This window comes from uncultured Cohaesibacter sp. (assembly GCF_963556055.3).
In the GTDB taxonomy this organism is placed as follows: domain Bacteria; phylum Pseudomonadota; class Alphaproteobacteria; order Rhizobiales; family Cohaesibacteraceae; genus Cohaesibacter.
The window spans coordinates 575,971-689,571 of sequence record NZ_CAUVYE020000008.1 but is presented as its reverse complement, the minus strand read 5'-3'; the positions used below and the strand labels follow the sequence as shown (position 1 = coordinate 689,571).

Below are 113,601 nucleotides of genomic sequence, written 5' to 3'. Positions count from 1 at the left end.
CCTCCTGCCGATCTAGAATTTCACTCCAATACCAATATTGATCATGTTCTGAGAGGGATCGGTTGTGACAGGGGTGGAGCCAAAATTGACCGTACTGTCCTGATAGTCATTGTACCGGTATTCCACTCGACCGAAGATGCTTTTCGTGAAAGCAACGTCCAGACCTGCTCCGAGCGTCCAGCCATGGAAGGTCATGTCTTCGTTCTGGGCACCGGAAAATTCGGCATTCATGCCTGTGTAGCCACCGGACACAAAGACCAATGCACGATCCATTGTGTATCCAAGCCGCCCACGGGCGCTCCAATTCATGCCATGCTGGAAATCCAGTATTCCTGTCTCGTAGCTTGACCAGTCTTTACCGAGGTCAGCTTCGATACCCGCCAAGAAGGACGGAGCAAATATCCAGTTGTAACCCGCAAAGCCGCCGATACGGCCTTTGTCATAGTCAAACGAGGTCGACACAACTCTCGTCGCGCCGGGGAATATCAACGGGAATGACACCTCGGCATCGTTCCAGCTGTAGCCGCCATAGGCGCCGACATATGACCCCTCCCAGAGATCAGCGCCATAGCGCTTTGTGTTCTCGACGACAGGGTTTGATGCTGGCAGATCTGCGGCAGTTGCCAGAGAAGGAACCATAAGCGCGCAAGCGCCAAGCATGAGGAACATTCGTTGAAACATCTTGGTCTCCATTGGATGTAAGTGATGAGGATTTCGACAAGCGGGGCGCACCGACGTCAGGACGTGGCCGCCATCAAAAGCTTCAATCTGTGCATGGCCTGAAAAACAGCTTCTCGCAGTTCGCTGTGATTGCAGTCAGCCTCAATAACCTTCTGTGCCGCGACAAAAACCCGACGCCATCTGGCCTGTGCTTCGCGTGTATTTCGGTGCAGGTGGATTGCTCCAAAATTCTGGTCGAACCCAATGAGATTGGCTCGCGCACAAAAGAGAGGAGAGAAAGCCTCAACGACTTCAGCCACCAAGATCCAGCCCAAGGCAGTTGGCGCTTTCGCTGTTAGCAACGATGGCTGCATCGACCGCAAATCTGGAGGCGGCTTTCCGGTCAGGTCGGACAGGTCCCAAGTCAGAGACGTCACCAGAGGCCCGTTGTCGATTTCATTGAAGTGAGGCTGCAGAGAAGGTGACAAATATGCGGGGTGAAGATGCAGACAAAACTGGCGATAAATTTGCAGATAGCGAAGATAGTGATCTTGCCCACCGAACAGATTTGTCTCCTCAAGAAGAGAAATCAGGCTCGCTTGGATGGCCAAGACGAGATTGATGAGAAACTCGTCATCTTTGGCGATTTGCCGACCAGTTCCCGCAATCGTCAGTGGTATTTCTGGCGCAAACGAAACATCAAACTCATTTAAACTGGTCATTGCTCAACTCCTTTCGAATACAAATTTTCGTTTGAGGAATTCGGAAACGCGCTATTGAAAGAAGTTGTGCTTGATCAAGAAGAGCATGTTCTCATAGGCCTGCTCAGCACCGACCAAAAGCCTTTCTTCGTCAAAGTCAGAAAAGTCAGCCGCATCGAGCGCCGCAGCAAATTTTCTCCAATGGAGCCCACATAGTTCGGCATTTTGAGACAGATGACCTGCTCCGCACTCTTTTGTCAGCCCGAGAAGAGCGATCTTATGCAGATAGAAGGCGGAGCCGAGTTTTGCGCTTTCAGCGACATACAGCCAGCCAAGGGCGGTTGGAATATCGACCTTGCAATCGCGAACAAGCGGCAATTCAAACCTCTCGCCTCCCAGATCGACAATATCGCGACGAATAAGAGGCAAGCGACGCCTGTGTCTGATATCGGGGATGATCGAGAGAAGGCAACTGCTGGTGTAGTAAATGTCCGTGAGAAAATGAAACCGATATTGCGATTTCAGAAACTTGAGATATTGCTCACGCGAAGAGAACGGATCGATCTCCATGATCAGCTGATCGAGCATTTCCTGGACCGGGTTCACCGTCCGCCACAGATTATGTGTTCTAGATCTCGGTCTTTTGGGGGCAGTTGATGGAGCAGTCCCAATATTCATTGAATCACCTCAGTTTCCAAACTCAAGGCAATTTCCGTTTGTTCGAACTGCTGAAACTCAGCCCTCCCGGCAACGTCTTCACGGAGAAGTGATGCTGGAAGGGCCTCGATGTCTGCCCACCGCATATTATCGCCGCCCCGGCCCCACACCGAGGCGGCCCACTCTGGCTCACCGTGACCCGCGTCCCCTCGCTGGTTTCAGCCTTCGCTAAAAGGCAAAGGCGAACAAAAGTCACGTTCCTCCAGAGTGTTAGAAGAAGACCCTACTTTTCTCACCTAGTGTTTTATTTCGGAGAGAAAGGAAGGATCGGTGCAAACAATTCTATCTGGATAGCCGCGAGTAAAATAAAATCGCGTACACCGCCACCCAAACCAGCAGCAAATGAGGCACAATAGACACATAAATACTGTCTCTAAACGTACCCCCTCCTCATTCAGGTCGAACAAATACATGAAACAAAATTACTAATTCTGAGTTTTACAAATTAATACGTAGAGTTACTACTTGCCATAAGTAGTAAAAGCAGTTATCTGAAATCTACGCCTGTTGCTAAGGTGATATAGAATAAGGCTTTTTCGTCACTGGAACAAAATTAGTAATACTGTTTCACAGAAAAAGTAATCGCCACAGCCACGCGGACCAGGGCGGATTTTCGAGTAACAGTATTACGAGAAACCAGTGCCATCATTTGGCAAGAGAAAGCCCCACAGGTAATAAATGATAGAAAATGGTATGCGGCTGTATGACCAATACAACAACCGCCTTTATATTAACCCCGAAGAGAGGGATCGATTTATCAAGGCTGCGAGCCAAAGCGATTGTGATATCCGATCCTTCTGCCTGACCCTGCTTTATACAGGCATTCGCCTCTCCGAAGCGCGAGAATTGACGGTAGCAGCAGTACAATTGGATTCACGGCTGATTTCCGTCCGGTGCCTGAAAAAACGCAACAGACATGTGATGCGGGAAGTCCCCATTCCTCCAGCTCTTGTCGAGTCACTTGAATGCGTGCATGGCATCAGAACCATTCAGAAGAATATGGTTCATGCTCACACGAAATTCCTGTGGTCCTACAATGGCAGACCTCTGGCCAGAACAACGGCCTATCGCTGGGTCAAAAGGGTGATGGATGACGCTGGCATTGTCGGTATGCAGGCAAGCCCCAAAGGACTACGGCACGGGTACGGCATTCATGCTATCCGTTCCGGTATTCAGCTTCATATGCTGAAAAAATGGATGGGACATGCATCCATGAATACGACAGCGATTTACGCAACCGCAATCGGTAAGGAAGAGCTCGCTCTTGCTGATCGGATGTGGTGATCCAACATGGCTTTCATCATCTGCCAGAGGACCAATTGGCGATGATGAGAGACAAGGCCGGAGGCTCCTGAGCCTCCGGTTGAAGCGGTCAGTATCAAAGCCCCAGCCCCTTTTGCCGACCAAACTTCCATGACACAGTTCCCCCGCTCATCTGGCCAAACATCTCCTGGCCTAATTGCCGATCCATCACGGGGCGCCAGGGAACAAGCGTGAATTCATGGGCCTTCTCAATCAGAGCGAATTTCCCACTTGCGAGCTGTCGGGTAGCCTTGAAGGTTCCTTTGACATTCTCACCATCGCGGGTAGGCCTGAATGGCAATCCACTGCTTGCAGACAGCTCGGCACCGACACGGCCCACTTCTCTGTCTTGCAGGACTGATAGAAGATTGCGCCGATATAGAATTCGCCCATTGCGCTGACGCGAAGCATCCCCCTGCTCGATCAAATGTTCCCGGCGGGCCGCCATGGCGGCACGCACTTCATTGCCAAACCCCGACAGGGATAGGTCTCCAGCGTCTGTCGCCAGCAGGCGTCTATCAAGCCAGGTCGCCCCATCAGATCCGATCTGCGTTTCGAGGTCAAAATTCGAGAGGACACGGATCGTGGTCTGACGGTTTCGGCTTGCGTTGAAGGCCAAGGTTCGTTCCTCAAAGTCGGAAGGGATACGCCAGTGGTCAGCGTCGATGCGCTCGACAAGTCCAGCGCGCCGCAAGACCTCTAGTCTACGGACGTGTGCGGCGACATAGGTTTCGCGATCGCTGCCATTGCCCAATCGCTCCAAGTGAATGCTGGGTCGGAAGATGCCATTGTCAGCGAGCGTCGCGATTGCTCTGTCCGATCTTCGAAGACCTGCTTCTGTTGGCCCTAACTCAATGACGCTGCCAATCCTGGCATCTTCGATCATCTCGGGATTGATCCCTGAGACGTGATGTGTATGACCATCAATGGCATCGATAACAAGGCTGATCCTGTCGCCAAGTTCATCACTGAGATATTTGTCGAGGATGCGCCCGACGATCCGCTTTGAGGTGGAGGCGTCATGGATTTCGAGAGCCAAAGGATCCCTGACCATGCCCTCAGCCTTCAGCGCCTTTTGCATCGTGCGGATGATATCCCCTCTTTCCCCAATCTCCCGCAATGTTGCCTCGAGGTCTGGCTTTAACTCCCAGACGCCGAGGTCCAGCTCTTTGGCTAGGCCCATCTTTGCAAGTTTTGAGAGGCGGCGTAACCGATGGCTCCGATCAATGCTGTTTGGCACCTCATCATCGCCATGCCGCAGATCGACAAAATTGTTGGTCGCCTTACCAACCAATGCTCGATCTATCCGGGTGAAGCGGTCTTGATCGATCTCACGTGCGATCTTGTGGCGATGTTCAAGCTCTGAGACGGGCCCCAATTCCAGCGTCACCTGCTCGCTTGCCCGCTCGCGAATGCCATGGGCGAGATAGTCACCATTGATCACCAGATTCTCGCCCAGCCCATCCGCCCCTCGGATGATAACATGCACATGGGGATGACCGGTATTGTGATGGTTGACCGCCACCCAGTCCAATCTTGTTCCAAGATCTTCCTCGATACGGCTCATGAGGTCACGGGTGTAACCGGTCAAGTCAGAGAGTTCAGTCCCATCCTCTGGAGATACGATCAGCCGGAACTGATGGCGATCCTCGCGGCCACGTTCCAGAAATGTACCGCCGTCACACTGATCCTCTTCTGCGGAATATAGCTGACCACGTTCGCCATCGCGCGCTGTGCCATCACGCTGAATATAGCGCAGATGCGCAGCGCCTCGCCCATTCCGGCCGGCCTCGCGCACATAACGCGCCTTGACGATGACGCGACGTATTCCGGATCGACTGTATCGCCAGCCACCGGATAGCGAGCGTGACCTGGCAAAGGCCGTTCCTCTACCCCGCTTTACGCCGGAGCCAATCTGTCGACCTTCCGGTCTACCTTTGTTTTTCGCCACCCCCGAAAGCAAGGCCGACCTTGATGGGCGGTTACCATGCTGGCGAGCGATCTTCTTCGCTACTGTTAGAAAGCTCTTCGCCTTACCGAGCCGCGGAATATCAGAGCGCACAGAACTGGCTTTTGGCCGAAAGCTCCTTTCATCGTCAATTGCCATGGTCTGCTCCCGATTTTTGCTCAACGGCCCGTTGGTGCCGTCGAAATTCCCAACAATTCAGAGACTTAAAAAAGCCAGCGGCACCAATCCGCATAAAACGGGGTGCCGCAAGGCAGCCGCTAACCGACGTGCAGACAACAAGAATTTTAGAAACCGCCTCTTGGGAGTGCCGGTTTCCTTTATCTTGCCCTCCCCTTCCCTCAGAGATTTTCGCTTTCCTGACCTTCTCAGTCTGCAAGAGCTTCAAAGACAAAGAGCCCGCTTGCATGCGGCTCGAAACCCACTTTTCCGGCCTGCTCATCACGCCCTTGGTGACCCGCGAACAGCTCTGCTTCACGCCAATCGCTGGCGAGTTGCTGTTGGCTGAATGGAATCGTGCCTCGAAGCGTGGGTGCAAGATCCGCAATATAGGACTGCGTCTCGGCTGGGAGACCTCGGCTGTTTTGAAGTGCATCCTCGTAACGGGTTGGTCCCGCATTGTACGCGGCCAGCATGGCTTCGATGGTGCCATAGCGATCCCAAAGGAAACTGAGATAAGCCGTGCCAGCAAAGACATTGTCGCGCGGATCAAAGGGGTCGTCGCCAAGGTCATGGCGGAGCTTCATGTCGGTCCAGGTGTCAGGCATGAGCTGCATCAGTCCCATGGCACCTTTGGGCGACACCGCATCTTCCTTGCCTCCACTTTCTTGCTGAAGGATTGCAATGATCCAGTCTTTCGGAAAGGAAAAGTGTCGCGCAGCCTCAGCAATATGAACAGCATAAGAAGCGGCAATCGCCTCCCCAGCGCAAGCTGATGCCAGAGGTGCGAAACTCGCCGCAAGAAACAGGAAGCCGCTACACAGCAAGGCTGCGCGATGTTTCTCAGAACCGATGAGGTGAGGAACACTCATTGTGTTGGAGCCCGCCATTCGAAACGGCCATCGCCCGCTTCGTCGGTCCAGAGCGGTCGCGCAAGACCGATAATCGAGCTTGCAGGCAAGGGACCGAAATACCGACCATCAAGACTGTCATCAATCTGCCAATTCATCAGGAATAGTTCATCCTGATCGATCGTCTGGCATCCATCCCATGTCGGGAGCAACCGGCCCTGTTGATCCGCTTCACGGGCATGGCCCATTGTCACCTCATCGACAGTTATGGAGCCATTGAGACGGCAGACCATTTGACCGGGCAGGCCCACAATGCGTTTCAACAGAGGCGCACCATTGCCGATATAGCCACGCTCAACGGCAAAAGCCTGCCACTTCTCTGGCAGCCTAACGGCAACGAGATCGGTGACGTCGTGTCCGACAGGTTCCCTGAGGATATAGAGCCCAATGGGTGCACTGGCCGAGACATTCCAGACAAGTTTCAGCTGCGGTGCGAAGAAGAAGGGTGAAGCGACAACAGCGGCTGCGGCAATGGCAACGGCGGCATAAGCAAAGCGTCTCATGGTGCGATCCTTTGCCGTGCGAGCCAGGCCGTATGACGCTCGATTGAGTAGCCATCAGGATCTTCCCCCGCTTTCAGCCGGTTATGGACCTGCCGCCAGTGTTCCGGCGAAGCATCAGCGGGATTGATGCCAATTGCTTCCACCCTGTCGATCGCTATCAAGGCACGCTGGACCTTCGGCCATCCGTTCAGGCGCAGCAGAATGATGCCGCCAGGACGGATACAGGGCACGGTCTGACAGGCGTCTCCCTTGCCGACGGCCTTGATGATGTCGATGCGAGAGACTTGTGTGCCATAGCCGTTCGAGGCCCAGCGGACGAAAGCAAAGACTGCGTCCTGTTTAAAGCCAATGATGCTGCGGTATGGGTCGAGGATCTTTTCATAGCTCTTGTGCCCGAAGCGGATCCAATGTTCGATCCTGTTCTTCTCGAACGTCAGATCAACCAGCGTCAGAAATGGTGCATCCTTTGACATTGCCTCTGTCATGGCAATGTCCTCCGCGGACCTGCTGGCGGCATAGAAGTGGCACTCTCCTTCAGATATCCACTTGCCTCTGAAACAGAAGAAAAGCTGTTAGAGTCACTGTTAGATAAGTTACGGTCGGTGTTTCCATCATTGAAACAAGTGCTTGCAGCCTGTTCGTGCGTTTGATGTGCCGATAGGGTTGCGTCTGATGTACCGATGGTCGCTGCGTGTGATGTGCCGATATTCTCACCCGATGCATCCACAGCCTTATCTACAGTGCCTGTGCGCGGAATGAGGGGAAGGATCCAGAGCCCCTCCCGACCTTTGAGAGTACCGAGCCCGAGCCGATAGCCCGGCAGAGGTTGTTGTCTTGCGATCCTGCGAATCGCCAGAGCAAAATCGGAAACACGGGCAAGGCTTCCTGATTTTCGATGCAGATGGGCAATATCAAAGTGCCAGCCTTCTTGCTGATGCCCCACATGCTTGCGAGCGATGCGATAGAGCCAACGCTCGATCCCTCCCTTCAGCCGGAAATAGGCAGGATCGATCGAGAGCACCAAAGAGTGGTCCATGACCCCGTTGTAGAACCATTCCGGCAGGACAAATTCCATGCCTTCGACACGGCCATTGATGGTGGTCCGCTCTTCCCACTCGTTGATCCACGAGAATTGGCGACAACGCCAACGAGTTCCATTGCGGATGGTGGTGGCAATGACAGTTGACTGCAGGCGCGCCAGTGAGGCCCTCAACAGACAATATTGCCGGTTCCCCGTTTGGCGCCCAATGCCTCTCAGCAACTGATAGGGCGTGAAATGCAGCCGCCGCGAGCTGTGCTCCCCGGCATTTTCAGCGGCGACAATCTGACTGGCGGCCCAGATCAGGATGTCTGCATCCCATATTGTCGCCATGCCGTGGTCCGGCATTCCGAAGACCTGAATCTCGATGTCGGCCTGCTTGTAGCAGATCGGTTTCAGACGTGGGCTCTTTGCCAGAGAAAAGAAGGGCCGCTCCATGAGATCCCGCTGATCGCGCAAGTAGGGGCTGCTGGACGAGATGACAAAGGGGGAAAGCTGGTAGCGTTCTTCACGCCGATCAGAATGATCCGTTCTGTGCGCAGTCATTCAAAGCTTCCCCCGCTCTTCGGCAGTCAGTGGACGAGCGGGAAAGACCTTTCTCGATGTCTGTTCACTGGTGGATCTGCGAGCGCCCTGCTCAGTCCAGGCTTGCAGGTCTTCAACGGAATAGACCACGCGGCCGCCAATCTTTCGGTAGGTCGGCCCGGTACCATAGGTGCGATGCTTTTCGAGAGTTCGGAGAGAGAGCCCTAAAAAGTGAGCGGCTTCCTGCGTTCGCAGCAGGCGTGAGGGCATATCGGGATCGAGCTTGACCATGGCATATCTCCATATGTTCAAAGGTGCCGCTATCGGAGGACAGCGAGCTATGGAGAAGCATGGCGAGAGCAACACGCTCTGTAGCGTGCCGCATTTGAGACGCTCTATTCGCGGCACCCCTTAAACATCGGTTCAAAGTGGAAAACCGGAGAGTTTTCAAACGGACGAAGTATCGGGCAAGCAAATCACAAGACATCTTCGTGCGATTGAGATAGGAAAGAAGATGGAGCAGAGACGCGCTGCTCCGGGGCGTCGAAACCCCTCACGAAAGGTTGGTGCTGGCCGTGACAGCATCACACTCCTTGACCTTCTGGTCGGGGAGCCTGTGGCGTATGTCCAGGGCTTCCTGCCTAAAGGCCACGGGGCCGTTTCGTGACGGTTTCGAACTCCCCGATCACCAGGGTCAGAGAGGCTATTGCGGGGGCGCACCGCAAGCCATGCCTCCTCTGAATGGAAGGGGAAGCTGATGCAAACACCAATCGATCCAGATGTTGCTGACGAAGCTCCAACAGGTGAAATTGTCACTCCCTATGATGAGCAGCATTTCGTGACCTATCTGCGCCTGCTTGATGCCGAAAAAGTGGGAGCCGATTGGCATGAAGTCGCCAGGATCATCCTACACCGCGATGCCGCTGATGAAGCCGAGCGAAGCTATCGCTGCTGGAAAAGCCATTTGGATCGAGCCCAATGGCTCTCAAAGATCGGATATAGGACCATCCTGACACAGGCAGCCGGAAAACGCCGGAACCGGTGAAGACATTCGCTCTAGCTATTCGCCTTTGCTGTTTGGTGCCGGTTTGATCGGATAGTGAAGAAGCTGCCGGTAATCTCCGAGCATCATTCTCTTGCCATGAGCTACCAGTCGGCGCGCCCTGTTCTTGCGAGGATCCACTTCAAAGTCTTCCTTGCGCCCCCGAAATGCCAATAGCTGTTCGGCAAGCTTTCTATAGCTGGCACCTTTCCGTCGTCCATCAAGCGATCGCAAAGAGAGCGTGTGCCATTGCCTCATTTGATCGGGCATGAGCCGATAATCCGGGCCAGAAGCGCAGTTGTTGAGAGAGCGCCAAAAGCACCTCGCTGCATGGATTCGGAGCTCTAGATATCTGTCGAATGGCAGATAGAATGCGTAAAGGCTGGCTTTGGCGGCATCCCTGCAAGGAACTGAGAAGCGATGCTCCGCACCAGTAACGCGCCAAATGCCATGACAGGTATTCCCGACCTGCTTCATCTTCACGTCCGTGAGCTTAGTCAGTTCGAAAGCCGTCTGACCATTACCCCCTTCAACTTGCACAGGCACAAGCGCCACGGATTGCGGCAGCATGTGAGGAGACCAAAACAGAAGTTGCTCGTCTGATGAGATGTCCGGGTCTTGCGGGAAACAATAACCCCCAATGTTGAGGAAAAGCCTTTTGACTGTCTTGCGACATGGGCGGCTCGTTGTGCAACTGCCAGTCGCGCCGATATGCGTCATTGCGGCGAAGATATTCCCATGCGAAACCGGCAGCATCGAGACGAGTGGTGTATTGATAAGCCCCCGGACTCCGCCAATCCAGATCCTGCATGGCGTTTCCTTGATGTGGTTGGTTCAATTCAGTGTCCAACCGATCATTTTCAGGGAATATGTGGTCTTCGGTAGCTGAGATTTAGTTATATCAATATCACTTAATTTAACCCATATGACACCCTGCGCCACTCTGCCAGCAATCAGCGGCCATCCTTTTGCCAACTCCATCTTATAGGATTTCCCAACCACCGAGATTGCAGTGGGGGAACAAAAGATGAGGCAGAAGATCAGGCTGGGCGGGATTGTTTTCCTAGCTCTTTCATTTGCTTACTGGATAGCCGAGCGCGTCTTCTATGGAGCGAGAGTGGATGAAAATGGCATTCTCCAAGAAAGCTGGTTCGTACCACTCAGCGCCCTGTTCTTCCTGCTAGGAATAGTCCTGTTTCTTTCATCCTTTCTTTTCAGAAAGAGATGAGGTCCAGAGTTTGGTGTTTTGAGGGTGTGAACGATGCGACTGCGCTAAGCCACCTGTTTCAGATCGCCTACGTCCGGGAAGATGGCTCGGTTCCTGCCATTTTCTTTGGCGTAGTAAAGGCGTTGGTCAGCAAGAGCCACCATCGCATCGAAGTCTTTGCTCTCTGAACCGAACGCCGAGCCAATGCTGACACTCAGTTCGTGGTGCACGCCTTCTTCAGGCGAGAAGTCGACGGCATTGACCGAAAGGCGAATGCGCTCTGCCAGATCCTTGGCATTCTCATAGGAAGCGTCATTGGCAAAGACAGCGAATTCCTCACCGCCCAAGCGTGCGAACAGATCGCTTTCGCGCACCGCATTCGAGATCGCTTGTGTGATTTGCACCAAAGCCATATCGCCTGCTGCATGACCATAGGTGTCATTGATGCGCTTGAAGTGATCAACGTCGATGGAAATCAAAACCCCATCCGTCTTGTCCGCAACTCCGGCAATGAAGCTGCGACGGTTGAGGATGCCTGTCAGCGTATCGTGATTGGCCTGATGCTCCAGCTCATCCTTGAGTACCTGCAAGCGAGCAAGAGCGTCGTTGGCTTTCTGCCTATAGCTCTCGACGAACCAGGTAACCGGACCAGCGACAACGGTGGGAACAATGGTGGCGATGACTACTGAGGTATGGTTCATATAGCCATGAAGGATATGCGTGACGATATAGGTCACAAGCAGGGACAAGAACAAAGAAAGCAGGGTAACTGCCAGAGCAACAAGAAAAATCTTCCAATTCGCTTTTTTCTCTGCGTTCGACATAAATTCCCTTCGCTCTATACCTATCAATCCTTGGTGCGGCTGTCTTTACAATGCGCCCTGCTAATTTACGGTAAAACTCAGTTGCGATTTTTCGATATATTGCCGGTTTTCTTGAAAGAGCGGTCCTGTTCGACCGCTCTCAAGTAGTTCTGCGGCCTTACAGTGCGCCGGTATATTCCCCACGCGCCGGGTAATTCTTCTTGATGGCTGAATCCGTCGCGGCCAAAAGCTCCGAGAAATGAGGCCGAACGAACGGCATGGTCTGTACCGACATGTAGTAGAGTGTCTGCTGAGGAGTGATCAGGAACAAGCCCGGCTCCGAGAAAAGAGCGGGCTCTTCGATGCCGATGGATGACTTACCTCGCGACGTGGAGATATAGAGCCCCCAATCTTTCGCTTCCTTCAAAGGCAAATCGTAGGCAATACGCAGAGAGGACGCTCCGATGCGTTTGGCCATCTCGGCGGCCCGGTCTTCCGGATCTGAGGAAACCGCGACCGTCGTGATGCCTCGTTCGGCAAAATCCGGTGTCAACCGTTCCAGTTCCTTGAGATAGGTGGCGCAAAGGGGGCAATGCAGTCCGCGATAAAAGCAGATGATGGTTCCGAGATCGGCCTTTTCGTCAGAGAGGGCAAACTGCCCTCCACCAACAGTTGGAAGGGACAGATCTGGTGTTTTCTGGCGTGGCATCAACATGGGTGACTCCTGATGATCAAAACAAAGGGAATTGCGATGACCTGCAGGATAGGATACGATTAGCTGGACAAAGTCCAGAAAGTCCGACAATGAGTATCAAAAATCCCTGTGCCGCACTTGATAGGCTCGCCAGCCTCATTCAAGGAATATCCGTTGAAGCGGTTTATGCCGGACCCGAAGAGACGGCAGATCTTTCGATCTCTGATGACGTAAGCCAAGTCATAGTTGGTCCATCAGATCGTTCTATTGTGTCCATCACCCTGTCGCCATCTGCGACCCAAGGCCCCTTCTCTGCCCTCGTCGGTGAAACCCTGACACTCAAGGGCGAAGCGCAAGCCCTCGCCCGGCTTCTGGTATCGGAAACACAGGATCCACGATGCGGAACGCGTGCGCTACGCGATGCCTATGTCAAAGCGATGATCATTCATCTCCTCAGGGATGAAATCGCTGCGGGACACATAAAGTCAGGACCACTGGCTGGTCTCTCCGATCCGCGCTTGGCCCGCGCCATCGTTGCGATGCATGACAATCCAGGACGCAATTGGCAAGCAGCCGATCTTGCCGATCTCGCAGGCATGTCTCGCGCCGCCTTCATGCGCAGCTTCCGGACCACAGTCGGCGAAACCCCGATCAGCTATCTACGTCATTGGAGGCTCGACCGAGCTAGAGAAGCGCTTCAGCGTGGAGAGCGTGTCGGACAGGTCGCACGGTCCTATGGCTATGGTTCACCCGACGCCTTCTCGCGTGCCTTTCACGAGGCAGAAGGAGTGCTGCCGTCCGACGTTTGCGTGAAAGGCTCGGATCACCTGGCCAGCTTTCCAAGCTAATTATATAGATGCAGGTAACAAAATAAACCCAGAATGGCCAGTCGGGGCGGATTGCAAGACATTTACCGCAGATCTGAGATCTCTTGTGACACTGACTAAAGCAGCCCTTCGAAAGCTCTCGAAACCCGCTCTGGCCATCGTGATCTGTTCGGGTGGATTGCGGACGCTCTCCGTAGGCGAGAGAAATTTACGGCACTTTGGGGAGTGGACATTGTCGTCCTGAATTCAGCAATTTCGATCTAAAGTGACTTTATGATCGAACGAGGCCAATGGGGATGCCCAATGTAAAATTCTTCGGCTAAAGCGAAAATATTCGCTAGGCCAGAAAATGGCCGATCCGCCAGCCAGAAATGTAGTCGCTAGCTTCAGTGTTTCGTAACATAGCTTGAACAGTATTCAAAACCTCCTTACTGTCGGAACCTTGAAAGCGAATTAAGTTTCGAAGAATTATACTCGTCGCCTGATTTTTCACTGCTATCAGACTTTTCGTCGTCCAGAGTCCTCGTAGAGCGCTAACCGTAACCTGAATATGGGAGCTCATACCCGCACCTTTTTGACCCAAAAGCGTGACGAATTTCGTAAACTCACGCTCTGAAAGCTCACCACTTGAAAGCAGTTCAGCAGCTACTAAAACTCTGTATGAATTGGTGCTGAGCGCATCTTCACCCAGTCCTTGAAGGTGAAGAGTGCATTTCACAACATCCCGCGTTTCGAGGTGACCAGAACTTTCCAAGTGAAATAAAAGAGCTTGGATCCAAGCACCTTTGACACCAAAGAATTCGTCAGCCCATCTCCTCAGGTGGAAGTCATCAGAAAGCAGCAAACGATCAGCACCGTTAGCGGCGAATATGTCATCGAAGAAGCGTCCGCCGTCCTGCTGCCGAAAGTCAAGAATGATATCGGCTGGATCTGCCTTGGGGACTGCGGGAAGCAATGCGCACTCATTCTTTAGCCAGTCCAGATCAGAGCGTATCAGCTCCATTTTGGATTTGACTTCGTACTCGGAAAGCTCGGTTAGGACAATGCGCCCATTGCGCACGGAAATATTGCCAGCCTTTGGGGCACCAGTCTCGGTATCATGAAAAATCGAACTCTCACAATTATCCAGTCTCCGAAGAAAAATATCGATGGTTTCTTGTGTAATTCCAATCTTCCCAAATTCGCCTTCGATTGCTTTTTCGATGCCTAACCTTCGGATCAAGTAGCATGCACTGGCATCTGCAATTAGTCCGTTTTTTCTTGCTATGGTCAGAGCTCTCTCTGCGTCATTTTGATCTTTCTGCGAGCAAGACGAAACCTTAGGAGCAATTCCACAATCGCTTTTCAGACCAAGAATTGCATCTATCGGGTCAATACCAAGATGAAAGCCGAGGATGTATATAGGGTAAGAACCTTCGGAATACTCCTGCGCCTTCTGCTGAGAATATTCGGCGCGCTCCCGCAGAACCGACTTCATCTCATCAAGACCATTCTCATTCTCAAAGTTGACGGATACTGATTTGAAACCCGATGCTTCTGGAAACTGCTCCTCAAACCTCTCTATGATTTGATGAAACGCTGCCAAAACCTTGTGTTTGACAAAGACTATGGTTGCTTCGCCATTTCCTTTCAGAGGCCAATGGAATCTTTCGCCAGATGCCTTACCAAGCGCGGCCATGGCAACGGGGTGACTTAGTTTGATGTTGCCGTCTCGAAGATTGTACAAATCTTCGTGCATTTCAATCGTGAAAGTTTGCCGAGTTCCATCAGGCTTCTCGACTTCAAATGTCGCATCTTCTTGGATGGTTGTAATTTTGAAATCGTCGTCGGAGGGAAATGGGCGTCCAAAGGCGAGAACACTAGCACTTAGTGCCATCCAGGCGCGGTGATCATTCTGGTTTTCGCAGAATAGCCTATAGGCGAATGAACGAGCCCTCTCGACCTCACCACAGAAAACCAAGATTTTTACATATTGGGATCTATCACCAATCGTGCCACTTAGCTCGGAGTCGTTCAGGCTATTAATGAGGCGATGAATCCTTTCTCTGGCGTTGGTTCGCAAGAGCGACTGCACATACCAGTCCAAAGCACTGATTGAACCAGAGCTGTGCTCAAAAAGCTTTCTGGCTAGAGGCACGGCCTTTGCAACTTCACCATTCAGAATGGCGACATTAGCAGCAAACCTCCATCCGAAAACGGAGTTCTTTACACTTTGAGAGAGAGCTTCGTTGATCTCCTTGGAAAGGCGGCCCAAATGACCGCGCAAACAAGCATCGCATAGAGTACTCAAAGCTGGACTTTCTGAAGAAAATCTCACTCTTCCTTTTAGCAAATCAGAGCATTCCCGAAAGAATCCTCGGGCCAGCAGCTCATCTGCGGTCATGAGAACAGTAGCAAAATCCCAATCATCGGCATTTTTGAGTGAAGCCAGCAACTTCCGCTCATCTTTTGTTTCGGAAGAGACGGCAATGGGTAATTCTTCAAATTGATCCTTATCAGTATGAATGACGAAGGCGCGTTCGTAGGCCGAGCGCAGCAACAAAAGTTCATTCTTTTCGGAAGAAATTGCGGTCAGCTCTTCTATTGCCTGATCAGCTGGTTCTTGCAGCATATAGTTGATCGCTATTCGCCCCTTGGTCTCAAGGGCCAGCGACAACAGTTCGGCGGGAAGCTCATTGTCAAGAACCGCTTCTATTCTACCCAGTGCTGTTGCATGATCGCCAAGTTTTGCCTCTATCTCTGATGCCATAATTTGCAGCTCGGCGCAGTCTGACAAGGGACGGATCAGTTCTAGCGCCTTGATGTCCTTGTCCTCCTGTAGAAACAATACTGCTCGGATTTGGGCAAGTTGATCAAGGAGATCTCGGTGCTCGGAAAGCGTTCTATCGATGAGCTGCGCTGCTTCAGACACTCTGCCTGACAGACGTAGCGCGACAGCAGCGTTGTTTGCTTGGGATGGGAGAAGCAATTTATTAGCAGGTCGAAGTTCGAGGGCCTCCTCCAATTCCTTTTTGAGTATTTCAGCAGATTCAGCGAGGCGATCTTCAAAGCCCTCAGGCATTACTGCACCCAGCAAGAATGCTTGGTTTTGCCTAGCATCGTTGAGCGATTCTAACGCCCATAAAGACCTTATCGCATCGAACTCATTATGATCTTCGAAAGCTTTTATCAGGGTTTCTCGGTAATCGTCAGGTCGTATATCGCGAAGGTATTCCAGATACGCAGCGATGACTTCGGGAGAAGACAGGTCTTTGTCTATTGTCTCCTCAAGAACCACCTTAGATTCAAGTTTTCGCGCCGAGTGACAGAGGACACTAGCTGCCAAACTCCGATGATCGCCGTCATGTTTCAACAAATCAAAGCTTCGGTCAAATGCAGTGAGACACTCCCCGTCGAGTAGCTCAGCAAGAGCTAGTGCGGTTTGGGCTTTTTTATCTTCTGGACACAAAGAGTGTGCTAGCCTAAGTGATGTGCTAGCCTTCTCATACTCACCAATATTTTGCTGAATAATACCTATGTTGAAATGAAGTCTAAACCCGAAGTAGCCCGATTGATATTTGACATCCTGAGTGAGCTTTTGCAAAAGGACAAGTGCTGTAGAACTATCTCCATCGGAAGCAATTTGCCGGTATTCCAGAATGCGTTTAATCTCTTCGCGGTCATCACTTTCTAGAGTCTGAACAGCAAATGAAGTATGGCTCGCCGACTGTTGGCTCGACTGCGTGGATTCCACCAGTTGCTTGGCGGTGGGACCACTCTCATCGCTGATGATGAAGTTATTGATAGTTTGGTTGACCACGTTGCGTTCGCCGCTGACGGTCGCAGTTTGAGCGCTTCTATTAAGCTTCGAACTAACAAAATACGCAATCTCTGAAAAATTGAACTTGCCCAACTTACTTAGCTGTCTCCGTCTCGGTTCTTGGCGCTCTGATTTACCGTATTATTTTGGCCCGAGATTCGGGCGTTTTGATTTGTGGTTATTGACTTCCCTCTATTGAGCTTGACTAAAAGTCCGATAACCGTAGCTATCGCTACAACGATGCCCGCAATCCAGTATGCATTTTCCAACATTCTGCGCCTCTAATCTTGTGTTTAGCATGAGGATGCCAAGAAACACGTCTATTGCCCCCGTCGCTGTTATACACCCAATATAGAGCAGAATTGGGTGCAAGTTCTATAGTATTCGACAATAGGTTGAGCTTGCGCGATTCATTGTCAATGTTTGATTCTAATCAGCTCCGAACTCTTGCAACTGCTTTGTTGCGATATTGATTCAATCTCAGGCTGTTTCCGGCCGCTGTGAATGGGGATTAAATGAAAAACTATTTCAACGATAGCCCAATCGAAAGCAGTGAAGATGACCGATATGGAATTGCTCCGTTCGCCGCTTCTTTGGCGAAAAGCATCTTGAAAATTGAAGAACCGATCGGCACCACAATTGCCTTAAATGGACCGTGGGGCTCTGGGAAAAGCAGCGCGGTTAATCTTATCCGATCAGCGCTGAATGAAGCCAATGATTCTCGACTTGTCATTACTGAATTCAAGTGTTGGTGGTACAGGGGCGAAGAGGCACTGGCCCTTGCGTTCCTTCAAAACCTTAACGCAGTGCTAGGCTCAACGCTCAAAGACAAGGTCAAAGATCTGGTTCCGAGGTTGGGGCGTGGGGTCTTGCAAGCAGGTCCTATAATAGGACCCGCAATTGCTCTCACTCCGGCAGGACCGTTTGCCGGGCTGATCGGTGGGGCGTTTGATTTCGCAAAGCGCTTCTTCCCTGAGGGAGACACCTTGGAAACGACTTTTCAAAAGCTGGCCGAAGTACTTGCTGAACAAGATCAAAGGTTTCTCGTCGTTATTGATGATTTAGATCGGTTGGCTCCAGACGAAGCTCTCGCCATTTTTCGACTGATCAAGTCAGTGGGGCGGTTGCCAAACGTGATGTACCTTGTAGTGTTTGATAGACAACTCGCTGAAAATGCGGTTAGCGAGAAGTACCCATCAGAAGGCCCTCACTTTCTTGAAAAGATCATACAAGCAGGGTTTGAGCTTCCGGCTCCGCTTCCTACGGACCTTAACAATGCAGTGTTAGCATCGATCTCCGAGATCTGTGGATCGCCCGACGAGGAGCAAATAGTCCGCTTCATGAATGTCTTTTACGACGTTGTTGCGCCGTACATAACTTCTCCTCGTCACGTCAGCCGCTTCCAAAATGCTATTAGCGTGACGTGGCCTGCGATTGCGGGCGATATAAATTCGGCCGATTTTGTGGCTCTAGAAGCTCTCAGGCTTTATGAACCAGTTCTTTTTTCAGCTATCAAATCAAACAAACAGTTGGTATGCGGTACGCAAGGCCAGCACGGCGCAAACGGAAACGACGAAAGCCGATTTGATGTATTTCTTCGGGACATGCCCGAAGATAGGCATGAGCGTGCCAAGTCGGCTCTTCAGCGGATATTCCCTCGGTTAGAAAACATGGGCTATACCGGAGAATGGACTCGCGAGTGGAGTGCTGAACGCCGAATCTGCATCGAAACGCATTTCGACACTTACTTTCGTCTTTCCCTTAGTGATGAGGTTTTGTCGGCCGCACTAATCGATGAACTCATTGATAAGGCTGAAGATCGGGATTTCATACAGTCAGCATTTCGTAAGGCATCTCAGGTCGAACGCCGGACAGGTCAGTCAATGGTTCCAGTGTATCTCGACGAACTCACGACGAATGGAGCACGTGTCGAAAAGGCAAAGGTTCAACCACTAATATGTGCCCTGTTTGAAATCCACGACGAAATCGATCAAATAGGGGATGCTGAAAGGGGCTTTATGGCGATGGCGAACACAAGCCTTCGCTATCACTGGCTCATAAGGCGTCTTACGCGCGATCGTTTTACGATCCAAGAGCGATCGGATCTATATTTGGTTGCCACCCGAAACGCGGCGTTAGGGTGGCTCGTGGATTTTGTGTCATCAGCCAAAGGCGATTACCAGGTCCGTGAAGGTCGGCAGCCAACACGAGAGGAAGATTGCCTCACTACAGAAGCTGTCTTGCCAGAGCTTACTGGTCGAGCGCTAGACGCAATTCGTTCTGCTGCCACAAACGGAACGCTCTTAGGCCATCCAGATTTGCTCCACATTCTTTATCGGTGGATGGATTTTATGGACAATGACCCATCTGAGGTCCGAAATTGGACAGATGCATTGCTCACCGACCCAAAGGGCTTGGTCATCCTTGCGCAAGCGATGACGGGAGAATCATGGTCCATGGGCATGGGGGGCTTTGGTTGGTTGGGAGATCGTGTATCTAGGCGTACTGTTACGGCACAAATCAATGATGACACGGATATCATTGACGTCACGGCCTTTCGAGAGGCGCTCAAAGCCGTCCAAGACAGTGGGGCTATCACTGCTGAAGAGAAAGAAACTGTGCGTGTCTTTCTCGAAGCATGGGATCGTCAAAGGCGTGGAGATGACGATTAGCCTTCACAACAAGCAACTTGCTGCGGCTTGATCGAATGTCCGGAACGTGGAGCCAGCATTATGGAGTATGCTGACTGAGGAACGGCAGCAATGGGCTGCTCATTCGAATATAATTCGACGAGCAGAGAGAGCATGCTTTCTCTTCTCATTGATCAAGCTGAAAGCAGTAAATCGAATAAACTCAATTTCGACGGAAGTTTTGAATATTGCAAAATACTGGAAAACATAATGGATGTTAAATCTTCACAAGCGACAGGCAACGCTGCAATGCACTATGTGGGGTGGCAATTGTCTCGCCGTGGTTGGAATGTGATGCCGACTGCACGAAACGCAAAAGGAAGCGATCTATTTTGCTCGAATGACGATGAGTCAATTATATTTGGTGTTCAAAGCAAGGGGCTATCGAAGCGCGCTCCTGTAGGCCTAGGTAGCAATCTGGACAATCTCCGTTCCGAGTGGTGGATCCTCACGATTAACGCCAAGCAAAACCAGCCTGTCTGCTATATTCTTCGACTCGACGAGGTCAAGGAGCTATGTCACATAAGCGATCCAGCAAAAAGTAAGTCAGGGGTAATATCGCACTGGCTCCAGCCAACGGCTTATGACAAGCCTGAGTTTCGAGAAGCATGGCATCGACTTGAAAAGTCGTGAGCAATTTTTTCTTCTTTAGCTAGCAGTGTGTCGAGGCATAGCTTAACAGAAAACACTGAACGTTTGCCTGAATTGGCGCGAACATCGTAGACCCTTGTCCAATGGGAATGCTGTGCTTCAATCGAAAGTCAGCAATGGGGAAGTTGCTTTGGAACATTTGTCGACTGGCGAGTGACCGCAATGGGTCGCAGTTTTCGCCCCCCTTTCGCGCATGCGAAAGGTCTCACCATGTCCAACGTTGAGTTTGGGCTCATAACAGTCTGATGCAGCGCATAGCCTAGTAACAACGGTCACTGAGTCTCGTAAATAGCAGTCGCTGCCCTTTGCCGACCCTTGTGAGCCAACAGATGTGGAATAGCGACACCCCATTACCTGACGTTCATAGAGGCGCGCCATACAGCAGTTCCACTTCGCCCAAAAAACGGTCGTTTAAATAGGACTTGAAAAACGACCTAGTTGCCCCCATATAAATTTGGAGGGTTTTTTCGGCGGGAACGCCGTATGGAAAACGTCATACAACGAAGTCGATAATTGCTGTTTTGCTTCTGGCGACCGGCATCCTCTACGCATTTGGAAATTTCGGCATTGGGCCGATGTCAATAATAGGGGGAATTGCCATGGGAAAAGAACTTAACTCGATCATTGGAAACTTTAGTCTCGGCTACAGCGCTAGCTACATATGCAACTTGACGTTTTCGCCGAAAGAACCCAGCAGATAGAATCCTGCTTAAACAGAGGCACTGCCCAAGCCTGCCATTGACAGTGGTCCCAATAAATGGCGCCTTCGCGTCTTCATTGCGGTCATTACCCCCTTAGCTCCAATGCACTGAAAGCGAACACTATTCATGACTAGAGCCGTTCGCGGTTGGTGCCTTTTGAATAGAGATGGCTCAGGAAACAAGTTTCGGCGATTTCTCTACTCGAAAACCGTAAATCCTGGAACAACCTCTCCATCGGCGGGATTGTAGACCACTGCCACCGTATATCTAGCGCGGGTGAGGCCAACATAGAGTTTTGCACGGGTCTCGGCCTTCAACGGGGATTGGGCGTTTTTCAGCCACTTTATCATTTCCTTGGTGGGATAAATATTAACTCGATCAAAACTGAGGCCCTTTGACCGTCCAAACGTAAGTGCTGGCAGATCGGCGGATGCGACTTTGACGCTTGAGCTCCATCGAATCTGCACCGGTTGTCTCGTTTCGAGATAGCGTGGCAGATCCTTTCGCCGGACGATGAATAGTCCGGAATCATCAGGGACCAGTTGCCTGCAGTCTGGACATTTGCAAGCCTTCACATCAGACAATTTTGGGTAAAGCATTGACGAGAGTTCGCAGATATCGGCGCTATTGCGATGCGAGGCAACCAAGCTTGTCTCATCAATATCACAGGCTACTTTTCGGGGAATCTCGGTCCGAATGAAGTCAACAATTCCTCCGTCTCTATACTTTCTGAAACGCTCCTCCAGATGGGTTAAATAGGTGACCTGTCGGGGATCGCCCACCATGACGATGTTGGAAGGACTCTTGAAAAGCGTCATCAGAATGTCGAGGTCATGGCCTGCCAGATCCTGCACCTCATCCACGAAAATAAAGGGATAGATACGAGATAGTCGGTCGATGACAGCGCCATCCGATGCTTCGTTGCACCGCGTCACCAGCTTCGACAATTTGTCTGAATAAACGCGATTTCGATCGTCGAAGTAGTAGGGCCTGAAATCATTCTCACCCCAGTAGATTGGACGATCCTGCCGGTTGAGATAGCGAAAGCCCGATTTCTTCGAGGCCAGATTCATGCCCGCGACATCCCAATCAAACAGCCTGCCTTGAAAGGGCTTGACGCCGTGCTCAATCAGCAGACTGAACCAAGTCTGGATATGCACGTTACCCGGAACTGAACCATTGATTTCAAAAAATTTGCGCCGGATCTCTTCTTCGTTCGATTCCGTGTAGGTAGTGATGAGGACGCGACGGTTCTCGACGGCAAGAGCCTGCCTTACGAGGTAGGTAGTCTTGCCGGAACCTGCCGCAGCTATATAAAGCTTGTTCGGCCCCATCATTTGGCTATCGCGTCCAGAATATATTTGGGGTATTCGATTTTTGCCTCGGACGAAAAGATGGCCAGCGCACACTCTGTCTTATTGTTCTTCATGTAGCGATGGAGGTCATCGAGCTCATATTTTTTGCCGAACAGCTTATTAAAAAGCTCGACGCTATTCGCTTTGACCAGTTTCGGCTCGAGGGTGTTGTAGTTGAAGGGTTTGTCACCAAAGACCAGATTGCCCTTATCCACCACTGGGTCATAGCAGATCTTGATATGACGGACGTTCTCGTATTTGTCATATTTCTTTTTGAGTGCAGCAATATCGCCATCATTGTCGGTCGCGACCACGACGGGAATCTTCAAATTCATCGCCAGTTCGAGAAAACGCAGGAATGAAAGCCCGACTGAGATGACGTCAATTTCATCGTCGATCGGCAATTTTCCATCGTTAGCATCCATGTAGGCCCGCTGAACAACCAACTCGTCCGCATCACCCTCGACAAGAATCGACTTTTTTGACAACACCAGACGCAGAGTGTCGTAACCGGGGAGTTTATGAAAGAAGTCGCTCGCGTCCAGATCCTTGATCCGTGTAACCTTCGCGTCTCGCAACAATATCAGATGGTCTAATCCGAGTTTGTTGGCAACGAAGCTGCTATGCGTGGAGATGATGGCCTGCTTCCCACTATTATCGGTACTGATATCGCTGATGAGCTGGTTGAGCTTCGAATGCGACAAGTGGTTCTCAGGTTCCTCGATCAGCAATACGGTCGCTTCTTTATTCTTTTTGCTACTCAGTGCGAGGCGCGTTTTGACAATGCACTGCTCGCCTTTGCCGATATAGTGAAAGGGCACGTCCTCAATATATGTCATGAGGCTTTTTTCCCAGGCATTATGAGACGACATATCGACCGAGATGCTAACCTTTTTTCGGCTGATTTTCGCCGCTTCTGCCAGTCTATCATTAATAGCGCCGACATTGCGGTCCGCCTTGAAGGCGTCTTTTAGCTTACGGTGGGCTTGGGATATGGCAACACGTTCGCTGTCGTCCAAAAACTCTCGGACGATGCGAGCGATGTACATATCCGAACCGCTCTGCACTCGTGTGCTAGTGGAATCTATGAGGGCCGACTTGATTGGAATGGTGCGGGCCGTTGCTGGTTGGCGGGAGAATTCCGACCATTGTACATGATAGAATTCCAAGGGTATCGAGTTGAGCTCTTTGCCCTTCACTAACTTGGTATAGGCGCCATCGTATTTCTTGTCATACTTGATTGAAAAGTGGAGGCCCCGCGCCTTATCATTCGTCTCGGAGTTGTCGTTTCCGCGAAGGTTTTCCAGCTCATCTTCATCGCCGTCAAAATATAGTTCGATCTGGATTTCCGGTGGTTCTTGTGGATTTTCCGTGGCTATGCTCTCCAAATACGCTTGTTCGGTATTCCTGTTAAAGAGATAGGGAGACAATTCGTTGCGAAGATATTTTCCATTCAACATGCCTGTTAGGCATAGATGAATCGCTTCGAGCAGCGTGGATTTTCCTGCCTCATTGTTGCCAACGATGATATTGACACCCTGATCGAAATCAATCTCGAACCAACCTTCAAAGCACTTGAAATTCTTGATTTTGACTTTCTCGATATGCATCGCTCACCCACCTCCCGCGACACAACCATAACTTGTTCCGGAAAAATCGTCGAGCCAAAATGAGCGATTTTTGTGCATTGATGGCGACCGGTCCAATGCTAAAACCAGTAGATATTCTTATATTCCATACGACCAGCATCGCCGACTTTGAGCCAAAATTCGATCGTGATACAAGAATCTACGCCATCTGTTTTACCTATAGATACCCGGACATCTGATTGTCTGCCTGAGGCCCCAGTCTTGTCGTTTCTTCTAAACGCAGCAAACGACCACTTCACTCCCCTTGCACGTCACCTGTCAGATGGTGCTCATTGAATTGATGAGCGACTTCTCCCTAGCGATACCTAGAAGCCACGTATTTCACTCGCAACTCATTGCGGACGGAGTAAATTTGTCTCCAACACTGCCTTCATATGCGAATATCGTGTGCGAAACGGGGGAAGTTGCTTTTTCTCTTGGAAAGGCTGTTCGACACAAAAGCCCAGAGAGTCAACTAATTTGTAGGGGGACAAAAAGGGGGAAAGAAATTAAACAATTCCAGAAAATATAATATTTTCAATAACTTAAAATGGAAAATGGCGGAGAGGAAATCCGATGCCGTACTTCCCATCAAAACAAATAAACCGTGATTCAGGTCGAAGCGGCAGGTAAGCGTTAGGCTCTATGAGCTTAGTCCCAAAACTGAATTGGTCAGCGGAGCAAGCGTAAAACAAAATCAGCTCTGCTCTGCACATCTGTTTTAGGTAAGTGAATAACCTTATAGCTTAATCTATTATAAGCGGCTACCAAGCGATCAAATTCACCTAAAGCTTCTTCAAAGCCATGGACACGGTCTATATCCATCGAATAGATCTCGAACCATGGCGGTGTCATGAAGACCTTCGCATAATAGCGAGGAAAAGGCGCTAGTGTGTTCTCGACCGCTTCACCGGTTGCGCTCTCTAGAGCCACGGCAGCGTCGATGAGACTACGGTCAAAGAATTGCCACTCAGATTCATGCTTGACCTGAAGCTTGTCTCGCGCTGCCATTTCAAGCGCCCGCCTAGCGAATGCTTCCATATTCACCCAAGGGAGCGCAGATCCATCTCCTTCTCGTTCAAGGTCGATAATTCTTCTTCCCGGTTCAGGCACTGTTTCAAAACCCCTGCAAGCGAGCTCATTGAGCAGTGTGGATTTCCCACCTCCCGAGCAGCCTGACAAGATCACATGTTGCATCATGCTAATTCTTTTCCTTTCCTGCTGAGTGTACTGCCGATCCGATTTGCCGCCTTCCTTACGCAACAATGCACCCCCCTATCGGAATACTCTTGTCCAATAGCCCGTACAGGTTCTTTCTGGCTCAGAAGCCGTCAGAGACAACCAACCGGAGTCCAGTTAGATATGAGCCAACCAGATCGCATTATTCGCCTTAAGACCGTTCTCGATAGAACGGGCCTGTCCCGATCGACCATCTACCGGAAGATGGCCGAAGGGACCTTTCCCTCACAGATCAAGATCAGCATCCATGGCGCAGGATGGCGAGAGTCAGAGGTCAATCATTGGATTGCCAATCCTGCAAGATGGCGTGCTGGTACCGAGCCTAAAGCAGCTGACCACGAGCTCGATCAATAGCTACCAATCAGCGGCGGCGGGTTAACAACCTATTTGCTGCTTTCTCACGCAGTTCATCCAGATAGTCACTCCACCACTGATGCATTCGGACGCGCTCTTCCCAGTAGCGTCCACGATTGTAGATACCGCGAATGCTGTTTGCATCTTCATGAGCGAGAGAACGTTCTATAGCATCAGGGCTCCAAAGCCCGCTCTCGTTAAGAAGAGTTGAAGCCGTCGTCCTAAATCCGTGCGCAGTCACCTCACCCCGTGCATAGCCAATACGTCGAAGTGCCTGATTGACCGTATTCTCGCTCATTGGACGCTTAGTCGTATGGTAGGCGGGAAAGACAAAGCCCTTGGGGCCTGTCATCGGCATAAGTTGTTTGAGATATGCGATGACCTGTTTTGACAAAGGCGTCTGGTGAGGACGCCGCATTTTCATGCGCTCCGCAGGGATTTTCCAGATAGCCGCATCAAGATCGAATTCAGACCAATGCGCCTTTCTGAATTCTCCCGGACGCGCCATAATGTGCGGGACTATCTGCAAGGCAATGCGCGAGATGGGGTTGCCGAGATAATTATCGATTGCCAGAAGCAGATCGCCAACGCCGTCTGGCTCTATGATAGCCGCATAGTGCGTCACCTTTGGCCTAATCAAAGCGCCTCGAAGAACGACTGTAGGATCTTCCTCTGCCCTCCCCGTCGCCACGGCGTAGCGAAAAACACAACTGGCGAAGGAACGGCAGCGCATAACCGTTTCATACTTTCCGTGCGCCTCGAGCCGCTTCAGAACAGCGAGAATATCAAGAGGCTTTAGCTCAGTTACAGGTCGTTCATCGATCAGTGCGAACTGCCGAATAAGCCAATTGGATTTCTCAATCGTTTTGGGGGACCTTCCTTCAGCAATCTGCTTTTCAATATATTCTCGACCGATATCGCCGAAAGTGTTTGAGGCTGCGAACGCTGCAACGAGCTTTTCGCGCTTGCGCTCAGCAAGCGGATCCTCGCCGGCATCAAGCCTTTTTCGTGCTTCATTTCTTTTGTCACGCGCCTCAGCAAGGCTCACATCGGGATAGCTTCCAAGGGAAAGGCGTTTTTGCTTCTTCATGAAGCGATATTTATATCGCCAAAGCCTCGCCCCACTCGGGGAGACTTCAAGATAGAGCCCGAGACCATCGGTACATTGATAAGCCTTGTCTCTGGGGCGAAGTTGTCGAATTTGAAGATCTGTCAGTGCCACAGCAATTCTCCCTGGTTCAGGAGCGATCAGGTGGCATGAAACCCTAAAATTGGGGCCATCAATGAATTCATGAAAAATCTTGGCCCCAAATATGGCACCAAATATGGCCCCAGACGGGTCGGATCTGGTGAAATCGCCTGACACACTCCGAGAAATCTGAGACCTAAAAATCCCATAATTCCAAGGACTTGTCGATATGAGTGGGACGGGCTGGGAAAAAATGATGGTGCCCGGAGGCGGATTCGAACCACCGACACGCGGATTTTCAATCCGCTGCTCTACCAACTGAGCTATCCGGGCGCCTTGTCGGTTCAACTGTCAAATCCATGCTTGGCCGGCAGTTGCAACCAGAAAGACAAAGCTTTCTTGCGCGGGTCGCCGGGGCGACCCCCGTAATTTGTTTCGGCGTTATAGAAGGTTCATATTGACCTGTCCAGTGCGCATTTCATTTTTTCTACAGGGGCGTTCCTTTTTATCCCCCGAAGGGCTCGGCGGGGGGCCCTTCTTTTGCAGAAATTGCGCAAAAGAGCTTCCCTGAAGCAGTTCATCTGGGCCTATCTTGTTGTTTTGTCGTCTGAAAAGCCTCTCAATCGGACAATCTCAGTCTTTTTCCAGCAAATTCAGGTCGTCCTCGTCCGGATCATCTTCCTCAGAGGCCGGAATGGCATAAGAGCCTGAAAGCCATCGGCTCAGATCAACCTGTTTGCAGCGCTCGGAACAAAAGGGATAGCTTTCCTTGCTCGACGCTTTGCCACAAATCGGACAGGATCTGGAGCGTCGCAGTCCCTTTACGGTCGCGCCTTTGGGCTCATTGGACTCATTGGGCTCATCAAGCGCGTCTGGCTTGTTCTTGTCACTCACGGGAGCAGTTCCTTTGTGGAGCTTGTTTGCGGCTTTTGCCGGATCTTATTGTGCACCGCCGAGCCATTTCAGGCGCAAGGGATAGCCTTCCCCGATCAGAAGGTTAGCGGTTTCGTTGAGTGGCAGGCCAACAACAGATGTATAGGAGCCGACCAGATTGACAACGAAGGATCCGGCGATGCCCTGAATGGCATAGCCGCCGGCTTTGCCGCGCCACTCGCCCGATGCGATATAGGGATCCATTTCCTCGCTCAGACGCTTGAAGCGCACGCGCGTTTCCACCACCCGGTTGCGGGTTTTGCCTTTCGGAGTGATGAGACAGACGCCGGTATAGACCTTGTGCGTGCGCCCGGACAACAGCGCCAGACACTGGCTCGCTTCCTCGGCCAGCTCGGTTTTTGGCAGAATGCGTCGCCCAACGGCCACAACGGTGTCGGCAGCCAGAATATAGCAGCCGGACAGCGTTTCATCTTCCTTGTAGGCCTTGTAGATCGCCTGAGCCTTGGATTCGGACAATCGCCGCGCCAATTTTCTGGGAGACTCGTTTTTCAGAGGTGTTTCATCAAGGTCCGCCGGTTTGAGAGCATAGGGCTCGATGCCGATTTGCTGCAAAAGCTGCAAGCGTCTTGGCGAGGCGGACGCCAGAATGAGGCGGTAGGGATCTGTCATGACACAAACTCAAGTCATAAAGTGCGATTTTCTCGCGGTTCGGAAGGGTGGAAGGCAGCGAGCCCTCCCCCCCGCAAGATCCGAAACACACGGCCACAAATCATCTAGTCAAAATCAATCCCCGCCCAGCAACCCTGATTGGACGAGGATAGGCAGTCTTTTCGATCTATTGCGCTCTTGGGGCCTGCTTCGATCAGTTTGAGGACCCGCCCGCGCCAAAATGGACCAACAAGGCATGGCTATCCTCAAATCCTCTCAGACGGGACCAGCCACAAAAGCCACCAAGGCCGAAGCCACTTGCGCCCTATTTGAAGCGATAGGTGATGCGGCCTTTGGTCAGATCATAGGGGGTCATTTCTACCTGCACCTTGTCGCCCGCCAAAACGCGAATCCTGTTCTTGCGCATACGCCCTGCGGTGTGAGCGACAATCTCGTGATCATTTTCCAGCTTCACGCGGAATGTGGCATTTGGCAGCAGTTCGGTGACAACACCTGGAAATTCTAATACTTCTTCTTTCGCCATAAGCGTTCTTTCAGTCCCTTCAGGTTGATACTCATGTTGGGAGAGCCTGCGTCTAGCAGCGCGGCATGCCCACTGTCTTTTTGATGTCAGACGGGCACCCCAGACGGACAGGAGCCCGAAAGGTGTCGTCTGGCGCTGACTTCAAGGAAGGACAAGACATAGAGGAGGAGTTGAACAAATTCAACTCGACAATGCGGCTTCCCGTCCGACCGATAGAAATTCTGATATCTCAGTATAGCACGAAGTCCCTTGTCTGCATGAAGGATTTCAAGCCAATTTGCCCAATATTTATTGCTGAGATCGTGGGCAATCTAGTCTAAAGCGACCGACAGCGCAATCATTTCACGCAAATTTCATGCCCATGACGCATCGAGATCGGGATTTGACAGGGAAATGACATGCGAATGCTCGCAAAAAGCAGGGGCGTTATTGCTTCAGGTCCGCGATCCACTCGAAGCGATCCTTGAGCTTGACAATGAGTCCGTCACGAACCGCTCTGTAGGCATCCATGATCTGCTCGCGCGATCCGGTTGCAAGCGCCGGATCCATGGTCGGCCAATATTCGGTTTCCACTGCATGTCCCCTGCTCCATTCAAGAGATCTGTGGTGAGCCTCAGGGGCAAGCGAGACGATCAGGTCGAAATAGCTGTCTTCCAGATCGTCAAAACAGCTTGGTTCATGCTCGGAGATATCGAGCCCGATTTCCTCCATCACCGCAGCTGCAAAGGGGTCGGGCTTGCCACAGCGCACTCCTACCGATTGCACATAGAATGCACCGGGGAACAAATGATTGGCAAGCGCCGCTGCCATGGGCGAGCGGATCGAATTCATGCCGCAGGCGAACAGGATGGAATCGGGGCGAAGATCTGGCCCGATCAGACCGAGAACCATGCTACCCCCGCCAATGCAATGCGCAAATCAGCGTGAAGAGCCTGCGCGCGGTGGAGAAATCCGTGTCGATCTTGCCATCAAGGCGAGCTTGCAGAATTTGGGATCCTTCATTGTGTAACCCGCGCCGACCCATATCGATTGCTTCAATCTTGCTGGGCGTTGCGGTCTTGATGGCTTCGTAATAGCTGTCGCAGATCAGGAAATAATCCTTGATGATGCGACGAAAGGGTGTGAGCGAAAGGATATGGGTAGCGATCTGGTCACCATTTTCCAGCTTGATATCCATCACCAGCTTGCGCTCGACCATCGACAGATCGAGCCGATAGGGACCGCCATCCTCATGGCCGACCGGATGAAATCTGTTCTCTTCAACCAGATCGAAAATCGCAACCGAGCGCTCATGCTCAATATCGGGTGTCGCAGGCTGAATAGATGTCGGGTCAAGAATGATGGAGCTGAGCCGGAACGCATCGTCGTCCGCCTTGAGCGTCGTCACCGTGTCATCCTTTTCGCAATCCTGCCGGTCGGAGGCGGTATCCAATGCAACTCGTCCGTCCCTGTCAGCCATAAAACACCATATCAATTGTCATGGAATAGGGCTGATCTTTGCCCAATTCGACAGTCCGAGTCAAACTTTCAGCTTAGTCGATAGCACAATTACCCTAATTTCCCGCGAATTCAATCCATATTTAGCCGCTTGGCGACAGAACGGGCGTGGGCTTCGAGGCCTTCCTGCCGGGCCAGTGTCACGGCTGAAGGGCCGATTTCGCGCAAATTCATGGCGTTGCATTCCAGCACCGAGGTCCGCTTGACGAAATCAAGGGTCGAAAGGCCGGATGAAAAGCGAGCCGATCGGGCGGTCGGCAACACATGGTTGGAGCCGCCGACATAGTCGCCAACAGCTTCAGGGGTGAAATGGCCGACGAAAACGGCTCCGGCGTTGCGCACCTTTTCAACCATCTTGTCCGCATCATCCATGGCCAGTTCGAGATGTTCGGGCGCGATCCGGTTGGCAAGTGCCATGCCCGTTTCCCAGTCAGGCACGGTGATCACCGCGCCAAAGTCGCGCCAGCTTGCCCCGGCGATGTCGGCCTTGGGCAGAGTCGCAAGCAGGCGTTCGACGGCCTCTTCGGTTGCGCTGGCCAGCACCTTGTCGGTGGTAATGAGAAAAGACTGGGCCGATTTGTCATGCTCGGCCTGAGCCATCAGATCGACCGCCAGCCAATCGGGATCATTGTTGGCGTCGGCCATGATGAGCACTTCTGACGGCCCCGCGATCATGTCGATGCCAACCAGGCCGAAAACCCGCCGTTTGGCAGCGGCAACAAAAGCGTTGCCCGGCCCCACGATCTTGTAGACCGGTGCGATGGTATCTGTGCCATAGGCAAGAGCAGCGACGGCCTGAGCCCCGCCAATGCGATAGATTTCGTCAACGCCTGCCAGCTTTGCCGCCGCCAGAACCAGCGGATTGAGCGTATCGTCCGGGGTCGGGACGACCATCACGAGGCGCTCCACTCCGGCGACCTTGGCGGGCACGGCATTCATCAGCACGGAAGAGGGATAGGCCGCCAGACCTCCAGGCACATAAAGGCCAACCGCCTCGATGGCCGTCCAGCGCGAACCGAGCTTGACACCCAAAGCGTCCTCGTAAAAATCATCCTTGGGCATCTGGCGTGCATGGTGTGACCGGATGCGGTCAGCAGCAAGCTCAAGCGCGGCCATGACCTCTGGCTCGACCTTTGCAACAGCTTCATTGATTTCGGCCTCGGTGATGCGCAAGCCTTTGGGGCGTGCGTCGAACCGATCGAATTTGGCGGTATACTCATAGAGGGCTTCGTCCCCGCGTGCCCTGACATCCTCGATGATGTCGCGGACAATGGCGTCCACATCGTCGGACACTTCCCGTTTCATCGACAACAGATCCCTGAAAGCGGCTTCAAAGTTGCTATCCAGAGCGTCAAGACGTATGGCCATTTGGGACATCCTCTCCTATGGGTCAGCGATTCGCGGCCTGCCCTCTTAGCGTTGCGCTCAAGAGACCAAAGACCTGCCGATGTGCCCCCCGGCCGGGGGCCGGCGCATTTATGGGAGTTTCTTCCATCAGAGGCAAGCAAAAAAACAGGGCTGCAAAAACCCCGCGCAGCACCAGATGCGCATTCCGGCACCCAATGGCTGAACGCAGGGGCGTTCCGATCTGCTTTAGGACATGATGGGACAGCAAGGCAGAGGACGGCTTGCCGGAGCAATGCCATCCTCACACAAAGATGCTTGAAGAAAGGGCGCGGGCGGCCCGATCAGGCTGCGGTTGCGCCAAGCTTCGTGAGCTTGTCCAACTGCTCGTTCACCTGATTTGAAGCATTGACCTGAGCTTCAACGATTTCATTCAGTTCGCCCAGCGTCTTGTCAATTCCGTCCGGCTCGGTGATCATCTGGTCGATTTGCTGAATTGTGCCCTTGTAGCGATCTTCTTCGGTTATGAATTTCTGGCGGGTGCGTTCGATCAGCTGACCCAGATTTTCCAGCGCCAGCTCCATATTGCCAATGGAAATCTCGGTGTTGGCAAGGGTCGACTTGGTATCGCCGGCCAATTGTTTGACCTCGGAAGCGACGACGGCAAAGCCTCGCCCGGCTTGACCGGCACGCGCAGCCTCGATTGTCGCATTGAGGGCCAGCAGGTTTGTCTGGCCGGCGATGGCATCGATAACCTTCAGAATTTCCCGCAAGCCCTGCATCGATTCCGACAAGTCCCCGAATTGCGCGGCCAGATCGGCCGCATTGTCTCTCTGGGCATCATCACGTTTCTCTCCCACACCATCAATCGACCCACGGATGGAATAAAGAGCGTTGCGCATATGTTGCGTATTCTGCAAGACGCCCTGAAGCTCACTGATATTGGAAAGCTGCCCGGCCATGCTCTCGATGATGTTCGAGCGAACCAGATTGATCATGTTGGCGCTGGAAAGGCGGCATTGCGTGAAATAGTTGGCAAAGCGCGCATAATGGACTGTGAAATTCTCGAGATAGGCATCCTTGTAGCTGCCGGTTTCATCCTCGAAGAACACGATCGCGCTCAGCGTTTCATTGACATTGATGCCAAACAGCTCTCCGAATGTCGAGAATCCGGCAACGGGCATGGACCACAGAGTGTCGAGAGCTCCCGTTTTGCCCTGATTGTTGAGCCGCCTCAGGATGCAGTCATTGAGAATTGCTCCCAACGCCTTGGGCTTGCCTCGCATGAAGGCGTCAAAATCCTGCCGGGTCTGTTGGGCGAAGTCGGTTGTTTCCAAAAGGAACAGCCGGTCTCCGGGGTTGATGTCGCAGTAGAAGGCAACCTCCCTGCCTTCGGTATCGATTGCCGCCACAGACCGGACGAAAACCTCGCCCTCGATCTCGATGCCGAAGCTCTTGCCTGCCAGCGAGGAGACCAGACGATCACAGGACACACCGAAATGGCGGCAAAGCTGCTCTGTGAAGGGTTCGATATTGCCGCTGTCGGGATCAACCACCGTGCGCACGACCCGCAAGTCCGGATTGGCGTCGGCAACCAGAAAACTGCGGGATGTCTTCTTGAAATTCTGGCTTTTGAAAACGCCATATTTGCGCCCTCTGGCCATCTTCACAAATGCGATGAGCGCCTGATTACTCAGAATCTGGTTGCCATCGGCGATTTTCGTTTCCTGAAAATCGAGTTTGCCGCCCGACGAGCCGCCAATGAAGAGACAGGGAAATTGGCCCGTCTTGTAAAGGGCTTCCATCAAATAGTTCTCAGAGGAGGACAGACCGTCGATCAGCGTCAGCGCAAACACCTCTTCGGGACGCAAGGCAAAGGGAACATTGATGCGCGAGGCATCCCTTGCGATGGCCTCAATCCGCGCTTCGCGACTTTTGGAGGGCGCACCGGACTTGATGTCCTCATTGTGGAGCGCAACCTTGTGAACGGAAACCTGATCAACCAGATCGGGAGGGAAAATCTGCAAAGTCAACGTTTTCCAGTCGCCGCTTGCCTTCCTGTACAGCTCACCGCCAGCAGCGTTGCACAATTCGCCTGCGGTCATGACGCTGATCACCCGGGTCTTGCCAGACATCGCCTCAAGCTTTCGGACCGTGGTATCAAAATCCAGATTGGGCGAGATATAGGCCACGGCCAGCGGAGCCTGTCCCGTTGCAAATTGGAAATCCGTCTCGGAGATCTCCTGTATTCCACTCAACTCTTTTACGCGGATTTGTTCAACGACGGTCTTTTCTTCAATTTTTGCTTCTGCGGTCATGATCAGCTCTCTCAAAGACTTGCTAAAGCCTATAATTTTTGGATTACTCCATACAAAAATCACATTTCGCAAAGAATAAATCCATATAATATTTCAGCTCTATTGAAACATCGCAAAAACTACCTAATCGAATGTAAATTAAATACTCATACCCAATTTGATTATTGCGAGTCACCGCTTGGCATTTCGTCGAACACGGCATTGGATCTGTTGCGAAACTTTCCAAGACTGACTTAAACTGGACATTCATGTTCGAAATTTCTCAATCTGTCAGGGCCCCTCATGAGCATCAACGATCTTCAGACACCCTATGCCGTCCCGCTGCCGCAAATTCCGACCATTCCGATTGCGGATTCGGATCAGCTTTTTCCAGTTCGCCGGATCTATTGTGTCGGGCGCAATTATTCGGCCCACGCTCTTGAGATGGGCCATGACCCGACCCGCGAAAAGCCCTTTTTCTTCCAGAAAAACCCCGACAATCTTGTGGTCGGCAAGGACTTTCCCTATCCGAGCCTGAGCGAGGATGTGCATTTCGAGGTGGAATTGGTGGTCGCACTCAAAGCCGGGGGACGCGACATTGCACTCAAGGACGCACCGGGCCTCATTTTCGGCTATGGCGTGGGGGTTGATTTCACGCGACGGGACCTTCAGGCAGAGGCAAAAAAGCAAGGGCGGCCATGGACGGCGGCCAAGGCCTTCGAGCATTCGGCTCCAGTTTCGGACATCGTGCCCGCAGAGCGTATTCCGAGCCTTGCGCAAAAGCGGATCTGGCTTGAGAAAAATGGCAAGATCGAACAGGACAGCGATCTTGATCACATGATCTGGAATGTCCCGGAAAGCATTTGCGAGCTGTCCAGACAGTTCGAGCTGAAGGCCGGGGACATCATTTTCACCGGCACGCCTGCCGGGGTGAATTCCGTTTCGGTCGGAGATCTCATTCGCTGTGGGGTGGAGGGAATCGCAAATCTGTCATTTGCTGTTGTGGAAGGAGTTGGCCTGGAAGGAACTGGCGCCTAGGCCTTTCAACATGATCTCTGATGGATATTTTTGTCTTCCCCGCTTTTTGCGCGGGGAAGACTTTTTTGTGTGGGCACCAGCCCGGTCCTGAGGTCAGGCCGAGACCGTCTTGTCTCCGGATATCTTGCGCCCCCAAATCAGCCCGCCCGCGACGACAGCGGCCACGCCGATGATCTTGACCAGAGCGAGCGGCCACAGACACAAGACCGCAAAGGCGGCAAAGATCACCCGTTGCCAGACCGGGATCGTCGTTCGGATAAAGCCCAGCATGGCAAAGGCCATGGCAAACAATGCTCCGATGCCACCGATCAGGGCAAAGCCGTTGCCGATCCAGTCAGCATTGGACAGGAGCCCCAGATCATAGCAGAAGGCGAAGGGCACCATGAAGGCAAGGATCCCGAGCTTGAGAGCCTGAACCGCCGTTTGCGTCGGATCCGATTGCGCCAGCGAACTTGCCGCATAGGCCGCCAGCGCGACCGGTGGCGTGATGTTGGAGACGATGGCGAAATAGAAGACGAACATATGGGCGGCCAGCGGATCAAAGCCGAGTTTGGCCAGGGCAGGAACCCCCAAGGCGGCCCCCAGGATATAGGCGCTGGTGGTGGGCAGGCCCATGCCGAGAATGAGCGAGACAAGGGCAATCAAAACAAGGGCTATGAAAGGGATGCCCTGCGCCAGCGAGAAGACCAGTCCGACAAATTTGAAGCCGAAGCCGGTAAGGGACACCGAGCCAACCACGATACCAGCCGCCGCGCAGGCGATGGCAACCACGGGCACATTCTTGGAGCCTGCCACAATGGCATCCAGAATGCGGATCGGCCCCATGCGGTGTTCAGGATCTGGCAGCGAGACGAGCCAGGCACCCAGAATGCCGATGGCGGCGGCCAGCATGGGCGAGAAGCCCGAAAGCAGCATATAGACCAGAGCAACGATGGGAAGCAGCTTGTAGGATTGCAACAAGACGCGTTTCTTGCTTGGCAGATCCTCTTCACTCAGGCCTCTGAGATTGTTCTTGAGCGCCCCCAGATGCACCATCAGCAGCACCGCGCCGTAATAGAGGATCGCGGGCACAATCGCAGCGATGATGATGTCGCTGAAAGGCACGCCAAGGAAAGACGCCATGATGAAAGCCCCTGCCCCCATGATCGGCGGCATGATCTGGCCACCGGTACTGGCAACCGATTCAACTGCGCCGGCAAAATAGGCCGGATAGCCGATGCGCTTCATCAGCGGAATGGTGAAGGTTCCCGTCCCATAGACGTTGGCAACGGCTGCGCCGGAAATGGAGCCGAACAGGGCGGAACTGACGACCGAAATCTTGGCCGGGCCACCTGGCGAGGTTCCGGTGAAGGCCTGGGCGAAGTCCATGAAATATTGACCGACGCCGCTCTTCTCGAGAAAGCCGCCAAAGATCAGGAAGACCATGACGAAGGTTGCCGAAACGCCAAGCGGGATCGAGAAGACCCCTTCATCAGTGAGGTAGATTTCCTCGATCACCTCGGCAAAAGTGAAGGGTAAGCCCTTCATGACGCCGGGCATGAAATTGCCGAACCACATATAGCCGGCAAAGAATCCAACGATGATGGCAAGGGGTAGGCCGACCACTCTGCGCGTCGCCTCCAGCAGGAAGAAAATCAGAGCAAGCCCAAGCACCTGCTGTGCAATCGTTACGTCATCCACCTGAACGATGCGGAAGGTGATGGCTTCGTAATTGAGCACGATATAGAGGCCCGGAGCCATCGAGGCGATGGCAAGCAGCCAGTCATACCATGGCACATTCGGGCTATCCTTTTCTGCGGCACGCATGGGAAAAAGGATGAAGGCCATGGGAAACACCATGCTCAGGTGCAAGCTGCGCTGCAAATAGGCCTCAAAGCTGCCGAAAACCGATGTATATAAGTGAAATAAACCGACCCCCAGGATGTAGATATAGATAATCTTCCGGACGATCGAACCTGTCGCGCGCATACCGCTGTCCTTTTGCCATGAGCGGGGAGAAAGAAGACCATCGTGGCCCCGGCCTCCTCGCCCGGAGTCACGATGGAACTGGAGCTGGTCCTACTGGACCGATTTCCAGAATTTGACAGCGCCCGGATGAGCCGGTGCAGAAGCGGGAATGGCTTCCTGAGGGTTCAATTCGGAAACAGCTTTCACGCCTTTTTGCAAGGTTTCCTTGTTCTCCCAAAGTGTCTTGGTCAGGTTGAAGACGGTATCTTCATCCAGATCCGAGCGCACGATGATGCTGGTATAGTCACCAATTGTGGGAACAGGTTCGGTCACAGACTTGTAGATTTCCGGATCGATCTCGAAGGAAACCGTGCCGAGCGCTTCGGTCATCGCGTCAAGAATCTTCTTGTCGACCGGCAGAATCACGACATCGAGCTGGCTTTCGATCTTCAGGACAACAGAAGCGGCCTTGCCAACCGAGAAGGCGAAGCAATCAAGATGATTGTCGGCTAGCTGGTTCGAACCGTCCGAATAGGATGCAAAGGAGACCGTGCCGCCCCAGTCCTTGATATCTTTCCAGCCAACACCGAGCCCCTTTTCGAAGGCAGCACGAATGACGAATTCGGACGAGGTGCCCGGTTTCAGGGTTGCCAGACGAATCGGCAGTTTTTTGTCAACGATGTCGGCAACGGATTTGACGCCATTCTTCTCGGCATAGTCCTTGCGCATTACAAAATAGGTATATTGGCGATAGACGTTGGCCAGAACGGATACGTTGCCAAGAGGTTTCTTGAATGGTTCCGCGCCCTTGGATGCTGCACCAACCAGAGCGGTGACAGAAAAGCCGAGATCCGTTTTACCACGGTCGGCATTGACAACGTTGGAAACCCCACCGCCGGTGCTGCTTGATGTTGCAATGCCAGCCTGTGACCAGGTTTCTGCCAATGCGCCGCCCAGGGCAAACCAGTTTCCGCCCGGAGGGCCTGCTGAAAACCGGAGTTGGTCCTGAGCGCTGGCCGGGACTGAAAGGATCGTTGCACAAACCAAAGTGGCTGCAATCGCTATCTTCTTGAACATTTACCATCCTCCACGTTCAAACTATGACGTATAAACACAAAAACCAGCAACCAAGACATCATGTTGATGGTCGATATATTAGAATTCGGAGTCTTTGACAGTTTCACACTAGCGTAACCAATACCGTCTAACCATCCACCCTTAAGAGCGAATACTATATACTTTTGTATGTATTCCAGAAAATCTCGCCAGAAATGCCTAATTTATTGGCATTTTTGTATTCTATTCTTTGACGTCATTGGCGATCTGCTTACCAACCCATTGAAATTTATACCTGAACAGATGCAAAGATTGCGCTGCGGGACTCTTTCAGCCCCCCCTCGCGTCTCCATCAGCCGACGCCCGATGCGAAGTGGCGGACTGGGCAAGCTCATTTCTGCCGACTGCACTAGCGGTGCCAGAAAGGTGCCGGAGAGGCAGCAGAGCGGTCCCCGTCTGTATCGTCAAAGATCTTCCAGCACGGGAAAAGGGAGGCATGCCATGGTCCTTTCAGTGAAGCGGCCAAGACAGTTGTGGATTTGCTGTTTTCATATCCCCCCAGGGGGGATATATTGTCTTCATGGAAAACGAACCGAAACATCAATCACACCCGGCCATCACAAAGCGCCTCAAGCGAGCGAGCGGGCACTTGCGCCATGTCATCGACATGATCGAACAGGAAAAGCCCTGCACCGAGATCGCCATGCAGTTACAGGCCGTTGAAAGCGCCATCACCGCGGCCAAGCGCACGCTGATCCATGATCATATCGACCATTGCCTGAGCGCAAACAGCGAGGACCTGGACCAGCTTCGTGCCTTGGCAAAGCTTCTTTGAGGTTGATCATGCTGAGCATTCTGGCCAATCGCACCTATCGCCATCTGTTTGCCGCCCAGATCATCGCACTGGTGGGAACCGGTCTTGCCACGGTTGCGCTTGGTCTTCTGGCATGGGATCTGGCCGGAGAGGATGCGGGCGTCGTGCTTGGCACTGCGCTGGCGATCAAGATGGTTGCCTATGTGTCTTTGGCACCGATTGCCTCGGTCTTTGCGGACAAGGTTCCCCGCCGCACAATGCTCGTTTCGCTGGATTTGATCCGGGCCGTCGTCGTGTGTGCCCTGCCATTCGTAACAGAGATCTGGCAAATCTATCTGCTGATTTTCCTGCTGCAATCCGCATCCGCGGGCTTCACCCCGACCTTTCAGGCAACAATTCCCGACGTTCTGCCAGACGAGGCGGACTATACCCGCGCCCTGTCCCTGTCGCGGCTGGCTTATGATCTGGAAAGCCTGCTCTCACCGATGCTGGCGGCAGCCCTGCTCACCCTTGTGAGCTTTCCGGTGCTGTTCGGCGGCACCGTTATCGGCTTTGCCGCTTCCGCTCTTCTGGTTGCGACGACGACGCTTCCTTCTCCGGCCCCCTCCAGGGTGCGGGGCATATATGAGAGAACGACGCGGGGCTTGCGGATCTATCTCGCCACGCCCCGACTTCGGGGGCTATTGGCGCTCAACCTCACCATATCGGCCGCCGGTGCCATGGTCATTGTCAATACGGTGGTGATTGTCAAGGGAAGCTTCGGTCTGGGGCAGACAGACGTCGCCTTTGCCCTTGCGGCTTTCGGCGGCGGATCCATGACAGCAGCCCTGTTGCTGCCGCGGCTGCTTGATCATGTTCGCGAGCGCCCTGCAATGGTTTGCGGGGCGGCTTCCCTGTGCCTTGGGACGCTGATCGGGCCCCTTGCGACATCGCTGTCCTTGCTCATCGGTTTGTGGGCCTTTCTGGGCTTTGGTTATAGCCTGACACTGACGCCCACCGGGCGGCTGTTGCGCAGATCGGCCCATCCGGAAGACCGCCCGGCCCTTTTCGCCGCGCAATTTGCATTGAGCCATGCCTGCTGGCTTGTTGCCTACCCGCTGGCAGGCCGGTTCGGGGCGCAGTTCGGCCTCGACCAAACCTTCCTCGTCATGGCCCTATTGGCAATGCTGGGCGTGATCGCGGCCATGCGGCTATGGCCTGCATCCGACCCGGACGAGATCCCCCACGAACACAAGGACCTTCCCGCAAGCCACCCGCACATGCAGCAGCATGAAGGGATGAGCCATCGCCACAGCCATGCCTTCGTCATCGATGATCTGCACAACGCCTGGCCCCGAGGCGGCCTTTAGAGCTTTCGGACCATGACGGTCGACGAGATGCATCAACGGCAAGCGCACGCGATCATCTCGGTGTAATCTGAAATCGGGAAAAGCGGGAGGAGAATGGTGCTTGAAAAGCAATCATAAACCCTCATCTGCGCAAAGACTTGGCTATTCGAGCAATAAGGCCAATCACGACGCCAGTTGTCAACCAAAGCAATCCCTTGTCGATATGCTCTCCTGTATCACCACTCCCCAAATATCGATGCACAAAGGCAATTCGCGCTTCGTTTGTCGCGGTGGAGTAAGCGATCCAGGACGCCATAACCACCTTAAGGCCCCCCCCAACGATAAGAAGCCATGCAATGATGGTTCCGATTTTGATGAAAAACATGGTGAATCCTCCCTATATTTTAGAGCGAACCATGGCACACCACAACCAGCAAGAATAGCCCCAAAGCGCGATACCAAACTGACAAGTCGTCAATCATGCGGTAACCCGCGCTTTTCATCGTCACCCAGCAGCGCCATCCCAAGTCACAGAATTTTCATAGAAATAAGAAAATCTTGAATCGGCATAGCCACGCTGAATGCGTAAATCTGAAATGATAACGTGGGGAGGAGAATGGTGCTGCAAGAGAGAATTGAACTCTCGACCTCTCCCTTACCAAGGGAGTGCTCTACCACTGAGCTACTGCAGCATTTCACAGGTTTCTGTGTCAGATGACAAGCACCCGATGCGGGCGGTTTTTTGCATACAGAATTGGTTTATGCAAGCGCGTTTTTGAAAAAAGGCAACAATTTTGTGAATTTGATGACAGTTGTGAAAATCCTGCCAGCAAAATAAAGCGTCTCCCGGCCATGCGTTTTCAAACCTTCCACATAAACCATGGCTGCAAAAAAGCGTCGCAGGGTCTTCAAATGGCCTCATTGAGGTCTTTCTTGGTGCAGGCTTTTGGTATAGAACCGGCCAAAGCAATTTACGTAGTCTCAACAAGCTTTGTATGGTAGCGAAGACAAATGACGTCCCTTCAGAACGAGCAGGCAGGCAAGGATCCCGGACATAGCGATGATGGCAAAAGAAACGCAGCCAAGGGCGATGATCGCAAGGCGCGTCTGTCTCAGGCCTTGAGGGATAATTTGCGGCGCAGAAAAGTGCAGATGAGGGCACGCAAGATCTCCAGTGAGGAGGATGTCGCCCGCGGGCATGATCCAGACAAGGCTGGCTGACCGACCCATCGATGGACGAGTTCATAACAGTCTTTGCCATTGTTGTTGATTTCTGACTATCATCATTCAAAATCAGAGGCCCTTTCGGGTCGCCCTTTTGCTTCCCCCCGCAGGAAGATACAGACATAAGGCCCAAGCATATTGGCCGAGAACAGAAAGAGTTTGAAATGGATGCAATTCGCATTGTTGGTGGTGCCGAGCTGAATGGCGAAATTCCGATTTCGGGAGCGAAAAATGCCGCTCTGCCCCTGATGATCGCCTCGCTTCTCACTGATGAGCCTTTGATCCTTGAAAATCTGCCACGCTTGCGGGATGTGCAGCAATTGCAGCAGATCCTTTCGAACCACGGGGTCAGCTACATGATCGAGGGCAAGCGTCCGGGTCAGGATTCCATGGCCGGTCAGGTCGTGCATCTTCAGGCCACCGAGATCATCGATACATGCGCTCCTTATGATCTGGTCTCGAAGATGCGTGCCAGCTTCTGGGTCATCGGTCCGCTGCTCGCGCGCATGGGCTATTGCGAAGTTTCCCTGCCCGGTGGCTGCGCTATCGGCACGCGCCCGGTCGACTTTTTCATTGATGGCCTCAGCGCCATGGGGGCAGAAATCGACATCGAAAACGGCTATGTCGTTGCCAAGGCACCCAACGGCCTCAAAGGTGGCGAATACAAATTCCCGAGGGTTTCTGTGGGTGCAACCCATGTGCTGATGATGGCGGCAACGCTGGCCAAGGGCACCATGATATTGCACAATGCGGCGCGCGAACCCGAAGTCGTGGATGTGGCCGAGTGCCTCATTGCGATGGGGGCAAAGATCTCCGGTGCAGGCACCTCCACGATCACCATCGAGGGCGTGGAAAAGTTGCATGGTGCCCGCCATGCGGTTCTGCCGGACAGGATCGAGACCGGCACCTACGCCATGGCAGTTGCCATGACCGGTGGCGATGTCACGCTCAAGGGCGCTCGGGCAGACCTGTTGCAGGCGGCCCTTGATGTGCTGGAAGAAACGGGAACCACGGTCGAGCCGACGGATGACGGCATCCGCATTGCTCGCAATGGCACGACCTTGAAATCCGTTGATGTGGCGACCGATCCGTTTCCGGGTTTCCCGACCGACTTGCAGGCCCAGTTCATGGCGTTGATGACCATGGCGGACGGCACATCGACCATTACCGAGACGATTTTCGAAAACCGCTTCATGCATGTGCAGGAGCTGGCCCGGCTTGGTGCCAAGATCTCGCTGGATGGCCAGAAAGCCCATGTGGCGGGCGTTGACAAGCTCACCGGGGCGCAGGTCATGGCAACCGATTTGCGAGCCTCGGTTTCGCTGGTCATAGCCGGCCTTGTGGCCGAAGGGGAGACAACCGTCAACCGGGTCTATCATCTTGATCGCGGCTTTGAACGGCTGGAAGACAAACTCGGCGCCTGTGGCGCCACCATCGAGCGAATTTCCGCGTAAAAACAGCTGAGTGCGGGCATGAGACAATCATGCCCTCTCTTGCATTTCACCCCGTCTCTGCCTATGTGATGGACAAGGCCAGCAACGGCTTTCGTTTCTCACTTCGACAGTCAAGGAGAGTGTCATGACCATGCTCAAACTCGCAGCTCTGGATAAAGAGGATCTCGATATTCTTTCGAGCCAGACACAGGATGCCGTGGTCAAGGTGGGCAACATCTCCTGGCAGAAGTCACAGGGCAAGTTGGTGATGGCGATGAATCGCTTCGCCTGGGAAGAAGCGGTCTTGCAACAGCGCCGCATGTTTGGCAGCAAAGCCAGTTTCGAACGCCATCAGGCGGTGTTGCATTTCAGCCGCGTGACCTCGGTGCAAAGCCGCAACATCCGCATGGATGCCAAGGACGCGGTGCTCAATCTTCTGGCGCTCACCTTCGAGCCCAATGGTGAAGGCCCGGATGGCACCATCTCGGTGATCTTTGCGGGGGATGCGGAATTGCGTCTCTCTGTTGAATGCATCGAAGCACAGCTCACCGATACCGGAGCAGCATGGGAGACCGAAAATCTGCCCGAGCATGAAGCTGCCGAGCATTTCGAAAAGCAGATCAAGGCCGCCGACTGATCCCTTTTGTCCGAAAGCCACGATGCGCGGCCAGCACTGGCTTGCAAGGCAGGCATGACGGACAGCTGGCGAGGAGCCCTGTTGTAGCCTCCAGCCGCAAGCCAGATCGTTTGTGAAGAAGATGAAGGGCGCCAGAACTTGCGCCCTTTTTGCATTTGCGCGGATCAGTACCGTGCGCCCACCACACCCATGTCTGCCAGACCTGTCAGCATGTCAGCCTCTTGTGGAGTCAACTCGATCTCGGCAGAGGCAATATTTTGTTCAAGGCGTTCGATCCGTCGGGTGCCCGGTATCATCGCAATATCTTCACCACGGGACAACAGCCAGGCAAGCGCAAGCTGGGCTGGCTGGACACCCTTGTGTTTCGCCATTGTTTCGATCTGCTCGACCAGCGCAAGGTTTGCGGCCATGGCCTCATCGGTGAAGCGGGGATTCTCCAGCCGCCAATCCCCTTGAGACAAATCGGCCCGACTGCGCAAAGCACCGGTCAGGAATCCGCGGCCCAATGGACTATAGGCGACGAAGCCGATGCCAAGACGCCGCATCATCGGCAGGATTTCTTCTTCGACATCACGCGACCACAAGGAATATTCGGTCTGCACAGCGCTGATCGGGTGGATGGCGTGCGCCCGCTCGATGGTTCTCGCGTCTGCTTCGGAGAGACCGATATAGCGCACCTTTCCTTCCCGGACCAACTCCGACATGGCGGCGATGGTTTCCTCAATCGGGGTATTGGGATCAAGGCGATGCTGGTAATATAGATCGATATAGTCGGTACCAAGGCGCTTGAGGGATGCCTCACAGGCTTGCCTGATATAATCGGCCCCGCCCCTGATGCCGAACCAGTCGCCCTTTTCATTGCGGGAAATACCGAATTTGGTTGCAAGGATCACACGGTCGCGGCGGCCGGACAGTGCCTTGCCCAAAAGCGCTTCATTGGTGAAGGGGCCATACATGTCCGAGCTGTCCCAGAAGCTGCATCCCAACTCTAGTGCGCGGTCAAGGACCTTCAGATTCTGGGCCTTGTCCGACTCGCCATAGAATTCGGACATCCCCATGCACCCCAAACCGATGGCAGGCACGACAAGCCCTTCACGTCCCAGTTTCACTGTCTTTGCCATTTCGAGATACTCCCGTTGTCTCTCAAGCTCGGCCGCCTTTCGGGCAGCCTTCAGTCCGCCATTGACCGGCCACCAGCCCCTCTGTCCAAGCGGGTCCAGCTTCGAAACGCTCCTGCCAATCGATCCGGTTGAAGCCGGGTGATGGATCCGTCCCGCTACTTCATCCCGCACGGGGGTATTTCTTTTGGCGATGACCGAAAAAATCCCAATTACCTGACAATTTTGTCAATAGTATAAAGGATGGAACGAGAATGCCAAAATCGCAAATTCAGACCGTCGGCACGGTTACCCCAGATCGGGGCCGAACATGGGACTGGGCATCAACCGGGCACGGAGCTGGCATAGAGCAGGCACAGTCATGGCATGAGACCGGGCATGAGACCAGACATGGGGCCAGACATGAGGCCGGGCACGGGCTCATCTATCCCAGATAGATCGTGCCGGAGGGGTAGGATATGCGTTTTTGCCTTTGTGCGGCGAGCATGAAACCGATGGTCAAGGGCCCCACCCTGCCGACGAACATGATCAGCATGATAACAACGCGCCCGATGTCATCAAACTCGCCAGTCACTCCACGCGAGAGACCAACCGTACCGAAGGCCGAAACGGTTTCGAATACGAGATCGAGAAATTCGCCCTCATGAAACAGCAGCATGACGAACAGGGACACCAGAATCAGAGCCAGCGTCACCATGGTCAGCGCCAAAACTTTCATGACCTGTTCGGCTCCAATGCGCCGACCAAACAGATCCACTTCCGTCTGGCGACGGAAAAAGGTGAATGTGGCGGCAACCAGCACAATGAAGGTGGTGACCTTGATGCCTCCGCCGGTCGAGGTGCTGCCTGCTCCAATGATCATCAGAATGATAAAGATAAGGGAAGTGCTGTCCTCAAGACCTCCGATATCGATGCTGTTAAAGCCAGCGGTGCGGGTCGAGGCAGCCTGGAACCAGCTCGCTCCCAGCTTGCCCATCCAGTCAAGCCCGCCCAGAGTTGCGGGGTTGTTCCATTCAAGAGCCGCGATGGCAAATGTCGAGGTGACAAGCAGCAACAGGGTGCCCACCAGCATCAACTTGGTATGAAGGCTGAAACGCCGCCATTCACGGGTTTTCCATAGATCGGAAATGACCGTGAAGCCGAGTCCGCCGACGATGAACAGCAATGGAACGGTGATGGTGATGATCGGATCGCTGACCCAGCGGCTGAGGCTGTCCGAGAAGAGCGAAAAACCGGCATTGTTAAAGGCAGATATGGCGTGAAACAGGGCTGCCCATGCCCCCTGCCACCAGCCGAAATCCGGCACGAAAACCAGCGCGAGCAGGACGGCACCAACCAACTCGCAGAAAAGGACCAGCCGCAGGATGATTTTTGTGAGCGCCAGCAGGTCGGTTGCCGAAGTTTGATTGAGATCTTCACGCAAATAGAGATTTGGGCTGAAGCCGAGCGGCAGGCCAAGCATGGTCAGGATCAGCACCGCAAACGTCATCAGGCCCAGACCTCCAAGCTGAATGAGGCAGGCAATGACGATCTGACCGAAGAGGGTGAAATCCGAGCCCGTGTCAAGCACCGCAAGGCCGGTAACTGTCACTGCGGACGTGGCCGTGAAAGAGGCGTCGGACCATGACACATGATCGAGTGACGTCGCAAAGGGAAGCTTGAGCGCAAGCGTGCCGATTACGATGAGGGCGCCATAAAGCATGACCAGCACAAGCGGTGGCGGCAGCAGCGTCACTCTTTTCTTCATCAATGGTCCGGCCATCCGGTCAACCCCGTTCGCGCACGCTGTCGCCGAAGCGTCGCAAGTCGGCCCGTTTGCCAAGCAAGAGGAGCTTGTCACCTTCCCTGAGGATCACGTCCGATGTCTTGTCGCATAAAAACTGGCTTTCGCGCATGGCTCCGAGCACACGCAGTTCTTCTGCCGGGAAAAGCTCTGGATCCTTGGTGGATTTGCCATCCAGTTGTCTGGGCACCTTGAAATCAACCATGTGATAGCCATTGCCAAGGCTTACATAGTCACGGACATTGGGATTATGCAGCATCTGGGCGATGTGCTGGCCGATTTCCTGTTCCGGCAGGATGACCCGATCCGCACCAAGCTTGCTCAGAATCCGGTGATGCGTGCGGTTGAGCGCCTTGACCCAGATGGTTTTCACGCCCAGCAACTTGACATTCATGGTGCACAGGATATTGGCCTCCAGATCCTCGCCAATGGCAATGACCACCACATCATAATTGGCGATTCCCGCTTCCTTGAGAGCAATTTCGTCCTTGCCATCGGCGATGATTGCCTCTGACAGACTGTCAGCCAGTCGGCCGACGCTGCGCTCGTCACTGTCAATCCCCATCACCGGATTGCCAAAATTGGCCAGTTCCATGGCGACCGTGCTGCCGAATGTTCCAAGGCCGATAACAGCAAAGCTGCGACTGCTCATCAATGCAATCTCCCGTAAAGACGTCATGCCTGCATACTAGACCCAGTTGGCTGAAATTGACAATCTTTGATCTCGGCATGTTCGGGTGAGACCATCCGCATTCCTGCCATACGTTTTTGTCCATGGTATTTATCAAACTAATCGGTCTATTAAATAGACATGACACAGAACTCGCCACCAGAAAAACAAAATGTCGTCAAGCACCGTGGACGACCCCGCAAGGCCCCGGACGATCAGGTTGCACGCAAGCAACTGATCAAGGCGGGCCTTGTCTATCTGACCGAGCGCGGCTTTTCCGATGTCAGCGTCGACGAAATTCTGAAAGCTTCCGGCACGACAAAGGGAACCTTCTATCACCACTTCAAATCCAAGGCCGATTTCGGACAGGACCTGATAGAAGCCTATCACAGCTATTTTGCGGCAAAGCTGATGAGTTGGTTCGACAATGACACGCTTTCCCCGCTTCACAGATTGCGCGGCTTCATCAAGGACGCCGAAACGGGGATGGCAAAGCATGATTTTCGCCGCGGCTGCCTCGTGGGCAATCTTGGTCAGGAAATGGCCGTTCTCCCTGATGCCATGTGCAGTCGCCTGATCGAGGTGCTGCAAGACTGGCAATCGCGCACGGCGGCCTGTCTGGTGCTGGCGCAACAGCAGGGCGAGATTTCGTGCGAGCTTGATGCTGCTGCAATGGCTGAGTTTTTCTGGATCGGATGGGAAGGCGCGGTCCTGCGCGCCAAGCTTGAACGCAAGCCCGATCCCCTCAGGCGCTTTGCCGATGGGTTTTTCACTCTTCTCTCTATTTCTCCGCACCAATCACAAGGATGAAACTATGTTTGATGCCATTCTGATCGACAAGGGCGACAAGGGCCAGACGGTCACCAAGAGCCAGATTACCTTTGAGCCTATGGCCGAAGGAGAGGTTGCCGTCGACGTGGCCTTCTCGACACTCAATTACAAGGATGCGCTGGCCATTACCGGGGCGTCCCCGGTGGTGCGCTCCTTCCCCATGGTTCCGGGTATCGATTTTTCCGGCAAGGTCGTGGAAAGTCGCCACAATGACTACAAGCCGGGTGATCTTGTCGTGCTCAATGGCTGGTCCGTGGGCGAGAAATATTGGGGTGGCCTCGCCACCCGTGCCCAGGTCAACGGTGATTTTCTGATCCCTCTGCAAGAAGGCATCAGCTTGCGTCAGGCAGCAGCGATTGGAACAGCCGGTTACACCGCCATGCTTTGCGTGATGGCGCTTGAGAGCAATGGCATCACGCCCGACGTGGGAGAGGTGCTCGTCACGGGGGCAACGGGCGGCGTTGGCAGCGTCGCGGTTTCGTTGCTTGCAGCCAAGGGCTATCAGGTGGTTGCGGTAACCGGACGAGCAAGCGAAGCGGACTATCTCAAGGGACTTGGCGCAGGTGCGATTCTGGATCGCGAGGACCTGCTCGTCAAACCGCGTCCTCTCAACAAGGAGCGTTGGGCTGCGGCGGTGGATGTGGTCGGCGGTCAGGTGCTGGCCAACCTCTTGTCGATGATCAAATATGGCGGCACGGTCGCAGCCTGCGGCCTTGCGGGAAGCCATGAGTTGCCGACAACGGTCATTGCCCTTCATCCTGCGCGGTGTGACCCTGAAAGGCGTGGACAGCGTCATGGCCCCGATTGATGTGCGCAAGGCGGCCTGGGCTGAGCTTGCCAAGCATCTGGACATGACCAAGCTGGCGGCCATGGAGCGTGAGGTAGCCTTTGATGAGGTGATTGGCGTCGCGCCGCAGTTCCTTGAGGGCAAGATCCGCGGCCGGATTGTTGTTCCTGTCGCACCGGACCTCTCCTGATTCCCTCTTCCCGTTTCAGGGCCAAGTTGACAGCAGAAACCACAAGAACCCGCATTGATATTTCAATGCGGGTCTTTTGAGACGTCCGTACCGATACCTCCTTTGTGAAGGCATGGTCCAGACATGGCCACAATACCGGATTTGCCCGACGGGCTGTGCCGGATCCCAGTCATAGTCTGCGTCTTAGTCTGTGCCTTAGTCTGCGTCTTCCTCTTCGCCAACCTGCATGAATTTGGCGCTGTAGGTTTTCAGGCCAAGACGATCAATCAGATCAAGCTGCAATTCGAGCCAGGCTTTGTGCCCTTCTTCGTCAAGAACGATTCCCTCGAACAGAGCCTTGGAACCGATATCACCGACTTCATAGGCCACCTTGGGCTGCCCTTGGTGTAAACCTCAATCGCATTTTCTTCGTCTGCCAGATCGGCCTTGAACAGATCGACCAGATTGTCATGCACGACCGGTGGCTTTTCGAAGGCCAGTTCGGGTTTTCCCTTCAAAAACAGGATACGAGCGATGAACTGATCGGAATGACCCCATTCTTCGCGCATTTCTTCCTGCATCTGTTTGGCAAGCTTGGTCAAACCCCAATCTTCAAGAACCTGCGCGTTCAATTGATACTGATGCGCAGCACTCATTTCCATCTGGAGTGCGGTATTCAAATATTCAATGGTCTTGTCGTTTGACATCTTCTTTGGTCCTTTCAAACACGGAACATGCAACAATATCTCTTATAGTGGTTTAAGTTGTATATGTTTTGCAAGAAAAGAAGCGAGATATCTCCCATGCTGCACAGAATGTCGAGCTTTCGCGCACGGGACCCTCTGAAACCCCTATACTTTTCTAGGTAGTTACCACAGGTCAACATCGGTAAAATCACCATGCCTCACCATGGTGTCCAAACACCATATGATCGCGTCTGCAATTGGGCAACCGCATATAAATCGAGGCAACATTAATCTTTTGTTAACCATATTCATCAACCATGATTATGGGATCTTTTAGCGGAGAACCGAACGTGTCTTGCCGTGGGGGCCAGGATACGAAACGCCCATTCGCTGTTGGCCGCTGGCCAAGGGGGATATATGTCTAAGTCTGACGGCATTCGTCGGCATCTGCTTGACGAAGAAGAAATCTTTGAAGCAATCGATACATTGGGTCTGAATTATTCTCAGAAGGCGCTGATCGTTGCCATTCTGGTTGAACGATATGTCGTCGATCTTGATCTGCTCGCTTCGGTTTTCACCAAGCTGGGACCCCTTTCTGATGAGGACGCTGTAGTAAGGGAAGCTGCCTGAGGCAGTCCACCATCCTTGCGGGATGTTTTTGCCATCAACTGGCGTTCCTTTTGCCGCGAAAGGATACGGGGCCTTGAACTTGAGGCCTCGCGCAAGACCATCGCTGCGCACTGTTTTCCGAAAAGAGAATTCACGCTGCCCTCTCATCCCCGAAAGGCTCAGGATGAGATGAGGTACGTGTCAGCGCATTTATGGAATGCGCAGCATGGGCGAGGCCGGAACGGTTGAAGGCCACCGCAAAATATTTCTCCCAAAATGTCTGAAATTGAAATATCCTTTTGCTTATTGCTCTGACATTCTGATCGTTTGAGCCTTATCTCCATCATGACACCTGTGCCTGCCGCCTTGTCCGGCTTGCGATCAATCGAGTAGACAGCTAACGGAGACCTTTCTTGACCGACCATAATCCATTGTCCGCTTTTCCCATTACCGAGCGTTGGCCAGCCCAAAATCCCGACGTCATTCAGCTATATTCCTTCCCCACACCCAATGGGGTGAAGGTATCGATTGCGCTGGAGGAAATGGGGCTCGCCTATGAAGCTCACAAAGTGACCCTCACTGACGAGGATGTGAAAAGCCCCGCTTTCCTGTCCCTCAATCCAAACAACAAGATCCCGGCCATCATTGATCCGCACGGGCCGGACGGCGACCCCATCGGCCTGTTTGAAACCGGCGCCATCCTCATCTATCTGGCTGAAAAAACCGGCCAGTTCATCGGCTCCAGTCCGCGTGAACGGGCAAAAATCATTCAATGGCTGATGTTCCAGATGGGGGGCGTCGGGCCGATGTTCGGACAAATGGGATTTTTCGTGCGTTTCAAAGGCGCGGAAATCGAAGATCCTCGCCCCAGAGAACGTTACATCAATGAAAGCAAACGCCTCTTGAATGTGCTTGACGGAGAGCTTGCCGACAAGGACTGGATCGCGGGTGACTATTCCATCGCCGACATGGCGATTGCCCCATGGCTGCGCCCCATTCTGGGCGTCTATGACGCGGCAGAGCTTGTCGATTTCGCTTCCTACAAGAATGTTGTCGCCTATTTGAACCGCTTCATGGAGCGTCCTGCGGTTCAGAAAGGTGTTCTGGTCCCGCCGCGGGACTGATTGGCGCCACCGATTGCCAGTTTGGAAAATGACGATCCGCCAGGTCTTGGGGAACCGAGGGCTGGCGGTTTTTGTGTGGCTGGTTCAGATCATGGCAAAACCGAACCCTCTTCACCATGCAATGGCATCAGGGCAGGATGCAGTCCGCTCAGCTTCTCGGCGTCTTCAGGCGACCTCAGACGTCCTCAAGCAACCTCAGGCGACCTCCGAGAGATCCCTCAATTCGGGAAAGGACTATGCGGTTCTTGCCGGTTTCCTTAGCATCATACATGCGCTTGTCAGCCTTGTTGACCAGACTGTCGAAATCCCCGGCCTCGGCAACAAAGGCGATCCCGATGCTGACGCTCATGTCATGTACCTTTCCCTCAGCAGGCGAAAAACTCATCGTTTCAATTGCCGTGCGGATGCGTTCGGACAGGTTCAGAATTTCCTCGTAGCACGCATGGTGCACGAAAATGGCAAATTCCTCGCCGCCGATCCGTGCAACGATGTCCCTGTCATGGGTCAGCTCGCAGATGGTCGATGTGATGGCCTTTAGGGCAAGATCGCCGGCATTGTGGCCATAGGTGTCATTGATGCGCTTGAAATCATCGACGTCGATGCAGATCAGGGTTCCATGTGGGCAGGCCTTGCGAGCCTCAGAGACAAGCTTGACAAAATGGCGCCGATTGAACACGCCGGTCATGTAATCATGCGTGGCCTGCAATTTCAGTTCGCTATTGAGACATTCAAGCTGACGATGGGCGGTTTCAAGCTCCGCCAAAGCGGTTTTGACCTTCTGGCGTTGTCTATCAAAGACCGTGGTGACCGGAACACCCGCAATAATGGGAACCAAGGCGGCGATAATCAGTGCGGTGCTCGACACGCCACCGGTAAAAAGGATTAATAAGATGGATGTCGTGATCAAAGAGGCACATATCGAGCCCAATGTGATCACGCACACTCTTGCAATTGACTCTTTCATTCTTCTCGCTGCCCCCCAATGCAGACATGTTTTGGATACGCCCGCGAATATAAAGTTTCGTTAAAGCGAATGCCTGCGACTGCTCTTTTGGCACAAAAAGAAGGCAAATGACCGTCCAATTCGGAACAGGCTTTATTTTCCGTTAAGGCGCTTCTGTATCCTCACAGGCCGCCACCGCGCGGGCATGAGAGTATCCTTCGGGGGAAGATACCGACATGATTCCGGCAACTTCGATGTGGAATATCTGGCACACGCAAAGGATGGACCGTCGGCCAGGGGCGAGAGGATCGTGTTTATGTGGGGGAGTTTTCGAGGGGGACGTCTGGCCTTGAAAGACCAGAGGAATGGTACAGTCGGGTGGATTCGAACCACCGGCCTTCGGAGCCACAATCCGACGCTCTAACCAACTGAGCTACGACTGCACATCACTTGGTGGTGGGCTGTTTATTAGGGAAGCTTGGCGGAAATTGCAAGAGCCGATTTGAAGACTGCCCACAGCTTGTCAATAAAACGTCACCCTGAGCCTCGTCTCAAGCAAATAGAAGACCCGCAAGGGAGATGCGGATCTTCTTTCAGGTTAGGGCTGATTTGAAGGGAATAGTCAATTACAGCCCTCAGGAGGAAACTTTCTGTCCGAGATTTGCTCGGATGCGATTAAAATAAGTATAGACCCAATTCGTTAAAATACTATTCTCAGATTGCAATATTATTATTGATAAATCACTTGGCAAGGGAGGAATGGCGCAAGTTCCCAGGAGGCCATGCGCCAAGTCCCCTTTCGAAGTGAAAATCCTGTGCTTCCCATTCAGTCCCGATTGGTGGCGGTCATCGTCTCGTTCATTTGCAGGGCCACTTCGCCCAGTCTCTGCATACGGGCCTGCATATAGTCTGTCTGCAAGCCGAAAGCTGTTCTGAGGTCTCTGGTATTGATGAGAGCATCAGCCAGCTCGAAAGATGCCTTGGCACTTTCTTCCATATAGTCAAAGGCCTGCCTGTTCACTTCAAGCGAGTTTGCGCGCAAGTTGGAGGCTTTCTTCTCTGCGGTCTCAGCGGTGTCGCTCATCGCGAGAATGAAATCCTGTGATATCTTTCTGGCCTGTTCGATGCCCATTTCGGCAAATTCACGAAACTGGGAGGGAATCTCGAATTTTTCTGCCGTTTCTGTCATTGAGCATATCCTTTCGATCAGTGCGAAAATTCCGCACGTTGTGCACTGCAACATATCAAAGACCGCATTGCAATGCAATCTATTTCTAACGTCTTTTTACGTATGTAATCCTAAGGATCCGAAATCGCATATCAGACCCGGCATGATGTCCTGTTCAATGCGCCCGGCATGTGAGCAACAGGGGGCGCATTCTTTTTGCACTCCTGCCAATAATACCAATGTTCTTGGAAAATCCGGGCCAACCCCTTGTGTATTTCTAATTAAGCGCATTAACTAAGAAAAAGGATTGAGGGCGTCAAAACCGCTGAAATATTGGACCTCTCTGCACGAAAATGTCATAACAGTTTCTTAACTTATTCATCGCTTTTCACCGTCGTATTTTGGTGAATGGCTCTGTCAGAGACACGAAATTAAGCCATGCCTGTATTTCATTCAGCCTCGCTGGCTATGCCATTTTTGACTCTCTCAGCGAATCCGTCGATCGGTGCCGTTCTGCTTGATACAAGACCTGCATGGATCTGGAACGGAGACGGGAACCATATTTTGTGGTCCAACGCTGCCGGGCTTGCCTTCTTCGGCGAGACGAGCATGGAGTCCTTGCTCAACAGGAGTTTCGGAGACGTTCATCCGGCGCGCAGGCATCTGGCACGCCTTGCGCGCAATGCCCGAGCAGACACGCCGACGCTCGATAATCTGCGCTTTTTTCTCGGTGACACCGTAATCACCACCCCTTGTCTGTGCAAGAAACTGGTCATCGAGAATGAAACGGTGCTGATGGTTCTTGCGACCAAGCCGTTGGCAGAGATTTCCGGGCTTCCCAAATTCAGAACCCTCAAACTGGATCCCGAACAGGATCTTCTCGACGCGCTGGCCTCCGATGGCGAGTTGGTTGCAGCCCTGGCCGACAGCAGGGGCGACATTATTGCCAGCTCTGCGAGCTTTGCTCCTCTGCTTGAGGCGGAAAACAAACCTGTGCTTGTTGCACTTCTTGCCAAGCTCCAGATATCGGACAGGGCCGAGGCCGCTGTTGCAACGGGATCCCTGAGCGATCCGGTCGCGGATCTGCAAATCGCGGTTACGCGGGTCTCGGATGCTCCGGTCGGGCGCTATCTGATCCTTGCACCAAATCCGAAGAGCGTTTCTGCCCTGCCCTTCTTCGCGTTGACGGAAGACTTCAAGAACCCGTTTTCGGCTCTGGAGGGCGAAGGCCCAACACCGGGCGAAGAGGACCTTCAGTCCGATGAGGCTGATGTCTTTGCCAACCCGTTTGAGCCAGAAGACTTCGAGGAAAACCTGATTGCCGGGCCAGATCGTCTCAAGGACAGCGATCTTGGCCCCTTTGTCTCCGAGCAGCATTTCCCAGACAGGCCCCTCTCGGACAACGAGAAACAGGAGACGCTCCCGGTCTCCGATGGGGCGGGAAAAGAGGGTCGGGAACCTGCGAGCAATGTTTTCAGGCTTTCCTTTGCCAAATCGCGCAAGGAGAATGTGCAGAGCGAGAGCGAGAGCGATCAAGGTTCCTTCAGCTTCCCCGGCACCAGCGGCCCCTTGCATTTTGTCTGGGAAAGCGACGAAAAGGGACGGATCAAATATGTCTCGAACGATCTGGCAAAGGCGGTTGGTCCCCGTTGCTCCGATATCAGGGGCAAGGAGTGGGCCGATATCGTCTCCCACCTCAACATCGATGCAGGGGGTGCGATTCTCAAGGCCTTCCAAGCGCGCAAAACCTGGGCAAGCCTCGGCGTCTGGTGGCCTGTGGAGGGAGGGCAGCTTGAAATCCCTGTCGAGCTGACCGGGTTACCGATCTTTGATCGCTTCCACGGATTTCAGGGATTTCGGGGGTATGGCCTTTGCCGGCCCAAGGAAGCCCGTCCCCTGGAGGCACGCCGCGAGGAAGAGACCGGACCGCTCTGTTCTGATGACGAGGCGCACACATTTGCCGAAGATGCGCCACAATCTTCTGATCATACTCTACTCATGTCTGACGATCTGCTTCAGGCAGCGAGGGATGCCGTCGAAACAACAACAGAAGTGATATCGCCTCAGGATCGAAGCAAAAGCGAGACACCACAGAATTCGGATGCCACACCAACCGGGGTGAGTGACATGCCTGACGAAACCGAAACGAGGCCAGAAGACCAGTCAGACCAGCAAGCCTTATCAGACGAAACCGTCGCTGAAGATGATCTTGCATCGGAGCAGTCCAGATCCGGCCTTTTCCAGGACGGATACAGTCTGGTTCTGTCTCTGCTCAGTGGAAAGACAAAAGGCATTCGCGAACGCCTCTCTCCGTCGTCGTCTTCAGGGGTTTGTGGGGAGGATCCGGACGAGGACCGGCACTTGAGCGAAGGAGAGCAGACCGCTTTTGACCAGATCGCGGCGGCACTCAACGATGAGCCCTTCGAAAAGCGCGTGCCCGCAGAGGATCTCGACGAAGATTATGGCGAGTTTGAAGACATCCCGGTCCTCAACGAAGAGGATGAAGATGATCAGCAGCCTGATGCGACCGAAGGACGACAGGATCCAATCGATTCCGCCCGCCCCGAAAATTCGGATTCGGATATCGCAAGCACCCCGTTGAAACCAGATGAGATAGCTGCCGGGTCCGGCGATCCCCTCGCGGGCAAGACGCCAAACGTGCAGGAGCAGGATCGCCTGTCTCTTCCATGGGGATCTTCGCAGGATTCTCTGCACAAGCTTCTGGACAAACGCTCCGAGAAGGACACTCGGGTCCGGTCTGCGGCCAGCAATGCGATGCGTGAGATTCTGGCGCTCGATCCGGCCTTGCGCCATCTGCATGTCAAAGGCGGCAAGGGCGATGGCGACAAGCAGGCGGACAGCCAAAAGAAAGCCGATGAGGAGGCCGAGCCCAGAACCGGGGAGCTGGTCACAAGCGAGGCCACACATGCGGCGTCCGATGGGCATGGTGTGTCCGAAAGCCCGACCGAAGCAGAAACGGTGACGCTCGCTGAAGCAGAGGATATTCCGCAAGAGGCTTCAGATCCTGTGGAGGAGCCTCAAGATCCCGTGGGGGAGCCTCAGAGTTCAAGCGACTTTGACGAGGACAGCTCACCTGATGCGCGAGCCTTCAGGGAAATCGAGGCCGCTCTCAAGCAGGGACAGGGGCAGCCCGTTTCAAACCGTCACCATTTTGAAATACGGGCCCTCTGGGAAGGACAAGACGCCCCCCTCGCCGATGAGGACGGAGGTAACGCGACGGCGCTGACCGAGCAAGCCGGGGTAAGTCCGTCTGATGATGATTCTGATGATGATATTGCGGCAAATCGTGCTGAGCTGGCCAAGGAATCCTCGCCAGCCCTAACCGCGGCAACCATCCAGGGGGTCGCCGCGCTTGGTGAAAAAAGCCTTTGGGACGGAAGCGATCAGAAATCCGCGCTTGTTGATCTGCTCAACAAGCTGCCATCGGCAATCATCGTTTCGGCCAAGAGCCAGATATTGTTTGCCTCCAAGACCGCGCTTCGGCTTCTGCGCTTTGCGTCCAGCGAAGACTTGCAGCAGGCAGGCGGCATGGAAGGCCTTTTCACGGGCCGTCCGGGGGATTGGCTGACAAAGGTCGATGGCCGAACGACCTTGCGCACACAGACCGGTCAACCGATTTCCGTACTTGCCAATATCTCCTCGATCAACTGGGGCGATGTGCCTGCCGCAATGCTCTGCTTTGAACAGGCAAAAGACAATCTGCCGGGCATGGGGGTGTCTGAAGAGGACGAGAAGATCGCCGAACTCGAGGCCATTCTTGACACCGCAACCGATGGCGTTCTGGTGCTGGACAAGGCAGGATGCATCCTTCGGATGAACCATTCCGCAGAGGCCCTGTTTGAAGTGGATCGCCATGCGGTGGCAGGCAATGCGCTCATCGATCTTTTTGTCGAAGAGAGTCACGGCGATGCACTCGACTATCTCGAAACCCTCAAGAGAAATGACTTTGCCAGCATGCTCAATGGAGGCCGCGAAGTCATTGGCCGGGTTTCCTCGGGTGGTCTGGTTCCGCTGATGATGACCATGGGCCGGGTATCCATTCCCGGTACCAACCGGTTTTGTGCGGTGCTGCGCGACATCACTGAGTGGAAACGGACACAGGAAGAATTGCTGGCCGAAAAGCTCAAGGCTGAAGATGCGAGCAAGAAGAAATCCGAATTTCTGGCAAAGGTCAGTCATGAAATCCGGACGCCACTCAATGCTATCATCGGTTTTTCCGAGGTGATGATCGAAGAGCGTTTCGGTACGATCGGATCGGAAAGATACAAGGATTATCTCAAGGATATCAAGCTTTCGGGCTCCCATATCATGAGCCTTGTCAACGACTTGCTTGACCTGTCAAAGGTCGAGGCGGGCAAACTCGAGCTTCAGTTCGAGGATTTGCAACTCAATCGGCTGGTGGCCGAATGTGTTGGCATCATGCAACCACAGGCCAACCAGCAGCAGATCATCATCCGCACATCGCTTGGCTCACGCTTGGCTCATGTCGTGGGAGACCGCCGCTCGATCCGCCAGATCGTTCTCAATCTGCTGTCCAATGCGGTCAAGTTCACCAAAGCCGGTGGCCAGGTGATCGTCTCGACCTCGCAACAGGATAGCGGGGATGTGATCCTCAGGATCAGGGACACCGGTATCGGGATGACAGCGGAGCAGATGAAGCGTGCACTGGAGCCATTCCGGCAAATCTCGTCCACCACGCGCAGCGCTGCGGAAGGGAGCGGTTTGGGCCTACCCCTGACCAAGGCACTGATCGAGGCCAATCACGGTCGGTTCGAGATCTCCAGCGAGAAGGATCACGGCACGCTGGTTCAGGTCGTCTTCCCGTTTGGAGAAGCGGTCTCTGACGCTTTGCCAGAACAGGAAGCAGAACCCGTCATCTAGACCTGTCGGGAAGGCCAGATCAGGAAAGCCAGGCGGTCGAAAGACGTTTGCAGGCTTCCAGCAGTTCGGCCTTGTCCCTTGGCGCCGTGACGCAAAGCCGGACGCCATCGGACTGCATTCTGCCCGCACAGAAGGTCGATGCGGGCACGAGATCGACCCCGGCAGCTCTTGCCCTTGCGGCGAGTTGTTCCCCGTTCCAGCCCTTGAAGGGCGTATTGTCTCCGGCAGGGATCCAGAGGTGGGGGGCGGCAGGATTTTTTCTCAAAGGTGCGAGACCAAGCCGTCGTCTGACAAGTGTCTGGCGTGCCCGCGCTTCCTGCCTTTGCCATTCCATATGCTCATCGACTGCACCGCTCTCGATCCAGTCACAGGCAAGCTCCAGCATCAGGGGCGCGGCCATCCAGCTTGTCACATGAATCAGTTCGTCAAGGTCCACATTTGTGGCCATGGCATGTTGGGATTTGACGGCATCGATGGTGACAATGATATAGCCGAAGCGGAGCCCCGGCGCGACCAGCTTTGACAGACCACCGACCAGTATCGCACGCCCTGCCAGTTGCAGGCTCAGGGGCGGCAGGTTCGAGAATCCGCCATAGACATCCTCCTCGATGACAAGCAGGTCAAGCTTTTCGGCCATCTCGGCAATCTCGTTGCGGCGGGTCCGATCCATGGTGCTGGCGGTGGGATTTTGCAACATCGGACTGACAACCAGAATGCGGGCACCGGTGGCTCTTGATGCGCGGTCAAGATCTTCGGGCAGGATGCCCCTGTCATCCATCGACACGGGTACCAGCCGCAGGCCCATTTGCCGTGCAGCCACCTTCATGCCCGGAAAGGTCAGTTCTTCCACCAAGACCGGCAAATCGGGCTTGGCGATCAATTGCAGCGCGGCAAACAGAGCGGCCTGCGCACCTGCGCAAGGGAATATCTGCTCATTCTTGGGATGAAAGCCGCGTTTGAGGCAAAGCTGCTTGACCGCCTCGCGGCTGCGCTGGATGAGCGAGGAGGCGTGATAGCCCATCATGCTGGCCAGATCGTCCCGTTGCATGAGGGCGGCGAAACAGCTCTTCACATGGTCGTTGGAGAAGGCTTGTGCGGGCTTGATGGTGGACAGGTCAATGACATTTTCTTCGTTGGCACGATCAATGGCATAAAGCTGGGCGGCGGAGTTTCCGGGCAACACATAGGTCCCGCGCCCCACCTCGCCAGCAATGAGGCGCAGGCGCGTTGCTTCCTTGAAGGCCTCTGTCACGGTCGAGAGATTGACATTGAGAATCCAGGCCAGATCGCGCTGGGTGGGAAGCCGCGTACCCGGCTTGAGAACGCCATTCTTGATATCCTGCTGCATCGCCTCGACAATGGCGCGATATTTCGCTCCCTTGCAGCCAGCAATATCAGGGCACCAGCTCGCCTTTTGCTCTTTCATCAAAGTGGCTTTCTGTTCTTTGCTTCGAGGTTGTCAGGGCTTTTTGCATCGCAGGATCCTGCCACCCCCTTCAGGCCCGGCCCGAAAGACTATTCGTCAATTGTATGGAATGCAATTATCTTGCACCCCATACAATTTATGATTTGAACCATACAATATCCTTTGTCATGATTTTTGCAACACAGACTATAGGCCAGAAGCCTATTATTGCGTGCTCCCTTGGCGGCTGCGCAATAGAGACCGGAAAAAGGAAAGCCCTCATGCTCAGTTGTCAGGATTTTGAAAAAGCCGAAGCGATTGTCTATCGTTCCATGTCTCCGACCCCCTGTTACAATTGGCCTATTCTGGCAGATACTCTGGGTGTCGACATTTTCATGAAGCATGAAAATCATACGCCCATCGGGGCTTTCAAGGTGCGGGGCGGGCTCGTCTATGCCAATCGCCACAAGGCCCGGTTTCCCGAAGGAACAGGCCTTATCTCGGCAACCCGTGGCAATCATGGCCAGAGCCTTGCCTTTGCGGCAAGGGTCGAGGGGCTGAGCGCGACCATCGTGGTGCCAAAGGGCAATTCGGCAGAGAAGAATGACGCCATGCGCGCTTTCGGGGCAACGGTCATCGAAGCGGGCGAGGATTTTGATACCGCTGTCGAAATTGCCAAACAAATGGCCGAGCGTGATGGGCTGCACATGGTGCCATCCTTTGATGAAGACCTTGTCGCAGGCGTCGGCACCTATAGCTACGAAATGCTCAAACAGCATCCCGATCTTGATACCGTCTATGTGCCGATCGGCAAGGGGTCGGGCATTTGCGGCATGATTGCCGCGCGCAATGCGCTCAACCTGAAAACCAAGATTGTCGGTGTCAATGCCGCGCGGGTTGATGGCTATGTGCGTTCCTTCGAAGCGGGCCATTTGTGCGAAGCAGACCGGAGCGACACCTTTGCCGACGGGTTGGCCGTGCGCGTTCCGGACGCGGATGCCCTTGAGATCATCCTCAAGAATGCCGAGCGGGTTGTCGGGGTCGAAGAGGATATGGTGGCAGATGCCATTCGCCTGATTTTCCGCGCCACACACAATGGAGCCGAAGGAGCCGGAGCAGCCTCGCTTGCAGCCCTGATGACGGAAAAAGACAAAATGGCCGGCAAGAAGGTTGGCGTGGTGCTCAGTGGCCACAATATCGACAGCGACTGGATGGCTCAGGTGCTCGACGGCAAAACACCAACCGTTTGAGCGGCGGCCCCATCTGAAAGGCCCGGACAAACAAGGCCAGACATCTCATTGTCCGGCCTTTTGTTCTGCTTGTTCTGCGGGTGCCTTCGCACCTTGTCCTAGAAAAACAATTCAGGCTCGCTCAGCATCAAATGCTGGATGAGCAGGATTGTCTTTGCGTCTCTCAGACGCCCCTGTAGAACCGCCTCGCCCAGTTCATCCAACGCGATTTCCTCGACGATGATGTCCTCGCCCTCATGGGCAAGGCCCCCGCCCGCATGCGTCCGATCCGCAGGGCTGTAGGATGCGATGAAGCCGTATATCTTCTCGGTCAGCGTGCCCGGAGAGGCATAGAAGGCGGCGACGGGTTGAAGATCATTGATGCGAAAGCCAAGCTCCTCTTCGGCTTCGCGCAGCACGGTCTGCTCCGGCGTCTCGCCCGGATCGATGAGACCCGCGGCGACCTCCAGGATCATCGGGTCCTGTTCCCTGTTATAGACCAGCCCGGCCCGCAGCTGGCGCACCAGCATCGCCACATGGCGCTCGCGGTCAACGGGCAGTACGCAAACCGCTTCGCCGTGATCATGAATTTCGCGAATGACGGTATCCTGTTCTCCGTCCAGGCGTCGATAGGTCATTTCGCAAGACGACAGCTTGATAAAACCATCATATTTCAAATCACAACGCGTGAATTTGGCGTTGGGAGCATCCTGGCGGGGTAGGAATCGATCTGTCATCTAGACATGCCTTTGAAAGGGTCCTCAAGGGGAATGAGTGATAGGGGTTGCTCTAGCGCGCTCCGAACAGCATGGTTCGCGCTTCAAACGCACTGGCGAGGGGACGCCCGAGCCGATCCGAGAGATCTTTCAGGCTGGCAGCCTGCTCGGCCTGAGACGGGAACATTTCCCCCTCGGCAGTGTGGAAATTATAGGCCCAGCCGGGTGCGATCTGGCCACCGAGGGCCATCGCTGCGGCAAGGGATGCTGTCTCCTTAAGGCCAAATGCGGCCACGGACCAGACCACCTTGCTCAAAAGATGCTGTTTATCCAGTCTCTCAAGAAAGGGACGCAACGCGTGGGGGTCGCTTTGCGGCCGATCGCCATCATCGCCAAGAATGAACAGCAATGCGCGGCACATCTCGGGAATGACACCATATTGACGGAAGGCGTAATACCAGTCGATGTCAGCCGGATCGGTCATGGCAAATTGCACGCCGATCTTCAGATCAACGCACAGATCAAGCAAATCGCGCGCCCTGTTTTCATCATCCTCGTCACCATCTCGGGGGAAAACCGCAGAAAAGGGCAAAAGACAGGCATCCGGCTTTGCTGCGGACAAAACAGCCGCGCTGTCGGCAACCGATTGAGGGGACTGCAAGTCGAGTTCGAGCTGCACCAGCATTGCCCCGGACGAAACCTGTCGCAACGCGTCAACGAGGGATCGACAGATATCGGTATCAAGGCTGGCCTGACCAGACGGATTGCGGGCGGAACAGGAGAAGACCGGAACGCCCACTTCTCTTGCCTGAAGGGCGGTGGTTACCAGTTCGGCTTGTGAGAGGGGCAAGGCAAGATAATCTCTCTTTGACCGCTTCAGACCATTCGCACTCAAGGCAACAACAAGCGGTTTTGGTATTTCAAACATCCATCAATCGTCCAACGGCAAATTGTTTTAGCGTATATAAAAAGCGACAAATGCCAACTTAGCGCCAAACGGGCAAAGGGCAAAGGGTAAAACCCGGTTTCAACCGTCTAGATGACGCCTCAGGAACCATGTTTTGCACTCCATGGTCCATTCTGCTGGCAAGTTGGGTGCCTTGCGCTTTGCCAAACTGGTTCAACTTTTGTAAGAAGTATCAAGAGTGTTTGCCGGTCGCCCCTCACATGCCCTGGGGTTTGTCTGGCGGCCGCCTGACAAAAGCAAGCAAAGTGAACCGACATGACACTGGATGATTTGCGCCAAGACCTTTGGGACAGCTATGCGGATCTCTCGCCGCAAATGAAGGTGGCAGCTTCCTATATTCTGGAAAATCCGGCGGATGTCGCCTTCAAGTCCGTGCGGCAACTGGCCAAGGCGGCGGATGTCCACCCCTCGACCATTGTTCGTCTGGCGCAGGTAGTCGGCTTCTCGACGTTCGAACCTTTCCGCGCGGTGTTCCAGGACGGAGTACAGGCAAGGGAGGTCCGGTTTGAGGAACGCGCCGCGGCCTTGCAGAAGGATGGCCGTTGGGACGCGGATTCCCAGATCTTCTTTGATATCGGCAAGGCGACGCTCGGAAATCTCACCAGCCTGTTCCAGCCGGATACGCAAAAGGCCGTTCAGAGGATCGCCAACGAGATTCTGAAGGCAACCCGCGTCTATGTTGCGGGCTATCGATCTTCCTTCGCCTTTGCCCATTATCTGGCCTATGCGGGCAAGATCGCGATGCCGAAAATGCAGTTGCTTGAAAGCCCTGACGGTTCGCATTTCGATGTGCTCGGGCAGGCCAATGACAATGACCTGATCATCCTGTTCACCTTTGCCCCCTATGCATCCGAAGGGGGGCGCCTGCTGACGGTCGCCAAGAAGCGCGGCTGCAAGATCATCGCGATCACCGACACCATGTCGTCACCCGCTGTTCCCTTTGCCGATATGGGCCTGTTCGTGCCCATGACTGGCCCGCAATTGCTGCCCTCGCTCGTACCTGCGGCATCAGCCTGCGAGCTGATACTGGCCGAATGCACACGGTTGGGCGGATCCTCGGTGGTGGATAATCTGCGCGCCTTTCGCGATCAGGTTCATGCGGTGGAAGGGTATCTCAGCCCACTGGAGCCAGCCATTTCGCTGGATGAGGACGAGGATCTGTAGAAAAACACGCGCTTTGCATCCCTCTTCCCTCCCTTCTCCCTCCCTTCTGAAACTCCCTCCCGTTATGCCCTTCGTTGCCTGCGCCTGCGAGCGTTGCTATCGGCTTTTTTAATCCTTGATTAACGCTGTTTGCACAAAAGCCCCATGCCGTTTTGATTTGCCTGCATTTGCGACCACCCGGATTAACCGGATCTTGCGCCCTTGGTCTTATTCTCTTGGTAATCGGCTTTTTTGTTTCGCGCGAATGCTCACCCAAGATCTGGTGCATCCATGTCCAATTTGATTGAATTGTTTTCCGGCCACTCCGCAAACCTCCAGCAAGGGGCGGCATTTGCTGCAACCGCTTCGATGGCATCTGGCCAGACCGAGCATTCGGACAGCACGGCAAGAGACTTGTTGTCGCGTCACTATCATGATGGGCATATTCACTTCTGCTCGGGCTGGTCCAGCGGCCTGTCCACCGCATTGATGGCATGTGACATAAAACCCGAAGACGAAATCATCGTGCCCGCGCTTGCTCCGGTCGGGATTGTTCAGGCGATTCTGCTTGCCAAGGCTCGCCCGGTTCTGGTCGATGTTGCCGCAGACACACTGCTCGTTGAACAAAGCGCGATTGCCAATGTTTTGACGGAGCGGACCAAAGCCGTTGTGGTTTCCCATCTTTATGGTCAGATCGTTCAAACCGATGCGCTGCATGAGCATCTGAGGGAAGAAGGGATTGCGCTCATCGAAGATGGCTCTGATGCCTTCTGTGCGATGGCAAACCATCCCCGGCCAGTGGGCGCATGTGATATTCATGTCGGCTGCCTGCCCGGCTACAGGGAAATGGAAGGGGACATTCCCGCCTTTGTCGTGACCCGCAATGCCGAGATGCATGCACGACTGCGTTATTGGAGCGATCAAGGCGATCTGTCAAACCGCCTGATGGCAGCCGCAGAAGGCCCGGCCCATGACGCTCCCTTTGTCGACCTGCTCTCGGAGCTGACCAAAGAGCAGGACACAGAGCTTGCCAATACAATCATAGCGATCAATGAGGAACAAAAGCTCATCGACAGCCATGTCGGTTTCTATGACGAGGCTCTCGGCAACCTTGGCCTTCGCAGCCTTCCCCGACCCCGGAATGAAGGGCGCCGCCTTTGCAGCTATCCGGTCCATATTTCGCCCGAGAAAAAAACGGTCTTGTTCGAAAAACTGTATCAAGCGGGCTTCATGGTATATCAGACTTATCGCGATATTGGACGGTTGCGGGCCTTTAAAGACTCAATTCTGAGTGATTCCCTCGACAATAGTACCTATTGGAGTGCTGGAGCCTTCACTTTACCCACAGGAAGCATGTTATTTGCGGGTGAAGAACACGTATTAGTCGAAATGATTAGAAACACGCTTGAGAGCTAGCCGTCTTTACTAAATATTACCTATGTTATTTTACTTATATACATTTGATCAATGCGTAATATGTCAATAACATCAAGTATCTGTCATATATCCTTCATACAGGCAAAATTAATACCACAATTTCTTATACAACTATGTTTTTGAATATGTCTATGAATATAACCATTCCAAATTCATTAAACAGAACAGATGTCTTAGACTAAATAATGTATTAGTACGATCAAAATCAAAATAATTATTTCCCAGCGTTGCAGTAGCATATAATGAGATGTAACTTTTCTTTCAGAATACAAAGTACCTGACTGTTTAGACACATGACTGGGGGTGCCTAATGGGACGACCAAAAGAATTTGACTCAGAAGTAGTACTTGATGCCGCCACGAATTGTTTCTGGGCCGATGGAATATCAAGAACTTCTATAAGCTCATTGGTCGATGCTATGAAGATTCAGAGATCGAGCTTCTATAACAGCTTTGGATCAAGAGAAGGAATTCTTGCGACTGTTCTTGAACGCTATATGGAAAAATCTCCATTAAACAGTCTGATCAAGAATGAGGCCGGCCCCGACGATATTCAACCAGAAATTGAGCTTATCGATCTGCTTCTGGATTTCAGCCATTTCCTCGTTGAGGAAGGCAATGGTCGGGGATGCCTGATTTTCAACGGACTGGCCGAGCTGCGGGCTCAGGACGGGCAGATCTTCGAGATCTTTCAGGATTACTACACCAACCTGACTGGCGGCCTGTCGCGGTTGCTTGACCGGATCAGGGCCGAAGCAGGCGCGGGTGACACACTTGGACATATCAGCCTGCATCATGTTCTCTGCATCCTGATCGGAATGGCACATTATTCCAAGCTTGATCCGACAGAAAACCGGCTGTCACAAATCGGTCTCGATCAATTGTCCGGCCTGTCACCCTATTTTGCAGCCCAGATCAAAAATGACGAGGGATCGCGGGCAACAGAGCGTCGCCTGCTCAATGCCGCACGCATGCGTGCATGAGCTGTTCCTGAGCTGAAAAATCTTCTTTCCCCAGTCAACCCTGCAAGTCCCGGCACTTGCAGGGTTTTTTGCTTCCATTTGGCTGCCCTTTCGCGTCGGTTTCCCTCTTGATCCCGCCTTGATCGACAAGCGACTTGAAATTTCTCCTCGCCTTGGACAGTCTCCCTGTAGCAAACACACTGATTCACAAGCGATTCCCCCGCCTCCCTTCGCCGCAACATGGCCCGGAAGTCCTGCGTTGGGCTGCGGTGACTTGCCCGGAATCGCCAAGAGGCAAATATGGACTGGTCCAGGGAACAAGAAGCGGCGCTCAAGGCTGTCAACGATTGGATAAAGCGCGGGGATGAGCCTGTGTTTCGCCTGTTCGGCTATGCAGGCACGGGCAAGACGACGCTGGCCAGGCATCTTGCCGAAGGGGTGGACGGCCATGTGTTGTTCGGAGCCTTTACCGGCAAGGCAGCCCATGTCCTGCGCCAGAAGGGATGTGCCGGGGCCAGCACCATTCACGCCATGATCTATCGTCCGGACACCAGCGATGACGAGGAAAGAGAGGATGATGTTCCCGCCTTCGTCATCAATCGCGACAGTCCGGCTCACGATGCAGATCTGATCATCATCGATGAATGCTCGATGGTGGACGAAATGCTCGGCTCGGATCTTCTGTCTTTCCGGAAACCGGTGCTGGTATTGGGCGATCCGGCACAATTGCCGCCGGTCTCGGGTGGCGGGTATTTCACCGATGCAGACCCCGATGTCATGCTTACGGAGATCCACCGTCAGGCGCGGGACAATCCGATCATTCGGCTGGCGCAGGATGTGCGAGAGGGCAACACCATTGACTATGGCGACCATGGCTCGGTGCAGGTCATCGGCAGGCGCTCGCTCGATACGGATCTGGTTCTGGACGCCGATCAGGTTCTGGTGGGGCGGAATGTTACCCGGCAGAAATATAACAAGCGCCTCAGGGAATTGCAGGGTTTCGAACTGCCCTACCCTGAAGTGGGCGACAAGCTTGTCTGCCTGCGCAACAATCACCAAAAGGGTTTGCTGAATGGCGGCATCTGGATGGTGGACAAGGTGACCAGCCGCAAGGGCAAGGAAATCAAGGTGCGCGTGTCACCGGAACTGGGACAGGACGGAGGCGGCCGGGTTGCGCTCAAATTGCCCAAAATGCTGTTCGAGGACCATGAAGGCGAATTGCCCTGGTCCGTTCGCAAAAAGGGCGATGCCTTCGATTATGGCTACGCCCTCACCGTGCACAAGTCGCAGGGCTCGCAGTGGAACGATGTCATGCTGTTTGATGAAAGCTGGGCCTTTCGGGAAAATCAGCAGCGCTGGCTCTATACCGGCATCACGCGGGCAGCCGAGCGCTTGACGATTGTCAGATGACAGACGGATCAGGCAAAGGCGGTTGGCACCGAAACCGATGAAGCACCGGCGTCGGCGGCTCCCTCGCCGGGGCGACGGGTAACGGTTTCCCTTGGAGCAGGGCCGTAATAGCTGTCTGTTCTGACGAATGGGCGGTCCATGGAGGTCGCCGCAACAATCCGCAGATACATGTCTTTTGCCGAGAATGGCTTTCTGAGAAATTCATGCACGCCAAGTTGTTTGGCTTCCATGATGCGATGCTTTTCGGCGTAAGACGAAATCATGATGATCGGCACGGTCCCCATCGGATGGTTGGGATTTCGCACCAGCCGAACCAGTTCCGGCCCATCAAGGATCGGCAGCACCCAGTCAATGATCAGGACATCCGGCGAGAGCTGCTCGAGCTTTTCCAGCCCGACCCCGCCATCTTCAGCCTCGAAGATTTCGCGCACGCCAAGTCCTTGCAGAATCGTGCGGATAATCGTGCGCATATATGCGCTATCCTCAATTACCAGCACTCTTAAAGCAGAAAGGACTGTGACCGACATGAATTGCTCCGCGCACGCAAGCATTTGGCGTTTGACAACCAAATGGATAGATAGCGGGACAAGTTTAGATGAAAAGCCTTTATGAATCTTTACTTCGCCATTTAAACCTTTAACACACAAGGAACGGGCCTATTCCACCCGCCGCTTTCGCCCGGTGGATATCAGATTGATACTGCAACAAAGGGGCAGAAACAGGCCGCAGCCAGACACAAACAGACGTGTTTTTGCCCATGATTTGCCCATGACAAGGGAAATGGCAGCCGTTTCAAATCATGCGGCATTCCGTCAAACATGACCGGATTGTTACCTGCGCCTTAACAATTTGTAAGCCTTCAAATTCTTGACAAATCTCAACGCGATAAAGCAAAGTGTCGCTAATAATCGCCCTTGCACAAAGAGCTTGGGGATCACAGACCAAACCATGTGATAGATTGATCGTAACCTGTTACACAGGCTTTGAAACAGACCGACCGGTTCGCTTTATTGGACCAGAAACAAGCGGATACAAATCGTATGCAGTATCTTGATTTTTTTGAGGATGCCGTGTCTTCCCTGAAGGCCGAAAAGCGCTATCGCATTTTCGCCGATCTGGAGCGACAGGCTGGCAGGTTCCCACATGCGATCTGGCGAGCGGACAATGGGCTTGAACGTGAAATTCTCGTCTGGTGCTCAAACGACTATCTTGGCATGGGACAGCATCCCGACGTCATCGCGGCAATGAGCGAGACCGCTCACAAGATGGGAACTGGAGCGGGTGGAACGCGCAATATTTCGGGAACCAACCATCCGCTTGTCATGCTTGAGGCGGAACTTGCAGATCTGCATAACAAGGAAGCCGCGCTGGTCTTCACATCCGGATTTGTGTCCAACGAAGCAGCCATTTCGACGATCGCCAAGCTGCTGCCCGATTGCCTCATCCTGTCCGACGAGCTGAACCACGCATCGATGATCGCGGGCGTCAAGAGTTCCGGTGTGCCAAAACAGGTTTTCCGCCATAACGATATGGAGCATCTGGAAGAAATGCTTTCGGCAGCAGGCAAGGATCGCTCCAAGCTGATCGTCTTTGAATCGGTCTATTCGATGGACGGCGACATTGCTCCGATCGAGAAAATCTGCGATCTGGCCGACGAATATAACGCAATGACCTATATCGATGAAGTGCATGCAGTCGGCATGTATGGCGCACACGGTGGTGGCATTGCCGAGCGTGAGGGTCTGATGGACCGGATCGATGTGATCGAGGGAACCCTTGCCAAGGCATTCGGCACGCTGGGCGGTTACATAACGGCCAAGGCTCCGATTGTTGATGCGGTCCGCTCCTATGCACCCGGCTTCATCTTTACCACCGCCATGCCCCCTGCCCTCGCGGCGGCGGCACACAGCTCTGTCAAGCATCTCAAGACGAGCCATTCTGAGCGCGACATGCAGCAGCGTCAGGCCGCTCGGACCAAGGAGGCTCTGTCCAACGCGGGGCTGCCCGTGATGCCATCCGAGACCCATATCGTGCCGCTGTTTGTAGGCGATCCCGACCTTTGCAAAAAGGCCTCCGATATCCTTCTCGACACCCATGGCATCTATATCCAGCCGATCAATTACCCAACTGTTCCGCGCGGCACCGAACGCCTGCGCATTACGCCAACGCCATTCCATGATGATGGTCTTGTCGACGGGCTTTGTGAAGCTCTGGATGATGTCTGGCAGCGTCTGGGCCTTCCGCGCATCGAGCCGGGCACTGTTTATGACCTCTCGGACCAAAGCGATCCGGAAATGAATGACCATGCCGATCAGGTCGTCTTCAAGGTCGCCGGAGGCTAAGACCCGGGCCGCAATCGACCCGTTTTCCTTCTTGAATGGCACCCTTTGCATTTGTTGCAATTGGTGCCATTTTCATGCGTACTTCTCCTTTTAGTAGCAGCAACCAAGACAATTCTACCGAATACAGGTGTAGTTCTAGCGCTTTTCCGTGATCCTCCTACAATCGCGTTGCAACAACAAACACGAGCGGGCACGCCCGGATATCGTGTTTTGTCCGAAATTGGTTGGAGTGAAGTCATGTTTAAATACGTCTCGAAAATTGCGCTTGTTGCTCTTGCATTGTCCTGGGCTCTGCCCGCGAGCGCTGCATCTTATTATGTCCGCTGGGACAAAGTTGGTGGCGGATGGACCACTGGCTGGGTTCAGCAAAGCTCTGGTGACCCCAATGCCGGCAAATGCGGCAACTTTGACACCTACAAAGTGAGTTGTGGATGCGACAATTCCTGTGGCTGGTATGGCAATGGTGCCCGCATCACGCATTATCCAAATGGTTGCCATGGGAATCGCTGGACACTCGTTTGCCGGGTGAAGCGCCAGTAGAGGCGCAGCCAAGCTTCTCTCCGGCAGGCTGATAGTCGGCCGGAGAAATTCCTGTCCTCGATCTGACAAAGATACCCCGCCGATGGCGGGGTTTCTTTCTTTTCATCTCGTTCCGGGCAAGACGCCGAAGCACTTTTTACGCGTTCAAGGGTCCGGCGTCGCGTCCGCGATCTCTGATCCACCCTGAATGCCCGGCTGGCTTGGCTGGAAAAACTTTTAGGCGAAAGCTCACGTGTTGGAGAATTTGATCGTCAGAAGTCTGGCTGCAAGGCCGAGGAAAATGACGCCTGCAATGCGATGCATGACGATCTGAGCCCGTTCCGATCTCCTTAGCCAACCGCCGAGCCATGCGGCGCTGAAGCTCAGGAAGACAAAGATCAGAAAAGTTACCAGATCAAAGATCACGCCAAGGCTCATCAGTTGCAAGGTAATGGACCCGGCCGAAGGATCCGTGAACTGAGGCAGGAAGGCCAGAAAAAAGATCGCAACCTTGGGGTTGGACACATTCATCACAATGCCCCTTGCATATAGATGGAACATGCCCGGCCCTTTGTGCTCTTCCCCGCCCGACCGGAGGTTGCTGCCGCCAGCCCTGAAAGCCTGCCAGGCAAGATAGACCAGATAGAGAGCACCGGCGAATTTCAAGGCGGTGAAGGCCACTTCAGAAGTCTGGAACAGGACGGCAATGCCGATGGACACAAGCACCGTATGGACCAGAATGCCGGTACATACCCCGAGGGTGACCATGATGCCGGACTTGCGTCCCATCAGTGCCGATTGGGTGAGAATGAAAATGTTGTCTGGCCCCGGCGCAATGCCAAGCAGAACGGAGGTGGCGACAAACAGCGATAACGTGTCGAGCGAAAATAACATGGTCTCTACCCTTCCTGACCTTGTGTCGCCACGTTCCCGGTGGTGGCATCGGCTTCCTTTACGGCTTCGTGCTCTGCTGTCTTCTCGCGGTATTTTTTCCAGCTCAGCCGTAGCCACCAGCCAGCCCCGGCAGCAACTGCAAAGGCAGCAGCGAATCCAAGGCCATCATTTGCCAGTTCAGCGAGTTCGGTCAAGCGGTCGGCGAAAAAATATCCCGTCAGGCAGTAAGCCGCGACCCAAAGGGCCGCCCCGACGATGGAGGCCACTGAAAAGTGAAGCCATTTCATGCGGGTTGCACCACTGAGATAATTGATCCACGGCCCCATGGGGCTGATGATGGTATGGGAGATCAAAACCGCAAGGACACCCCGTTTCCTGAGCATCTCTTCGCCACGCCCGACCATAGGGCCCGCTCTTTTGGACCTGCGAAAGCGGTCAAGAAGCCCAGGCCCCGCCATATGGGCAATCCGAAAGGCAAGCTGATCGCCAAGAAGAAACCCCACATAGGCCGCGGCCATGGCTTCATAAAGATTGATATCGCCTGCGGCGGCAAAGGATCCGGCCGCGATCACCAGCATCGAGCCCGGAAGAGGCACTGCCATGGATCCGAGCGCCAGCGTGAAAAAGATCACCCACAGGCCATAGGTCGGAATAAGGGCAAGGATCGTCTCGATCATGGGTTCGTCCTGTCCTTGTGCGGTTTGGTGCCTCCCAATTTGCCTGCCTGCCCTTGCTGCTCAACTCTCTTGCGCAGATCTTGTTCCTGCTCGCGCAATCTCTCGTCGCTCACAAGTTGTTGCTTGGCCTCCCTGATTCGAGCCTCCAACTCGGAGAGGGAAATTCCCAACTGACTGGTCACATCCTTCAGCCTGACTCTCTTCTTCTCCTGCCGCACCTCGTCAAGCTGCATGACTTCGCGAATGATGTGCGGTGGCAGATGGTAACTCATGCCGACATATTTCGGCGTCATCCAGGGCTCGAGCGTCTGATTGCGATGGACGGGATTGTGAAAATAGATGGCACGCGCGGTAAAGCGGACACCGAAAAAGGCAAGGAACAGCAGCGCCACAATGAAAGCGACCAGGGCAATGGGTTGTTCTTTCCAGAAATATCGCAGCGCTTTAAGCATGATGTTTCGTCCTGTCCCGTCTCGCCGTGAGGATCGCTAGCTTTTGCCGGCAGGATCGCTTTTCCGGCTTGCATTAATCTTTGCCTGCTCTTCAGGATCAAGATCGGAATCATCCAGAATGCGATAGGCAGCCCCTTGCATATCCTCATATTGATTGGATTTCAAAGACCACAGAAAGGCAACAAGCCCAAGCCCTCCCAGCAAGAGGGCAACGGGAATGAGAAACAGCAGGGCATTCATCTGTCAGTCGTCTCCTGTCTTTGCAATCATGTCGTCATTGGACGCGATACACCCTGTTTAGCAAGCAGGGCACAACAATCAAACGAGATTTTTGTAATCAATCTTATCCGCTCTCACCCGTCTGTCGCACGAGGGGCCTGGTCCTGCAAAGCCTGATCATAGGCAACATTGTCGGTAAACCAGGAATCCCCCTTGGCGCGGGCTCGCAGCGCATTGATGGTAACCACCAGAGAAGATGCCGACATGGCAACCGCTGCAATGAGCGGGGTGACAAAACCGGCAATGGCAAAGGGTACCGCAACAATGTTGTAAAGGGTGGCAAGAGCCAGATTCTGTTCCATGATGACGCGAGCCCGCTTGCCGATATCAAGGCTGTGAAGAACCGGAGCGAGTTTCTCGCCAAGGAACAGAGCATCTGCTGCGGCCTGACTGACATGGGCTGCGGTGACCGGGGAGAGCGAGACATGGGCACTGGCCAGTGCGGGGGCATCGTTGAGCCCATCGCCAACCATCATGACCATGCGGCCCCTGGCTTTTTCCGCTTCGATCCGGGCGATTTTCTCAGTCGGGTTTATCCCTGCGTAAAACACGTCTATCCCAAGGTCTCTTGCAATGATCTCCACTGCCCTTGGCTGATCCCCCGAAAGGATCATCAAATCGAGATTGCGGGCCTTCAGCGCCTGGATAACCTCGCGCGCATCGGAACGCAATTGTTGCTCAAGGGCAAAAAACAACCGGGGGGGCATCACCGCGTCGGAAGGCAATGAAAGAGGCCTGTGGATGCTGTTCCTTGACAGCCGGGGCCTGCTTTTCAGCGCCGCAAAACTCAATGGACCCCAGGCGGATCTCTTCTCCGTCATGCATTGCAAGAAGGCCCTGCCCTTTCTCCTCTCTTGTATTTTCCATCGGGCGAATATGTCTGTTCATCGTGGCGATAGCAGCCGAGAGCGGGTGGCTTGATGCCTTGGCAAGCGCAATGGCCAGCTTCAGGCTCTCTTCATCACAGATTTCGGGATTGGCGATCCCTGCGCTTGGTCGGGTCAGGGTGCCGGTCTTGTCGAACACCACCATGTCGACCTTGGCAAACCGTTCCAATGCATCGGAACGGTTGAGCAGAACCTTGTTGCGAAACAGCGAGCCGGACGCCACGACCTGCACGGCCGGGATGGCGAGCCCCAACGCGCAGGGGCAGGTGATGATCAGAACCGAGATCGCGATCACCAACGAGGGTTGCCAGCCGATGCCGTAGAGCCACCAGGCGATGAAGGTAAGCGCAGAGGCGGTGTGAACGATGGGGGCATACCATTCGGCCGCCCGATCGGCCAGTTGCCGATAGCGGGATTTGGCTTCCATGGCATCATCAATGAGGCGATTGACCTCGTCAAGCAAGGTGCCTTTTGCTGCCGCAGTGACGGAAATGGTCAGAGCGCCCTCGCCGTTCAGCGTTCCGGCATAGACAAGATCTCCGGAAGCAACGGGCATGAAGCCGGTTTCACCGGTGACAAGGCTCTGATCGATTTCGGAGCTGCCGACCAGCACCGTGCCATCAACAGAAAGCCGCTCACCGGGGCGCACGAGCACCCGGTCACCCGGTTCGATCCTGGACAGGGGCACTTCGCGCAAGCCCTCATCGGCAAACAGCTTCATTGCCGTCTCGGCCTTCAAAGCCGTCAGATTTTCTGCAAAAGCGCGGGTCTTGAGACGCATCATCTGATCAAGCCAGCGGCCAATCAGGAGGAAGAAAAGCAGCATCAGAGCGCTTTCGAAATAGGCTTCCTCCTGATGCTGGATCGTTTGCAGAACCGAGAGGAACAGCGCCAGAATGACCCCGATGGAAATCGGCACATCCATGTTAAGATGCCCCTTGCGCAGCACGCGCCAGGCAGAGCGGAAAAAGGGCTGGCCCGCATAGGCTGCTGCTGGCAGGGTTATCACGGCGGAAAGCCAATGGAAGAAATCGCGGGTTTCGGGCGTGATGTCCGACACATTGCCCGCCCAGACCGAGATCGACAGCAGCATGACATTCATTGCCGCAAAGCCAGCCACGGCCATGGCCCGCAACAGACGTTTATTCTCCCGAACTTCGTCACTTTTCACCCGGCCGGGATCAAAGGGATGAGCGCCATAGCCCAGATCCTCCAACCGCTTGAGCAGTGTTTCAGGGTCTGTCTCATCCGGATCCCAGGTAACCGCAAGGCGATGAGAGGACAGGTTGACACGGGCATTGGCAACCCCGTCCAGATCCATCAGCCCCCGCTCGATCCGTGTCATGCATGCCGGGCAATAGATCCCCTCAACGGCAAGAGCAAGCTTTTCGTTGCCATCGGCTGCCTTTCGGAAAAGGCGCTCCAGTCGCGTTTCATGTTCTGCTCGGGAATCATGGCAAAATCCGCATGCTGGTATTCCGTTCTTGCCGGAATAACGAAGGGAGAGGTCTTTGCAAAACGTGTCGATCAGACGTGATCATGAGGATATGGGGCGAGTAGCACGCCCCTCCCTTGCGACAGAGGGCATTAATTCAGGGTGACAATCTCATTGGTCTGGAATTGCAAGAGACCCTGTTGCAGCGCTTCGATCTTCACGCGCCAGCGGCCCGGAGAGAGAGAGCCGATGGCGGCCCGGTAGAGCCCGTCAGACGATGGTGCCAAGGTCAGGTGATGGTCGAAATCTTCTGTTGCAGGCCTGCCAACATTGGCAAGGATCGTGAGATCCGAGAGCGGCGCACCCTTGTCGTCCCGAGCATCAATCGAGAGCAGCACATCCTTTCCGCCTTTCTCGAAACTGACCGCCAAATGCCAGTTTCTGGCGTCCTGTGCGGCGGCCTGCTTCAGGGTCTTGTTGTAATTCTGGCTCGCTTCATAGGGGCTGTCCTCGACCACACCGGGCCAGGTGGAGCGGGCATAATAGACAAAAAAGCCGTTGGCTATGAACATGACGCCAAAGAATCCGAACAGCCAGTAAAGCACATGTCGGCCTGTCAGTTTCTTTTCGCCCTTTTCAGACTTGGTTCCCATGGAATTTGTCATTGCCCTTTTTGCTTTCCTGAACATTCCAGAGGCATTATGCGCCCCTCAAGACAAAAATAAATAGAGGCTTTTGGCGCATGCCGAAAGCCTCTATTTGCACTCGATAGCACCGATCTCACGGCGCCTTGAAATAGTCGGTCACGCTCTGCGCCTCACCGGTTTCAACATCCCGGATGTTGAAGGTGATCGGCTGCGATTTGTCGAGCTCTGACCTGGCAGGCGCGAAGACCTGAACGCGCAGTTCCTTGGTGATGTCCTGTTCAATCGGTACGATCAGTTTTCTGCTGTCATCGGGCTTTCGACATGCCAACAGCATTCATCGAGAAGCCTTCCGGCGCATCGACGAGCGAAAGCTCGAATTCCCGTGCGGTGGACGCCTTGTTGATCAGGCGGATCGTGATAGCCGTTTCGGATCGACCCGTCGGACAAGGTGCACGAAGAGCGGGTTGCGATCATGCAACACGTTGAGATCCACCAGCTTGCGGTTGATCAGCGAGAAGACCATCAGCCCGCAGACCAGCGAGATCATGGCGATATAGATCACCGTGCGGGGGCGGATGAGAGCGATAGACGCTTTCCTTGCCCTCAAGGTGGCGCTGGATGTTGATGTCGGTGTCATAATCGACGAGACCACGCGTGGCTTGCCAATCTTCTCCATGACATTGTCGCAGGCGTCGATGCAGAGCCCGCACTGGATGCAGGCCAAGCTGTGCGCCGTCGCGGATATCGATGCCCGTTGGGACACACCGCAACGCACTGGCCGCAATCCACACAATCCCCCGCAGGCAGACCCTTCGGCGGCGCGCGCCTTCATCTTTCTTCAGCGAGCCGCGCGGTTCACCGCGATCCTTGCGATAGGTGACGTTGAGCGCCCATTCGTCGGTCAGCGCCGCCTGAATGCGCGGCCAGGGGCACATATAGACGCAAACCTGCTCCCGCATGTGGCCGGCCATGATATAGGTTGTTGAAGGTCAGGATGCCGATCCAGACATAGGCCACGAAAGGCGCCTGCCCGAAGGCCAGCTCTTTGACGAGGGTCGGTGCATCGGCGAAGTAGAGCACCCATGCCCCGCCCGTCCACCACGCGATGAACAGCCAGATGATGTGCTTGGAAACCTTCTTGCCCGATCCGCTTTGAACGGTCATGAGGCTGCTGCATCAAGCCTTGATACGTTCCCGGCGGTCGCCCTCGATCCAGCGCTCGACCAGCATGAACAGATCCGTCCAGACCGTCTGGAAGCACATGTAGCCGCACCAGACGCGCCCAGCGACGCGCGTTCATCAGGAACAACGTCATGTGCCGCAAGGATGAGCAGACCGGTGAGATAGTAGACCTCCTGCGGCCAGATCTCGATGAAGAAGAAATAGAAACGCCGGGCTGGAAAGTCGATCAGCACCGCCTGATCCGGTGCGCGTTGGGCCCGCGGTCCCAGCGCACGAAAGGCAGGAAGTAATAGATACCAAGGGATACGGCCATGAAAGGCCCATTTGAAATTGCGGAAACCGGCCCTTGACGCTTTGCGGGTAAACCTTCTTGGCAACGTGGCGTATAGCTGCATATCATCCTGGTTGGCGTCCGGAGCCGGTCCCTGGGGCTTCAACCGTCATTCTCTCGTCTCCTCGAAGCGGTCGCAAAGGACCCTGATCACTCATTCAAGTAATCACGGTGCAGGTGTTCCCGCCAAATCTGGTCCGTCGGCTAACATGCATTTCACTTACCACTATTGAGACCTGATATATGCGTTGCTAGTGCGGCAGTCCTTGACATAAACAAAATCTAAGGGAAAAAACCGAGGCATATTGTCGCGATGCGGCGGAAATCACTGACCATCCGGTTTCATCCCTGATACGTCAATCTCGCCAACAGCAGCCACCATTTCATGCGTGCCACGCGCGCAGCGCCTGATTGTCCTTGGCAGAAGCAGCGTACCCTTGAGGTGGCAGTGACGCTTCTGGTGAAATGACGGCCCGTCGGCCTTATGGCAAGGTCGGGGAGCGCCTCTTATTTGTTCATCGCCGAGAGAGGCGTGACACCCCTTTTGGCATAATGTCGCATGCCGCAATGACACGATCGTCCATGCTCTTTATGGCCAAGAAGGGTCAAGAGCTGCGACTTCCGACCCTCAATTTTTACCGGAAGATGGACCGCTGCCAGACGGATGCGGCCCCGATTCCGGCATCGCCTTACTGGCCGCCACCACGAGTGTGGACATAGACAGCAAGCGACTTGATCGTTACCGGATCAAGACGGGTTTCCCAGGTGGGCATAACGCCACCGCGACCATTGGTAATGGTCTCGATGATCGTGTCTCGCGATCGCCACCATAGAGCCAAATGGCATCGGTGAGATTGGGAGCGCCCATTTCCTGAAGACCCTTGGCATCTTCGCCGTGACAGGACGTGCAGTTCTCCTCGAACAGGGTTTGCACCGGCTTCCTCCAGATCCGCACCGTCAGAGGGTTGCTGCCCGGAGATGAGACAGAACATAGTCTGCGAGTGTGTCTCGATCTCGTCTCTTTATCGAGGAGTTCATCCAGACGCCCGAAGGCCGTCATTTCATTCATCACGGGTGTCTTCGCTGGTTTGTCGAACGGATACCGACGCAGAATGCGTCTCGTGAATATCATCAATGGTGCCACCCCAGAGCCAATCGTCATCGACAAGGTTCGGGATAGCCCTTGGAACCGGTTGCACCGGTACCATGACAGGCCGCACAATTGTCACCGAAGGCAGCTGCCCCCTGTGCGGACTGCGAACTGCCGCATGTTGTCATCCGCCAGAATTTCCTCTACCGTTGCGTCCTTCAGGCCAGCGGCCTGTTCGAGACGTGCCGATATCAGGCTTTCATAGGCCTGCATGCCTTCTTCCCGGTTGGAATGGCCCAACACACCGCGGGTATAATCGGACACCAGCGGCCAGGAGGGATAAAGCACCCAATAGCCAATCGCCCAGACAATACAGGCATACCAAGTCCACAGCCACCAGCGCGGCAGCGGGTTGTTCAGCTCTTTCAAGCCATCCCATTCATGCCCGGTGGTCGAAACGCCGGACAGATGGTCGATTTCTTTGTTGTGGTCACTCATTCTCAGTCCTCCCGCAGCGGGATGCTCGCCGCCTCATCGAACCGCTTCTTGTTGGAAGGCCAGAAGGTATAAGCCAACACACCAGAGAAGATCAGCACGAAATAGAGCAAGCCCCAGGTCTGCGCGAAATTAGCCAAAGTTTCATAGGTCGACATGCGCTTGCTCCTTAGCGAAGGTCTGCTTTGTCATTATAGATCGAGAAATCGACCATCGTGCCCAGCACCTGAAGATAGGCGACAAGTGCGTCCATCTCGGTTACCGTTTCAGGATTGCCGTCAAAATCGCGAACCAGAGGCTCACGGTCTTCCTCGCCGATGGTCTGTTTATAGCGTTCCAGGAAGCCATCCACATTGTCATCGTCAGGGTTGGCCTGGGCCATCATGTCGGCCTTGGCATTGGCAATCTGTTCGTCGGTGTAGGGCACACCCACAATCTTGTTGACTTTGAGATCGGCGGAAATGTCCGGAACCTTCAGGGCCGTCGTGGCCAGGAAAGGATAGCCGGGCATGACGGACTCCGGCGCCACGGAGCGAGGGTCAATCAGATGCTCCACATGCCAGTTGTCCGGATATTTGTTGCCGACACGCGCCAGATCCGGCCCAGTCCTTTTCGATCCCCACTGGAATGGATGATCATACATGGACTCGGCCGCCAGAGAATAGTGACCATAGCGCTCGATTTCATCGCGCATCGGGCGAACCATCTGCGAATGACACAGATAGCAGCCTTCACGGATATAGATGTTGCGCCCGGCCAGTTCGAGCGGGGTGTAAGGGCGCATGCCCTCCACCTTCTCGATGGTGCTTTTGAGATAGAAAAGCGGGACGATCTCGACCAGGCCCCCAATGGCAACCACAATCAGGATGCCGACAAGCAGCAGCATGGAGTGGCGTTCGAGAATGCCGTGTTTATTCATAAGAGACATGTTTGGCACTCCTTATTCCGCAGGAACCAGCGCAGGATCGGCAGCGTCTTCTTCTGCCTTTTCACCAACGCGAACGGTCATGAACAGGTTGTAGGCCATGATCAGGGCTCCGGTCAGGAACAACAGGCCACCAAGCGCGCGAATGAAGTAGAATGGATGCATCGCTTCAACGGTTTCGATGAAGGAATATTCCAGCAATCCAAGACTGTTATAAGCACGCCACATCAGGCCCTGCATGATGCCCGACACCCACATGGAGGTGATGTAAAGCACGATGCCCAGAGTGGAGATCCAGAAATGCCATTCCACCAATTGCGTGGAATAGAGTTTCTTGCGATTCCACAGCCACGGAATGAGGCAGTAGATAGCGCCAAAGGAGATATAGCCAACCCAGCCAAGAGCGCCCGAATGCACGTGGCCGATGGTCCAGTCGGTATAGTGCGACAGGGAGTTCACGGCTTTGACCGACATCAGCGGACCTTCGAAGGTGGACATGCCATAGAAGGCAACAGAGACCACCATCATGCGCAGCACGGGGTCGGTTCTGAGCTTGTCCCAGGCACCGGACAGGGTCATCAGGCCGTTGATCATGCCACCCCAGGACGGCATCCAGAGGATCACCGAGAAGGTCATGCCAAGGGTCTGTGCCCAATCAGGCAGAGCGGTGTAATGCAGATGGTGCGGTCCGGCCCAGATATAGATGAAGATCAGGGCCCAGAAATGCACGATCGACAGCCGGTAGGAATAAACCGGACGCTCGGCACGCTTGGGAATGAAATAATACATGATGGCAAGGAAGCCAGCGGTCAGGAAGAAGCCCACCGCGTTATGGCCATACCACCATTGCACCATCGCATCCTGAACACCGGAGAAGACCTGATAGGACTTGATGCCGAAGATCGAAACCGGAATGGAGATATTGTTGCCAAGATGCAGCATCGCGATGGTCACGATGAAAGCAAGATAGAACCAGTTGGCCACATAGATATGCGGTTCACTTGCGCTTCCAGATGGTTGCCAGGAACACCAGCAGATAGGCCACCCAGACAATGGTCAGCCACAGGTCGGCATACCATTCCGGCTCGGCATATTCCTTGGACTGCGTTGCGCCGAGCAGATAGCCGGTGCCCGCGATCACGATGAAGGCGTTATAGCCCAGAACCACAAACCATGGTGCGATCCGGCCCGCAATGCGCGCGTGGCTGGTGCGCTGCACCACATAGAAGCTTGTGGCGATCAGCACGTTACCACCGAATGCAAAGATCACGGCAGAGGTGTGCAGCGGACGCAGGCGGCCGAAATTGGTCCATTCGAGGTCAAAGTTCAAAGCCGGAAAGGTCAGTTGCCAGGCAATGATGTCGCCAACCAGAAAACCGGCGATGCCCCAAATGACAGCAGCCACGGCACCGAACTTGATCGGCCCGAGGTTGTAGCCCGTTTCATCGACATCCGCAGGACGCTTGAAATAGGCGTTGAAAATAAGGAACGACACCGATTGCCGAGAACAGCAGGCCGATGGTCGCGTGAAATGCCATGACGCCATCAACCGCTTTTCCGGCGATGACAAGGCAAACGAAGGCCAGAGCAGTCAGGAAGCCTGCAAAGAGTCCTTCTTCAAGAGAGAGTCGTTTCGCTGTGTGATTCATCTTTCAGTCCCATCTGCCGTCCGCACCTCCCCATGAGACCGGACCGCAGCACCATTCTCGAAGCCCCCTTGCAGCACCCGGATGCCGCCTATTTATGGTTGCTTCTTGAACACACTTCACCCTAAAGGTTCCGAGAAACCTATGGTTCGCCCTATTTTAGCGCTTTGACTCATATCAACGGAATGGGCTCAGGAAAAGCGAATCTGCGACCAGGTGTCGCATCACGCGATGGTATTTTTTACGGTGTCTTCCAAATATTGCTAATATTACAGAAGGTTAATGTTCAAGGCACAAAACGACCCCTCAATCACCCTCATCCTTAAGTGGTACAAAAAAATTCATTCTCGATGCATTTTATACACGGTTATCACAAGGCAAATTTCTCGCGCAGGTAAAAACGTCGCACCGCCATCGTTCTAAAGACGTAGTTAGAATCAATTTTTTGCTTTTGAACTCAACAAGTTAATCCGTAAATCAAATACCACTTATATGTCCTGACAGGGCCAGGACGGATACCACACGAAGGCCTATCAGAGCCCTTTGGAGGAAGACTCCGACCTGGTCAGACGAGCGGTGACAAGGGGAGCAAATATCACCAGACCAAGGAAACGGACAAGGTGGTGTCCGGTCACATATGCGGGATTGAGATTAATTAAAAATGACAGGAGGACCATGGTGTCAAAGCCTCCCGGAGCGAAGGCGAGAATGACCTGCCCGAGGGGGAAGCCCAAGATCTCGGCGCAGAGGATCGCTGCCAGAGCGGATACGGCAGCAGAGGTCAGCAACGAGAGAAGGGATATGCCCGAGAGACTGATGAGACTGCCAATCGAAATCGCGGCAAAACGCGATCCGATGACGATGCCGATGGTCAGATAGGCAGGCACGGAAAACCAGACAGGCAACGGCGCATGATAGATGCCGGACAGATAGAGAGGCCCCGCGATTGCCATGCCCGAGAGCATCAAGCCGGATGGAAGCCTCAGGTAAACGGCAATCGGAGCGACGACCAGAACGGCCGCCGACATGAGCGCAAGATGGATCAGATCAAGGCTTTCCCTTGCCCCTGCCGCGCCGGCGGTGACGCCATGGGTGAATGGCGACAACAGCAGAGGCAAAAGGGTAATCAGGATGAAAACACGCAAGGTTTGGGCAACCGCCACGCGTGTCATGTCTGCCTTCGACTCCTCGGCAATGATCATCACGTAGCTCAAGGCCCCCGGCAGAGCGGCGAACAGGGCGGTGGGATGATCCCAACCGCCGACTTTTCTCAGCACGAAATAGGCCGAAGCAGCGATTGCCACCACGGTGAGGGCGAGAAACAGGATGCTCACTGGCCAGGATGAAATCGCATGGAGCATTTCCGGCGAGAAACCGGACCCCATGATCAGGCCCAGTTGCGCATAGCCGATATCACGCAACAGGATGGGCAAACGAAACTTGAACCGGGTCAGCGACGTGATCGCAACGGCGAGCAGCGAACCGGTGAGCCATGCGGCGGGGAAATCGACCATATGGGCCAACCATCCGCCACAGAAGGCTATGAGGTAGAGCGCCACTGCATTTTTAAAAAAGGAAAGAATGGCCGGAACGGTCAGATTGAATTGATAAGGTGTATGCTGGACCATGCGGGGAGCGTCCGTCAAAAGAAGTGCGCGGCGAAATCCTGTCTCCCCCTCTTGCATCGGGATGCCGGGAAAGTGTCTTTATCTGACAAAGGCTTGCAGCAAAAGAGGTGTCAATATCGAGCCTTATATCCGAGAAGTCTCGCCACTGGCGCTAGCAGCATAAAGAGCCCATTTTGCAACCAGATGGGTATTCGCGCATAATAGAAACCCGGATGATCGCTTAGCCTGTTCATCAAGGCGATTTGCAACAGGGAACTTTTGCCATGTCTTGCACAATTTGCCAAGCCCTGTAAAAACATTTCTCCATCGTATGATGGCGTAAGGGTAAGCTCGATCTGGCCGCCGTCCAAAGCCTCATTATGAATCCGATGGGCAATCCCGGCAGGTATGACGTAGCTCTCGCCGGCACCGACAATCTCGACGCCCGCCTTGGTTTCAATGCAGACAATGCCCAGCTTCACTTCGATCAGCGCTGACTGATACGGGTGCAAGTGCCACGGAGTTCCCTCCCAGTCATCGGGAAAACTGTCCTTTATAACCAGCCCGCCAACGCCATTATAATCACATGAAACTTCCCCTATCATAAGCCTCACCCTTTACCCTTTTTGGACAATCTTAGAACGATAGCCTTTCAAGTCAGTAACGATTTGAATTTCTTTGATTATTCTTTGGTTCTAGGCAGTTTACCTAGGGCAGGCCCAGCGCTGCCGCAGGCTCAAATTGATTTTCAAAAAAAATGAGATTATAGAGTTGGGCCGAATATGACAGACGGCTGAAAACGCGCCGAATTCTGGTTGGTAAAACGCACCGGGATGACGAGATCCCCCATTGAAGGACATCATCATGAGTTGGCTCTATTTGGCAATTGCCATCGTGGCCGAGGTGATTGGTACCTCGGCTGTTGCCGCGTCAGACGGGTTCACCCGCCCGTTGCAAAGTGGATTGGGGATCCTGGCCTTGGCGCTGTCCTTTTTCGTTCTCTCGCTGGCGCTCAGGACCATTCCGGTGGGCATCGCCTATTCTCTGTGGTCAGGCTGCGGCATCGTGCTGATTTCGATCTTCGGTTTTGTGGCGCTCAAACAGATTCTTGACGCGCCAGCCCTCATCGGCATCGGCCTCATCATGTCGGGGGTGATCGTGATCAATCTGTTCTCGAACACCACCCACTCATGAACAGGTCATGGCCTCGCAAATGCATCATGCAGTCCGACGCAAAAATGACGCACTCGCCATTTATCATGCACGGACCCATTCCGAAGACCAAAAGGCTCTGCTAGGATGAGCCTCGCATTTTCCACTCATAGTTTTATGTGACCGGGACATCTACATGACATGCCAGTGCAATGGTAGCGACCAGGCCTTCGCAGTTTCATCAAGAGGACTTCCAAACGCTTGTGGCGTTGCGGTATTGTTGTGCTTCATTCTGGCGGGATGTGCCTCACCCACCGGCATCAAATTCACCGAGCCGTCACTCACCGGCCTTGATACGGAAACGGTCCTGGTCGCGACAAGCCGCTCTCCGGACGAATTGGTTCGCGCCGATTTCAGCGGCAAGCGAGATGAAAAGCTGCACTTCTCGTCCTATGATGTGTCCATTCCGCCAAGTCACAAGACCGGGGAAATCGAATGGCCAAGGGGCGACAAGCCCGACATAAAACGGCATTTTGCCGTTACGATGGCAAAGGACATTCCTGTTGAGTCAGGCTTTCTGGCTGCGCTCAATGCCCGGATGACCATGGAGGCCCGCTCCGAAAAAGCCTCCCAGCGTGAGGTTATCCTGTTTGTCCATGGCTACAATACCGATTTTTCCGAAAGCCTGTATCGGGCCGCACAAATGAAACATGATTTCAAGTTGCAAGCCCCCCTGGCATTGTTCAGTTGGCCCTCTTCGGGAAAGACGACGGACTATCTTTATGATCGTGACAGCGTCAAGGTTTCACGGGACAAGCTCGCCAGCGTCATTGAACTGCTAAGCAGAACCAAGGCGCAGGCGGTCACTCTGGTCGCTCACTCCATGGGGTCCGAATTGTTGATGGAAAGCTTGCGCCAGATCGCGCTGGAAAATCATGGCAATCTGCCCAAAAAGCTCAAGACGATCATCCTGATTTCTCCCGATCTCGATGTAGACGTGTTCAACAACCAGCTTGATGCCATCAAGACCCTGCCAGCAGACTTCGTGCTGTTTGTCTCGGAGTCGGACAGGGCGTTGAAATTGTCGAGTCGTCTTGCCGGTGACAACACCCGTGTGGGCAACACGATCGATATCACAAAGTTCAAGCGCAAGGGCATCGCGGTCATCGACGTCACCGACTTCACCGATGGCGACGCCATGAACCACATGTCAGTGGCAACATCGCCCAGCCTTGTTTCCCTGTTCAAGGGCTTTGCAGGTTCGATGCATGGCGACCTCATGCTGGCACCGGGCGAACAGATCAGCCTGTCAGATCAGGTCATTGATACCGCCACGCTGCCCATCACGCTGGTGGTCAGGACAACCAAGACCATCCTCAATCCATAAAAGGTCAACCATGGTGTCATTGCACCGGGACACGAGCCTGTCTATAGAGACGAGACCCCGTTTTTACGGGTCTCGACCGGCTCGTTGACCGACTTGCAACAAATGACAAATCGTTAAGAATTGATGCGGGTCAAAGTCGCAAAAACGCAATAGGATCTAAATGCGGCCATGACAAATGTAACCCTGAAATATGCCTCGCGCTCCGTGCCGCGTTACACCTCCTATCCGACAGCCCCGCATTTCTCCAGTGAGTTCAGCCGGGACCGTTATGAGGACTGGCTTCGCGATGTCGATGCCAAGACACCGATATCGCTTTATCTGCACGTGCCCTTCTGCGATTCCATGTGCCACTATTGCGGCTGCTACACCAAGGTGACCCGGCAGGAAAAGCCCTTGCGCGACTATACCGCGCTGCTGGTCAGGGAAATTGCAATTCTGGCGGAAAAACTGCCAAAGGGGCAGCCGGTCAGCCATATCCATTGGGGTGGCGGAACGCCTTCGATCCTGCCCCATGACTGTTTCCTTGACGTGGTCGAAGCGCTGCGCACGCACTTTTGCTTCAACGAAGACATTGAACACGCCATCGAGCTTGACCCCAGGACGGTAACGCCAGCCCTTGCTGAAACACTGGGCAAGGCAGGTATCAACCGGGCAAGCCTTGGTGTTCAGGATTTTGATCTCAAGGTTCAGGAAGCCGTTGGCAGGGTTCAGCCCTATGAGGTCGTCAAGGCCTCTGTCGAGGCATTGCGGGCGGTTGGCATCAAGGAAATCAATCTCGACCTCATGTATGGGCTGCCATTTCAGAGCCTTGAGACCATTCGCAATACCGTCGACATGACGATCAGTCTCGATCCGTCCCGTCTGGCGCTGTTTGGCTATGCTCACGTGCCCTGGATGAAAAAGCATCAAAGGCTCATTCCCGAAGACAAGCTTCCCGGAGCGGCAGAGCGTATTGCTCTGTTCGAAGAAGCGGGACGCGCACTCGGCGAGCATGGCTACGAACAAATCGGGCTCGACCATTTTGCCAAGCATGACGATCCGCTTGCAGTGGCTGCGCGCGAGGGACAGATGCGGCGGAATTTCCAGGGTTACACCACCGATGAGGCCGATATTCTGATCGGCATCGGCGCGTCCTCCATTGGCAAGCTGCCGCAAGGCTATGTTCAGAACAGTCCCGATTTCGCGGGCTGGGAACGCTCCGTTGTGGCGGGCGAGCTGCCCATCGCGCGCGGAATCGAGCTGGACAAGGATGACAAGGCAAGGGCGACCATCATCATGTCCCTGATGACGGCCTATGAAGTCGATGTTGCTGCGGTTGCCAAAGCGTTCGACGTGTCGCTTGAGGCCTTGCGGACCTGCTACGCCCAGCTTCAGGAGCTGGAAGCGGACGGGGTGGCAGAACGCGAGGGCGATGTGGTCCGTGTGACCCAGAGCGGCCGCGAACTGGTTCGGCTGGTTGCCGCCGCTTTCGATGCCTATCTGCAAGCAGGCAAGGGGCGCCATTCGGTCGCAGTCTGAAGTTTCTCGCCGGAAGGGAGTTTGACCGCAGGCTCAAACCTTGCGGAGCTGCTGGCATGGCTGCGCCTGTTCTGGCACGATTGCCTTGTGTGAGGGCATTCTGGGCGATGTTCAGGGAAAGGGTTCGGAGGGAAAGGGTCGGGGGGACAGCCCCGGACGGGTCGTGACACCGACTCCTCCCCGACATGCCCGCTCACAACGCTCTCAGCGATGGTCTTGCGAGCCCGACCTAATCATTAGCATAGGTGCTTACACGCAAGACAGACTGCGACATATGTGGATATCTTTGATCTTCTAAAGGATACTGCTTAGTCAAAATTTACCAGTCAGATGGCACAGGCCACAGACATTCATCACACGAATCCGGTCCTGTTTTTCCATCGTGATGATCTTGCGACGTTTCATGTCGGACAAGACACGTGACACCGTTTCGATGGTGAGGCCGAGAAAGTCGGCAATTTCCTGACGCGTCATGTGCAGCGTCACGACAGACTCGTCTTCATTCTCCTTCAACGGCCCCGTGCAGGTGAAGCCGCCACGATCGGGAACGAAACGCATCAGGAAAGAAGCGACGCGTTCATGGGCCGACTTGCGCCCGAGAAGCACAGCGTGATCATGCAGATTCTGAACCTGGGCAATCAGGCATTTTTTCATGTGCTGCTGAATTTGCTCGGAGCCTTCGGCATCCTTGCGCGAGATCATGTGAACAAGAGTTTCAGTCAGGGTTTCGGCTGAAGTATCATAAACTTCACCAGCCGGAACTCCGAAAAGATCGCCCGGCCCGAGAATTTCAACCACCTGTCTGCGGCCATCGGGAAGCAGCTTGTAAAGCATGACGGAACCGTCTGCCACTTCATAGATATTGCTCGCAGGATCGCCCTCGAAAAACACAACGCCATGGGCTGGGAAAGTCTTGTGTCGACTTAGCTCGCTGGACATGATGCCCTTAAAATCTGTTTCTATCGGAAAAGACGAGGGTATGGTTGGAGACCCACTTTTCATTCCGGTCGATGCCATTTTGACAATCCGCCTTTCCGACATTTCACACTTTCTCCCGACTCAGTCTATGCGGGCAGCAAGCCCGTTTCTTTTCAGAAGACTGACTGAAGCTATACGACATGTTTTCGTTGGCCGCAATCAGTTCATAGAAAATACTTACAGCACGTATAATTACTAAGAACACGGTGAAATGCAAATCAATAGTCTGCGATCCCGGCACACAATTGCGTGCGAAACATGCAGTTTTGTACTTGATGTACCTGTCGGGCAAGAGAGTGCAAAATAAAAGGACCGGGATTACTCCCGGTCCCATTGGCCATTGTCCTCTGTGGATTGCAGAGCGTGTCTTGCAATCGTAGAGCTTCCTCCAAAGTGGCCCCTGTGCGCCTGTCGGCTCATTCCCTAGGATGCTCGATAGCGCCAGGTTGGCCTGTGATCAATGGCCGGTCAGTACAATACGGACAAGATCTGCCGTATTGCGTGCTTTCAGTTTTTCCATAATACGTGCCCTATGCACCTCGATGGTGCGGGGCGAAATGGCCAGATGCTGGCCTGCTTCCTTGTTGGAAGCCCCTTGTGTGATCTGCAACAACACGTCGCGCTCCCGTGGCGTCAGGGTTTCGGCACGGGGGAAACTCCAGTTGGCGAGTGTGGTCTGGCCCGGATCCGGAGCCTTGTTGACGGCTTCGAGAATTTTCTCGATCCGCTGGACCACCTGCGTCCCGTCAAACGGCTTCTCGATGAAGTCATGAGCCCCCTGCTTGATCGCAGTGACGGCCATGGGGATATCACCCTGACCTGAAATGATGAAGACCGGGGCCGAGATGTGCCTGGTCGTAATCTCTTCCAGAACTTCAAGCCCGGAGCGTCCCGGCATGTTGACGTCGAGCAGAATGACAGATGGAACGGAATCACGCAGGTTGGCGAGAAAATCTTCGCCGTTCGAGAATGTCTCGACCTGATACCCCTCCAGTTCGAACAGAACCGACAAAGCATCCCGCACGGCGGGATCGTCGTCTACAATATGAATAGAAGGATGTAAGTCAGTTGTCATGAAGATGCCTCTTGGCTTTTTATCTGGATTTAACTGGCTGGTGCGCTCTGATGTGCACTGCCTTTTGACTCTTCCGGAGCCCTGTCATCGGGCTTTTCATCAGAGTCGGGCGTTGCGATTGGTAAAGAGAGCACAAAACAGGCTCCGGGTTTTTTTGTATCAAACGGAGCCAGATCGAGGCTTCCGCCATGATTTTGAGCAATTTGTCGCGCAATGGCAAGACCAAGACCCATACCATTGCTGCGCCCAGAGCAGAAGGCCCTGAAAAGACTGGCCCGTTCGGCCTCTGGCACACCCGGACCGGTGTCCTTGAAATAGATCGTCATGCGCTGGCGCAAATCACCTTCATGGGCGCCCTGCACCACTTTGATTGAAATGGCCTTGTTGTCGGCGTCTCTGAGGGCTTGAAAGGCATTGCGCAACAGGTTGAGGAAAATCTGTTCGATCTGCACCGGATCAACCCAGACCATCGGCACGTCATCTGGCGCGATCACCTCAACGCCGACATCGGTTGCGGCGAACCCGACCAGCGCCAATTGATGGGCCTTGCGAATGATCTCGACAATATTGCAAAGGTTACGTTCGGGCTCGCGCTTCTCGATGATCGAACGAATGCGCTGAAGCAGGGATGAGGAGCGCTGTGCTTCCTGCACTGCACGCCCGCAAAGCTCGACCAGCCGGTCTATCTCCTGCCTGCTGCAAGGTTTGGTTTCATCATATCCCTGCAACTTCTTCTCGATTGCCTGCAAATAGAGGATGATCGCCGTCAGGGGCTGGTTCAGCTCATGAGCAACCGTTGCGCCCATTTCATCCATCGCATTGATGCGCGTGAGCTGGTTCAGCTCGGTCTGCAAGTTGCGCAGGCGTTCCTCGACCTGTTTGCGACCCCGAAGGTCACGCATGACACCGATAAACTGTTTGCCATTTTCAGTTTCGGCGACACCGACGGAGAGATCGAACGGGAAGGTCGAACCATCCTTGTGACGTCCCTGCACCTCGCGGCCGATGCCGATGATCGAATGCTCCCCGGTGCGCAGATAATGCTCCACCCATCCGTCATGATGCTGGGCATATTGGGAAGGCATGAGGATATCAACACTCTTGCCGATCACCTCTTCGGCCTTATACCCGAACAGGGTTTCGGAGGCCTTGTTGAACAGAAGGATGCGAGACTGATCATCGATCAGGCAAACCGAATCGGCGGCCACGTCCAGAAGCGACGTCAAACGGGCATCGACATGCTCAATCGGACAGAAAGGGGCCTTGCCCTTTTCATAAGGCTCATTTTGCGTCCGTTTGGGGCCGTTGATGGTCATAGACCTTGTCATTTCGTTCGCTTCTGTTTTGCCAGATACTGATTTTGTTTGCTTGTGCCTCAGGTAAAATAACGACTTCTACCTAGATAGCCAAGTGGTTAAACGACTGATCGCATCATCCAATTTGTCCGGGTTTGTCGCGAAACATAGTCGCATAAATGCGGACCCGCTTTGACCAAACGCAAACCCGGGCGCCAAACCGACATTTGCTTCATCTACCAGCCTTTGCGCGGTTCGAGCCGCATCCTGCTCCCCTTCGATACCGAAAAAGAAATAAAAACTTCCCATCGGCGGTGCATATTTCACAGCATTATTCCCCGCAAAAGCACGTAGAAGCTTGTCACGACCAACGCGGGCTCGCTCGATTTGCTCTGCGATAAACAATTCACCATCATTCAATGCTGTCGCCGCAGCCCGTTGCATGAAGGGGGCAACGCCGGATGTGGAATATTGAATGAGATTCTCAATTTTTTGGCCAAGCCGGGCCGGAGCGGCGATCCAGCCAACGCGCCAACCGGTCATTGCCCAGTTTTTCGACATGGAATTGACGAAGAAAATCCGGTCTTCATCGTTCGCGATTTCATAGAAGGAAGGCGCGGTCTTGCGTCCCTCGCCATAATAGAAGCGGGTGTAGATTTCGTCGGCAATGATCCAGAGGCCCCGTTTGCGGGCGAAGTCAAGAATGGCTTGCAATTCATCAAGCTCGGCGACCCAGCCGGTCGGATTGGCAGGGCTGTTGATGAAAAGCGCTCTGGTCCTGTCCGTGCAGGCGGCGAAAAGCTCATCCAGATCAAGCTTCCAGCCTTCGGGGGTGAAATGCTGGGGAACCTCGACAGGCTTGGCCCCTGCCACGGTTACAGCCGCTGCGAGATTGGGCCAGGCCGGAGTGGGCAGAACCACCTCGTCGTCAAACCCGACACACAGGCGCACGGCAATCTGGATGGCATGCATGCCAGAACCCGTGACGAAAAACCGGTCGCTGGAAAAAGGGCGGCCATAGAGACGTTCATGATAGGCAGCGATGGCCTCGCGCAATTGAGGCATGCCGCGCTGATGGGTGTAGAAGGTTTCACCCTCAAGCAAAGCCTTGTTGGCCGCTTCACAAATAAATTGGGGCGTGGACAATGCGCCCTCTCCAACCCAAAGGGGAATGACCCCTTCCTTGCCTGCGGCATAGTCCTTGATGCCCATAATGCCGCTTTCGGGTGCTTTTTGGGCTTCAGGGCTCAGATCATTGATCGATGCAAGAGAATTGGGTGTTGAAAATTGGTTGAAATATTCACGATTCATTACGGGCTCTGGATCGGTTCCACGTGGTTTCTCTAAACTATATGAAGTCTTTCAGCCTGCCGAAGGGTCGCGCTGGGGCTTAGCCTTTTGGCTGAGTTGGAAGGACATCCGAGTTTGCTGGTTTTCCTTTGTTAGCGCAAGAAAAAAGTCCTAACAGGCTTAAGAATCCAGCCCTGTCTTTCAAAAACGAGAGCCTTCCTCCTCGATGCAAAGGCTCCCTCAAAGCTTGTGATCGGGATCGGATCAAAGCGTGATCGGCGGCCATCATGCTTTGAAGCAGGATTTTGTCGGTTGCGGTTGTCTTGATCATCAAGCCGGTGACCACCTTTGCGGCAACAAGGCCGAGAAACAACATAAGCAGGAAAGACGTCCCCGCGTTGGTCTCCCCTCAACGGGCCAACGGTCATTGGTCCATCGCCAAAGCAAATGATGATCTTTACACATCGTTTTCGGCATTTTTACATTCGAAACGAGAGCAATCTGCGCTATTCATTGGATAAATTGACAGTAGTTCCGATGAAGGTTGGCCAAAAGCTCGGGTTTGCCTCCATGTTGATTGTTCGCATTTCAACAAGCGGACAGCGAAAATTTGGTCTAACATTTGAATGCGGGTTCAGGAGAATCTGGTGCCTTTGATTTTTCTTGTGTACACTTTCGCCGACGACTAACAAGGATCAGGCTTCATGCTTCAAGGCTGGATGGTTGTTCTTACAACCCTTCTTTATATCGGGCTTCTGTTTGCCATCGCTTCCTTTGGCGATCATCGGGCAAGAAACAAGTCGGCGGATCAGCGCCACCCCAGCCTTTACGCCCTTTCTCTGGCGGTCTATTGCACCAGCTGGACTTTCTTCGGTTCGGTCGGCATGGCCAAGTCCAGCGGGCTTGATTTCCTGACCATCTATATCGGGCCGGTGATCGTTTTCACGTTCGGTACGCCATTGATCTGGCGGATCATTCAGCTGTCCAAAACCGAACGCATCACCTCGATTGCCGACTTTCTTGGCGCGCGCTATGGCAAAAACCAGCAAGTGGCCGCGGTCGCAACCCTCATCGCGGTTGTTGGCACCATGCCCTATATCGCCCTCCAGCTCAAAGCGGTGGCCACCTCGGTCGCCACGCTGATGGACCATATGCATATCGCCTTTCCAAGCGGTGACGTGCCGGTGCTTGCCGATATTGCCTTTTTCGTGACGCTCGCCATGGCGATTTTCGCCATTCTGTTCGGCACGCGCCATGCGGACGCGACCGAGCATCAGGGCGGTCTCATTCTGGCCGTCGCGGCCGAAAGCGTGATCAAGCTGATCGCCTTTCTGGCGGTCGGGCTATTTGTCACCTTCTGGATATTCGATGGTCCGTTCGATCTGTTCGCAAAAGCGGATGCGGCCGGGCTCTCCATTCACGGACTTGATAACGGACCGGATGCGATCAACTGGATTGTTCTCACGATCCTCTCGGCCAATGCGGTGTTGCTTTTGCCCCGACAGTTCCATGTCGCGGTGGTGGAGAATACCTCGGAGGTTTCGCTCAAGCGGGCGCGCTGGATGTTTCCGCTCTATCTGGTCCTGATCAATCTGTTTGTCATTCCCATCACGCTGGCAGGCCAGATCATGCTGGACCCGTCGGTCGATCCGGACAGTTATGTGCTGAGCCTGCCCATGGCAATCGATGCCGATGCGATCACGCTGATCGCGTTTCTGGGGGGGCTTTCCGCTGCAACGGCAATGGTGATCGTGTCCTCGGTTGCGCTCGCCATCATGATTTCGAATGACCTCATCCTGCCGCTCATCCTCAGGCGTCACGCGGACAATGCAATCAACACGCCCGGCATGGGGTTGCTGGTGCTCAATGTGCGCCGGATTGCCATTCTGGTTCTCTTCACGCTGGCCTATGGCTTCTATCGTCTGGCGGTCAATAACAGCTCGCTGGCGCAAATCGGACTCATCGCCTTTGTGGCAATGGCGCAGTTTCTGCCTGCCCTCATTGGCGGACTGATCTGGAAGCGGGCCAATGCGCGAGGGGCGATTGCGGGCCTTCTGACCGGCTTCGTGGTCTGGGCCTATACATTGCTGTTGCCGATGTTTGCACAATCGGGGCTGTTCCCGATCGACTTCATGCTTCATGGCCCCTTCGGGATATCACTGTTCAAACCGCAAGCGCTTCTGGGCACCGATCTGCCGCCACTCCTTCATGGTATCTTCTGGAGCATCCTGTTCAATATCGTCGCCTATCTCGCCGGATCCGTCTCGCGCAAGCCAGAGCATATCGAGCGGTTACAGGCCGATCTTTTCGTCCCGGACGAATTGCGCCCGTCCCCTTCCCTGCGGCTTTGGCGCTCCATGCTCTCGGTCGGGGATCTTGAGGACATGGTGGCCCGCTATCTGGGTGCCGAGCGCACCCAGCGCAGTTTCCGGGCTCACGCTCAAGAGCGGGAAATTGCCTATGAACGCAATATGGAGGTTGATCCGCAATTCATGCGGTTTGCCGAGCAACTGCTTGCCAGCGCGATTGGGGCGGCCTCCTCTCGCCTGCTGATGAGCCTGTTGCTGAAACGTCAGGAAAGCTCGCCCAAGGGCACGATGAAGCTGCTTGATGACGCCTCCGAGGCGCTGCACTATAACCGCGACCTGTTGCAGACCGCGCTCAATCATGTGCGGCAGGGCATCGCCGTGTTCGATACCGATTTGCGGCTGACGCTCTGGAACCGGCCCTTCCGCGATCTGTTACGATTGCCTGCCGATTTCGGACAGGTCGGCACGCCGCTGTCCTCCATTCTGCATCATATCGCAGAGCGCGGCGATCTGGGTGAAGGCTCGGTTGAGCAGTTGGTCAACCATCGTATGGATCTGATTGTGGTGCAGCAGGCCCCCTATCAGGAAAGCATGACAGGCAGTGATCTGACACTCGACATCCGGGCCAACTCAATGCCCGACGGAGGGATTGTTATCACCTTCACGGACGTGTCCGAACGGGTTCGGGCCGAACGGGCGCTGGAGACAGCCAACGAGTCCCTTGAGCGTCGCGTCAAGGACAGGACGCGCGAGTTGATGCATCTGAATGATGCGCTCAGAAGCGCCAAGCTGGAAGCCGAGGAAGCCAGCATTTCCAAGACCCGCTTTCTGGCTGCTGCCGGGCATGACATCATGCAGCCGATGAATGCCGCTCGCCTTTACACCACCGCGCTGGTCAACCGGCTCGAGGCCCTTACCAAGGTGGACGAGGAGAATACCGGCCTTGCAGAAAGCGCGGTGATGGCGAACAATATCGACAGCTCGCTTGAAGCGGTTGAAGACATACTGGCCGCCCTGCTTGACATCGCTCGGCTCGATTCCGGTGCCATGAAACCTCAGCTCTCGGCCTTCCCGATTGACGAAATGCTCGACCGGATGCGGATCGATTTCGAACCGATGGCAAAGGAAAAGGGGCTGGAGCTGCGCATTGTCCATTGCGGTTTGCACGTGCGCTCTGACAGGCATCTGCTTCGTCGTCTGTTGCAGAATCTTATTTCCAACGCGATCAAATATACACCACAAGGCCGCGTGCTCGTCGGATGCCGGCGCTTCGAAGGGGCCATCGAGGTTCAGGTACATGATACCGGGGTAGGCATCCCGGAAGAGCAGCGCGAACAGATCTTTCTTGAGTTCCAGAGGCTGGATGAAGGGGCGCGGATCGCCAGCGGGCTCGGTTTGGGCCTGTCCATCGTCGATCGGATTTCCAAGGTCCTTGACCATCCTATCCGGCTCATGTCTGCGCCCGGCGAGGGCTCTGCCTTTGCGGTGAAACTTCCCGCCTTCCGCCTGCTCCACAGTGCGAACCGGGCCGAGACACCGCCATCCATGGCAAATCAGCCGCTCAGCGATCTGTGCGTGCTGTGCGTTGACAATGAACCTCTCATTCTTGATGGCATGCGGGTCATGCTGGAGGGATGGGGCTGTGAGGTCTCGACTGCGGCTTCGCTGGAAGAAGCCGAAAAGGTGCTGGAAGCTTGCGGCAAGTCCCCCGATGGCATGCTGTTGGATTATCATCTTGACGAAATGCTCGGCACCGAGGCTTGCGAGCATCTTCGCAACCGGTTCGGGCAGGACATCGCGGCAAGCCTGATCACAGCGGACCGGACAACCGAAGTGCGGGACGAAGCCAAGGCCAAAGCCATGGCGATCCTCAACAAGCCGGTCAAACCCGCCCAATTGCGGGCGCTGCTCAACACCTGGAACATGACCGCAATCCGCAAGCGGGGCGGGAAATAGGTTTCACTCCCCCTGAACCTATAGTCGGCAAATTAACGCGATGATTGCAAACAAAATAATCATTATTTATAATTGAAAATAGAGAGTGCACTTCCTTAAAAACACTTATGGGGAATCTATTGAAACACTTTTTGCTCGCGGTGGTTCTTTGGACCGGTTTAACGCTCCCCGCACGAACCGAGGGTGTTACTGGTAATCAGCTCTTAAGCATATGCCAATTTAAAGACACAGATTCACAATTGACCTGCAATTATTTTGTTGCTGGCAATGTAGACGGCCTTTTCACTGGTGCAATACTAGTTTTAATGCAAGCTGATAATAACAGTTCAACAACCGCACAATTAAATGCTATTGCAGCTCAACTAATTGGGATATGCGGCCCCGAGAATGGGGCCACATATGAACAGTATAAAGATATCGTCGTCAAATACCTGTTTTCCCATCCTGAATTAAGACATACCAGTGCTAAAGTTCTGATTTACGCAGCTCTGCGAGAGGCATTCCCATGTCGATAATTACCATTTACTTTTTGCATGGATAGGCTTCTTGCAGAGCAATTAGAATAGTAATTTGGGCAGGACTTTCCATGTTTGTTTGAATCTTGTCTAAAAATTCTAAAACAGGATGGGTCAAAGTGAAGTCAGTTGCATCGGCGGGAAGGCAAATTCCTATATCTTTTCGAACGGAATACCTAAATGCTTCGAAATCACTTTGATCTCGACCACTCTTAATTGCAATAATTGAGGCCGCGATTATCGCTCCGTCATATACCGACGCAATGACTTGATTGCACATTGCCTGACTTTCTGGTCGTTCATCATCACAAAGCCCATACAAGTTTCCGCCTGACAAGATTGATCTATCAGCAAATGATTGGAAGCTAAACCCAACAAGAAAAAGCGCAAATAACACCAGCCTTGGCATTACCATCCTCCCGTCCCACAGACAAAACCCGCGAACCGGACCGGTCGCGGGTTATCGAGCTTTCGAGGCGATGCCTGCCGGGCTGGTTTCTGCGCCAGCGGCAGGCTCGCCGTTATGACGATCAGCTTTTGGCGCCGATGGCCTGCCACTGACCGGCTTCGATCTTGGCGGCGGCAATCACGGCCTGTGTGCGGCTGTCGACATTGAGCTTTTGCAGGATCGCCGAGACGTGCGCCTTGACGGTGGCTTCGGAGACGGAAAGCTCATAGGCGATCTGCTTGTTCAGAAGGCCTTCGGAAAGCATCATCAAGACCCGGACCTGCTGAGGCGTCAGAGTGTTCAGGCGCTCGACAAGATCCGTGATCTCGTCGCTGTATGGAGCGCTGAGATCAATGCTTTCAGGCACCCAGGTTTCACCGTTCAACACGGCGCGGATGCCCTGAGCGATATCGTCGATGGGCAGGGACTTTGGAATGAAGCCCGATGCGCCGAATTCCATGCAGCGGCGGATCGTCGGAACATCCTCGCTGGCGGACACGATCACCACAGGGATGGCCGGATATTGCGCACGCAGATATAACAGACCCGAGAAGCCACGCACACCAGGCATGGACAAATCCAGCAAGACAAGATCCATATCTTCCATGACTTCAAGCTTCTGGCCAACCTCTTCCAGATTGCCCGCTTCATGGATAGCTATCTGATCGAAAATCGTTTCCAGTGTCTGACGCAACGCCCCACGGAAGAGTGGATGATCATCCGCGATAATTATGTTCAGAGACGCCTGTTGCACTTTCGGTCCTCCCAGCGACTGAATGACAAAGGTTGCAAAACTCAGTGAGCGTAGAGCCCTGCCCCTTCCATTTGCGTATTCTCAAAAGACCTCTTTGGTCAACCCCAGCACAGCCTTTTGCATTGTCCACGCGCATAAATTGCTCATTGCGATTTATATTGCGCAACCCCATAACACACATCCATCTTTCAACTGCGAAAGACGGCGTGATCCGAGCAAGATATCGAGGTGCCTTGTGAAATTCCGAAAGCTTTTCGGAAGACCCGAATACAATGATTCGTCTCCCAATCAACGGACTCCCACACCCCGAACCGTTTCTCAAAATGTCGATTTATCAACGCAATGCCAGAAATTACCCGACATGGTTGCCGACAGATTTCGCGGCTACTCAGGTTTAAACTATGGTCGGTTGTATAGCTGTTGGCAAGACATTGCGGGCATATATCCGCAAATTCATCCATTTTATCAGACAATTCTGTCCCAAAATCGGACAGCCGCTATGCAATTGGGGAAATTGACGGATCTGTCATGAGTGCAGCGTGAATCAGAAGCCTGGCGCGTGAAACAGGACTGATACACCAGCATTGCCATCGCTCCGGCCCTGATGCCTGCCCGGAGCGGTTTGATGCAACCTGTTTGACATATCAGCTTCTGACAAAGAGCCGAAGCGAAGACATCTATTCGTAATAATTGGTGAATAGATTGGCGGCACTGTCAGGAACCGGGACGAGCGAGCGTCATGGTTCAGTAATCTTGGCGCGTCGCCGCTGCCTTTGCGGTACCGGGATGTGCCGTCGGACAAAAGCCTTTGTGCCTTCAGTACCATGCTGATTGCCACGACGCTTCTGTGCCGGGCTTTGTCATTTGGTTTTTGTCATTTGGTTTGTGACCGTAGAGAGATGGGTCGAGGTCTTCACCATGAAATTGTTTGAAACAGCGACCTGCGCCAGCCTGCCTTTGGTGGATGCGGATCTGTCACAAGCCATTACAAATGCGGAGCGCAGCAGATCGGCGCATAAAGCCCTGTTGCGCCAGACCGAAGCCTTGCACCTCATCGAGCTTGGCGGAGAATTGATCCCTTCGGGTCCACTGGCTTCGAAAATGACGGTGATGGCGTGGAACATGCAGCGTTGTCTCTATCCCGAGCAAAGCGCCGATCTCATCAGGCCACACAGTCCCGATGTCGTGTTGGTATCCGAGATGGACAATGGCATGGCGCGCACCCACCAGCGCAACACCACACGGGCTCTGGCTGACAGTCTGGGCATGCGCTATGCGTTCGGTGTCGAGTTTTTCGAAATGGGCCTTGGCAACGATATCGAGCGCCGCCTTTCAGCCGATCAGCATAATGAGTGCGGATTTCATGGCAATGCGCTGCTCAGCCGGGTCGAGCCCAAGGCGGTTGCACTCATTCGCCTTGATGACAGTGGCCTTTGGTTCGCTCCACAAGGCCATTTGAGCAATAACAATGTCGTCAGCCAGCCTCGCATCGGGGGACGCTGTGCCATCGCTGCCATTCTGGAAACCGAACATGGTGATATCTGCGTTGCCTCGGTTCACCTCGAAAGCCTTGATGACGCCTCTATTCGCCTCTCTCAGATGGAACGTCTGATCGCCGCACTTGATGCCTTTGCGCCGGATCTTCCGGTCATTGTCGGAGGGGACCTCAATACCGGCAAGAGCCTTGAGGAGGCCGAAGAGCGCAAGGAGCCACTGTTCGAGGCCGCAGAGCGCCACGGTTTCAGCTGGGAGAACAATGCCAGCGGCTCAACCACCCGCCGCAGTCTTCTGACCAACAGGCCCAAGCCGAAATTGAAACTGGACTGGTTTTTCGCGCGGGGGTTCACAGCCGGAGGTGCAGATATTCTGCCAGCGGTTGACGAGGCGGGCAAGGTCCTGTCAGATCATGACCTCATCATGGGTCATTTCGAACAGACCCGAGACACGCGATAGGCACCCTTGAGGCTGAGATCCGCAAGCGACTGCTGGAAGGCCCCAGCCCTATTTTCAGACCCGATTTTCAGGCCCGATTTTCCCGGAATTCTTCGCGGAATTCACGAACCACGCTGAAAAAGCGACGGATCATCGCTTCGCCAACCCCGAGAATTCCTGTAGCCTCATGCTGCTCGGCGGCCATTTGCGGATCTTGCTGTTGCCCGGTCTTTGCCTCAAGCTCTGGCGGCATGTCCGACTTGGTGGCAAGCGAGGGGACGGCGCTTTTATCCGCTTTTGCGGTCTCTGGTGCGACAACAGGGCTCGAGAGCGCTTCAGGCGCTTTGCCAGGCTCCGTCTGCGTCATGAAGTCTGGCGCTGACTGCGGCAGGGAAGATGTCTTTTTAACGGATACCGACGTGATCTTTGGGGCAACGTCCGGCAAGCTCTGTCCGTTCGCTTGATCCGCTTTTTGCGTCTCGCTGCCCGATTGCGCTTGCTCTACGGCATCGCGGACCGATTTGTGTGCCTGCTGCAAGGCGATGATTTTGGCTGATTGGGCCACATTGTGCATCTCGAGCTGCTCGACATGATCCATCAGGATCTCGATCTGGCCCTGAAGCATGTAATTGTGTTTACGTTGGATTTCCAGTTCGTTGACGATGCGCGCCATCTCTGACAGAAGCGCTTCGTTCAAATCGCCGACAGATTGCTCATTCAGGCTCGCGTTGATTTCCTGTGCCTTGGCTCCCGGTAGAAAAAGGCCAGCAAGAGCTGTCAGAAGCAACAGAACGAAGAAGGAAGGCAAAAGCGATTTGCGGGAAAGATGCTGGTTCATGGCGTCGGTCATCAAGCGGTCCTATATCCTTGGAATCTCTTTTATTTTTGTTCCAGCCTGCCCATTTTCCTGTTAATTTTTTAGGTGAATTCCCGTGACAAGACAATTACATGCCTGCCAAGAGGCTCGAATCACCCTTTGGACTGTTATTACGATAGTTTATGAATGGTTAAGCAAAATTAAATAGGTATTAATACTATACCTAGAGGGAAGATCGCTGTGCCCTGACCTTCTGATGCATCAACTGCCGATAGGCCTCGATCTCCCGATTGACATGGCGATCCGGAAACCCGAGCGATTGGGCTCTCCATTGGGTGAGCGCGGTGAAGGTCTTGACCGAAACCTCCTTTTCCACCAAGAGCCGAAAAAGGATCCGGTTTGCCGGGCTCGTCAACAGATGCTGCATCGCTCTTGGCGACAGGCCCGGAGCATCCTTGAGCAGCCAGATGATATCTTCCTTGCGTTTTTTCCGGATCAGGGCCTGAAGCAGCTGATCGAAGGTGATCTCGCCCAGATTGATTTTCACGAGAAATTCTTCGCGTGACAGGCTTGCCGTCTCACCATCATCGACAAGGGTCTGGCTTTCATATTTCTCGACCCATTCGGGCAGCCTTCCCTCTCGAGCCGCCTTGGCCAACTCTTCAGGCATGAAGGGACAGCCCTGTTCGGCGCGGGATTTCATCCGGCCGTGAAAGGCCTGATCGGAAAGGCAGCGGGCCGCCATGAGGGATTGAATCTCGAATGACGTCTGGCAGATGATGGAGCATAGCAGCAGCGCATTTGCGGAAAAGTCGCTGCCCAGATTTTTCAGCAATTCACTGACCACGCTGTTATAGGCGCGGGACATCAGCGCATCGACAAGATCTTCGGGGACCTTTTCGCGTCGGGCAATCGCGCGAAGAACCGCCTCGCTTCGCACACGGGCCGAATGCAGCAGCAACTTGTCGCCGAGCATGGGGGAGAATTCGAACAGCGAGGCAACAAGATCGTCATGCTCATTGGCCAACCGTTCGGCAAGGATGGTGGATATGTGCCGGGTTCTCGCCAGAAGCGTGATGATGTCGCGGCGGGCGGACAGATCGATCTGGGAATAGAGATCCAGAACCAGAGCGGAAAATAGCTCCCGTTCGGTTTCGCTCGGAGCCAGACCCGTTCGCCTTGCATATTCGGCAGTGATCTTGCGGATCAGCAAAGAGCGGGCTTCGGGGTCGTTTTCCCTTGCCAAATGCTGAAGCTGCTGAACGATACCATCTGCCATTTTGTTACCGAAGCCTCTTGATGCCGACATCCCAGTGTCGAGGCAACAAACAGCCCATGCTCCACATTGGTCTTGCCCAGATCTGTCTGGCCAAGCTCGCCTGGCTCAATCTCAACCGGCACGAACCCGTCTGTCAAGACTGCCCATCCCGAGACACGTTCGCACCCTGTCCCGCATTAATCATCGCAGACTAATCTAAATTTCTTAAGGAGATATCGATATAAGAAAGACAATTAGTTCTGTTTCTGTCTTGTCGACTGCCCCTGTCTTTTCCCTGTTTGCAGGGACAGCCTTCATCTCCCGCTCTTGCACTGGATGGCTCCATGTCACTTGATACCACTCCCAAACATGCCCAGAAGATTTCCCGTCTTTCCAGCCGCCTCGTCTATGAAAATCGCTGGATCAGGCTTCGTGAAGACCAGGTCCGGTTTCCCGGTGGGCATGAAGGCATCTACAGCGTCGTGGACAAGGTTGATTTCGCCACCATCATTCCGCTGCATGAGGATGGGCGCGTGCAGATGGTCAGGCAATATCGCTATCCGATCAGCGGACGATTCTGGGAACTGCCTCAAGGCTCCTGGGAAGACGCACCGGATGCCGATCCGGAAGCCCTGGCCCGTGGCGAATTGGCCGAGGAAACGGGCTTTGCAGCAAAACGGATCGAAAAGCTGGGAGAAATCTTTCCCGCCGTTGGCCTGCTCAATCAGGTCTGTCACATCTTTCTGGCCTCGGAGCTGATCGCGGGCGAGGTGGCGCGCGAGGAGACCGAACAGGACATGGAAACCGAGGCCTTTGCGCTTGATGAAATCAGAGCGATGATCCGCAAGGGAGAGATCAAGGATTCAACCACCATTTCGGCGATTGGCTTCTGGCTGATGAGTGCTGCTTCATCAGATTAACAGCGAGCGCTCTGTGCTTTCCCCAGCCCGACCCGACAGGAACGCGGTGGCGCATCCCATCCGGTCTGCCCATCTCTTTCTGGCCGCAGAGTGATTGCGCCCGCAAATGAGAAGACTGTGAGCGATGATCAGCCTTCCTTCTTCTCTTTTTCCCTGAGCATGCCGGAAACCACTTCGACCGTGCGCTCCAGATCTGCAATGGCCTGATCGACATCGGCGCGCTGTTGTTGCAGAAAGCTGATTTGCTTGCTGAAGCGGTCAAGGGCAACGCGCAATTGCGACACCTGACCGTCTCTCAGATCATACAGGTCCAGCATGCCCTTGATCTCGGAGAGAGAGAAGCCGACCTTCTTGCCCATGAGAACCAGCTTGAGGCGGGCGCGGTCGCGGCGGCTATAGACGCGGTTGAGCCCGTCGCGTCGCGGGTTGAGCAGATTCTTGTCCTCATAGAAACGCAAGGTGCGCAAGGTAACCCCGAATTCCTTGGCAAGGTCGCCGATTGTGTAAGAAAGAGGGCCAGACTGGTTGGTCGAGGCGGTCAGGACATCCTTGCCCTCGTCGGACGATGCAGTTGTGCCTTTGTCTTCCTTCATGGCATTCCTCCCCATCTTGAGCTTGCATCAGGCAAAGGCCTGGCAGTTCAGCATGGCGTTCTCGTAAAGGCCCTCGGCGCGGTCTGTCAATGCGCCCTTGGAAGTTGTCAACGTCCGTTACTTTCGGCGAATACTGTCGATCTCTGCCCGATTTATGGTGAGCATTTGATTAATATACTCGCTATTTCTCGCAATACGCACGAGCCATTAACGCGTTCTTTACCCTAACTTATCAAAGTGCATAAGGAAATGACCGTCCTATCGGTTGTATTTGGGTGCCTCCAGTTGCGTCAGGGGCAGTCGGATCCAAAATGAGTAGAGCCAGTATCATGATTGATGAAAGATTCCGCACCGATCGCGAAATAGGTGAGTATTTCGAAAGCCAGAGAAATCCTGACCGCGAACATCAAAGAGGTGGGCAGCCGCTTTCTCAATATGGTTCAGGCAGCAATGCAGCCTTGCTGGACGCAATTTCGGATATTGAAAGCCAACTGCATGCACTGGCAAGCCGGTCGGGAATGATGCAAGACGACAGATTTGCCGATGACGAAAGCCGGTTTGCCGATCATCCGCGCTCTCAACCTGGCTCTTCATCCCATCGACGCAGCGAGACAGCACGCAAGAAGGACGGCAACTATCGCAATGCCCTTGAACGGATCGAGGCGCAACTGCAACGGGTCGACACCGCCCTTGAAAAGCAGACAGGCAAGCAGACAGACTGGCGCTCTGCTCGCTCTGACACGCGCGAAGGCTCGCGCTATGCTGCCCATACCGATGCCGTATCGCGCGATAGCTCGCCCATGTCCCAACAACGGACGGTGAGCAGCACCAGCGTTTTGGCTCATGGCGATTTCGACAGTGCGATGCGTCAGATCATGGAGCGGAGCCGCACCATCAACGAGGAAGTCGCGGACACAGCCAAGGCCTCTTTGTCCGAGGTGACACGCACTGCCAGGGAAACGCTGGGCTCGGCACAAGATTACAAGGTTGCCCTTGATAAGTTGAGCAAGCTGCAAAGCCAGGATGATAGCCTCATCATGCTGCGCGAGGATGTCAGCGCTCTGAGATCACTGCTCGAGCAGGCCAACATGAAAGGCGCTTCGGAACAGGTTCTGAACGAGATTGCCGCGCTTTCGGGGCGTATCGAACAGCTCTCCACAACCATTTCCGAGACCCGGCAGGATCCGCATCTGATCGAGACCATGACCGAAATCAGGTCGCTGCTCGACAGGCCAGCGCTTGATCCCTCGATCGACAAGCATTTCGGGCATATTCTTTCCAAACTCGATGGCCTGAAAGTCGGTGATCACAAGAAGGATTTCGTCAAGCTCTCCGAACAGCTTGACCATTTGCGCGACATTCTGTCGACCCAGCCACAGGTTCAGCATCTGACGTCCATGTCAGGGCAGATGAACCAGCTGATCGAGCGGCTCGCTTCGCTTGAGGATCATGTGCGGCACGAAGGGGAGCAGTCCGTCATCCTCGAGCAGCAACAGGGGTTGGAAAAGCGTCTCGCCCAAATGCAGGCGATGATGGAACGGCTGGACCCGAGTGACCGGCTGCGCCGCCTTGAAGACCAGCTGTCCCATTTTGCCGACCGGCTTGAGGACAGTTCGGGCCAGGGAGATATCCATAAGCCGCTTGAGGCATTGGCACGGCAGGTGGAAAGCCTGGTCGGTCTGATGGATCAACAGGATCAGGGCAATCAGTCCGCAGCGCTTTCAGCCCTGAGTGAGCGCGTATCAAGTCTTGACCGCCATATTCTGGAACAGAGAAGCCAGCAAGAGAGCAAAACGGACCATCGCTTCGATCAGGTCGAACAAACACTTGCTCGCATTGACGACATGCTGGCAAACCGGATGGGCAGTTCCAATATCTCATCGCTGGAACTCAGCCTCAGTCGCATTGCAGACCGCATGGAAGCGCAGGAAGAAATGCTGCGCACCGTCCCGGCCATAGCAACGGCGGAAAAGACCCGCGAAGCTACCGATATTCTTGGCCAACTGGAACACAAGATAGCGGATCTGGCTGATCGGCTGGACGATGCCAGCCGCATTACGGACGATCAGCAATTCTTTGAAATGCTGACATCACGTCTTGATGATCTGACACAGCAATTTGCCAACTCGCAGTCCCGTTTCGACGCAGTTGACCGCCTTGGTGCCGACATCAGGGAACTGGCACAGAAATCCCTGCGCGGCTCGATCAATGAAACAGAGATTGCCGAGCAGGCTGCCTTCAAGGCATTGCAAAAGGTCGGCCCGATCTCTGTCGGATCAGACGGCGGCGCAATTGAAGCCATCATTGATGGGCTCAAGGACGATTTGCATGGCTTGCGCCAGTTTGCCGAAAGCAGTGACACCTCCACCCAGCAGGGCCTGAACAGCGTCAGCAAGATGCTCAATGGCATTGTCGACCGCCTTGGCATGCTGGAAGATCAGGTGCGGGAAAATGAAGATCACTCTCGCGACCTCGACAACCGAGACGATGAACGTGGCCCGACGGTTCGCATTCCGCAAGGCCCCGAAGCTTCCGAGCCATCAGGGGAAAGAGTGCAGACCAAGCCCCTTACCGCCGCGCAAATGCTCAAACGACGCGGCAAGGACAGCGCGACAGGACGGCAGGCGCCTCCGGTTCAGGCGCAGGCCGCAAGGGCACAGGCGCAGCCAGCACCCCAGACGTCGGGTGACGGGCGCCAACCGGGCATCGTTCTGTCCGGCAAGGCCGTTAGTCTGGCGGAAAATGATCGCCCGACTGCGGGACCTCAGGCCCAGAGCCAGAGTGCCATGGCCGCGCCCGTTCAGCCTCAGTCTGTTGGCAACGCGGCCCTGAAGGAAATGGCTCAGCCGACACCAACCAGACAGCCACGCGGTGCCCGTGTTGTCGATGCTGGCAATGGCCCTGATCGTCAAGCTGGCGAGGATCTTGGCACATCGAAGGCCGATTTCATCGCTGCGGCCAGACGCGCCGCCCAGGCGGCAGCCCGGGAAAGCGAAAAGGTCGAGAAGGAACAGGGCGAAGCCACCGGTTTCCTTGCCCGCTTCAAGGGCAGCAAGAAGAGCCCGGAAGCCCAGCAACCTGCGGCCCCCAAAAAGCAGACGGCAAGAGCCAATCTTGAAGGGATGAACCGCAAGGAACGGCGTGCGGCGATCACCGAAGCGGCCCGCATGGCCAAAATGAACAAGCGGGACAAAATTTCCGGCGAGGTCGAGCCCGAGCTTTCTGTCGAAGAAACCGCAGTTCAGATGATTGAAGAGGGTGAAGGGCCGGAAGGTCTTCTGGCGAAGCTGAAAAGCACATTCTCCCGCCACAGTCGTCCCTTGCTGATGGCGGCCGCCGCGATTGTTCTTGCCATCACGACGTTGCAGTTGATCAACAATCCCGAATCGAGCCTGCATGGCCTGTTCAAGGGCAACTCTGCGAAAAATCTGATCAACCCGCAGCCGGTCAGCCCGTCAAAATTGCCGGCGGCAAACCCGAGCGCGAATGATGGCAAGGGTCAGGCCCCGACGGTTGGCGATCAGTCCAGTCTGACACCTGCTGCCGGAACACTTGTTGCTCCCGCCTCGGGTGATGAAGCCGCCAAGGCGGTTGCCTTCACCAAACCGTCAGGTGTGGAGGGGCCGTTCAGCACCCCGCGCACCGGTAGCCCTCTGCCGCAAACAGCGTCGGTTGGCACCCAGATGAATGATCAAGGAGTTGATCTCACACCGACAAGCTCCATTTCGTCGGGTGGTTTGCCAACTCCGACCGCATCCGCTGCCAAGTCCCAAAGACAGCCCCTGCCTCCCGTGCTGAATGAGACGCCAGATGGTGGCTCAGCGGCAGTCTCGCCTTCCATCGAGGCTGCCCTTGAGACCAACAAGATGTTCTCGCCGGGCATCACCAACTCGCCCCTGTTGGAAGCGGCCAGCTCTGGCAACGCGCTTGCACAGTTTGAAGTCGCGCGGCGCCTTACCGTGGGCGATGGCATGAGTGTCGACCTCAAAGAAGCGGCAAAATGGTTCGAGAGAGCCGCCAACCAGTCCATGCCACAGGCCCAGTATAGTCTTGCCAACCTCTATGAGAAGGGCAACGGCGTGAAAAAGGACCTGCAAGTGGCCCGTCTGTGGTATGAACGTGCAGCAGATCTGGGCAATGTGAAATCCATGCACAATCTGGCCGTACTCTATGCCGAAGGCGGCCTTGGCAAACCGGACTTTGCAAAAGCATCTCACTGGTTCCTCATGGCGGCTGATCATGGCCTCAAGGACAGCCAATATAATCTGGCCATCCTGTTCGCACGTGGCATGGGGGTCAAACAGGATCTGCTGCAAAGCTACAAATGGTTTGCGATTGCGGCTGCTCAGGGTGACAAGGGAGCCGAGGCCAAGCGCGATGAGGTCCTCGCCGTGCTGAAGCCTGCGCAACAAAAGGCCGCCAAGGCACTTGTTGCAGCCTGGTCGCCCAAACACGCAAAGCCATCGGCCAACACCTTGGCAGAGATCCCGGAAGAATGGAGGATAGCGGCTCCAAAGACTTCTGATCTGTCCAAAGCGTCGGACAATCCGCAATCGGGCTTTGTCGTCAGCCGTGCCCTGATTGCCAAGACCCAATCGATGCTCGGTGCTCTTGGCTACAATGCTGGTCCGTCGGATGGGCAAATGGGTCCACGGACACGAACGGCCATCCGCAATTTCCAGGAAATTGCCGGGCTTCAGGTCACAGGCCAGATCGATCCGGCGCTTCTTGATGCGCTTTCGCAGCGGTCTCTCTAGGAGCGTGACAGCTCACATTTCCGGCAAGGGCGCAACGCGTGCGTCGGCAATTTGCAAAAAGCGCATGGTGATCCATCCATGCGCTTTTTCAAAAACCACTATCTGCCTTGTTTTCAGGCGGTAATTTGCGGAATTTTGTCTGCTGTTACGTTGACACCGGGACCCCGCATGTGGGAAGGATGCATCATCCTTCATGTTCTCGTTGTCATCCTCCCCGAGACCGATGCATGATAGATTTTCAGACTGCGCGTAGACCGAATTCCGACCTTTGTGTCTGATCGGCCTCAAGATCGACATGATGTCTTGTCACCAGCCTGTTTGCGAGCTGGCAGGCGAGGGTCGATCTTTATGATTTGTTGCATTTCCTGTGGCACACTATCGCAAGGAATGCTTCTTGGCTCGTTCCATACCGGACGCCTTCGCTGGCGCGGATGAAACGGACCTGCCGGAGCCTTGAACATAGGAGTGGCGTATGGAGCTGTATTTGCCCATCGCTGAAATGCCCGTCAATATATTTGTCATTCTGGGAATGGGTGGCACGGTGGGATTCTTGTCGGGCATTTTCGGCATCGGAGGCGGTTTCCTGCTCACGCCCCTGCTCATTTTCTACGGCATTTCCCCGGCGGTTGCTGTCGCATCCGTTACCGCCCAGATCACGGCATCCTCCACCACTGGTGCGCTTGCCTATCTGCGCTCTGGCAATCTGGACCTGAAACTTGGCACCGTGCTGTTTTCCGCCGGTATAGCGGGATCCGTACTCGGCGTTCAGGCCTTTGCAATCTTGCGCTCGCTTGGTCAGCTTGATCTCATCATTTCCATCTCGTATGTGACCTTCCTTGGTGCCGTGGGCACCCTGATGGTGATGGAAAGCGTGCGCGCCATTGTCAAGGCGCGCAAGGGCATTTCCATCTCGATGCGCAAACCGGGACAGCATAACTGGATTCATGGCCTGCCCTTCAAGATGCGGTTCAAGAAATCCAAAATCTATGTCAGTGTCCTGCCGGTGGTCGCCATTGGCGGCAGCATCGGTTTCCTTGGCACTGTGCTCGGCATTGGTGGCGGCTTCATGCTGGTGCCAGCCCTCATCTATCTGTTGCGCGTGCCAACGGCGGTGGTGATCGGCACCTCGCTCTATCAGATCCTTGTAACCATGGCGGTTGCCACCACTTTGCACGCAGCAACCAACCAGACGGTTGATATCGTGCTGGCGCTCATCCTGATGATTGGCGGGACGATCGGGGCACAGTTCGGAGCACAGATCGGGCAGAAGCTCAAGGCAGAGCAATTGCGGGCGCTGCTCGGCATTCTGGTGCTGATGGTCGGCCTGCGCTTTGCAGTCGATCTGGTGCTCGAACCGACCGACCATTACAGCATCGAAGTCAGAGGGAGCGATTGATCATGCCGTTCCCTTATGTCCCTTCATGGCTGTTGAGACGATTGAGCCTCGCTCTTCTTCTGCTGGTCGGCCTTCTTTCCGGCATGGCCCATAGTGAAAAGATCGTTGCTGACATATCCGAGGGGATCATCAAGATTTCCTCCAACTATACCGGATCGGAAATCGTCGTTTTCGGCATGATCCAACGCGATAAGGCAACAATATCCCGGAGCGAGCCCTATGATGTCGTGATCATCGTGCGCGGCAAGAAGCAGACCCTCATCACAAGGCGAAAAGACCGGACCTTCGGTATCTGGATCAACAAGGAGCGGCAGGTTTTTCGAGATGCCCCGAATTTCTACGCCCTGTCTTCGAGCCGTGCTTTGATCAATATTGCCCATCCGGCGTTGCTCGCCAAGATGCAAATCGGTACGGAAAATCTGCTGCTGCCCGTCAGTTTCGATCCCCAGGATCGTTTTGCGACCTACGATCCGTTTCGGCGTGCGGCCTTGCGGCGGATGCGCGAAAAGGGGCTTTATCGCGACGAACCCAACACGGTCACCTTTCTCAACGAGTCGCTGTTTCGCAGCACGATATCAATCCCTGCCGATGTCGAGGTAGGAGCCTATGATGTCACCATCCATCTGTTCCGTGACGGAACCCTGCTGCATTCGGCAAGCAGGACGCTGAAGGTTGCCAAGACGGGCTTTGAACAGCATGCATTTGCGCTCGCCCGTGACTACGGCTTTTTCTATGGTCTTGCATGCGTGATGATCGCGCTCTTCACCGGTTGGCTGACCGGCGTGGTCTTCCGCAAGAACTGATCCCCTTTCTACACCGTCCCGGCCCTGTCTACCGACGTCGCACGCGGGAGAGATCTGCCCATTTCGTGATCGCCATGGTCTGTCTGCCAATCACGACAAGGCGCGTGTCCTTGTCGATGAGCGCGGCAAAGGCGTCATCCGACAGGGAAAGCCCTCCGGTATAGGCTCCGTAAGCCGGGAGAATGATGCGCCCGGCGGAGAGGACAAAGCATTTCCGCCGCATGGCCCGCCCCCTTGCATGGATCGTCGTGACCGGGTGCAGATGGCCGCACAGCTCCAGCGCTTGAGATGTGGCTTGCCCCTCTTCTGCCGTTTGCTGCGGTTCATGACAAAGGGTGACCTCGCGGTGATTGCCCTGCAATGTCAGACTTTCCGCGACCATGCCCTTGACAGAAGAGGCGATGACCGGGTCGTGGTTGCCGATGATCCATGTCCAGTCAAGCCCGTCACCAAGGGACTTGAGCCGTTGCATGACAGGATCGGACATGCGGGCCGGTCCTTCAACATCATGGAAGGAATCACCAAGGCAGATCACCCGTGCGGGACTGAAATGAGCGATATCGCGCGCCAGCTGATCGAGGGTTGCCTGACTGTCATAGGGCGGAAGGAATTGGCCACCTCTGGCGTAGGCTGACCCTTTTTCGAGATGGAGATCTGCCACCAGCAGTGTCTCCCGGTCTGGCCAGAACAACGCCCCGCTGGTGCTGGCGACAAAGCACTCGCCGGCATGGTCAAATGCAAGATGGCTTCTGGAAGAGAGGCCGCTGGATACCTCGCCAGACGCCCGGTGCATCCCTCCTTTTGCCGAGATCCTATGGTCATGCATGTCAGTCATCCCGGTTGTCTTCAAGGTTTCGCTCTGGCCTAAGGGCAAAGCCCATCATCGTCATCGGCACCGGCCATCAGGGTTCGGGCGGTTTCAAGCAGCATCTCGTCTTCGGCTGCACCATAGATCGGCTCCTTGCCAATCTCCAGAAGGACCGGAATGGCCATCGGCGAGGGGCGATCAAGGCTCGCATGAATGATTCGGCCCTTGATGCGGGCCAGCATAGCGCTCAGACGTGCGATATCCAACAGACCTGCGGCTGCATCGTCCCATGTGGCTTTCAGCAACAGGTGATCAGGATCATGATCACGCAGCACATTGTAAATCAGATCCGAGGATATGGTGATCTGTCGGCCCGATTTCTCCAGCCCCGGATGGCGTCGCTCGATCATGCCTGAGATCACCGCGCAATTGCGGAAGGTGCGTTTAAGCATGGCGCTCTCGGCAAGCCAGCTTTCCAGATCATCGCCCAGCATGTCCTCGTCGAACAATTGCTCGAAACTCCAGCCCAGATCCTTTTCCAGTCTTGCAAAATCCCTGAGCCCCCAGATCATCAGCGCATAGTCGGACGCAACGAAGCCAAGAGGTCTGGCCCCTGCCCGCTCCAGTCTTCGGGTCAGCAGCATGCCAAGGGTCTGCAAGGCAAGGCGACCTTCAAAAGCATAGAGCGTGAGATAGAATTTGTCGGCGCGTGGAAAGGTCTCGATCAGCATCTGATCGGCTGCGGGAATGATCGAATGTTCCTTTTGAAGGGCGAGCCAGTCGCGCACCTGATCAGGCAGGCGTTGCCAGCTGTCGGGATCGGCCAGCATCGCTCTGACGCGGGCAGCGAGATAGGTCGAAAGCGGAAATTTGCCACCATTATAAGCCGGGATTTTCGGCTCCCGATGCTGCGTGCGCGTCACAACAGCAGAATTTTCCTGAAGGCTTTCAAATCGCAGAACCTGCCCGGCAAAGAGAAAGCTGTCACCCGGCGAAAGGGAACTGACAAAGCCCTCTTCCACCTCTCCGAGCACACGCCCTCCCCGTCCCAGACGCCTTGGCTCGCCGCTACCACCCTTCCAGGATGTCAGGCGGATCTTGATCATGGCCTCTTCAACAATGGTGCCGATATTGAGACGATATTGTTGGGCGCGCTTTGGGTGCGACAATCGCCAGAGCGTTTTGCCGCTCTGTTTGTCCCGCATTGGCTTCAATTTGGCAAACTGCTCATAGACCCGCATGGCGTAGCCGCCGGTGGCAACAAAATCGATGGCCTGTTCAAACAGCTCCCAGGAAAGATGGCGGTAGGGATAGGACGAGCTCACCTCGGCATGGAAATCCACCGGATCAAAGGGGCCGGAGCAAGCCCGACCCAGAATATGCTGGGCCAGCACATCAAGCCCACCCTTGCGAATGGGCGGGGTGTCCTGATCGCCGATATAGTTGGCATCAAGGGCGGCCCGGCATTCCAGAATTTCAAAGCAGTTGGAGGGCACCAATATGGCCTTGGACGGTTCATCAAGACGGTGGTTGGCGCGGCCAATACGCTGGGCCAGACGGCTCGCGCCCTTCGGTGCGCCGATATTCAGCACGAGGTCGACGTCGCCCCAGTCGATCCCCAGATCAAGGGTCGAGGTGCAGACCACTGCCCGCAAGGCGCCTGCGGACATGGCCGCTTCCACCTTGCGCCGCTGGCTGACATCAAGCGAGCCATGATGAAGGGCGATAGGAAGCGTCTCCTCGTTGATGCTCCATAAATTCTGGAACAGAAATTCGGCTTGTGAGCGTGTATTGACAAAGAGCAGGCTCGTTTTGTGCTGTTTGATCAGTTCATAAAGATCGGGTAAAGCATAGCGGGCGCTGTGACCGGCCCAGGGGATGCGCTCGGTGGAATTGAGCACCGATATGTCAGGGCTTGTGCCACCGATCAGGCGCAGGATTTGAGGTTCCTCTTGCGCTTCTCCCGCCTCGTGTGGCACCAGCCAATGGGCAAGCTCTAGCGGGTCTGAGACGGTGGCAGACAGCCCAATGGGCCGCATCTGTGGCGCAAGCTTGCGCAATCGGGCAAGGCCAAGGCTCAGCAATTCCCCGCGCTTGGAAGTGACAAGTGCATGAAGCTCGTCGAGAATGACAGTCTGCAAAGAGGCAAACAGGCTCTCCGCCTCTCGCGATGCCAGCAACAGAGCCAATTGCTCAGGCGTGGTCAGCAAAAAATTGGGCGGGCGCTGCTTTTGCCGTTTCCGCTTGTGCGCCGGGGTGTCCCCTGTCCGGGTTTCAAGGGAGATATCCAATCCCATTTCGCTGATCGGCTGTTCAAGATTACGCGCGATATCAACCGCCAGCGCCTTGAGCGGAGAAATATAAAGCGTATGGAGCTGATCGCGCCAATCCTGATCGGGATCATTCAGATCAATGAGTGAGGGCAAAAAGCCCGACAGGGTCTTGCCCGCGCCGGTGGGGGCGACCAGCAGCGTCGGCTGGCCGTCTTCAGCCGCTGCCAGCATCGCCGCCTGATGGGGCCGCAACTGCCAACCGCGCCCCGCGAACCAGTTGGCAAAAACCGATGGCAAATCGGAATGATCGATACGGTCCTGGGCGATTTCGAACCGCGCATGGAATTGGTCGCGAGCCGGGGGTAACCCCGTTTCGATCCGCGCCTTTGCATCCATTCCCTCTGTCCTGTCATTCTGCATAGACAGGACTATGGGTTACGAAAGGGACAATGTCACCATCCACTTATCAGTGCTCAAGATGTTTTGATGGGGCAAAGCTCGCGGGTCAGGCAAAGGGGGGGGTCAAGCTGCCGCGTCA

Annotated in this window: 101 protein-coding genes, 3 tRNA genes and 5 pseudogenes (1 of these 109 only partly in view); 37 read left to right on the top strand and 72 right to left on the bottom strand. The window is 54.3% G+C overall.

Features of this window, described 5'->3' with window-relative positions; genetic code table 11:
* Positions 1-12: 12 nt before the first annotated feature.
* From ACHZB8_RS05270 to ACHZB8_RS05260, 3 genes are read right to left on the bottom strand one after another with little or no spacing between them, the layout of a single operon-like run.
* Positions 13-681: an outer membrane beta-barrel protein gene (locus ACHZB8_RS05270; protein WP_316859130.1), complete on the bottom strand. Its 669-nt coding sequence runs from the start codon at positions 679-681 to the stop codon at positions 13-15.
* A 56-nt stretch (positions 682-737) separates the two neighbouring features.
* The gene (locus ACHZB8_RS05265) at positions 738-1,382 is read right to left on the bottom strand and encodes a hypothetical protein (RefSeq protein ID WP_316859129.1); all 645 of its coding nucleotides are present in this window, start codon (positions 1,380-1,382) and stop codon (positions 738-740) included.
* 51 nt (positions 1,383-1,433) lie between these two features.
* Positions 1,434-1,949 carry a biliverdin-producing heme oxygenase gene (locus tag ACHZB8_RS05260; RefSeq protein WP_316859126.1) on the bottom strand — a complete coding sequence of 172 codons (516 nt, stop codon included), beginning with the start codon at positions 1,947-1,949 and terminating at the stop codon, positions 1,434-1,436.
* A gap of 822 nt (positions 1,950-2,771) precedes the next feature.
* Here ACHZB8_RS05260 and ACHZB8_RS05255 point away from each other — a divergent pair.
* Entirely contained in the window at positions 2,772-3,362 is a 591-nt protein-coding gene (locus ACHZB8_RS05255; RefSeq protein ID WP_316859124.1) for a site-specific integrase, read from the top strand.
* Positions 3,363-3,456: 94 nt separating this feature from the next.
* On the opposite strand, the gene ACHZB8_RS05250 is transcribed toward ACHZB8_RS05255, so the two are convergent.
* The 6 genes from ACHZB8_RS05250 to ACHZB8_RS05225 all read right to left on the bottom strand — a co-directional run bounded on the left by ACHZB8_RS05250 (position 3,457) and on the right by ACHZB8_RS05225 (position 8,774).
* A complete protein-coding gene (locus ACHZB8_RS05250; RefSeq protein ID WP_316859122.1) occupies positions 3,457-5,487 on the bottom strand; it encodes a DUF3363 domain-containing protein in 2,031 nt (676 codons plus the stop codon).
* Positions 5,488-5,714: 227 nt separating this feature from the next.
* The gene (locus ACHZB8_RS05245; RefSeq protein WP_316859120.1) at positions 5,715-6,377 is read right to left on the bottom strand and encodes a lytic transglycosylase domain-containing protein; all 663 of its coding nucleotides are present in this window, start codon (positions 6,375-6,377) and stop codon (positions 5,715-5,717) included.
* Positions 6,374-6,919, bottom strand: coding sequence for a S26 family signal peptidase (locus tag ACHZB8_RS05240; RefSeq protein ID WP_316859118.1), 546 nt, complete (start codon positions 6,917-6,919; stop codon positions 6,374-6,376). The genes ACHZB8_RS05245 and ACHZB8_RS05240 overlap by 4 nt, the downstream gene beginning before the upstream one ends.
* On the bottom strand, positions 6,916-7,404 hold the full coding sequence (locus ACHZB8_RS05235) for a DUF2840 domain-containing protein (protein ID WP_316859116.1): 489 nt from the start codon (positions 7,402-7,404) through the stop codon (positions 6,916-6,918). Before ACHZB8_RS05235 ends, ACHZB8_RS05240 begins: the two co-directional genes overlap by 4 nt.
* Positions 7,401-8,504 (bottom strand): replication initiator protein A, encoded by a 1,104-nt coding sequence (locus ACHZB8_RS05230; RefSeq protein WP_316859115.1) that lies wholly within the window; start codon positions 8,502-8,504, stop codon positions 7,401-7,403. The genes ACHZB8_RS05235 and ACHZB8_RS05230 overlap by 4 nt, the downstream gene beginning before the upstream one ends.
* Positions 8,505-8,774 (bottom strand): helix-turn-helix domain-containing protein, encoded by a 270-nt coding sequence (locus ACHZB8_RS05225; protein ID WP_316859114.1) that lies wholly within the window; start codon positions 8,772-8,774, stop codon positions 8,505-8,507.
* Positions 8,775-8,997: 223 nt separating this feature from the next.
* Here ACHZB8_RS05225 and ACHZB8_RS05220 point away from each other — a divergent pair, with 223 nt between their 5' ends.
* Together ACHZB8_RS05220 and ACHZB8_RS05215 are read left to right on the top strand one after the other, a co-directional pair.
* Entirely contained in the window at positions 8,998-9,150 is a 153-nt protein-coding gene (locus tag ACHZB8_RS05220) for a hypothetical protein (RefSeq protein WP_316859112.1), read from the top strand.
* 90 nt (positions 9,151-9,240) lie between these two features.
* Positions 9,241-9,528 (top strand): DNA -binding domain-containing protein, encoded by a 288-nt coding sequence (locus ACHZB8_RS05215; RefSeq protein WP_316859111.1) that lies wholly within the window; start codon positions 9,241-9,243, stop codon positions 9,526-9,528.
* A 15-nt stretch (positions 9,529-9,543) separates the two neighbouring features.
* Here the strand turns inward: ACHZB8_RS05215 and ACHZB8_RS05210 are convergent, their stop codons facing one another.
* Together ACHZB8_RS05210 and ACHZB8_RS05205 are read right to left on the bottom strand one after the other, a co-directional pair.
* On the bottom strand, positions 9,544-10,002 hold the full coding sequence (locus ACHZB8_RS05210; protein ID WP_316859203.1) for a DUF2285 domain-containing protein: 459 nt from the start codon (positions 10,000-10,002) through the stop codon (positions 9,544-9,546).
* 52 nt (positions 10,003-10,054) lie between these two features.
* Positions 10,055-10,336, bottom strand: coding sequence for a transcriptional regulator domain-containing protein (locus ACHZB8_RS05205; RefSeq protein ID WP_316859110.1), 282 nt, complete (start codon positions 10,334-10,336; stop codon positions 10,055-10,057).
* 216 nt (positions 10,337-10,552) lie between these two features.
* Here ACHZB8_RS05205 and ACHZB8_RS05200 point away from each other — a divergent pair, with 216 nt between their 5' ends.
* Positions 10,553-10,753: a DUF3955 domain-containing protein gene (locus tag ACHZB8_RS05200; RefSeq protein WP_316859109.1), complete on the top strand. Its 201-nt coding sequence runs from the start codon at positions 10,553-10,555 to the stop codon at positions 10,751-10,753.
* Positions 10,754-10,797: 44 nt separating this feature from the next.
* Here ACHZB8_RS05200 and ACHZB8_RS05195 read toward each other — a convergent pair whose 3' ends face one another.
* Together ACHZB8_RS05195 and ACHZB8_RS05190 are read right to left on the bottom strand one after the other, a co-directional pair.
* A complete protein-coding gene (locus tag ACHZB8_RS05195; protein ID WP_316859108.1) occupies positions 10,798-11,556 on the bottom strand; it encodes a GGDEF domain-containing protein in 759 nt (252 codons plus the stop codon).
* Between the two features lie 157 nt (positions 11,557-11,713).
* Positions 11,714-12,250 (bottom strand): peroxiredoxin-like family protein, encoded by a 537-nt coding sequence (locus ACHZB8_RS05190; RefSeq protein WP_316859107.1) that lies wholly within the window; start codon positions 12,248-12,250, stop codon positions 11,714-11,716.
* Between the two features lie 89 nt (positions 12,251-12,339).
* On the opposite strand from ACHZB8_RS05190, the gene ACHZB8_RS05185 reads away from it, so the two are divergent.
* Positions 12,340-13,077, top strand: a complete 738-nt coding sequence (locus ACHZB8_RS05185) for a helix-turn-helix transcriptional regulator (RefSeq protein WP_316859106.1) — start codon at positions 12,340-12,342, stop codon at positions 13,075-13,077.
* Positions 13,078-13,393: 316 nt separating this feature from the next.
* Here the strand turns inward: ACHZB8_RS05185 and ACHZB8_RS05180 are convergent, their stop codons facing one another.
* Complete coding sequence (locus ACHZB8_RS05180) at positions 13,394-16,948, bottom strand: hypothetical protein (RefSeq protein ID WP_316859104.1); 3,555 nt, start codon at positions 16,946-16,948, stop codon at positions 13,394-13,396.
* A gap of 422 nt (positions 16,949-17,370) precedes the next feature.
* On the opposite strand from ACHZB8_RS05180, the gene ACHZB8_RS05175 reads away from it, so the two are divergent.
* Both ACHZB8_RS05175 and ACHZB8_RS05170 read left to right on the top strand, forming a co-directional pair.
* Entirely contained in the window at positions 17,371-19,527 is a 2,157-nt protein-coding gene (locus ACHZB8_RS05175; protein ID WP_316859103.1) for a P-loop NTPase fold protein, read from the top strand.
* Positions 19,528-19,659: 132 nt separating this feature from the next.
* Positions 19,660-20,178: a hypothetical protein gene (locus ACHZB8_RS05170; protein ID WP_316859102.1), complete on the top strand. Its 519-nt coding sequence runs from the start codon at positions 19,660-19,662 to the stop codon at positions 20,176-20,178.
* 916 nt (positions 20,179-21,094) lie between these two features.
* Here ACHZB8_RS05170 and ACHZB8_RS05165 read toward each other — a convergent pair.
* The 3 genes from ACHZB8_RS05165 to ACHZB8_RS05155 form a co-directional block, all read right to left on the bottom strand.
* Entirely contained in the window at positions 21,095-22,234 is a 1,140-nt protein-coding gene (locus ACHZB8_RS05165; RefSeq protein WP_316859101.1) for a UvrD-helicase domain-containing protein, read from the bottom strand.
* A complete protein-coding gene (locus ACHZB8_RS05160) occupies positions 22,231-23,862 on the bottom strand; it encodes an AAA family ATPase (RefSeq protein ID WP_316859099.1) in 1,632 nt (543 codons plus the stop codon). Before ACHZB8_RS05160 ends, ACHZB8_RS05165 begins: the two co-directional genes overlap by 4 nt.
* A 690-nt stretch (positions 23,863-24,552) precedes the next feature.
* Complete coding sequence (locus ACHZB8_RS05155) at positions 24,553-25,080, bottom strand: AAA family ATPase (protein WP_316859202.1); 528 nt, start codon at positions 25,078-25,080, stop codon at positions 24,553-24,555.
* Between the two features lie 162 nt (positions 25,081-25,242).
* Between ACHZB8_RS05155 and ACHZB8_RS05150 the strand changes: the two genes are divergently transcribed.
* Entirely contained in the window at positions 25,243-25,473 is a 231-nt protein-coding gene (locus ACHZB8_RS05150; RefSeq protein ID WP_316859097.1) for an AlpA family transcriptional regulator, read from the top strand.
* A gap of 7 nt (positions 25,474-25,480) precedes the next feature.
* On the opposite strand, the gene ACHZB8_RS05145 is transcribed toward ACHZB8_RS05150, so the two are convergent.
* The 9 genes from ACHZB8_RS05145 to ACHZB8_RS05105 all read right to left on the bottom strand — a co-directional run bounded on the left by ACHZB8_RS05145 (position 25,481) and on the right by ACHZB8_RS05105 (position 33,907).
* Positions 25,481-26,695 carry an integrase arm-type DNA-binding domain-containing protein gene (locus ACHZB8_RS05145; protein ID WP_316859096.1) on the bottom strand — a complete coding sequence of 405 codons (1,215 nt, stop codon included), beginning with the start codon at positions 26,693-26,695 and terminating at the stop codon, positions 25,481-25,483.
* Between the two features lie 224 nt (positions 26,696-26,919).
* Positions 26,920-26,995, bottom strand: a tRNA-Phe gene (locus ACHZB8_RS05140).
* Between the two features lie 300 nt (positions 26,996-27,295).
* Positions 27,296-27,556, bottom strand: a complete 261-nt coding sequence (gene yacG, locus ACHZB8_RS05135; protein ID WP_316859094.1) for a DNA gyrase inhibitor YacG — start codon at positions 27,554-27,556, stop codon at positions 27,296-27,298.
* A gap of 45 nt (positions 27,557-27,601) precedes the next feature.
* Complete coding sequence (locus tag ACHZB8_RS05130; RefSeq protein ID WP_316859093.1) at positions 27,602-28,225, bottom strand: Maf-like protein; 624 nt, start codon at positions 28,223-28,225, stop codon at positions 27,602-27,604.
* Positions 28,226-28,529: 304 nt separating this feature from the next.
* Complete coding sequence (gene infA, locus ACHZB8_RS05125; protein WP_090070279.1) at positions 28,530-28,748, bottom strand: translation initiation factor IF-1; 219 nt, start codon at positions 28,746-28,748, stop codon at positions 28,530-28,532.
* 426 nt (positions 28,749-29,174) lie between these two features.
* The gene (locus ACHZB8_RS05120; RefSeq protein ID WP_316859091.1) at positions 29,175-29,639 is read right to left on the bottom strand and encodes a protein-tyrosine-phosphatase; all 465 of its coding nucleotides are present in this window, start codon (positions 29,637-29,639) and stop codon (positions 29,175-29,177) included.
* A 1-nt stretch (position 29,640) separates the two neighbouring features.
* Positions 29,641-30,207 carry a UPF0262 family protein gene (locus ACHZB8_RS05115; RefSeq protein WP_316859089.1) on the bottom strand — a complete coding sequence of 189 codons (567 nt, stop codon included), beginning with the start codon at positions 30,205-30,207 and terminating at the stop codon, positions 29,641-29,643.
* 110 nt (positions 30,208-30,317) lie between these two features.
* Positions 30,318-31,613: a histidinol dehydrogenase gene (gene hisD / locus ACHZB8_RS05110; protein WP_316859087.1), complete on the bottom strand. Its 1,296-nt coding sequence runs from the start codon at positions 31,611-31,613 to the stop codon at positions 30,318-30,320.
* Between the two features lie 320 nt (positions 31,614-31,933).
* Positions 31,934-33,907, bottom strand: coding sequence for a methyl-accepting chemotaxis protein (locus ACHZB8_RS05105; RefSeq protein ID WP_316859086.1), 1,974 nt, complete (start codon positions 33,905-33,907; stop codon positions 31,934-31,936).
* Positions 33,908-34,189: 282 nt separating this feature from the next.
* Between ACHZB8_RS05105 and ACHZB8_RS05100 the strand changes: the two genes are divergently transcribed.
* Positions 34,190-34,924: a fumarylacetoacetate hydrolase family protein gene (locus ACHZB8_RS05100; protein ID WP_316859085.1), complete on the top strand. Its 735-nt coding sequence runs from the start codon at positions 34,190-34,192 to the stop codon at positions 34,922-34,924.
* Positions 34,925-35,017: 93 nt separating this feature from the next.
* Here the strand turns inward: ACHZB8_RS05100 and ACHZB8_RS05095 are convergent, their stop codons facing one another.
* On the bottom strand, positions 35,018-36,892 hold the full coding sequence (locus ACHZB8_RS05095) for a TRAP transporter permease (protein ID WP_316859084.1): 1,875 nt from the start codon (positions 36,890-36,892) through the stop codon (positions 35,018-35,020).
* Between the two features lie 90 nt (positions 36,893-36,982).
* Positions 36,983-37,948: a TAXI family TRAP transporter solute-binding subunit gene (locus ACHZB8_RS05090; RefSeq protein WP_316859083.1), complete on the bottom strand. Its 966-nt coding sequence runs from the start codon at positions 37,946-37,948 to the stop codon at positions 36,983-36,985.
* A gap of 559 nt (positions 37,949-38,507) precedes the next feature.
* Here ACHZB8_RS05090 and ACHZB8_RS05085 point away from each other — a divergent pair.
* The gene (locus ACHZB8_RS05085; RefSeq protein WP_316859082.1) at positions 38,508-38,762 is read left to right on the top strand and encodes a metal-sensing transcriptional repressor; all 255 of its coding nucleotides are present in this window, start codon (positions 38,508-38,510) and stop codon (positions 38,760-38,762) included.
* 8 nt (positions 38,763-38,770) lie between these two features.
* Positions 38,771-40,090, top strand: a complete 1,320-nt coding sequence (locus ACHZB8_RS05080; protein WP_316859081.1) for an MFS transporter — start codon at positions 38,771-38,773, stop codon at positions 40,088-40,090.
* 121 nt (positions 40,091-40,211) lie between these two features.
* On the opposite strand, the gene ACHZB8_RS05075 is transcribed toward ACHZB8_RS05080, so the two are convergent.
* Together ACHZB8_RS05075 and ACHZB8_RS05070 are read right to left on the bottom strand one after the other, a co-directional pair.
* Positions 40,212-40,454, bottom strand: coding sequence for a hypothetical protein (locus tag ACHZB8_RS05075; protein WP_316859080.1), 243 nt, complete (start codon positions 40,452-40,454; stop codon positions 40,212-40,214).
* Between the two features lie 232 nt (positions 40,455-40,686).
* Positions 40,687-40,761: transfer RNA gene (locus ACHZB8_RS05070), tRNA-Thr, on the bottom strand.
* 319 nt (positions 40,762-41,080) lie between these two features.
* Between ACHZB8_RS05070 and ACHZB8_RS05065 the strand changes: the two genes are divergently transcribed.
* From ACHZB8_RS05065 to ACHZB8_RS05055, 3 genes are all read left to right on the top strand, one after another.
* Positions 41,081-41,290: a hypothetical protein gene (locus tag ACHZB8_RS05065; RefSeq protein ID WP_316859079.1), complete on the top strand. Its 210-nt coding sequence runs from the start codon at positions 41,081-41,083 to the stop codon at positions 41,288-41,290.
* Positions 41,291-41,457: 167 nt separating this feature from the next.
* Positions 41,458-42,747: a UDP-N-acetylglucosamine 1-carboxyvinyltransferase gene (murA, locus tag ACHZB8_RS05060; RefSeq protein WP_316859077.1), complete on the top strand. Its 1,290-nt coding sequence runs from the start codon at positions 41,458-41,460 to the stop codon at positions 42,745-42,747.
* A 124-nt stretch (positions 42,748-42,871) separates the two neighbouring features.
* Entirely contained in the window at positions 42,872-43,363 is a 492-nt protein-coding gene (locus ACHZB8_RS05055) for a DUF2948 family protein (RefSeq protein WP_316859076.1), read from the top strand.
* Positions 43,364-43,527: 164 nt separating this feature from the next.
* Here ACHZB8_RS05055 and ACHZB8_RS05050 read toward each other — a convergent pair whose 3' ends face one another.
* Positions 43,528-44,484, bottom strand: coding sequence for an aldo/keto reductase (locus ACHZB8_RS05050; protein ID WP_394706120.1), 957 nt, complete (start codon positions 44,482-44,484; stop codon positions 43,528-43,530).
* A 251-nt stretch (positions 44,485-44,735) separates the two neighbouring features.
* On the opposite strand from ACHZB8_RS05050, the gene ACHZB8_RS05045 reads away from it, so the two are divergent.
* Positions 44,736-44,918, top strand: coding sequence for a hypothetical protein (locus tag ACHZB8_RS05045; protein ID WP_316859073.1), 183 nt, complete (start codon positions 44,736-44,738; stop codon positions 44,916-44,918).
* Here the strand turns inward: ACHZB8_RS05045 and ACHZB8_RS05040 are convergent.
* Entirely contained in the window at positions 44,906-46,228 is a 1,323-nt protein-coding gene (locus ACHZB8_RS05040) for a TrkH family potassium uptake protein (RefSeq protein ID WP_316859071.1), read from the bottom strand. The genes ACHZB8_RS05045 and ACHZB8_RS05040 overlap by 13 nt on opposite strands.
* A 19-nt stretch (positions 46,229-46,247) precedes the next feature.
* On the bottom strand, positions 46,248-46,916 hold the full coding sequence (locus tag ACHZB8_RS05035) for a TrkA family potassium uptake protein (protein ID WP_316859069.1): 669 nt from the start codon (positions 46,914-46,916) through the stop codon (positions 46,248-46,250).
* Between the two features lie 159 nt (positions 46,917-47,075).
* On the opposite strand from ACHZB8_RS05035, the gene ACHZB8_RS05030 reads away from it, so the two are divergent.
* Both ACHZB8_RS05030 and ACHZB8_RS05025 read left to right on the top strand, forming a co-directional pair.
* The gene (locus ACHZB8_RS05030) at positions 47,076-47,744 is read left to right on the top strand and encodes a TetR/AcrR family transcriptional regulator (RefSeq protein ID WP_316859068.1); all 669 of its coding nucleotides are present in this window, start codon (positions 47,076-47,078) and stop codon (positions 47,742-47,744) included.
* A gap of 4 nt (positions 47,745-47,748) precedes the next feature.
* Positions 47,749-48,742 (top strand): annotated as a pseudogene (locus tag ACHZB8_RS05025) (MDR family oxidoreductase).
* Positions 48,743-48,937: 195 nt separating this feature from the next.
* Here the strand turns inward: ACHZB8_RS05025 and ACHZB8_RS05020 are convergent.
* Both ACHZB8_RS05020 and ACHZB8_RS05015 read right to left on the bottom strand, forming a co-directional pair.
* Positions 48,938-49,111, bottom strand: coding sequence for a hypothetical protein (locus ACHZB8_RS05020; protein ID WP_316859206.1), 174 nt, complete (start codon positions 49,109-49,111; stop codon positions 48,938-48,940).
* 71 nt (positions 49,112-49,182) lie between these two features.
* Positions 49,183-49,377, bottom strand: a pseudogene (locus tag ACHZB8_RS05015) (ferritin-like domain-containing protein); the annotation flags it as partial.
* 447 nt (positions 49,378-49,824) lie between these two features.
* On the opposite strand from ACHZB8_RS05015, the gene ACHZB8_RS05010 reads away from it, so the two are divergent.
* Together ACHZB8_RS05010 and ACHZB8_RS05005 are read left to right on the top strand one after the other, a co-directional pair.
* The gene (locus tag ACHZB8_RS05010) at positions 49,825-50,037 is read left to right on the top strand and encodes a hypothetical protein (RefSeq protein WP_316859067.1); all 213 of its coding nucleotides are present in this window, start codon (positions 49,825-49,827) and stop codon (positions 50,035-50,037) included.
* Positions 50,038-50,429: 392 nt separating this feature from the next.
* On the top strand, positions 50,430-51,140 hold the full coding sequence (locus ACHZB8_RS05005) for a glutathione S-transferase N-terminal domain-containing protein (RefSeq protein WP_316859066.1): 711 nt from the start codon (positions 50,430-50,432) through the stop codon (positions 51,138-51,140).
* Between the two features lie 175 nt (positions 51,141-51,315).
* Here ACHZB8_RS05005 and ACHZB8_RS05000 read toward each other — a convergent pair whose 3' ends face one another.
* The 3 genes from ACHZB8_RS05000 to ACHZB8_RS04990 all read right to left on the bottom strand — a co-directional run bounded on the left by ACHZB8_RS05000 (position 51,316) and on the right by ACHZB8_RS04990 (position 53,272).
* Positions 51,316-52,104: a GGDEF domain-containing protein gene (locus ACHZB8_RS05000; RefSeq protein WP_316859065.1), complete on the bottom strand. Its 789-nt coding sequence runs from the start codon at positions 52,102-52,104 to the stop codon at positions 51,316-51,318.
* 345 nt (positions 52,105-52,449) lie between these two features.
* A tRNA-His gene (locus ACHZB8_RS04995) sits at positions 52,450-52,526 on the bottom strand.
* A 383-nt stretch (positions 52,527-52,909) separates the two neighbouring features.
* Positions 52,910-53,272 (bottom strand): phasin family protein, encoded by a 363-nt coding sequence (locus ACHZB8_RS04990; protein ID WP_316859063.1) that lies wholly within the window; start codon positions 53,270-53,272, stop codon positions 52,910-52,912.
* A gap of 417 nt (positions 53,273-53,689) precedes the next feature.
* On the opposite strand from ACHZB8_RS04990, the gene ACHZB8_RS04985 reads away from it, so the two are divergent.
* A complete protein-coding gene (locus tag ACHZB8_RS04985; RefSeq protein WP_316859062.1) occupies positions 53,690-58,153 on the top strand; it encodes an ATP-binding protein in 4,464 nt (1,487 codons plus the stop codon).
* Between the two features lie 19 nt (positions 58,154-58,172).
* Here ACHZB8_RS04985 and ACHZB8_RS04980 read toward each other — a convergent pair whose 3' ends face one another.
* Positions 58,173-59,579, bottom strand: coding sequence for a PLP-dependent aminotransferase family protein (locus ACHZB8_RS04980; protein WP_316859061.1), 1,407 nt, complete (start codon positions 59,577-59,579; stop codon positions 58,173-58,175).
* A gap of 260 nt (positions 59,580-59,839) precedes the next feature.
* Here ACHZB8_RS04980 and ACHZB8_RS04975 point away from each other — a divergent pair, with 260 nt between their 5' ends.
* The gene (locus ACHZB8_RS04975) at positions 59,840-60,808 is read left to right on the top strand and encodes a threonine dehydratase (protein WP_316859060.1); all 969 of its coding nucleotides are present in this window, start codon (positions 59,840-59,842) and stop codon (positions 60,806-60,808) included.
* 98 nt (positions 60,809-60,906) lie between these two features.
* On the opposite strand, the gene ACHZB8_RS04970 is transcribed toward ACHZB8_RS04975, so the two are convergent.
* Complete coding sequence (locus tag ACHZB8_RS04970) at positions 60,907-61,524, bottom strand: NUDIX hydrolase (RefSeq protein WP_316859059.1); 618 nt, start codon at positions 61,522-61,524, stop codon at positions 60,907-60,909.
* Positions 61,525-61,576: 52 nt separating this feature from the next.
* A complete protein-coding gene (locus tag ACHZB8_RS04965) occupies positions 61,577-62,431 on the bottom strand; it encodes a 3-keto-5-aminohexanoate cleavage protein (RefSeq protein WP_316859058.1) in 855 nt (284 codons plus the stop codon).
* A gap of 294 nt (positions 62,432-62,725) precedes the next feature.
* Here ACHZB8_RS04965 and ACHZB8_RS04960 point away from each other — a divergent pair, with 294 nt between their 5' ends.
* The 4 genes from ACHZB8_RS04960 (at position 62,726) to ACHZB8_RS04945 (ending at position 67,421) form a co-directional block, all read left to right on the top strand.
* Positions 62,726-63,634, top strand: coding sequence for a MurR/RpiR family transcriptional regulator (locus ACHZB8_RS04960; protein WP_316859057.1), 909 nt, complete (start codon positions 62,726-62,728; stop codon positions 63,632-63,634).
* A 270-nt stretch (positions 63,635-63,904) separates the two neighbouring features.
* Positions 63,905-65,029 (top strand): DegT/DnrJ/EryC1/StrS family aminotransferase, encoded by a 1,125-nt coding sequence (locus tag ACHZB8_RS04955; protein WP_316859056.1) that lies wholly within the window; start codon positions 63,905-63,907, stop codon positions 65,027-65,029.
* A 331-nt stretch (positions 65,030-65,360) separates the two neighbouring features.
* Positions 65,361-66,032, top strand: coding sequence for a TetR/AcrR family transcriptional regulator (locus tag ACHZB8_RS04950; RefSeq protein WP_316859054.1), 672 nt, complete (start codon positions 65,361-65,363; stop codon positions 66,030-66,032).
* Positions 66,033-66,311: 279 nt separating this feature from the next.
* A complete protein-coding gene (locus ACHZB8_RS04945; RefSeq protein ID WP_316859052.1) occupies positions 66,312-67,421 on the top strand; it encodes an AAA family ATPase in 1,110 nt (369 codons plus the stop codon).
* Between the two features lie 8 nt (positions 67,422-67,429).
* Here ACHZB8_RS04945 and ACHZB8_RS04940 read toward each other — a convergent pair whose 3' ends face one another.
* The gene (locus ACHZB8_RS04940; RefSeq protein WP_316859051.1) at positions 67,430-67,948 is read right to left on the bottom strand and encodes a response regulator; all 519 of its coding nucleotides are present in this window, start codon (positions 67,946-67,948) and stop codon (positions 67,430-67,432) included.
* A 513-nt stretch (positions 67,949-68,461) separates the two neighbouring features.
* Between ACHZB8_RS04940 and hemA the strand changes: the two genes are divergently transcribed.
* Together hemA and ACHZB8_RS04930 are read left to right on the top strand one after the other, a co-directional pair.
* Positions 68,462-69,763, top strand: coding sequence for a 5-aminolevulinate synthase (gene hemA / locus ACHZB8_RS04935; RefSeq protein WP_316859050.1), 1,302 nt, complete (start codon positions 68,462-68,464; stop codon positions 69,761-69,763).
* A gap of 237 nt (positions 69,764-70,000) precedes the next feature.
* Positions 70,001-70,303, top strand: coding sequence for a hypothetical protein (locus ACHZB8_RS04930; RefSeq protein ID WP_316859047.1), 303 nt, complete (start codon positions 70,001-70,003; stop codon positions 70,301-70,303).
* A 228-nt stretch (positions 70,304-70,531) separates the two neighbouring features.
* Here ACHZB8_RS04930 and ACHZB8_RS04925 read toward each other — a convergent pair whose 3' ends face one another.
* The 18 genes and pseudogenes from ACHZB8_RS04925 to ACHZB8_RS04840 all read right to left on the bottom strand — a co-directional run bounded on the left by ACHZB8_RS04925 (position 70,532) and on the right by ACHZB8_RS04840 (position 83,434).
* Complete coding sequence (locus ACHZB8_RS04925; RefSeq protein WP_316859045.1) at positions 70,532-71,176, bottom strand: LysE family translocator; 645 nt, start codon at positions 71,174-71,176, stop codon at positions 70,532-70,534.
* 5 nt (positions 71,177-71,181) lie between these two features.
* A complete protein-coding gene (locus tag ACHZB8_RS04920; protein WP_316859044.1) occupies positions 71,182-71,853 on the bottom strand; it encodes a DedA family protein in 672 nt (223 codons plus the stop codon).
* Positions 71,850-72,305, bottom strand: coding sequence for a hypothetical protein (locus tag ACHZB8_RS04915; protein ID WP_316859043.1), 456 nt, complete (start codon positions 72,303-72,305; stop codon positions 71,850-71,852). The genes ACHZB8_RS04920 and ACHZB8_RS04915 overlap by 4 nt, the downstream gene beginning before the upstream one ends.
* A 36-nt stretch (positions 72,306-72,341) precedes the next feature.
* On the bottom strand, positions 72,342-72,545 hold the full coding sequence (gene ccoS, locus ACHZB8_RS04910) for a cbb3-type cytochrome oxidase assembly protein CcoS (protein ID WP_316859041.1): 204 nt from the start codon (positions 72,543-72,545) through the stop codon (positions 72,342-72,344).
* Positions 72,546-72,658: 113 nt separating this feature from the next.
* Positions 72,659-73,255, bottom strand: a complete 597-nt coding sequence (locus tag ACHZB8_RS04905; RefSeq protein ID WP_316859040.1) for an HAD-IC family P-type ATPase — start codon at positions 73,253-73,255, stop codon at positions 72,659-72,661.
* Positions 73,256-73,262: 7 nt separating this feature from the next.
* On the bottom strand, positions 73,263-74,816 hold the full coding sequence (locus ACHZB8_RS04900; RefSeq protein WP_316859039.1) for a heavy metal translocating P-type ATPase: 1,554 nt from the start codon (positions 74,814-74,816) through the stop codon (positions 73,263-73,265).
* A 242-nt stretch (positions 74,817-75,058) separates the two neighbouring features.
* Entirely contained in the window at positions 75,059-75,571 is a 513-nt protein-coding gene (locus ACHZB8_RS04895) for a FixH family protein (RefSeq protein WP_316859038.1), read from the bottom strand.
* A gap of 115 nt (positions 75,572-75,686) precedes the next feature.
* The gene (locus ACHZB8_RS04890; RefSeq protein WP_316859037.1) at positions 75,687-75,887 is read right to left on the bottom strand and encodes a hypothetical protein; all 201 of its coding nucleotides are present in this window, start codon (positions 75,885-75,887) and stop codon (positions 75,687-75,689) included.
* 69 nt (positions 75,888-75,956) lie between these two features.
* Positions 75,957-76,385, bottom strand: a complete 429-nt coding sequence (locus tag ACHZB8_RS04885; protein ID WP_316859201.1) for a 4Fe-4S dicluster domain-containing protein — start codon at positions 76,383-76,385, stop codon at positions 75,957-75,959.
* A pseudogene (locus ACHZB8_RS04880) lies at positions 76,342-76,458 on the bottom strand (hypothetical protein); the annotation flags it as partial. The pseudogene ACHZB8_RS04880 and the gene ACHZB8_RS04885, both read right to left, overlap by 44 nt.
* Positions 76,409-76,717, bottom strand: a complete 309-nt coding sequence (locus ACHZB8_RS04875; protein WP_316859036.1) for a hypothetical protein — start codon at positions 76,715-76,717, stop codon at positions 76,409-76,411. The gene ACHZB8_RS04875 and the pseudogene ACHZB8_RS04880, both read right to left, overlap by 50 nt.
* Positions 76,718-76,729: 12 nt before the next feature.
* A complete protein-coding gene (locus tag ACHZB8_RS04870; protein ID WP_316859199.1) occupies positions 76,730-76,816 on the bottom strand; it encodes a hypothetical protein in 87 nt (28 codons plus the stop codon).
* Positions 76,817-77,755: 939 nt separating this feature from the next.
* A pseudogene (ccoP, locus tag ACHZB8_RS04865) lies at positions 77,756-78,654 on the bottom strand (cytochrome-c oxidase, cbb3-type subunit III).
* Positions 78,655-78,656: 2 nt separating this feature from the next.
* Complete coding sequence (locus ACHZB8_RS04860) at positions 78,657-78,809, bottom strand: cbb3-type cytochrome c oxidase subunit 3 (protein ID WP_316859035.1); 153 nt, start codon at positions 78,807-78,809, stop codon at positions 78,657-78,659.
* Between the two features lie 11 nt (positions 78,810-78,820).
* Positions 78,821-79,579, bottom strand: a complete 759-nt coding sequence (gene ccoO / locus ACHZB8_RS04855; protein ID WP_316859033.1) for a cytochrome-c oxidase, cbb3-type subunit II — start codon at positions 79,577-79,579, stop codon at positions 78,821-78,823.
* 12 nt (positions 79,580-79,591) lie between these two features.
* Positions 79,592-81,225 (bottom strand): annotated as a pseudogene (ccoN, locus tag ACHZB8_RS04850) (cytochrome-c oxidase, cbb3-type subunit I).
* Between the two features lie 530 nt (positions 81,226-81,755).
* Positions 81,756-82,850, bottom strand: a complete 1,095-nt coding sequence (locus ACHZB8_RS04845; RefSeq protein WP_316859032.1) for an AbrB family transcriptional regulator — start codon at positions 82,848-82,850, stop codon at positions 81,756-81,758.
* Positions 82,851-82,960: 110 nt separating this feature from the next.
* Positions 82,961-83,434, bottom strand: a complete 474-nt coding sequence (locus ACHZB8_RS04840) for a cupin domain-containing protein (RefSeq protein ID WP_316859031.1) — start codon at positions 83,432-83,434, stop codon at positions 82,961-82,963.
* 259 nt (positions 83,435-83,693) lie between these two features.
* Here ACHZB8_RS04840 and ACHZB8_RS04835 point away from each other — a divergent pair, with 259 nt between their 5' ends.
* The 3 genes from ACHZB8_RS04835 to hemN all read left to right on the top strand — a co-directional run bounded on the left by ACHZB8_RS04835 (position 83,694) and on the right by hemN (position 86,886).
* Positions 83,694-84,023: a multidrug efflux SMR transporter gene (locus tag ACHZB8_RS04835; protein WP_316859030.1), complete on the top strand. Its 330-nt coding sequence runs from the start codon at positions 83,694-83,696 to the stop codon at positions 84,021-84,023.
* A gap of 154 nt (positions 84,024-84,177) precedes the next feature.
* Positions 84,178-85,368: an alpha/beta hydrolase gene (locus ACHZB8_RS04830; RefSeq protein WP_316859029.1), complete on the top strand. Its 1,191-nt coding sequence runs from the start codon at positions 84,178-84,180 to the stop codon at positions 85,366-85,368.
* Positions 85,369-85,536: 168 nt separating this feature from the next.
* Entirely contained in the window at positions 85,537-86,886 is a 1,350-nt protein-coding gene (gene hemN / locus ACHZB8_RS04825; protein ID WP_316859028.1) for an oxygen-independent coproporphyrinogen III oxidase, read from the top strand.
* A 312-nt stretch (positions 86,887-87,198) separates the two neighbouring features.
* Here the strand turns inward: hemN and ACHZB8_RS04820 are convergent, their stop codons facing one another.
* The 4 genes from ACHZB8_RS04820 to ACHZB8_RS04805 form a co-directional block, all read right to left on the bottom strand.
* Positions 87,199-87,825: a helix-turn-helix domain-containing protein gene (locus ACHZB8_RS04820; RefSeq protein WP_316859026.1), complete on the bottom strand. Its 627-nt coding sequence runs from the start codon at positions 87,823-87,825 to the stop codon at positions 87,199-87,201.
* Between the two features lie 496 nt (positions 87,826-88,321).
* Positions 88,322-88,939 carry a response regulator gene (locus tag ACHZB8_RS04815; protein WP_316859025.1) on the bottom strand — a complete coding sequence of 206 codons (618 nt, stop codon included), beginning with the start codon at positions 88,937-88,939 and terminating at the stop codon, positions 88,322-88,324.
* Positions 88,940-88,968: 29 nt separating this feature from the next.
* On the bottom strand, positions 88,969-90,267 hold the full coding sequence (locus tag ACHZB8_RS04810; protein ID WP_316859023.1) for a PAS domain S-box protein: 1,299 nt from the start codon (positions 90,265-90,267) through the stop codon (positions 88,969-88,971).
* A gap of 66 nt (positions 90,268-90,333) precedes the next feature.
* Positions 90,334-91,545, bottom strand: coding sequence for a pyridoxal phosphate-dependent aminotransferase (locus ACHZB8_RS04805; protein ID WP_316859022.1), 1,212 nt, complete (start codon positions 91,543-91,545; stop codon positions 90,334-90,336).
* A 683-nt stretch (positions 91,546-92,228) separates the two neighbouring features.
* On the opposite strand from ACHZB8_RS04805, the gene ACHZB8_RS04800 reads away from it, so the two are divergent.
* Together ACHZB8_RS04800 and ACHZB8_RS04795 are read left to right on the top strand one after the other, a co-directional pair.
* Entirely contained in the window at positions 92,229-95,789 is a 3,561-nt protein-coding gene (locus ACHZB8_RS04800; protein ID WP_316859020.1) for a PAS domain-containing hybrid sensor histidine kinase/response regulator, read from the top strand.
* A 107-nt stretch (positions 95,790-95,896) separates the two neighbouring features.
* On the top strand, positions 95,897-96,304 hold the full coding sequence (locus ACHZB8_RS04795; RefSeq protein ID WP_394706093.1) for a Rap1a/Tai family immunity protein: 408 nt from the start codon (positions 95,897-95,899) through the stop codon (positions 96,302-96,304).
* A 7-nt stretch (positions 96,305-96,311) separates the two neighbouring features.
* On the opposite strand, the gene ACHZB8_RS04790 is transcribed toward ACHZB8_RS04795, so the two are convergent.
* Together ACHZB8_RS04790 and ACHZB8_RS04785 are read right to left on the bottom strand one after the other, a co-directional pair.
* A complete protein-coding gene (locus ACHZB8_RS04790; protein WP_316859018.1) occupies positions 96,312-96,713 on the bottom strand; it encodes a Rap1a/Tai family immunity protein in 402 nt (133 codons plus the stop codon).
* Between the two features lie 121 nt (positions 96,714-96,834).
* On the bottom strand, positions 96,835-97,506 hold the full coding sequence (locus ACHZB8_RS04785; RefSeq protein ID WP_316859017.1) for a response regulator transcription factor: 672 nt from the start codon (positions 97,504-97,506) through the stop codon (positions 96,835-96,837).
* Positions 97,507-98,424: 918 nt separating this feature from the next.
* Here ACHZB8_RS04785 and ACHZB8_RS04780 point away from each other — a divergent pair.
* Positions 98,425-99,459 (top strand): endonuclease/exonuclease/phosphatase family protein, encoded by a 1,035-nt coding sequence (locus ACHZB8_RS04780; protein WP_316859015.1) that lies wholly within the window; start codon positions 98,425-98,427, stop codon positions 99,457-99,459.
* Between the two features lie 67 nt (positions 99,460-99,526).
* Here ACHZB8_RS04780 and ACHZB8_RS04775 read toward each other — a convergent pair whose 3' ends face one another.
* Both ACHZB8_RS04775 and ACHZB8_RS04770 read right to left on the bottom strand, forming a co-directional pair.
* Positions 99,527-100,288, bottom strand: a complete 762-nt coding sequence (locus tag ACHZB8_RS04775) for a hypothetical protein (protein WP_316859014.1) — start codon at positions 100,286-100,288, stop codon at positions 99,527-99,529.
* Positions 100,289-100,478: 190 nt separating this feature from the next.
* Positions 100,479-101,534, bottom strand: a complete 1,056-nt coding sequence (locus ACHZB8_RS04770) for a DUF2336 domain-containing protein (RefSeq protein WP_316859013.1) — start codon at positions 101,532-101,534, stop codon at positions 100,479-100,481.
* A gap of 323 nt (positions 101,535-101,857) precedes the next feature.
* Between ACHZB8_RS04770 and ACHZB8_RS04765 the strand changes: the two genes are divergently transcribed.
* Positions 101,858-102,433: an NUDIX hydrolase gene (locus tag ACHZB8_RS04765; protein WP_316859011.1), complete on the top strand. Its 576-nt coding sequence runs from the start codon at positions 101,858-101,860 to the stop codon at positions 102,431-102,433.
* 128 nt (positions 102,434-102,561) lie between these two features.
* Here the strand turns inward: ACHZB8_RS04765 and ACHZB8_RS04760 are convergent, their stop codons facing one another.
* Entirely contained in the window at positions 102,562-103,026 is a 465-nt protein-coding gene (locus tag ACHZB8_RS04760; RefSeq protein ID WP_316859009.1) for a MerR family DNA-binding transcriptional regulator, read from the bottom strand.
* A gap of 329 nt (positions 103,027-103,355) precedes the next feature.
* On the opposite strand from ACHZB8_RS04760, the gene ACHZB8_RS04755 reads away from it, so the two are divergent.
* From ACHZB8_RS04755 to ACHZB8_RS04745, 3 genes are all read left to right on the top strand, one after another.
* Positions 103,356-107,783, top strand: coding sequence for a peptidoglycan-binding protein (locus ACHZB8_RS04755; protein WP_316859008.1), 4,428 nt, complete (start codon positions 103,356-103,358; stop codon positions 107,781-107,783).
* Positions 107,784-108,255: 472 nt separating this feature from the next.
* Complete coding sequence (locus ACHZB8_RS04750; RefSeq protein WP_316859007.1) at positions 108,256-109,179, top strand: sulfite exporter TauE/SafE family protein; 924 nt, start codon at positions 108,256-108,258, stop codon at positions 109,177-109,179.
* A gap of 2 nt (positions 109,180-109,181) precedes the next feature.
* On the top strand, positions 109,182-109,982 hold the full coding sequence (locus ACHZB8_RS04745; RefSeq protein WP_316859006.1) for a TIGR02186 family protein: 801 nt from the start codon (positions 109,182-109,184) through the stop codon (positions 109,980-109,982).
* A gap of 28 nt (positions 109,983-110,010) precedes the next feature.
* Here the strand turns inward: ACHZB8_RS04745 and pdeM are convergent, their stop codons facing one another.
* The 3 genes from pdeM to ACHZB8_RS04730 form a co-directional block, all read right to left on the bottom strand.
* Positions 110,011-110,808, bottom strand: coding sequence for a ligase-associated DNA damage response endonuclease PdeM (pdeM, locus tag ACHZB8_RS04740; RefSeq protein ID WP_316859005.1), 798 nt, complete (start codon positions 110,806-110,808; stop codon positions 110,011-110,013).
* A 38-nt stretch (positions 110,809-110,846) separates the two neighbouring features.
* On the bottom strand, positions 110,847-113,375 hold the full coding sequence (locus ACHZB8_RS04735; protein ID WP_394706118.1) for a ligase-associated DNA damage response DEXH box helicase: 2,529 nt from the start codon (positions 113,373-113,375) through the stop codon (positions 110,847-110,849).
* Positions 113,376-113,585: 210 nt separating this feature from the next.
* Positions 113,586-113,601: the end of a GGDEF domain-containing protein gene (locus ACHZB8_RS04730; protein ID WP_316859003.1), read on the bottom strand. It continues 881 nt past the right edge of the window; only the last 16 of its 897 coding nucleotides appear in the window; its start codon lies beyond the right edge, outside the window — the gene reads right to left on this strand; its stop codon occupies positions 113,586-113,588.

Excerpts from the sequence above, each read along its gene's own strand:
- ACHZB8_RS05130 (WP_316859093.1), bottom strand. The coding sequence starts at position 28,225 with ATGACAGATCCCTACCGCCTCATTCTGGCGTCCGCCTCGCCAAGACGC.
- ACHZB8_RS05200 (WP_316859109.1), top strand. The coding sequence starts at position 10,553 with ATGAGGCAGAAGATCAGGCTGGGCGGGATTGTTTTCCTAGCTCTTTCA.
- ACHZB8_RS05090 (WP_316859083.1), bottom strand. The coding sequence starts at position 37,948 with ATGTTCAAGAAGATAGCGATTGCAGCCACTTTGGTTTGTGCAACGATC.
- pdeM (WP_316859005.1), bottom strand. The coding sequence starts at position 110,808 with ATGCATGACCATAGGATCTCGGCAAAAGGAGGGATGCACCGGGCGTCT.
- ACHZB8_RS05095 (WP_316859084.1), bottom strand. The coding sequence starts at position 36,892 with ATGCGCGCGACAGGTTCGATCGTCCGGAAGATTATCTATATCTACATC.
- ACHZB8_RS05120 (WP_316859091.1), bottom strand. The coding sequence starts at position 29,639 with ATGGTTCTCGGTCTGATCGGGCCAGATCTTCGCCCCGATTCCATCCTG.
- ACHZB8_RS05165 (WP_316859101.1), bottom strand. The coding sequence starts at position 22,234 with ATGATGGGGCCGAACAAGCTTTATATAGCTGCGGCAGGTTCCGGCAAG.
- hemA (WP_316859050.1), top strand. The coding sequence starts at position 68,462 with ATGCAGTATCTTGATTTTTTTGAGGATGCCGTGTCTTCCCTGAAGGCC.
- ACHZB8_RS05245 (WP_316859120.1), bottom strand. The coding sequence starts at position 6,377 with ATGAGTGTTCCTCACCTCATCGGTTCTGAGAAACATCGCGCAGCCTTG.
- ACHZB8_RS04765 (WP_316859011.1), top strand. The coding sequence starts at position 101,858 with ATGTCACTTGATACCACTCCCAAACATGCCCAGAAGATTTCCCGTCTT.
- ACHZB8_RS04900 (WP_316859039.1), bottom strand. The coding sequence starts at position 74,816 with ATGACACGGATCGAGCGGGGGCTGATGGATCTGGACGGGGTTGCCAAT.
- ACHZB8_RS04790 (WP_316859018.1), bottom strand. The coding sequence starts at position 96,713 with ATGCCAAGGCTGGTGTTATTTGCGCTTTTTCTTGTTGGGTTTAGCTTC.
- ACHZB8_RS04805 (WP_316859022.1), bottom strand. The coding sequence starts at position 91,545 with ATGAATCGTGAATATTTCAACCAATTTTCAACACCCAATTCTCTTGCA.
- hisD (WP_316859087.1), bottom strand. The coding sequence starts at position 31,613 with ATGGCCATACGTCTTGACGCTCTGGATAGCAACTTTGAAGCCGCTTTC.
- ACHZB8_RS04960 (WP_316859057.1), top strand. The coding sequence starts at position 62,726 with ATGACACTGGATGATTTGCGCCAAGACCTTTGGGACAGCTATGCGGAT.
- murA (WP_316859077.1), top strand. The coding sequence starts at position 41,458 with ATGGATGCAATTCGCATTGTTGGTGGTGCCGAGCTGAATGGCGAAATT.
- hemN (WP_316859028.1), top strand. The coding sequence starts at position 85,537 with ATGACAAATGTAACCCTGAAATATGCCTCGCGCTCCGTGCCGCGTTAC.
- ACHZB8_RS05220 (WP_316859112.1), top strand. The coding sequence starts at position 8,998 with ATGGAGCAGAGACGCGCTGCTCCGGGGCGTCGAAACCCCTCACGAAAG.
- ACHZB8_RS05000 (WP_316859065.1), bottom strand. The coding sequence starts at position 52,104 with ATGAAAGAGTCAATTGCAAGAGTGTGCGTGATCACATTGGGCTCGATA.
- infA (WP_090070279.1), bottom strand. The coding sequence starts at position 28,748 with ATGGCGAAAGAAGAAGTATTAGAATTTCCAGGTGTTGTCACCGAACTG.
- ACHZB8_RS05050 (WP_394706120.1), bottom strand. The coding sequence starts at position 44,484 with ATGGCAAAGACAGTGAAACTGGGACGTGAAGGGCTTGTCGTGCCTGCC.
- ACHZB8_RS04775 (WP_316859014.1), bottom strand. The coding sequence starts at position 100,288 with ATGACCGACGCCATGAACCAGCATCTTTCCCGCAAATCGCTTTTGCCT.
- ACHZB8_RS05155 (WP_316859202.1), bottom strand. The coding sequence starts at position 25,080 with ATGATGCAACATGTGATCTTGTCAGGCTGCTCGGGAGGTGGGAAATCC.
- ACHZB8_RS04875 (WP_316859036.1), bottom strand. The coding sequence starts at position 76,717 with ATGACCGTTCAAAGCGGATCGGGCAAGAAGGTTTCCAAGCACATCATC.
- ACHZB8_RS05080 (WP_316859081.1), top strand. The coding sequence starts at position 38,771 with ATGCTGAGCATTCTGGCCAATCGCACCTATCGCCATCTGTTTGCCGCC.
- ACHZB8_RS04975 (WP_316859060.1), top strand. The coding sequence starts at position 59,840 with ATGCTCAGTTGTCAGGATTTTGAAAAAGCCGAAGCGATTGTCTATCGT.
- ACHZB8_RS04890 (WP_316859037.1), bottom strand. The coding sequence starts at position 75,887 with ATGCTGTTGGCATGTCGAAAGCCCGATGACAGCAGAAAACTGATCGTA.
- ACHZB8_RS05250 (WP_316859122.1), bottom strand. The coding sequence starts at position 5,487 with ATGGCAATTGACGATGAAAGGAGCTTTCGGCCAAAAGCCAGTTCTGTG.
- ACHZB8_RS04755 (WP_316859008.1), top strand. The coding sequence starts at position 103,356 with ATGATTGATGAAAGATTCCGCACCGATCGCGAAATAGGTGAGTATTTC.
- ACHZB8_RS05055 (WP_316859076.1), top strand. The coding sequence starts at position 42,872 with ATGACCATGCTCAAACTCGCAGCTCTGGATAAAGAGGATCTCGATATT.
- ACHZB8_RS04795 (WP_394706093.1), top strand. The coding sequence starts at position 95,897 with ATGGGGAATCTATTGAAACACTTTTTGCTCGCGGTGGTTCTTTGGACC.
- ACHZB8_RS05260 (WP_316859126.1), bottom strand. The coding sequence starts at position 1,949 with ATGCTCGATCAGCTGATCATGGAGATCGATCCGTTCTCTTCGCGTGAG.
- ACHZB8_RS05150 (WP_316859097.1), top strand. The coding sequence starts at position 25,243 with ATGAGCCAACCAGATCGCATTATTCGCCTTAAGACCGTTCTCGATAGA.
- ACHZB8_RS04970 (WP_316859059.1), bottom strand. The coding sequence starts at position 61,524 with ATGACAGATCGATTCCTACCCCGCCAGGATGCTCCCAACGCCAAATTC.
- ccoS (WP_316859041.1), bottom strand. The coding sequence starts at position 72,545 with ATGAATGCCCTGCTGTTTCTCATTCCCGTTGCCCTCTTGCTGGGAGGG.
- ACHZB8_RS04780 (WP_316859015.1), top strand. The coding sequence starts at position 98,425 with ATGAAATTGTTTGAAACAGCGACCTGCGCCAGCCTGCCTTTGGTGGAT.
- ACHZB8_RS04830 (WP_316859029.1), top strand. The coding sequence starts at position 84,178 with ATGACATGCCAGTGCAATGGTAGCGACCAGGCCTTCGCAGTTTCATCA.
- ACHZB8_RS05270 (WP_316859130.1), bottom strand. The coding sequence starts at position 681 with ATGTTTCAACGAATGTTCCTCATGCTTGGCGCTTGCGCGCTTATGGTT.
- ACHZB8_RS05240 (WP_316859118.1), bottom strand. The coding sequence starts at position 6,919 with ATGAGACGCTTTGCTTATGCCGCCGTTGCCATTGCCGCAGCCGCTGTT.
- ACHZB8_RS04860 (WP_316859035.1), bottom strand. The coding sequence starts at position 78,809 with ATGTCGACCTATGAAACTTTGGCTAATTTCGCGCAGACCTGGGGCTTG.
- ACHZB8_RS05235 (WP_316859116.1), bottom strand. The coding sequence starts at position 7,404 with ATGACAGAGGCAATGTCAAAGGATGCACCATTTCTGACGCTGGTTGAT.
- ACHZB8_RS04840 (WP_316859031.1), bottom strand. The coding sequence starts at position 83,434 with ATGATAGGGGAAGTTTCATGTGATTATAATGGCGTTGGCGGGCTGGTT.
- ACHZB8_RS05185 (WP_316859106.1), top strand. The coding sequence starts at position 12,340 with ATGAGTATCAAAAATCCCTGTGCCGCACTTGATAGGCTCGCCAGCCTC.
- ACHZB8_RS05040 (WP_316859071.1), bottom strand. The coding sequence starts at position 46,228 with ATGAAGAAAAGAGTGACGCTGCTGCCGCCACCGCTTGTGCTGGTCATG.
- ACHZB8_RS04870 (WP_316859199.1), bottom strand. The coding sequence starts at position 76,816 with ATGTGCTTCCAGACGGTCTGGACGGATCTGTTCATGCTGGTCGAGCGC.
- ACHZB8_RS05210 (WP_316859203.1), bottom strand. The coding sequence starts at position 10,002 with ATGAAGCAGGTCGGGAATACCTGTCATGGCATTTGGCGCGTTACTGGT.
- ACHZB8_RS04820 (WP_316859026.1), bottom strand. The coding sequence starts at position 87,825 with ATGTCCAGCGAGCTAAGTCGACACAAGACTTTCCCAGCCCATGGCGTT.
- ACHZB8_RS05195 (WP_316859108.1), bottom strand. The coding sequence starts at position 11,556 with ATGTCGAACGCAGAGAAAAAAGCGAATTGGAAGATTTTTCTTGTTGCT.
- ACHZB8_RS04980 (WP_316859061.1), bottom strand. The coding sequence starts at position 59,579 with ATGAAAGAGCAAAAGGCGAGCTGGTGCCCTGATATTGCTGGCTGCAAG.
- ACHZB8_RS05075 (WP_316859080.1), bottom strand. The coding sequence starts at position 40,454 with ATGTTTTTCATCAAAATCGGAACCATCATTGCATGGCTTCTTATCGTT.
- ACHZB8_RS04915 (WP_316859043.1), bottom strand. The coding sequence starts at position 72,305 with ATGCTTAAAGCGCTGCGATATTTCTGGAAAGAACAACCCATTGCCCTG.
- ACHZB8_RS04925 (WP_316859045.1), bottom strand. The coding sequence starts at position 71,176 with ATGTTATTTTCGCTCGACACGTTATCGCTGTTTGTCGCCACCTCCGTT.
- ACHZB8_RS05175 (WP_316859103.1), top strand. The coding sequence starts at position 17,371 with ATGAAAAACTATTTCAACGATAGCCCAATCGAAAGCAGTGAAGATGAC.
- ACHZB8_RS04950 (WP_316859054.1), top strand. The coding sequence starts at position 65,361 with ATGGGACGACCAAAAGAATTTGACTCAGAAGTAGTACTTGATGCCGCC.
- ACHZB8_RS05215 (WP_316859111.1), top strand. The coding sequence starts at position 9,241 with ATGCAAACACCAATCGATCCAGATGTTGCTGACGAAGCTCCAACAGGT.
- ACHZB8_RS05010 (WP_316859067.1), top strand. The coding sequence starts at position 49,825 with ATGTCTAAGTCTGACGGCATTCGTCGGCATCTGCTTGACGAAGAAGAA.
- ACHZB8_RS05225 (WP_316859114.1), bottom strand. The coding sequence starts at position 8,774 with ATGGTCAAGCTCGATCCCGATATGCCCTCACGCCTGCTGCGAACGCAG.
- ACHZB8_RS04930 (WP_316859047.1), top strand. The coding sequence starts at position 70,001 with ATGTTTAAATACGTCTCGAAAATTGCGCTTGTTGCTCTTGCATTGTCC.
- ACHZB8_RS04835 (WP_316859030.1), top strand. The coding sequence starts at position 83,694 with ATGAGTTGGCTCTATTTGGCAATTGCCATCGTGGCCGAGGTGATTGGT.
- ACHZB8_RS05115 (WP_316859089.1), bottom strand. The coding sequence starts at position 30,207 with ATGGCTGACAGGGACGGACGAGTTGCATTGGATACCGCCTCCGACCGG.
- ACHZB8_RS04990 (WP_316859063.1), bottom strand. The coding sequence starts at position 53,272 with ATGACAGAAACGGCAGAAAAATTCGAGATTCCCTCCCAGTTTCGTGAA.
- ACHZB8_RS05105 (WP_316859086.1), bottom strand. The coding sequence starts at position 33,907 with ATGACCGCAGAAGCAAAAATTGAAGAAAAGACCGTCGTTGAACAAATC.
- ACHZB8_RS05160 (WP_316859099.1), bottom strand. The coding sequence starts at position 23,862 with ATGCATATCGAGAAAGTCAAAATCAAGAATTTCAAGTGCTTTGAAGGT.
- ACHZB8_RS04955 (WP_316859056.1), top strand. The coding sequence starts at position 63,905 with ATGTCCAATTTGATTGAATTGTTTTCCGGCCACTCCGCAAACCTCCAG.
- ACHZB8_RS04810 (WP_316859023.1), bottom strand. The coding sequence starts at position 90,267 with ATGACAAGGTCTATGACCATCAACGGCCCCAAACGGACGCAAAATGAG.
- ACHZB8_RS04770 (WP_316859013.1), bottom strand. The coding sequence starts at position 101,534 with ATGGCAGATGGTATCGTTCAGCAGCTTCAGCATTTGGCAAGGGAAAAC.
- ACHZB8_RS04815 (WP_316859025.1), bottom strand. The coding sequence starts at position 88,939 with ATGACAACTGACTTACATCCTTCTATTCATATTGTAGACGACGATCCC.
- ccoO (WP_316859033.1), bottom strand. The coding sequence starts at position 79,579 with ATGTCTCTTATGAATAAACACGGCATTCTCGAACGCCACTCCATGCTG.
- ACHZB8_RS04895 (WP_316859038.1), bottom strand. The coding sequence starts at position 75,571 with ATGACAAATTCCATGGGAACCAAGTCTGAAAAGGGCGAAAAGAAACTG.
- ACHZB8_RS05045 (WP_316859073.1), top strand. The coding sequence starts at position 44,736 with ATGCCAAAATCGCAAATTCAGACCGTCGGCACGGTTACCCCAGATCGG.
- ACHZB8_RS05030 (WP_316859068.1), top strand. The coding sequence starts at position 47,076 with ATGACACAGAACTCGCCACCAGAAAAACAAAATGTCGTCAAGCACCGT.
- ACHZB8_RS05065 (WP_316859079.1), top strand. The coding sequence starts at position 41,081 with ATGACGTCCCTTCAGAACGAGCAGGCAGGCAAGGATCCCGGACATAGC.
- ACHZB8_RS04885 (WP_316859201.1), bottom strand. The coding sequence starts at position 76,385 with ATGAAGGCGCGCGCCGCCGAAGGGTCTGCCTGCGGGGGATTGTGTGGA.
- ACHZB8_RS05255 (WP_316859124.1), top strand. The coding sequence starts at position 2,772 with ATGCGGCTGTATGACCAATACAACAACCGCCTTTATATTAACCCCGAA.
- ACHZB8_RS04750 (WP_316859007.1), top strand. The coding sequence starts at position 108,256 with ATGGAGCTGTATTTGCCCATCGCTGAAATGCCCGTCAATATATTTGTC.
- ACHZB8_RS04920 (WP_316859044.1), bottom strand. The coding sequence starts at position 71,853 with ATGATCGAGACGATCCTTGCCCTTATTCCGACCTATGGCCTGTGGGTG.
- ACHZB8_RS04965 (WP_316859058.1), bottom strand. The coding sequence starts at position 62,431 with ATGTTTGAAATACCAAAACCGCTTGTTGTTGCCTTGAGTGCGAATGGT.
- ACHZB8_RS05205 (WP_316859110.1), bottom strand. The coding sequence starts at position 10,336 with ATGCAGGATCTGGATTGGCGGAGTCCGGGGGCTTATCAATACACCACT.
- ACHZB8_RS05190 (WP_316859107.1), bottom strand. The coding sequence starts at position 12,250 with ATGTTGATGCCACGCCAGAAAACACCAGATCTGTCCCTTCCAACTGTT.
- ACHZB8_RS05170 (WP_316859102.1), top strand. The coding sequence starts at position 19,660 with ATGCTTTCTCTTCTCATTGATCAAGCTGAAAGCAGTAAATCGAATAAA.
- ACHZB8_RS05085 (WP_316859082.1), top strand. The coding sequence starts at position 38,508 with ATGGAAAACGAACCGAAACATCAATCACACCCGGCCATCACAAAGCGC.
- ACHZB8_RS04940 (WP_316859051.1), bottom strand. The coding sequence starts at position 67,948 with ATGTCGGTCACAGTCCTTTCTGCTTTAAGAGTGCTGGTAATTGAGGAT.
- ACHZB8_RS04745 (WP_316859006.1), top strand. The coding sequence starts at position 109,182 with ATGCCGTTCCCTTATGTCCCTTCATGGCTGTTGAGACGATTGAGCCTC.
- ACHZB8_RS04985 (WP_316859062.1), top strand. The coding sequence starts at position 53,690 with ATGCCTGTATTTCATTCAGCCTCGCTGGCTATGCCATTTTTGACTCTC.
- ACHZB8_RS05100 (WP_316859085.1), top strand. The coding sequence starts at position 34,190 with ATGAGCATCAACGATCTTCAGACACCCTATGCCGTCCCGCTGCCGCAA.
- ACHZB8_RS04760 (WP_316859009.1), bottom strand. The coding sequence starts at position 103,026 with ATGAAGGAAGACAAAGGCACAACTGCATCGTCCGACGAGGGCAAGGAT.
- ACHZB8_RS05230 (WP_316859115.1), bottom strand. The coding sequence starts at position 8,504 with ATGACTGCGCACAGAACGGATCATTCTGATCGGCGTGAAGAACGCTAC.
- ACHZB8_RS05035 (WP_316859069.1), bottom strand. The coding sequence starts at position 46,916 with ATGAGCAGTCGCAGCTTTGCTGTTATCGGCCTTGGAACATTCGGCAGC.
- ACHZB8_RS04945 (WP_316859052.1), top strand. The coding sequence starts at position 66,312 with ATGGACTGGTCCAGGGAACAAGAAGCGGCGCTCAAGGCTGTCAACGAT.
- ACHZB8_RS04800 (WP_316859020.1), top strand. The coding sequence starts at position 92,229 with ATGCTTCAAGGCTGGATGGTTGTTCTTACAACCCTTCTTTATATCGGG.
- ACHZB8_RS04845 (WP_316859032.1), bottom strand. The coding sequence starts at position 82,850 with ATGGTCCAGCATACACCTTATCAATTCAATCTGACCGTTCCGGCCATT.
- ACHZB8_RS05265 (WP_316859129.1), bottom strand. The coding sequence starts at position 1,382 with ATGACCAGTTTAAATGAGTTTGATGTTTCGTTTGCGCCAGAAATACCA.